The organism is Pandoraea fibrosis, assembly GCF_000807775.2.
GTDB lineage: Bacteria > Pseudomonadota > Gammaproteobacteria > Burkholderiales > Burkholderiaceae > Pandoraea > Pandoraea fibrosis.
On sequence record NZ_CP047385.1, the window covers coordinates 4,145,532 to 4,260,519 of the forward strand.

At 63.0% G+C, this 114,988-nt stretch carries 111 protein-coding genes and 1 tRNA gene (2 of these 112 only partly in view); 35 read left to right on the top strand and 77 right to left on the bottom strand.

Annotation, left to right across the window (positions count from 1 at the left end; all coding sequences use genetic code 11):
• The 10 genes from leuD to PI93_RS18280 form a co-directional block, all read right to left on the bottom strand.
• Positions 1-466 carry the 5' portion of a 3-isopropylmalate dehydratase small subunit gene (leuD, locus tag PI93_RS18235; protein WP_039368497.1) on the bottom strand. The gene continues 185 nt to the left of window position 1, outside the view, so 466 of the gene's 651 nt are visible here — the first part of the coding sequence; it begins with the start codon at positions 464-466; the stop codon falls past the left edge of the window.
• Between the two features lie 120 nt (positions 467-586).
• Positions 587-715, bottom strand: coding sequence for an entericidin A/B family lipoprotein (locus tag PI93_RS18240; protein WP_010807368.1), 129 nt, complete (start codon positions 713-715; stop codon positions 587-589).
• 55 nt (positions 716-770) lie between these two features.
• Positions 771-2,180: a 3-isopropylmalate dehydratase large subunit gene (leuC, locus tag PI93_RS18245; protein ID WP_039368500.1), complete on the bottom strand. Its 1,410-nt coding sequence runs from the start codon at positions 2,178-2,180 to the stop codon at positions 771-773.
• Positions 2,181-2,461: 281 nt separating this feature from the next.
• Positions 2,462-3,763, bottom strand: coding sequence for a citrate synthase (gltA, locus tag PI93_RS18250; RefSeq protein WP_039368503.1), 1,302 nt, complete (start codon positions 3,761-3,763; stop codon positions 2,462-2,464).
• A 29-nt stretch (positions 3,764-3,792) separates the two neighbouring features.
• Positions 3,793-4,065 (bottom strand): FAD assembly factor SdhE, encoded by a 273-nt coding sequence (locus PI93_RS18255; protein WP_039368507.1) that lies wholly within the window; start codon positions 4,063-4,065, stop codon positions 3,793-3,795.
• Positions 4,066-4,075: 10 nt separating this feature from the next.
• On the bottom strand, positions 4,076-4,780 hold the full coding sequence (locus tag PI93_RS18260; RefSeq protein WP_039368514.1) for a succinate dehydrogenase iron-sulfur subunit: 705 nt from the start codon (positions 4,778-4,780) through the stop codon (positions 4,076-4,078).
• A gap of 12 nt (positions 4,781-4,792) precedes the next feature.
• Entirely contained in the window at positions 4,793-6,568 is a 1,776-nt protein-coding gene (gene sdhA / locus PI93_RS18265) for a succinate dehydrogenase flavoprotein subunit (protein WP_039368516.1), read from the bottom strand.
• Between the two features lie 3 nt (positions 6,569-6,571).
• Positions 6,572-6,937: a succinate dehydrogenase, hydrophobic membrane anchor protein gene (gene sdhD, locus PI93_RS18270; protein WP_039368519.1), complete on the bottom strand. Its 366-nt coding sequence runs from the start codon at positions 6,935-6,937 to the stop codon at positions 6,572-6,574.
• A 1-nt stretch (position 6,938) separates the two neighbouring features.
• On the bottom strand, positions 6,939-7,352 hold the full coding sequence (sdhC, locus tag PI93_RS18275) for a succinate dehydrogenase, cytochrome b556 subunit (protein ID WP_039368521.1): 414 nt from the start codon (positions 7,350-7,352) through the stop codon (positions 6,939-6,941).
• A 185-nt stretch (positions 7,353-7,537) separates the two neighbouring features.
• Positions 7,538-8,380 carry a GntR family transcriptional regulator gene (locus PI93_RS18280; protein WP_039368524.1) on the bottom strand — a complete coding sequence of 281 codons (843 nt, stop codon included), beginning with the start codon at positions 8,378-8,380 and terminating at the stop codon, positions 7,538-7,540.
• 339 nt (positions 8,381-8,719) lie between these two features.
• Between PI93_RS18280 and PI93_RS18285 the strand changes: the two genes are divergently transcribed.
• The 6 genes from PI93_RS18285 to PI93_RS18310 all read left to right on the top strand — a co-directional run bounded on the left by PI93_RS18285 (position 8,720) and on the right by PI93_RS18310 (position 17,297).
• Positions 8,720-9,703, top strand: coding sequence for a malate dehydrogenase (locus PI93_RS18285; protein ID WP_039368527.1), 984 nt, complete (start codon positions 8,720-8,722; stop codon positions 9,701-9,703).
• A 612-nt stretch (positions 9,704-10,315) separates the two neighbouring features.
• Positions 10,316-10,804, top strand: a complete 489-nt coding sequence (locus PI93_RS18290; protein WP_039368531.1) for a hypothetical protein — start codon at positions 10,316-10,318, stop codon at positions 10,802-10,804.
• Positions 10,805-11,013: 209 nt separating this feature from the next.
• Positions 11,014-13,722 (top strand): aconitate hydratase AcnA, encoded by a 2,709-nt coding sequence (gene acnA, locus PI93_RS18295; RefSeq protein ID WP_039368533.1) that lies wholly within the window; start codon positions 11,014-11,016, stop codon positions 13,720-13,722.
• Positions 13,723-13,935: 213 nt separating this feature from the next.
• Positions 13,936-15,423, top strand: a complete 1,488-nt coding sequence (locus PI93_RS18300) for a DNA-3-methyladenine glycosylase 2 (RefSeq protein WP_039368536.1) — start codon at positions 13,936-13,938, stop codon at positions 15,421-15,423.
• Complete coding sequence (locus PI93_RS18305; protein WP_039368538.1) at positions 15,420-15,983, top strand: methylated-DNA--[protein]-cysteine S-methyltransferase; 564 nt, start codon at positions 15,420-15,422, stop codon at positions 15,981-15,983. Before PI93_RS18300 ends, PI93_RS18305 begins: the two co-directional genes overlap by 4 nt.
• A gap of 135 nt (positions 15,984-16,118) precedes the next feature.
• Complete coding sequence (locus PI93_RS18310; RefSeq protein WP_039368542.1) at positions 16,119-17,297, top strand: DUF2863 family protein; 1,179 nt, start codon at positions 16,119-16,121, stop codon at positions 17,295-17,297.
• Between the two features lie 115 nt (positions 17,298-17,412).
• Here the strand turns inward: PI93_RS18310 and trmB are convergent, their stop codons facing one another.
• Positions 17,413-18,111, bottom strand: coding sequence for a tRNA (guanine(46)-N(7))-methyltransferase TrmB (gene trmB / locus PI93_RS18315; RefSeq protein WP_039368546.1), 699 nt, complete (start codon positions 18,109-18,111; stop codon positions 17,413-17,415).
• Between the two features lie 498 nt (positions 18,112-18,609).
• Here trmB and PI93_RS18320 point away from each other — a divergent pair, with 498 nt between their 5' ends.
• The gene (locus PI93_RS18320; protein WP_052240547.1) at positions 18,610-19,257 is read left to right on the top strand and encodes a BspC domain-containing protein; all 648 of its coding nucleotides are present in this window, start codon (positions 18,610-18,612) and stop codon (positions 19,255-19,257) included.
• Positions 19,258-19,366: 109 nt separating this feature from the next.
• On the opposite strand, the gene PI93_RS18325 is transcribed toward PI93_RS18320, so the two are convergent.
• The gene (locus PI93_RS18325) at positions 19,367-20,515 is read right to left on the bottom strand and encodes a M14 family metallopeptidase (RefSeq protein ID WP_039368549.1); all 1,149 of its coding nucleotides are present in this window, start codon (positions 20,513-20,515) and stop codon (positions 19,367-19,369) included.
• A gap of 66 nt (positions 20,516-20,581) precedes the next feature.
• Positions 20,582-21,361, bottom strand: coding sequence for a peroxide stress protein YaaA (gene yaaA / locus PI93_RS18330; RefSeq protein ID WP_039368552.1), 780 nt, complete (start codon positions 21,359-21,361; stop codon positions 20,582-20,584).
• Positions 21,362-21,408: 47 nt separating this feature from the next.
• Here yaaA and PI93_RS18335 point away from each other — a divergent pair, with 47 nt between their 5' ends.
• Together PI93_RS18335 and PI93_RS18340 are read left to right on the top strand one after the other, a co-directional pair.
• The gene (locus tag PI93_RS18335; RefSeq protein WP_039368554.1) at positions 21,409-21,921 is read left to right on the top strand and encodes a putative toxin-antitoxin system toxin component, PIN family; all 513 of its coding nucleotides are present in this window, start codon (positions 21,409-21,411) and stop codon (positions 21,919-21,921) included.
• Positions 21,922-22,062: 141 nt separating this feature from the next.
• Positions 22,063-23,295, top strand: coding sequence for a pyridoxal phosphate-dependent aminotransferase (locus tag PI93_RS18340; protein ID WP_236105798.1), 1,233 nt, complete (start codon positions 22,063-22,065; stop codon positions 23,293-23,295).
• Between the two features lie 155 nt (positions 23,296-23,450).
• On the opposite strand, the gene PI93_RS18345 is transcribed toward PI93_RS18340, so the two are convergent.
• Positions 23,451-24,107: a glutathione S-transferase family protein gene (locus PI93_RS18345; protein WP_039368560.1), complete on the bottom strand. Its 657-nt coding sequence runs from the start codon at positions 24,105-24,107 to the stop codon at positions 23,451-23,453.
• Positions 24,108-24,124: 17 nt separating this feature from the next.
• Here PI93_RS18345 and PI93_RS18350 point away from each other — a divergent pair, with 17 nt between their 5' ends.
• The 8 genes from PI93_RS18350 to PI93_RS18385 all read left to right on the top strand — a co-directional run bounded on the left by PI93_RS18350 (position 24,125) and on the right by PI93_RS18385 (position 31,911).
• A complete protein-coding gene (locus PI93_RS18350) occupies positions 24,125-24,331 on the top strand; it encodes a hypothetical protein (RefSeq protein WP_039368563.1) in 207 nt (68 codons plus the stop codon).
• Positions 24,332-24,675: 344 nt separating this feature from the next.
• Positions 24,676-26,232 carry a 3-hydroxyacyl-CoA dehydrogenase gene (locus tag PI93_RS18355; protein WP_052240549.1) on the top strand — a complete coding sequence of 519 codons (1,557 nt, stop codon included), beginning with the start codon at positions 24,676-24,678 and terminating at the stop codon, positions 26,230-26,232.
• Between the two features lie 16 nt (positions 26,233-26,248).
• Positions 26,249-27,028, top strand: a complete 780-nt coding sequence (locus tag PI93_RS18360; RefSeq protein WP_039368567.1) for an oxepin-CoA hydrolase, alternative type — start codon at positions 26,249-26,251, stop codon at positions 27,026-27,028.
• A gap of 144 nt (positions 27,029-27,172) precedes the next feature.
• Positions 27,173-27,889 carry a histidine phosphatase family protein gene (locus PI93_RS18365; RefSeq protein WP_039368685.1) on the top strand — a complete coding sequence of 239 codons (717 nt, stop codon included), beginning with the start codon at positions 27,173-27,175 and terminating at the stop codon, positions 27,887-27,889.
• A 128-nt stretch (positions 27,890-28,017) separates the two neighbouring features.
• Positions 28,018-29,136, top strand: a complete 1,119-nt coding sequence (locus PI93_RS18370) for a phosphotransferase (RefSeq protein ID WP_052240551.1) — start codon at positions 28,018-28,020, stop codon at positions 29,134-29,136.
• An 11-nt stretch (positions 29,137-29,147) separates the two neighbouring features.
• Complete coding sequence (locus tag PI93_RS18375; protein WP_039368570.1) at positions 29,148-30,386, top strand: acyl-CoA dehydrogenase family protein; 1,239 nt, start codon at positions 29,148-29,150, stop codon at positions 30,384-30,386.
• Positions 30,387-30,569: 183 nt separating this feature from the next.
• Positions 30,570-31,262 (top strand): glutathione binding-like protein, encoded by a 693-nt coding sequence (locus PI93_RS18380; RefSeq protein WP_039368574.1) that lies wholly within the window; start codon positions 30,570-30,572, stop codon positions 31,260-31,262.
• A 313-nt stretch (positions 31,263-31,575) separates the two neighbouring features.
• Entirely contained in the window at positions 31,576-31,911 is a 336-nt protein-coding gene (locus PI93_RS18385) for a YegP family protein (protein ID WP_010807396.1), read from the top strand.
• A gap of 62 nt (positions 31,912-31,973) precedes the next feature.
• Here PI93_RS18385 and PI93_RS18390 read toward each other — a convergent pair whose 3' ends face one another.
• The 24 genes from PI93_RS18390 to PI93_RS18505 form a co-directional block, all read right to left on the bottom strand.
• Entirely contained in the window at positions 31,974-32,429 is a 456-nt protein-coding gene (locus PI93_RS18390; RefSeq protein ID WP_039368691.1) for a MaoC family dehydratase, read from the bottom strand.
• A 156-nt stretch (positions 32,430-32,585) separates the two neighbouring features.
• On the bottom strand, positions 32,586-33,059 hold the full coding sequence (locus PI93_RS18395) for a DUF1178 family protein (RefSeq protein ID WP_039368577.1): 474 nt from the start codon (positions 33,057-33,059) through the stop codon (positions 32,586-32,588).
• A gap of 63 nt (positions 33,060-33,122) precedes the next feature.
• Positions 33,123-33,716 (bottom strand): NUDIX domain-containing protein, encoded by a 594-nt coding sequence (locus PI93_RS18400; protein WP_039368581.1) that lies wholly within the window; start codon positions 33,714-33,716, stop codon positions 33,123-33,125.
• A 76-nt stretch (positions 33,717-33,792) separates the two neighbouring features.
• Entirely contained in the window at positions 33,793-34,104 is a 312-nt protein-coding gene (locus PI93_RS18405) for a DUF2818 family protein (RefSeq protein WP_039368693.1), read from the bottom strand.
• Between the two features lie 140 nt (positions 34,105-34,244).
• Positions 34,245-35,714: an NADH-quinone oxidoreductase subunit NuoN gene (gene nuoN / locus PI93_RS18410; RefSeq protein ID WP_039368585.1), complete on the bottom strand. Its 1,470-nt coding sequence runs from the start codon at positions 35,712-35,714 to the stop codon at positions 34,245-34,247.
• A gap of 20 nt (positions 35,715-35,734) precedes the next feature.
• Positions 35,735-37,216, bottom strand: coding sequence for an NADH-quinone oxidoreductase subunit M (locus tag PI93_RS18415; protein WP_039368588.1), 1,482 nt, complete (start codon positions 37,214-37,216; stop codon positions 35,735-35,737).
• Between the two features lie 18 nt (positions 37,217-37,234).
• Positions 37,235-39,283, bottom strand: coding sequence for an NADH-quinone oxidoreductase subunit L (gene nuoL, locus PI93_RS18420; RefSeq protein ID WP_039368590.1), 2,049 nt, complete (start codon positions 39,281-39,283; stop codon positions 37,235-37,237).
• A gap of 17 nt (positions 39,284-39,300) precedes the next feature.
• On the bottom strand, positions 39,301-39,612 hold the full coding sequence (nuoK, locus tag PI93_RS18425; RefSeq protein WP_023596640.1) for an NADH-quinone oxidoreductase subunit NuoK: 312 nt from the start codon (positions 39,610-39,612) through the stop codon (positions 39,301-39,303).
• A 9-nt stretch (positions 39,613-39,621) separates the two neighbouring features.
• Complete coding sequence (locus tag PI93_RS18430) at positions 39,622-40,257, bottom strand: NADH-quinone oxidoreductase subunit J (RefSeq protein WP_039368593.1); 636 nt, start codon at positions 40,255-40,257, stop codon at positions 39,622-39,624.
• Between the two features lie 79 nt (positions 40,258-40,336).
• On the bottom strand, positions 40,337-40,828 hold the full coding sequence (gene nuoI, locus PI93_RS18435; RefSeq protein ID WP_010807406.1) for an NADH-quinone oxidoreductase subunit NuoI: 492 nt from the start codon (positions 40,826-40,828) through the stop codon (positions 40,337-40,339).
• A 23-nt stretch (positions 40,829-40,851) separates the two neighbouring features.
• Positions 40,852-41,916, bottom strand: coding sequence for an NADH-quinone oxidoreductase subunit NuoH (gene nuoH / locus PI93_RS18440; protein WP_039368596.1), 1,065 nt, complete (start codon positions 41,914-41,916; stop codon positions 40,852-40,854).
• Positions 41,917-44,229 (bottom strand): NADH-quinone oxidoreductase subunit NuoG, encoded by a 2,313-nt coding sequence (gene nuoG / locus PI93_RS18445; RefSeq protein ID WP_039368598.1) that lies wholly within the window; start codon positions 44,227-44,229, stop codon positions 41,917-41,919.
• 29 nt (positions 44,230-44,258) lie between these two features.
• Positions 44,259-45,551, bottom strand: coding sequence for an NADH-quinone oxidoreductase subunit NuoF (gene nuoF / locus PI93_RS18450; RefSeq protein WP_039368602.1), 1,293 nt, complete (start codon positions 45,549-45,551; stop codon positions 44,259-44,261).
• Positions 45,548-46,048 carry an NADH-quinone oxidoreductase subunit NuoE gene (gene nuoE / locus PI93_RS18455; protein WP_039368605.1) on the bottom strand — a complete coding sequence of 167 codons (501 nt, stop codon included), beginning with the start codon at positions 46,046-46,048 and terminating at the stop codon, positions 45,548-45,550. The genes nuoF and nuoE overlap by 4 nt, the downstream gene beginning before the upstream one ends.
• 171 nt (positions 46,049-46,219) lie before the next feature.
• On the bottom strand, positions 46,220-47,473 hold the full coding sequence (locus tag PI93_RS18460) for an NADH-quinone oxidoreductase subunit D (RefSeq protein ID WP_039368609.1): 1,254 nt from the start codon (positions 47,471-47,473) through the stop codon (positions 46,220-46,222).
• Between the two features lie 9 nt (positions 47,474-47,482).
• The gene (locus PI93_RS18465; RefSeq protein WP_039368612.1) at positions 47,483-48,082 is read right to left on the bottom strand and encodes an NADH-quinone oxidoreductase subunit C; all 600 of its coding nucleotides are present in this window, start codon (positions 48,080-48,082) and stop codon (positions 47,483-47,485) included.
• A gap of 12 nt (positions 48,083-48,094) precedes the next feature.
• Complete coding sequence (locus PI93_RS18470) at positions 48,095-48,574, bottom strand: NuoB/complex I 20 kDa subunit family protein (RefSeq protein WP_010807413.1); 480 nt, start codon at positions 48,572-48,574, stop codon at positions 48,095-48,097.
• Positions 48,575-48,622: 48 nt separating this feature from the next.
• Entirely contained in the window at positions 48,623-48,982 is a 360-nt protein-coding gene (locus PI93_RS18475; RefSeq protein WP_039368621.1) for an NADH-quinone oxidoreductase subunit A, read from the bottom strand.
• A gap of 130 nt (positions 48,983-49,112) precedes the next feature.
• Positions 49,113-49,197, bottom strand: a tRNA-Leu gene (locus tag PI93_RS18480).
• Between the two features lie 142 nt (positions 49,198-49,339).
• Entirely contained in the window at positions 49,340-49,708 is a 369-nt protein-coding gene (secG, locus tag PI93_RS18485; protein WP_039368622.1) for a preprotein translocase subunit SecG, read from the bottom strand.
• A gap of 94 nt (positions 49,709-49,802) precedes the next feature.
• Complete coding sequence (tpiA, locus tag PI93_RS18490) at positions 49,803-50,570, bottom strand: triose-phosphate isomerase (RefSeq protein WP_039368701.1); 768 nt, start codon at positions 50,568-50,570, stop codon at positions 49,803-49,805.
• Positions 50,571-50,751: 181 nt separating this feature from the next.
• Positions 50,752-51,756, bottom strand: coding sequence for an NAD(P)H-quinone oxidoreductase (locus tag PI93_RS18495; protein ID WP_039373632.1), 1,005 nt, complete (start codon positions 51,754-51,756; stop codon positions 50,752-50,754).
• A gap of 538 nt (positions 51,757-52,294) precedes the next feature.
• Complete coding sequence (locus tag PI93_RS18500) at positions 52,295-52,666, bottom strand: response regulator transcription factor (protein ID WP_158453308.1); 372 nt, start codon at positions 52,664-52,666, stop codon at positions 52,295-52,297.
• A 247-nt stretch (positions 52,667-52,913) separates the two neighbouring features.
• Positions 52,914-54,887 carry a sensor domain-containing diguanylate cyclase gene (locus PI93_RS18505; protein ID WP_039373633.1) on the bottom strand — a complete coding sequence of 658 codons (1,974 nt, stop codon included), beginning with the start codon at positions 54,885-54,887 and terminating at the stop codon, positions 52,914-52,916.
• Positions 54,888-55,196: 309 nt separating this feature from the next.
• Here PI93_RS18505 and mutS point away from each other — a divergent pair, with 309 nt between their 5' ends.
• Together mutS and PI93_RS18515 are read left to right on the top strand one after the other, a co-directional pair.
• Positions 55,197-57,908, top strand: coding sequence for a DNA mismatch repair protein MutS (gene mutS / locus PI93_RS18510; protein ID WP_039373634.1), 2,712 nt, complete (start codon positions 55,197-55,199; stop codon positions 57,906-57,908).
• 13 nt (positions 57,909-57,921) lie between these two features.
• Positions 57,922-59,301, top strand: a complete 1,380-nt coding sequence (locus tag PI93_RS18515) for a hypothetical protein (protein ID WP_052240912.1) — start codon at positions 57,922-57,924, stop codon at positions 59,299-59,301.
• 137 nt (positions 59,302-59,438) lie between these two features.
• Here PI93_RS18515 and PI93_RS18520 read toward each other — a convergent pair whose 3' ends face one another.
• A complete protein-coding gene (locus PI93_RS18520; protein ID WP_039373636.1) occupies positions 59,439-59,966 on the bottom strand; it encodes an FKBP-type peptidyl-prolyl cis-trans isomerase in 528 nt (175 codons plus the stop codon).
• A 217-nt stretch (positions 59,967-60,183) separates the two neighbouring features.
• Here PI93_RS18520 and PI93_RS18525 point away from each other — a divergent pair, with 217 nt between their 5' ends.
• Both PI93_RS18525 and PI93_RS18530 read left to right on the top strand, forming a co-directional pair.
• Positions 60,184-61,404, top strand: coding sequence for a ribosomal protein uL16 3-hydroxylase (locus tag PI93_RS18525; protein WP_039373637.1), 1,221 nt, complete (start codon positions 60,184-60,186; stop codon positions 61,402-61,404).
• A gap of 179 nt (positions 61,405-61,583) precedes the next feature.
• Positions 61,584-61,844: a hypothetical protein gene (locus PI93_RS18530; protein WP_080759361.1), complete on the top strand. Its 261-nt coding sequence runs from the start codon at positions 61,584-61,586 to the stop codon at positions 61,842-61,844.
• A 151-nt stretch (positions 61,845-61,995) separates the two neighbouring features.
• Here the strand turns inward: PI93_RS18530 and PI93_RS18535 are convergent, their stop codons facing one another.
• The 10 genes from PI93_RS18535 to PI93_RS18580 form a co-directional block, all read right to left on the bottom strand.
• Complete coding sequence (locus tag PI93_RS18535; RefSeq protein ID WP_039373640.1) at positions 61,996-62,787, bottom strand: MBL fold metallo-hydrolase; 792 nt, start codon at positions 62,785-62,787, stop codon at positions 61,996-61,998.
• Between the two features lie 8 nt (positions 62,788-62,795).
• A complete protein-coding gene (gene bamC, locus PI93_RS18540; protein ID WP_039373641.1) occupies positions 62,796-63,938 on the bottom strand; it encodes an outer membrane protein assembly factor BamC in 1,143 nt (380 codons plus the stop codon).
• A 50-nt stretch (positions 63,939-63,988) separates the two neighbouring features.
• Complete coding sequence (gene dapA / locus PI93_RS18545) at positions 63,989-64,906, bottom strand: 4-hydroxy-tetrahydrodipicolinate synthase (protein ID WP_039373642.1); 918 nt, start codon at positions 64,904-64,906, stop codon at positions 63,989-63,991.
• Positions 64,907-64,948: 42 nt separating this feature from the next.
• The gene (locus tag PI93_RS18550) at positions 64,949-65,545 is read right to left on the bottom strand and encodes a class I SAM-dependent methyltransferase (RefSeq protein ID WP_039373644.1); all 597 of its coding nucleotides are present in this window, start codon (positions 65,543-65,545) and stop codon (positions 64,949-64,951) included.
• Positions 65,542-66,744, bottom strand: coding sequence for a tryptophan--tRNA ligase (locus PI93_RS18555; RefSeq protein ID WP_039373646.1), 1,203 nt, complete (start codon positions 66,742-66,744; stop codon positions 65,542-65,544). Before PI93_RS18555 ends, PI93_RS18550 begins: the two co-directional genes overlap by 4 nt.
• 25 nt (positions 66,745-66,769) lie before the next feature.
• Positions 66,770-67,435, bottom strand: a complete 666-nt coding sequence (locus tag PI93_RS18560) for a site-2 protease family protein (protein WP_039373648.1) — start codon at positions 67,433-67,435, stop codon at positions 66,770-66,772.
• A 73-nt stretch (positions 67,436-67,508) separates the two neighbouring features.
• Complete coding sequence (locus PI93_RS18565; RefSeq protein ID WP_039373649.1) at positions 67,509-68,135, bottom strand: L-threonylcarbamoyladenylate synthase; 627 nt, start codon at positions 68,133-68,135, stop codon at positions 67,509-67,511.
• A gap of 12 nt (positions 68,136-68,147) precedes the next feature.
• Positions 68,148-68,981: a 3',5'-nucleoside bisphosphate phosphatase gene (locus tag PI93_RS18570; RefSeq protein WP_039373650.1), complete on the bottom strand. Its 834-nt coding sequence runs from the start codon at positions 68,979-68,981 to the stop codon at positions 68,148-68,150.
• Positions 68,982-69,101: 120 nt separating this feature from the next.
• A complete protein-coding gene (locus tag PI93_RS18575; RefSeq protein ID WP_039373652.1) occupies positions 69,102-69,992 on the bottom strand; it encodes an alpha/beta fold hydrolase in 891 nt (296 codons plus the stop codon).
• Between the two features lie 81 nt (positions 69,993-70,073).
• Complete coding sequence (locus tag PI93_RS18580) at positions 70,074-71,069, bottom strand: ferritin-like domain-containing protein (protein ID WP_080759362.1); 996 nt, start codon at positions 71,067-71,069, stop codon at positions 70,074-70,076.
• A 49-nt stretch (positions 71,070-71,118) separates the two neighbouring features.
• On the opposite strand from PI93_RS18580, the gene PI93_RS18585 reads away from it, so the two are divergent.
• The 3 genes from PI93_RS18585 (at position 71,119) to PI93_RS18595 (ending at position 73,333) form a co-directional block, all read left to right on the top strand.
• The gene (locus PI93_RS18585; protein ID WP_039373653.1) at positions 71,119-71,643 is read left to right on the top strand and encodes a gamma carbonic anhydrase family protein; all 525 of its coding nucleotides are present in this window, start codon (positions 71,119-71,121) and stop codon (positions 71,641-71,643) included.
• A gap of 212 nt (positions 71,644-71,855) precedes the next feature.
• Positions 71,856-72,791: an Hsp33 family molecular chaperone HslO gene (hslO, locus tag PI93_RS18590; protein ID WP_039373654.1), complete on the top strand. Its 936-nt coding sequence runs from the start codon at positions 71,856-71,858 to the stop codon at positions 72,789-72,791.
• Positions 72,792-72,907: 116 nt separating this feature from the next.
• The gene (locus tag PI93_RS18595; RefSeq protein ID WP_158453309.1) at positions 72,908-73,333 is read left to right on the top strand and encodes a hypothetical protein; all 426 of its coding nucleotides are present in this window, start codon (positions 72,908-72,910) and stop codon (positions 73,331-73,333) included.
• An 83-nt stretch (positions 73,334-73,416) separates the two neighbouring features.
• Here PI93_RS18595 and ftsB read toward each other — a convergent pair whose 3' ends face one another.
• The 9 genes from ftsB to PI93_RS18640 all read right to left on the bottom strand — a co-directional run bounded on the left by ftsB (position 73,417) and on the right by PI93_RS18640 (position 85,302).
• Positions 73,417-73,848 carry a cell division protein FtsB gene (gene ftsB / locus PI93_RS25015; protein WP_039373658.1) on the bottom strand — a complete coding sequence of 144 codons (432 nt, stop codon included), beginning with the start codon at positions 73,846-73,848 and terminating at the stop codon, positions 73,417-73,419.
• 73 nt (positions 73,849-73,921) lie between these two features.
• Positions 73,922-75,205: a phosphopyruvate hydratase gene (gene eno, locus PI93_RS18605; RefSeq protein WP_039373660.1), complete on the bottom strand. Its 1,284-nt coding sequence runs from the start codon at positions 75,203-75,205 to the stop codon at positions 73,922-73,924.
• A gap of 388 nt (positions 75,206-75,593) precedes the next feature.
• Complete coding sequence (gene kdsA / locus PI93_RS18610) at positions 75,594-76,448, bottom strand: 3-deoxy-8-phosphooctulonate synthase (RefSeq protein WP_039373662.1); 855 nt, start codon at positions 76,446-76,448, stop codon at positions 75,594-75,596.
• A gap of 36 nt (positions 76,449-76,484) precedes the next feature.
• Positions 76,485-78,143: a CTP synthase gene (locus PI93_RS18615; protein WP_039373664.1), complete on the bottom strand. Its 1,659-nt coding sequence runs from the start codon at positions 78,141-78,143 to the stop codon at positions 76,485-76,487.
• Between the two features lie 179 nt (positions 78,144-78,322).
• Complete coding sequence (locus PI93_RS18620) at positions 78,323-79,153, bottom strand: alpha/beta fold hydrolase (protein WP_039373665.1); 831 nt, start codon at positions 79,151-79,153, stop codon at positions 78,323-78,325.
• 238 nt (positions 79,154-79,391) lie between these two features.
• On the bottom strand, positions 79,392-82,226 hold the full coding sequence (locus tag PI93_RS18625) for a DNA internalization-related competence protein ComEC/Rec2 (protein WP_052240914.1): 2,835 nt from the start codon (positions 82,224-82,226) through the stop codon (positions 79,392-79,394).
• 44 nt (positions 82,227-82,270) lie between these two features.
• Positions 82,271-83,119, bottom strand: coding sequence for a TatD family hydrolase (locus PI93_RS18630; protein ID WP_039373666.1), 849 nt, complete (start codon positions 83,117-83,119; stop codon positions 82,271-82,273).
• A gap of 211 nt (positions 83,120-83,330) precedes the next feature.
• Positions 83,331-84,056 (bottom strand): lipoprotein-releasing ABC transporter ATP-binding protein LolD, encoded by a 726-nt coding sequence (gene lolD, locus PI93_RS18635; protein ID WP_052240915.1) that lies wholly within the window; start codon positions 84,054-84,056, stop codon positions 83,331-83,333.
• Positions 84,049-85,302, bottom strand: a complete 1,254-nt coding sequence (locus PI93_RS18640; RefSeq protein ID WP_039373668.1) for a lipoprotein-releasing ABC transporter permease subunit — start codon at positions 85,300-85,302, stop codon at positions 84,049-84,051. Before PI93_RS18640 ends, lolD begins: the two co-directional genes overlap by 8 nt.
• A gap of 171 nt (positions 85,303-85,473) precedes the next feature.
• Here PI93_RS18640 and PI93_RS18645 point away from each other — a divergent pair, with 171 nt between their 5' ends.
• Both PI93_RS18645 and recJ read left to right on the top strand, forming a co-directional pair.
• Complete coding sequence (locus tag PI93_RS18645) at positions 85,474-86,553, top strand: hypothetical protein (RefSeq protein ID WP_052240916.1); 1,080 nt, start codon at positions 85,474-85,476, stop codon at positions 86,551-86,553.
• Positions 86,550-88,247 carry a single-stranded-DNA-specific exonuclease RecJ gene (recJ, locus tag PI93_RS18650; RefSeq protein ID WP_039373669.1) on the top strand — a complete coding sequence of 566 codons (1,698 nt, stop codon included), beginning with the start codon at positions 86,550-86,552 and terminating at the stop codon, positions 88,245-88,247. Before PI93_RS18645 ends, recJ begins: the two co-directional genes overlap by 4 nt.
• A gap of 92 nt (positions 88,248-88,339) precedes the next feature.
• Here the strand turns inward: recJ and PI93_RS18655 are convergent, their stop codons facing one another.
• Positions 88,340-89,236 (bottom strand): LysR family transcriptional regulator, encoded by an 897-nt coding sequence (locus PI93_RS18655; protein ID WP_039373670.1) that lies wholly within the window; start codon positions 89,234-89,236, stop codon positions 88,340-88,342.
• Between the two features lie 250 nt (positions 89,237-89,486).
• On the opposite strand from PI93_RS18655, the gene PI93_RS18660 reads away from it, so the two are divergent.
• The 4 genes from PI93_RS18660 (at position 89,487) to lysS (ending at position 92,938) form a co-directional block, all read left to right on the top strand.
• Positions 89,487-89,708 (top strand): hypothetical protein, encoded by a 222-nt coding sequence (locus PI93_RS18660; RefSeq protein ID WP_039373671.1) that lies wholly within the window; start codon positions 89,487-89,489, stop codon positions 89,706-89,708.
• Between the two features lie 81 nt (positions 89,709-89,789).
• Positions 89,790-90,894 (top strand): peptide chain release factor 2 gene (gene prfB / locus PI93_RS18665; protein WP_201278402.1). Its coding sequence is split into 2 segments (ribosomal slippage): positions 89,790-89,861 and positions 89,863-90,894, totalling 1,104 coding nucleotides; the frame shifts between segments, so codons are not numbered across the junction.
• A gap of 3 nt (positions 90,895-90,897) precedes the next feature.
• The gene (locus PI93_RS18670; protein WP_052240917.1) at positions 90,898-91,377 is read left to right on the top strand and encodes an Ivy family c-type lysozyme inhibitor; all 480 of its coding nucleotides are present in this window, start codon (positions 90,898-90,900) and stop codon (positions 91,375-91,377) included.
• Between the two features lie 16 nt (positions 91,378-91,393).
• Positions 91,394-92,938, top strand: a complete 1,545-nt coding sequence (lysS, locus tag PI93_RS18675; RefSeq protein ID WP_039373673.1) for a lysine--tRNA ligase — start codon at positions 91,394-91,396, stop codon at positions 92,936-92,938.
• A gap of 140 nt (positions 92,939-93,078) precedes the next feature.
• On the opposite strand, the gene PI93_RS18680 is transcribed toward lysS, so the two are convergent.
• The 3 genes from PI93_RS18680 to PI93_RS18690 form a co-directional block, all read right to left on the bottom strand.
• On the bottom strand, positions 93,079-94,218 hold the full coding sequence (locus tag PI93_RS18680; protein ID WP_039373675.1) for a hypothetical protein: 1,140 nt from the start codon (positions 94,216-94,218) through the stop codon (positions 93,079-93,081).
• 111 nt (positions 94,219-94,329) lie between these two features.
• Complete coding sequence (locus PI93_RS18685) at positions 94,330-94,932, bottom strand: hypothetical protein (RefSeq protein WP_039373676.1); 603 nt, start codon at positions 94,930-94,932, stop codon at positions 94,330-94,332.
• Between the two features lie 30 nt (positions 94,933-94,962).
• A complete protein-coding gene (locus PI93_RS18690; RefSeq protein ID WP_052240918.1) occupies positions 94,963-96,240 on the bottom strand; it encodes a glycosyltransferase family 87 protein in 1,278 nt (425 codons plus the stop codon).
• 279 nt (positions 96,241-96,519) lie between these two features.
• On the opposite strand from PI93_RS18690, the gene PI93_RS18695 reads away from it, so the two are divergent.
• Positions 96,520-97,206 (top strand): glycine zipper 2TM domain-containing protein, encoded by a 687-nt coding sequence (locus tag PI93_RS18695; RefSeq protein ID WP_039373677.1) that lies wholly within the window; start codon positions 96,520-96,522, stop codon positions 97,204-97,206.
• A 135-nt stretch (positions 97,207-97,341) separates the two neighbouring features.
• Here PI93_RS18695 and iscX read toward each other — a convergent pair whose 3' ends face one another.
• The 13 genes from iscX to uvrB all read right to left on the bottom strand — a co-directional run bounded on the left by iscX (position 97,342) and on the right by uvrB (position 109,034).
• Complete coding sequence (gene iscX, locus PI93_RS18700; protein ID WP_039373678.1) at positions 97,342-97,533, bottom strand: Fe-S cluster assembly protein IscX; 192 nt, start codon at positions 97,531-97,533, stop codon at positions 97,342-97,344.
• Between the two features lie 53 nt (positions 97,534-97,586).
• The gene (fdx, locus tag PI93_RS18705; RefSeq protein WP_039373680.1) at positions 97,587-97,928 is read right to left on the bottom strand and encodes an ISC system 2Fe-2S type ferredoxin; all 342 of its coding nucleotides are present in this window, start codon (positions 97,926-97,928) and stop codon (positions 97,587-97,589) included.
• Positions 97,929-97,951: 23 nt separating this feature from the next.
• The gene (hscA, locus tag PI93_RS18710) at positions 97,952-99,829 is read right to left on the bottom strand and encodes a Fe-S protein assembly chaperone HscA (RefSeq protein WP_039373682.1); all 1,878 of its coding nucleotides are present in this window, start codon (positions 99,827-99,829) and stop codon (positions 97,952-97,954) included.
• Positions 99,830-99,915: 86 nt separating this feature from the next.
• Complete coding sequence (hscB, locus tag PI93_RS18715; RefSeq protein WP_039373683.1) at positions 99,916-100,446, bottom strand: Fe-S protein assembly co-chaperone HscB; 531 nt, start codon at positions 100,444-100,446, stop codon at positions 99,916-99,918.
• A gap of 205 nt (positions 100,447-100,651) precedes the next feature.
• Positions 100,652-100,897, bottom strand: coding sequence for a DUF3565 domain-containing protein (locus tag PI93_RS18720; RefSeq protein ID WP_080759363.1), 246 nt, complete (start codon positions 100,895-100,897; stop codon positions 100,652-100,654).
• Positions 100,863-101,186: an iron-sulfur cluster assembly protein IscA gene (iscA, locus tag PI93_RS18725; RefSeq protein ID WP_017234965.1), complete on the bottom strand. Its 324-nt coding sequence runs from the start codon at positions 101,184-101,186 to the stop codon at positions 100,863-100,865. Before iscA ends, PI93_RS18720 begins: the two co-directional genes overlap by 35 nt.
• Before the next feature lie 30 nt (positions 101,187-101,216).
• The gene (gene iscU / locus PI93_RS18730; protein ID WP_010807462.1) at positions 101,217-101,624 is read right to left on the bottom strand and encodes a Fe-S cluster assembly scaffold IscU; all 408 of its coding nucleotides are present in this window, start codon (positions 101,622-101,624) and stop codon (positions 101,217-101,219) included.
• A gap of 18 nt (positions 101,625-101,642) precedes the next feature.
• Complete coding sequence (locus PI93_RS18735; RefSeq protein WP_039373685.1) at positions 101,643-102,866, bottom strand: IscS subfamily cysteine desulfurase; 1,224 nt, start codon at positions 102,864-102,866, stop codon at positions 101,643-101,645.
• A 31-nt stretch (positions 102,867-102,897) separates the two neighbouring features.
• Positions 102,898-103,425, bottom strand: a complete 528-nt coding sequence (iscR, locus tag PI93_RS18740) for a Fe-S cluster assembly transcriptional regulator IscR (RefSeq protein WP_023596701.1) — start codon at positions 103,423-103,425, stop codon at positions 102,898-102,900.
• A 116-nt stretch (positions 103,426-103,541) separates the two neighbouring features.
• Positions 103,542-105,647 carry a site-specific recombinase gene (locus PI93_RS18745; protein ID WP_039373686.1) on the bottom strand — a complete coding sequence of 702 codons (2,106 nt, stop codon included), beginning with the start codon at positions 105,645-105,647 and terminating at the stop codon, positions 103,542-103,544.
• Between the two features lie 206 nt (positions 105,648-105,853).
• Positions 105,854-106,330 carry a low molecular weight protein-tyrosine-phosphatase gene (locus PI93_RS18750; protein ID WP_039373688.1) on the bottom strand — a complete coding sequence of 159 codons (477 nt, stop codon included), beginning with the start codon at positions 106,328-106,330 and terminating at the stop codon, positions 105,854-105,856.
• 42 nt (positions 106,331-106,372) lie between these two features.
• The gene (locus tag PI93_RS18755) at positions 106,373-106,930 is read right to left on the bottom strand and encodes a hypothetical protein (protein WP_039373690.1); all 558 of its coding nucleotides are present in this window, start codon (positions 106,928-106,930) and stop codon (positions 106,373-106,375) included.
• A gap of 16 nt (positions 106,931-106,946) precedes the next feature.
• On the bottom strand, positions 106,947-109,034 hold the full coding sequence (uvrB, locus tag PI93_RS18760) for an excinuclease ABC subunit UvrB (protein ID WP_039373692.1): 2,088 nt from the start codon (positions 109,032-109,034) through the stop codon (positions 106,947-106,949).
• A 321-nt stretch (positions 109,035-109,355) separates the two neighbouring features.
• Here uvrB and PI93_RS18765 point away from each other — a divergent pair, with 321 nt between their 5' ends.
• Together PI93_RS18765 and PI93_RS18770 are read left to right on the top strand one after the other, a co-directional pair.
• Entirely contained in the window at positions 109,356-110,555 is a 1,200-nt protein-coding gene (locus PI93_RS18765) for an amino acid aminotransferase (protein WP_039373694.1), read from the top strand.
• Between the two features lie 218 nt (positions 110,556-110,773).
• Positions 110,774-112,015, top strand: coding sequence for a polyhydroxyalkanoate depolymerase (locus PI93_RS18770; protein WP_052240919.1), 1,242 nt, complete (start codon positions 110,774-110,776; stop codon positions 112,013-112,015).
• 112 nt (positions 112,016-112,127) lie between these two features.
• Here the strand turns inward: PI93_RS18770 and PI93_RS18775 are convergent, their stop codons facing one another.
• Positions 112,128-112,766, bottom strand: coding sequence for a TetR/AcrR family transcriptional regulator (locus PI93_RS18775; RefSeq protein WP_039373695.1), 639 nt, complete (start codon positions 112,764-112,766; stop codon positions 112,128-112,130).
• A gap of 104 nt (positions 112,767-112,870) precedes the next feature.
• Here PI93_RS18775 and rsxB point away from each other — a divergent pair, with 104 nt between their 5' ends.
• On the top strand, positions 112,871-113,776 hold the full coding sequence (gene rsxB / locus PI93_RS18780; protein WP_039373696.1) for an electron transport complex subunit RsxB: 906 nt from the start codon (positions 112,871-112,873) through the stop codon (positions 113,774-113,776).
• Positions 113,777-113,828: 52 nt separating this feature from the next.
• On the top strand, positions 113,829-114,473 hold the full coding sequence (gene nth, locus PI93_RS18785; protein WP_039373698.1) for an endonuclease III: 645 nt from the start codon (positions 113,829-113,831) through the stop codon (positions 114,471-114,473).
• A gap of 111 nt (positions 114,474-114,584) precedes the next feature.
• On the opposite strand, the gene PI93_RS18790 is transcribed toward nth, so the two are convergent.
• On the bottom strand, positions 114,585-114,988 hold the 3' portion of the coding sequence (locus PI93_RS18790; RefSeq protein WP_039369112.1) for a malonic semialdehyde reductase. The gene runs 190 nt beyond the window's last position; only the last 404 of its 594 coding nucleotides appear in the window; its start codon lies off the right edge, out of view — the gene reads right to left on this strand; the stop codon is at positions 114,585-114,587.

Below are 114,988 nucleotides of genomic sequence, written 5' to 3' on the forward strand. Positions count from 1 at the left end.
TGTCCAGATCGATCGTCAACTGGTAGCCGTTGAACGCGGCCGTTTCGTTGAACAGATGATCGACCTGCGACTCGGACAACGCGATCGGCAGCAGCCCGTTCTTGTAGCAGTTGTTGAAGAAGATGTCGGCAAAGCTCGGCGCAATCACGGCGCGGAAGCCGTATTGCTGCAAGGCCCAGGGCGCATGCTCACGCGAGCTGCCGCAGCCGAAGTTCTTGCGGGCAAGCAGAATCGTCGCACCTTGATAGCGCGGCTGGTTCAGCACGAAGTTCGGGTTGAGCGGACGCGCGCTGCAATCCTGCCCCGGCTGACCGACGTCGAGATAACGCCACTCGTCGAACAGGTTCGGACCGAAGCCCGTGCGCTTGATCGACTTCAGGAATTGCTTGGGGATGATCGCGTCGGTATCGACGTTTTCGCGATCCAGCGGTGCCACCAACCCCGTATGGACGGTAAATTTTTCCATCACGAACCACCTGATCAAAACAGTTCGGTCACGTCCGCCCCGGAACGCCGGGGCCGTCGAAACCGGAAATTTCGTAGGTGCGTGCGCAGGGCAATGGCCCCGGCGACACGCACCGTCGCATCACTTCTTCGCGGCGTTCTCGAGGGCCGAACCCGCGGCTTGAGTATCCTTGCCCAGGCCCGCCATCGTGTTGCAACCCGCCACACCCAGCACCAGCACCGCACCGATCAGCATCCACAGTTTCTTCATGGTTTTTTCTCTGTCAAAAACGATGTCAAACGACGGTTAAACCGATGCCAAGGCGTCAGACGAGGCGTCGCACGTCGACGAAATGACCCTCGATGGCCGCCGCTGCGGCCATTGCGGGGCTCACGAGATGGGTACGCCCACCCGCGCCCTGACGGCCCTCGAAATTGCGGTTCGAGGTCGACGCGCAACGCTCGCCCGGCTCCAGACGGTCGGCATTCATCGCCAGACACATCGAGCAGCCCGGCTCGCGCCATTCGAAGCCTGCGGCCTTGAAGACCTGATCCAGCCCTTCCTGCTCGGCCTGATGCTTCACGAGACCCGACCCCGGCACCACCATCGCCAGACGCACGTTCGACGCTACGCGACGGCCGAGCTTCTTCACGACATAGGCGGCCGCACGAATGTCTTCGATGCGCGAGTTGGTGCACGAGCCGATGAACACCTTGTCGACGTTGATGCTCGCCATCGGGGTATCCGGCGTGAGCGCCATGTATTCGAGCGCACGCTCCATCGCGCTGCGCTTGACCGGGTCCTTCTCCTTCTCCGGGTCCGGCACGCGATCTTCGATGCTCACGACCATCTCCGGCGACGTCCCCCAGCTCACCTGCGGACGCAGCGTATTCGCGTCGATTTCGACCACATGATCGAACTGCGCCCCCGGATCGGTGTGGAACGTGCGCCAGTAGGCCTCGGCCTGCTGGAATTCCACACCCGTAGGCGCAAACGGACGCCCCTTCACGTAGTTGATCGTCGTGTCGTCCACGCCGACCAGCCCCGCGCGCGCACCGGCTTCGATCGCCATGTTGCACACGGTCATGCGGCCTTCCATCGTGAGCGAGCGGATGGCCGAACCGGCGAATTCGATCGTGTAGCCGGTGCCGCCTGCCGTGCCGATGCGGCCAATCACGGCCAGCACGATGTCCTTGGCGGAACAGCCACGCGGCAGCGTGCCCTCGACCTTCACGAGCATGTTCTTGCTCTTCTTCATGAGCAGCGTCTGGGTGGCGAGCGTGTGCTCGACTTCCGACGTGCCGATGCCGAATGCCAACGCGCCGAACGCGCCATGCGTGGAGGTGTGCGAGTCACCGCAGACAACCGTCATGCCCGGCAACGTGGCGCCCTGCTCCGGGCCGATCACGTGCACGATGCCCTGACGGAGATCGTTCATTTTGAATTGGGTGATGCCGTAGCTGTCGCAGTTGGCGTCGAGGGTGTCGACCTGCAAGCGCGAAATCGGATCGGCAATGCCTTGCGTGCGATCGGTCGTCGGCACGTTGTGGTCCGACACCGCGAGGTTGGCAGAAAGACGCCAGACCGGACGCTGCGCGAGTTTTAGCCCCTCAAACGCCTGCGGACTGGTCACCTCGTGCAACAGGTGACGGTCGATGTAGAGCAGCGTAGTGCCATCGTCCTCGGTATGCACGACATGTGCATCCCACAATTTGTCATACAGCGTCTTGGCCATGATAAAAACGCGGGGCTAAATATCGTTCTGGGAACAAATATCGTTCTGTGAACTTTTGATTATGCCATAGCGCTTTCGCGCCGGCGGAATACGAAATCCCCGGGAAACCGGGCGGTAAACGCACGATCAACCGGGGATTTGTGCGAATCACGGCAGCTTGTGCCGTGAGTTCGAATATAGCGCAACGAGGGCTCGTTGCGGGCCGCACCGCCTTGCCGTTTCGGCAAGGTTACGGTGCCGGCACGGCAAGCGGGGGCCGTGCCGGACGCCTCTCGCCAAGCTTAGCGCTTGGCGACGGGCGCGACGTCGCGCGGCGTGTGGCCGATGAACAACTGACGCGGACGGCCGATCTTCTGATCCGGCTCGCCGATCATTTCGTTCCACTGCGCGATCCAGCCCACGGTACGTGCCAGTGCGAAGATGCAGGTGAACATCGACGTCGGGATGCCCAGTGCACGCTGCACGATACCCGAGTAGAAGTCGACGTTCGGGTACAGCTTGCGCGACACGAAGTATTCGTCTTCCAGCGCGATCTTTTCGAGCTGCATGGCCAGCTTGAACAGCGGGTCGTCGTGCAGGCCGAGTTCGTTGAGCACTTCGTAGCACGTCTCGCGCATCAGCTTGGCGCGCGGGTCGTAGTTCTTGTACACGCGGTGACCGAAGCCCATGAGCTTCACGCCCGAGTTCTTGTCCTTCACCTGCTTGATGAATTCCGGAATGTTGTCCGGCGAACCGATCTGCTCGAGCATGTTCAGCGCGGCTTCGTTCGCACCACCGTGTGCCGGGCCCCACAGACATGCGATACCGGCAGCGATACAGGCGAACGGGTTCGCACCCGACGAACCGGCCAGACGAACGGTCGACGTCGAAGCGTTCTGCTCGTGATCGGCGTGCAGGATCAGGATACGGTCGAGCGCGCGCACCAGCACGTCGTTGACTTCGTACTCCTCGCACGGGTTGGCGAACATCATGCGCATGAAGTTCGCGCTGTACGACAGGTCGTTACGCGGGTACACGAACGGCTGGCCGATGCTGTACTTGTACGCCATGGCGACGAGCGTCGGCAGCTTGGCGATCAGGCGAATGGCCGAGACTTCGCGGTGCGTCGGATTGTTGATATCCAGCGAGTCGTGATAGAACGCCGACAGCGCGCCGACCGAACCGGTCAACACGGCCATCGGGTGAGCATCGCGACGGAAACCACGGAAGAAGAAGTTCATCTGCTCGTGCACCATCGTGTGACGGGTCACGGTCTTGACGAACTCGTCCTTCTGCTGTGCGTTGGGCAGTTCGCCCTTGAGCAACAGATACGAGGTTTCGAGGAAGTCGCAGTTGGTGGCCAACTGCTCGATCGGGTAACCGCGGTACAGCAGTTCGCCCTTGTCGCCATCGATGTAGGTGATGGCGGAATTGCACGACGCCGTCGACATGAAGCCCGGGTCATACGTAAACTTGCCGGTCTGGCCGTACAGCTTGCGGATGTCGATTACATCCGGGCCCATCGTTCCCTGATAGATCGGCAGTTCGACGCTGGGCGAACCGTCAGAGAAAGATAGGGTGGCTTTAACATCAGACGGAGTCATATCGCTTCCTCAAAAAAATACTTAAACCCCTACACGGCACGCAAAAGCGCCAGCAGGCGCTGCACGTCCGGCCCGTCCAGATCCGCCTCGGGCTCTTTACGCGCTAGCAGCAGATCCATCAAATCGTTGTCGCTCAAATCGAGCAGCTTTGTGAGGGCGCCCACATCCTCGTCAGTCATCGACGCTTCGTACTTGGCGAAGAATCGTTCGAGGATGAGATCGTTTTCCAGCAAACCGCGGCGTGCCCGCCAACGAAGGCGGGCACGTTTGACCGGATCGGACTGGTGATTGGTATCCGGCATGATCGCTTGGTCAGACGGCGCGACGCACCATCAGCTCCTTGATCTTGCCAATGGCCTTCGTCGGGTTCAGACCCTTCGGGCACACATCCACGCAGTTCATGATCGTGTGGCAGCGGAACAGGCGGTACGGATCTTCCAGGTTGTCCAGGCGCTCGCTGGTCGCCGTATCACGGCTGTCGGCAATGAAGCGGTAAGCCTGCAGAAGACCGGCCGGGCCGACGAACTTGTCCGGATTCCACCAGAAGCTCGGGCACGACGTCGAGCACGATGCGCACAGAATACACTCGTACAGACCATCCAGCTCATCACGTTGCTCGGGCGACTGAAGACGCTCCTTCTCCGGTGCCGGCTCGGGATTGATCAGATACGGCTTGATCGAGTGGTACTGGTTGAAGAAGTGCGTCATGTCGACGATCAGATCGCGAATGACGGGCAGGCCCGGCAGCGGCTTGAGCACGATCTTGTTCGGCAGATCGTTCATGTTGGTCAGGCAGGCCAGACCATTCTTGCCGTTGATATTCATCGCGTCCGAACCGCACACACCCTCACGGCACGAGCGGCGGAAGGCGATGCCTTCGTCGATCTTCTTGAGCTTGACCAGGGCGTCGAGCAGCATGCGCTCATGACCGTCGAGTTCGACCTCGTAGGTCTGCATGTACGGTGCGGCGTCCTTGTCCGGATCGTAGCGGTAGACTTCAAAAATGCGTTTCATGATCTTGCGAATCCCTTAGAACGTCCGCGCCTTGGGCGGAACCGAGTCGACGGTCAGCGGCTTCAACTGCACCGGCTTGTAATCCAGACGGTTGCCTTCGCTGAAGAACAGCGAATGGCGCATCCAGTTCGCGTCGTCGCGCTCCGGATAGTCGCTGTGCGCGTGCGCCCCACGGCTTTCCTTGCGGGCCTCGGCTGCGATCATGGTGGCCTTGGCCACTTCGATCAGGTTGTCCACTTCCAGCGCTTCCATACGCGCCGTGTTGAACACCTTCGACTTGTCCTTCAGGTGGACGCTCGACACGCGCTCGGCCACTTGCTTGATTTCGTCCACGCCTTCCTTGAGCAGCGCCGAGGTACGGAACACACCAGCGTGCTTCTGCATCGTTGCACGGATGTCGTTGGCGATGTCCTGCGCGTACTCGCCCGAGCTCGAGGCTTCCAGACGTGCCAGACGCGCCAGTGCATTCTCGCCGGCGTCGGCGGGCAGCGGCTTGTGGTCGCCGTGACCCTTCACGAAGTCGACGATGTGATTGCCGGCCGCACGGCCGAACACCACGAGGTCGAGCAGCGAGTTGGTGCCCAGACGGTTTGCCCCGTGCACCGACACGCACGAGCACTCACCCACGGCGTAGAAGCCGTTGACGGGGGTCGATTCGCCGTTCTTTTGCAAGACGACCTGACCATGGTAGTTCGTCGGAATACCGCCCATCTGATAGTGGATGGTCGGCACGACGGGGATCGGTTCCTTGATCGCGTCGACGTTGGCGAACTTCAGCGCGATTTCGCGAATCGACGGCAAGCGCTTCATGATCGTCTCGGCACCGATGTGCGAGAGGTCGAGCAGCACGTAGTCGCCGTTCGGGCCGCAACCACGGCCTTCCTTGATTTCCTGGTCCATCGAGCGCGACACGAAGTCACGCGGCGCCAGATCCTTCAGCGTCGGGGCATAGCGCTCCATGAAGCGCTCGCCGTTCGAATTGCGCAGAATACCGCCTTCGCCGCGCACACCTTCCGTGATCAGCACGCCCGCGCCGGCCACGCCGGTCGGGTGGAATTGCCAGAATTCCATGTCTTCGAGCGGGATGCCCGCACGCGCGGCCATGCCCAAGCCGTCACCGGTGTTGATGAACGCATTGGTCGATGCGTTATACACACGGCCGGCACCGCCGGTCGCGAACAACGTGCACTTGCCTTCGAGCAGGTAGACGTCGCCGGTTTCGAGTTCCAGTGCCGACACGCCGAGGACATCGCCCTCTTCGTTACGGATCAGATCGAGCGCCATCCACTCCACGAAGAAGTGGGTCTTGGCTGCCACGTTCTGCTGGTACAGCGTGTGCAGCAGAGCGTGACCGGTACGGTCAGCGGCCGCGCAAGCGCGCTGGACAGGCTTCTCGCCGTAGTTGGCCGTGTGGCCGCCGAACGGGCGCTGGTAAATCGTGCCGTCCGGGTTACGGTCGAACGGCATGCCGAAGTGTTCCAGCTCGTAGACGGCGTTCGGTGCCTGACGGCACATGAACTCGATCGCGTCCTGGTCGCCGAGCCAGTCGGAACCCTTGATCGTGTCGTAGAAGTGGTAATGCCAGTTGTCTTCGCTCATGTTGCCGAGCGAAGCACCGATGCCGCCCTGAGCGGCCACGGTATGCGAACGGGTGGGGAACACCTTGGACAGCACGGCCACCGACAGACCGGCCTTGGCCAGTTGCAGCGAAGCGCGCATGCCCGAACCACCTGCGCCCACGATGACTACGTCAAAGCGGCGGCGCGGCAGCGAATTTTTAATTGCAGCCATTCTTTACACTCTCCACAGAATCTGCGCGGCATAGCCGGCACAAGCCAGCAGCCAGACGATCGTCAGCGCGTACAGCGCCAGTCGCACACCGACGGGCTTGACGTAGTCCATCCAGATGTCGCGAATGCCGACCCACGCGTGATAGAACAACGCGAGCAGCGTCACGAACGTGGCCAACTTCATCCACTGATGCGCGAAGATGCCGGCCCAGCCTTCGTAGGAGAAATCCTTGGCGGTAAAGAACCACACCAACAGGATCACGGTGTAGACGGCCATGATGACCGCCGTCATACGCTGCGCAATCCAATCGCGCAGGCCGTAGTGCGCGCCGACGACGAGGCGCTTCGAACCGATATTGTTCTGTGCCATCTTAGAACGCTCCGAACAGCTTGAGGGCGACGGCCAGCGTCAGCACCAGCGACACGGCCAGCACGACCACTGCCGAATTCTTACCGCCTTCCTTGCTCACTGCGTCGTGATTGAAGTCCATGCGCAGATGGCGCAAGCCGGCGCAGAAGTGGTGCAGGAAGCCCCACGACAATGCCAGGATGACAAGTTTGACAAACCAGTTGGAGGCGATGCTTCGCAGAACGTCGAAGCTGAGTTCCGACGTGAGGCTCTGTTCGAACAAATAAAGCACGAACGGCAACAGAAGGAACAAGATCACACCGCTAATACGGTGCAGAATGGACACGATACCAGCCGGCGGGAGACGGTACGTGACAATCTGTCCGATACCGATATTCCTGTAGACTGGCCGCTCTTTTTTTACCACTTCAGCCATGCTAGACCCCATGTAGTTACATCAGCCCCGGATTTTAGCGCCGATTCTAGTGCGTTGCACCATACCGGTTCCAATGCTCCGGAAATTCCTGCCAACGGCGCACGACACGCCGCCCCTCATGCCTCGACTTTCAGGCACTCGCCGGCCACGACGCCGACTCGCCCCTGGGAAGTCGCCCTACCCTCTCAACTCAATTCGTTCTGGTAATGATGTTCCGTGGTGACGTACCAGCCCCGGCGCACTTCCACCGGCTTGTCCCCGTAAGTGTAGGAAACGCGCTCCACACTCAACAACGGGAACCCCTTCGGCACCTTGAGTAGCTCCGCCGTCATGTCGTCTGCGGCCACAGCGCGGACTTTTTCCACAGCGCGGATCATACGGGTACCGAATTCGGCTTCGAACAGGCCGTACATCGGCCCCTTGTATTCATTGAGCCGCTCCGCCGTCAGGCCCCGGAACAGCGCGCCCGGCAGCCAGATTTCGTCGAGCACCGTGGGACGGTCCGAGAAATCCATCATGCGGCGAATGAGAATGACGCCATCGCCCGCCCGCAAATCGAGCTGACGCGCGATTTCCGCCGGTGCACGCATACGGCGGCACTCGATCAGACGACTGGGCGGGTGATGGGGTTCGCCCGAATCGGGCGCAAGACGCAGAAACCGGAATTGCACCCGGTCTTCGTGATGGGTCGCCACGAACGTGCCGCGCCCCTGACGGCGCACAAGCAGATTCTCGGCCGCCAATTCGTCGATGGCTTTACGTACCGTTCCCTGACTCACCTTGTAACGGGCGGCCAGATCGACTTCACTGGGAATGATTTCGCCGGGCTTCCATTCGCCGGCTTGCAGGCTCTGGGTAATGAGCCCCTTGATCTGCTGGTACAGCGGGCTGAAGGTCGGCGACGCTCCTGCGGTTGCCGCACCCAGCGGGGCCGGAGTGGCCGGTGCGGCGTCGCGCGTGCTGTCCTGTCGCTGCGGGGCATCGACAGGCGGCGTAGTGTTGGATGTGTCGCGAACATTCGCATTCATGGCGGAGATTTGACCACAAATCAAGGCCTCCGTCCATCGAATAACAGCAATAATCCTATGTCTTATATAAGACATAAGATAGAGTTGACATTCGTTGTGACGGCTCCTACACTGGCGCGGGCTAACAGGGGCCTGCAGCCGCAGCACGGCTATCATATAAGAGAGTCCGGTGCTTCGCACTCATCAATGGCAGCACACCCCGCAGCCCGCAAGCTTCCGTAGGTCAAGGAATTTTAGAAGCTTCATGTGACGCGGCGCTGTCAGCCTGGCAAAAAGCCACCCGGACGGCGAGCTCATGTTGAGCTTCGCAGGAATTTGTACACGTCTGGAGAGATTCTCATGGCAAAACCCGCAATGCGTGTCGCCGTCACCGGCGCCGCTGGCCAAATCGGCTACTCCCTGCTGTTCCGTATCGCCAATGGCGACATGCTCGGCAAGGATCAGCCCGTCATCCTGCAACTGCTCGACCTCCCGCAAGCTCAAGCCGCCGTCAAGGGCGTCGTGATGGAGCTGGAAGACTGCGCCTTCCCGCTGCTCGCCGGTGTCGTCGTGACCGACGACCCGAAGGTCGCCTTCAAGGATGCCGACGTCGCCCTGCTGGTGGGTGCCCGTCCGCGCTCGAAGGGCATGGAGCGCAAGGATCTGCTCGAAGCCAACGGCGCTATCTTCACGGTGCAGGGCAAGGCCCTGGACGAAGTCGCCAAGCGTGACGTGAAGGTGCTCGTGGTCGGTAACCCGGCCAACACGAACGCCTACATCGCCATGAAGTCGGCCCCGAATCTGCCGAAGGAAAACTTCACCGCGATGCTGCGTCTGGATCACAACCGTGCCCTGTCGCAAATCGCCGCCAAGACCGGCAAGCCGGTCGCCAGCATCGAAAAGCTGGCCGTGTGGGGCAACCACTCGCCGACGATGTACGCCGACTACCGCTTCGCCACGATCGACGGCCAGAACGTCAAGTCGCTGATCAACGACGACGTGTGGAACAACGACGTGTTCCTGCCGACCGTCGGCAAGCGCGGCGCCGCCATCATCGAAGCCCGTGGCCTGTCGTCGGCCGCTTCGGCTGCCAACGCCGCCATCGACCACATCCATGACTGGGTGCTGGGCACGAATGGCAAGTGGGTCACGATGGGTATCCCGTCGGACGGCTCGTATGGCATTCCGGAAGACGTGATCTACGGCGTGCCGGTGACCTGCGAGAACGGCAAGTACAAGCGCGTGGAAGGCCTCGAGATCGACGCCTACTCGCGTGAAAAGATGAACATCACGCTGAACGAGCTCGAAGAAGAGCGCGCCGGCGTGGCACATCTGCTGGGCTAATCCCCCGGGGACTCGGCCCCATGCGACGCCAAAAGCGTCGTCAGGGGCCGAACCTGCGCCGGCGGCTTACCCCCAGTGCCGGCGCCCCCCCAATATAGGGAACGTTTCCTGCAGTCATCGTGTCGACCAGAGCAACGATCGAAGTGACGACATCCAGCGCGAACGACCGTGCCGTCCATCGCGATATGCCCCTGGCATCGCCCCAAGCAACACCCAGCATACCGAGCGACTTCTTGGCCAAGCGAATGCAACGCCTCACTGCCGCACAATGTGCCCCGGACCGGACGACCGGCGTGCGTGCAATGTGCCAGGCAAGCGTGCAGCGCCGCATGGCAGCCCCTCTTCCGCGTTCGCTTCGCCAAGTATCCCGCCCATTGCGTATCACAACCGCCCCAGCCGGCGGTAAGATGAGTGCGCGCCAAGTCCGATCCCGGCGTGACGCCGAATTCCGTACCGTAATACCCTGCTCAGCGACGCCGGTTTGTACCGCCGTCGCCCGCTGTGCTTGGCGCAAGGGAATTGAAAAAATTTGTATGGTGACGCCGAACGACGCAGACTTCGTACGATAATCTGCGCTTTTATCCGCTCTCACCCATTGTTTGGAGACTCGCCATGAAGAAGCTTTGCCTGACCGCGCTGGTTGCCCTGTGTTCCGCCGCCGTTGTGCCGGCCGCATTTGCTGCTGAGCCCGCAGCCACGACGGCCAAGAAGCCGGCCCCGAAGAAGAAGGCTCCGGCCAAGAAGAAAGCGGCAGCGGCAGCGGCCGTTCCCGCCCAGCCGGATGAAGGCTCGGAACAATGGAGCTGCAAGGAAAACCAGAAGCTGTTCATCAAGGGCGACATGAAGCGCGACCAGATTCTCACGATGTTCTGGGAAGGCCGCAACTATCGCCTGCCGCGTCAACAGACGACGACCGGCGCAGACCGTTTCTATGACGCTGCCAGCGGCATGGACCTGGTCGTGATCCCGGCCAAGGCGATGCTGTTCACGCACCGCGATGGCGGCAGCCGTCTGGCTGACGAATGCATGACGCAAGCGATGTCGGACCAGAACAAGCTCGCCCCGACCCAGTCGGTCGAACTGATCAAAGTGACCAACTGAGGCCAACCCGGTTGCCCCGGATGCCGATCGCATGATGCGCCAGCCGCTTTCCTGCTGCAGCCTCAGCCCTACCCGTAGTCCCCGGTGCGCCGGACTTCCTCCGGCGCACCGGCGTCGCAACGGGCACCCGCGAGAGTGCCCGCACGACGCCGCCCCCCGCTAATCGCATTACCACCGCTTCGTTTTTCTGTATCACTCAAGGAAAGATCATGGCCCACAACCTCCACAAAACGCTTAAAGAGTTCAAACTCAGCGGCGACAAGAAAGGCAAGTTCTACTCGCTGCCCCAACTGGGTAAAGCCCTGGGTGTGAATGTCGAGCGCCTGCCGGTGTCGATCCGTATCGTGCTCGAGTCCGTGCTGCGCAACTGCGACGGCAAGAAGGTGACGGAAGAGCACGTCAAGCAACTGGCCAACTGGAAGCCGACCGCCGAGCGCACCGACGAAATCCCGTTCGTCGTGGCGCGCGTCGTGCTGCAGGATTTCACCGGCGTGCCGCTGCTGGCCGACCTGGCAGCCATGCGCAATGTCGCCGAGCGCCAGGGCAAGAACCCGAAGCGCATCGAGCCGCTCGTGCCGGTGGATCTGGTGGTTGACCACTCGGTCCAGATCGATCACTTCCGCGAGAAGAAAGCGCTCGACCTGAACATGAAGCTGGAATTCCAGCGCAATAACGAGCGTTATCAGTTCATGAAGTGGGGTATGCAGGCATTCGACACGTTCGGCGTCGTGCAACCGGGCTTCGGCATCGTGCACCAGGTGAACCTGGAGTACCTCGCCCGCGGCGTGCACAAGAAGGACGACGTGTTCTACCCGGATACCCTCGTGGGTACCGACAGCCACACGACCATGATCAACGGTATCGGCGTGGTGGGCTGGGGGGTGGGCGGTATCGAAGCCGAAGCCGGCATGCTGGGGCAACCGGTGTACTTCCTCACGCCGGACGTCGTCGGTGTGGAACTGACGGGCCGTCTGCGCGAAGGTGTGACCGCGACCGACCTGGTGCTCACCATCACGGAAATGCTGCGTCGCGAGAAGGTCGTCGGCAAGTTCGTCGAATTCTTCGGTGAAGGCACGGCAAGCCTGGCGCTGCCGGATCGCGCCACCATCGCGAACATGGCACCGGAATACGGCGCAACGATGGGCTTCTTCCCGGTCGACGAAAAGACCATCGACTACTTCAAGGGCACGGGCCGCACGAAGAGCGAAATCGATGCCTTCGAGTCGTACTTCAAGGCGCAGAAGCTGTTCGGCATTCCGAAGACCAACGAGATCGACTACACGAAGACGCTCACGCTGGATCTGGGCACGGTCGCCCCGTCGCTGGCTGGTCCGAAGCGTCCGCAAGACCGCATCGAAATCGGTAATGTGAAGTCGACGTTCAAGGATCTCTTCACCAAGCCGGTGGCAGAGAACGGCTTCAACAAGACCGAAGAACAACTCGACACGACCTACAAGACCGACAGCGGCATCGATGTGCAAAACGGCGACGTGCTGATCGCCGCCATCACGTCGTGCACGAACACGTCGAACCCGAGCGTGCTGCTCGCAGCAGGTTTGCTGGCCAAGAAGGCGGTGGAAGCCGGCCTGAAGGTCGCGCCGCACATCAAGACCTCGCTCGCCCCGGGAAGCCGCGTGGTGACCGAGTACCTCGAAGCTGCCGGTCTGCTGCCGTACCTCGAGAAGCTGGGCTTCGGCGTGACGGCCTACGGCTGCACGACCTGCATCGGTAATGCCGGCGATCTGACGGCCGAACTGAACGACACGATCGTGAAGAACGATCTGGTCGCTGCCGCCGTCCTGTCGGGCAACCGTAACTTCGAAGCGCGCATTCACCCGAACATTCGCGCCAACTTCCTCGCTTCGCCGCCGCTCGTCGTGGCCTACGCCATCGCCGGCAATGTGCGTCGCGACCTGATGACCGAACCGGTCGGCAAGGGTCGTGGCGGCCGTGACATCTTCCTGGGCGACATTTGGCCGACCAGCGAAGAAATCCACAAGCTGATGAAGTTCGCCATGAACGCGAAGGTCTTCAAGACCAACTACGACTCGGTGAAGGAACCGAGCCCGCTGTGGGCCAAGGTCAAGGGCTCGAAGGGGCAGGTCTACGATTGGCCGACCTCGACGTACATTGCCGAGCCGCCGTTCTTCGACGGTTTCGCGATGGACCCGAAGACCGATATCGAACCGATCCACGGCGCCCGCGCGCTGGGGGTGTTCGGTGACTCGGTCACGACCGATCACATCAGCCCGGCCGGCTCGATCAAGGAAACGTCGCCCGCAGGCAAGTGGCTGCTCGAAAACGGCGTGCTCAAGGCCGACTTCAACAGCTACGGCTCGCGCCGCGGCAACCACGAAGTGATGATGCGCGGCACGTTCGCCAACGTGCGTATCAAGAATCTGATGATCCCCGCGAAGGAAGACGGTTCGCGCGTCGAAGGCGGCCTGACGATTCACCAGCCGAGCGGCGAACAACTGTCGATCTATGACGCTGCCATGAAGTATGTCGGCGACAACATCCCGACGGTGGTGTTCGGCGGCGAAGAGTACGGCACGGGTTCGTCGCGTGACTGGGCAGCCAAGGGCACGCAACTGCTCGGCGTGAAAGCGGTCATCGCGCGCTCGTTCGAGCGTATCCACCGCTCGAATCTGGTCGGCATGGGCGTGCTGCCCCTGCAGTTCAAGGGCTCGGACAGCGCGCAGTCGCTCGGCATCACGGGCGAAGAGACGTTCGACATCGAAGGGCTGAGCGCCGACATCAAGCCGCAGCAGGATGTCACGCTGGTGATCCATCGCAAGAACGGCGAAACGCAAAAGGTGCAAGTCCTGCTGCGTATCGACACGCCGATCGAAGTGGATTACTACAAGCACGGCGGTATTCTGCCGTTCGTGCTGCGTCAACTGCTCGCCGCTGCCTGATTGGCGGTTCGCGAGTGACTCAGGCTATCGGGCGACGCCTTGTCGTCCGATAGCACGCAAAACCCGGCCTCGCGCCGGGTTTTGCCGTTTTGGCCACCTCGACGCTCCCGGCCCGCCCGGCCTTGTCATGTCCGAAAATGACTAGCACCGCCCGGGCCTCGCGCGTAGAGTGACAGCCATGTCCTCCGCCCCCGCCCTGCCGGCTGTCCGCTCATGACGCTCGACCCCGAAGTCTGTTACAAGGCCGTCTCCGCTCGCGACCGGCGCTTCGACGGCTGGTTCTTCGTCGGCGTGTCCTCCACCGGCATCTACTGCCGCCCGGTGTGCAACGTGCGAACGCCGCGCTTCGAGAATTGCACCTTCTACGGCAGCGCCGCCGCTGCCGAGAAGGCCGGTTACCGCCCTTGTCTGAAGTGCCGCCCTGAACTCGCCCCCGGCGGCGCGCGTTTCGACGCCACCCGCGAACTCGCCGACGCCGCCGCCGCGATGATCGACGAAGGCTTCCTCAACCGCGCCGGACTCCCGGCACTCGCGGCCCGCATCGGCATCACGGAACGCCATCTGCGCCGTATCTTCGCCGACGAGTTCGGTGTCTCGCCCATCGAGTACGCGCAGACGCAACGGCTGCTGCTCGCCAAGCGTCTGCTCACCGATACGGCGCTGCCGGTGACGGAAATCGCCCTCGCCTCCGGTTTCGGCAGCGTCCGACGCTTCAACGGCCTGTTCAAAACCCGCTACGGCTTCGCCCCCGGCCGGCTTCGCCTGAATGCCCGCCATGCGCGGCTCCCCGATGGCGATCTCGTATTCCAGCTCGCCTACCGGCCGCCCTTTGCCTGGCACGCCCTCCTCGACTTCCTTGGCGACCGGGCAATCGAAGGCGTTGAACTGCGCGAGGGCGACGTCTACACCCGCACGCTGAACATCGAGCGACAAGACGGGCAAACCGTCGCCGGATGGTGTCGCATCGTGCCGCTGCCGGATCGCCACGCGTTGCAAGTGACGCTGCCGCCCGTGCTGGCCGGCAGCGTGCCCCAGGTGCTGGGCAAACTGCGCCATCTGTTCGACCTGGGTGCGCGTCCGGACGTCATCGACGCCCATCTCGGGCAACTCGCTGCGACAACCCCGGGCCTGCGAGTGCCGGGCGCGGTCGACGGCTTCGAGATTGCCGTGCGCGCCATCGTCGGTCAGCAAATCACTGTCAAAGGCGCCCGACGCTTGCTTGGGCGCCTCGCGCAACGCTTCGGCACGCCGCTGCCTGCCCCGGCGCATGGTCTGACGCACACCTTCCCCAGCGCCGCGCAACTGCTCGCCGCCTCCTCCGACTCACTTGGCCAGGCCGGTATCATTCGAAGTCGAATTGCCGCGATCCACGGGGTCGCGCAGGCGATCGTCGATGGCCACCTGCGGCTTGACCCACTGGCACCGCTGGAAGCCACCATAGAGGCGCTGCTCGCTATCAAGGGCATCGGACCGTGGACGGCGCAGTACATCGCGATGCGCGCCCTCGGTTCGCCCGACGCGATCCCCGTCGACGATCTGGTACTGCGTCAGGCACTGGGCGTGACCGACGGACGCGCCGTCGCCGCACGCACGACCCAATGGGCGCCGTGGCGCGCCTACGCGGCGCTGCATATCTGGCGCGCGGCAGCACAAGGACCGGCAGGCCAACCGGTCGAGACTTTGCAGGAGGTATTGGCATGACCCGCTACGAAACGTATTACGGCAGCCCGCTGGGCGAGATGCTGCTCGTCGCGAATGGCGACGCCATCACCGGCGTTTATTTCTCGCATCAGAAGTACTTTCCGCAAGACACCGATGTGCGCCGCGACGGCGACGACATCGCCGTTCTGAACGACGCGAAGCGCCAACTCGACGAGTATTTTCACGAAGGACGCCGCACGTTCGAACTCGCGCTGGCCCCTGAAGGCACGCCGTTTCAGCAACGCGTCTGGGGCGAACTGCGCCGTATCCCGTTCGGCGAGACACGCAGCTACGGCGATCTGGCCCACGCGTTGGGCGACGCGAACAAGTCGCGCGCCGTCGGCGCCGCCAACGGGCGGAATCCGATAACGATCATCGTTCCTTGCCACCGCGTGATCGGCGCGGACGGCACCCTCACCGGCTATGCCAGCGGCGTGGAGCGCAAGCTCGCCCTGCTCTCGCTCGAAGGCGCAGCGCTGGCCGCCGTCAATGGCACCGGTGCTGGCGCGACGCGGCGCACACGGCTGTCGGCACCCGCCAATCTCGCATTCGATTTCTGACGGAAATCGGTGGCCGGCGTCGAAGCGCGGGACTGGCTCGCCGGACCGCGCGAGCACGATTGACGGGTATGTCCCATCAATCGCGTTCACGCATGCCGTACAATCGTGAGTTCATGTATTTCTGCTTTGCATACTATGCGCCCACGCACCGCCAAACGACTGACTCCCGACGCTGAAAAACTGGTCGGCCACGCGCTTGCGCTCGCCGCCTCCGGTAGCCGTATCGAGGACCGCTTCTGGGAAGCCCAGCTCGACACGTTGCTCACGCGCGTGCTGCGCACGGGAAACCAGCCGGCCATCGACGCGGCGCTCGATCATCTTCAGGCCAACCACAGCGAGGCCTACGGCGCCCTGGCGGACCTGATCGAATCGCAAAGCGAATCGGCGGAACCCGAGGCCGAAGATCAGGTATGGGACGGTCTGCTCGTCGCCATCCCGATTCTGGCCTGGACACGCTACGCCATCCCCTCCGGCCCGGTGAAAGCCGACGCGCTCATGCCCATTCGCGCGCATCTGCATGCGCATGTGCTGGCAGAATCCGCACGCGTGGCCATTTCGCCCTATCTCTACAGCATCGATCAATTGCCGCGCACACATTGCGAGTCGTGGAAGGTCACGCAGCAACTCGTGCGGGCGGCCGTCGATCACGCCGAGGTCAAGCAGCCGGGCAACGATCTGCCGGAGACAGCCCCGATCCTCGCCGACCCGCGCTTCCTGCTGGCGGCCGTCACCGTCCCGAAGGGCACACCGATGTTCCGCTGGCAGGAAGACGGCGCACGTCACGCCGAGCGCGGCCAGTGCCAGGAGGCATGGTCGGCACAGGGTGGACCGAATCTGAATGCGCTGTTGCCGGGCTGCGAAATCGAATGCCTGCTGCCCGACGCGTATTACGCCAGTTGCCGCGAGGCCGACGAGCGCATTCGCCCTCACACGATCCGCACGGCGTTGCGCTATCTCGAAGACGTGCTGACGCTCACGCCTACCGAGCTGCGCGCGGTCGTGGCCGGCTTCGGCGAGCAGAACATCGACGAGTACCGCATCGGCTTTACGCAGCGCGGCAGCAACGATGTCATCTACGGTGTCGTGTGGCCGCTGTATGGTCGCGAGAACGGCGAAGTCGAAGGCGGTGCGCTCGACGAAGTCACCGACCTGCTCAAGTCCTGCGGTGTGACCGAGATCCGCAAACACCCGGGGCGCTTCGATCCGGAGTATTGCGACGATTGCGGCGTGCCGCTCTATCCGGACCCGGTGGGGGAAATCGTCCATGCGGAAATGCCGGAAGACGCCGAACCGAATCGCCCTCATTTCCACTGATCGTTAGCGCGTCGCCCTGATGCGCATCGGCGCCTGCCGACGATACCAAAATGGCCGAGCGCTTTTTTCAGCGCCCGGCCATTTTTTCGTGTCGTGGGCGAAGCACGCCCTCCCCTCAATCCAATGGCGACGTCGACGGCAACGTCACGACGCATCGATGCAACCCGTGCCCCGACGCCAGATATTTGCGCTCGAACGGCGTGACAGGCGGAACCCCCGGCTCAGGCAACCACGCCTCGACCGCCGGACGCACGCCACTGAGCCACTCGACCGCCAGCGCAAATTCGTCGATGTAGATATTCCAGTTACTGCGACACTCCAGCACGCCACCTAGCGCCACGACCGTGGGAAACACGGCATGTGCGTGCCAGCGTCGCGCGAGTTGACCGATCTTCGGCCACGGATTCGGATAGAGGATGTAATGCCGTGCCGGACGAATGCCCGCGTCGAACAATTGCCGCCAGAAGTCGACGAGATCGGCACGCACCCACACGAAGTTCTCGGGCCACACGCCGTCCCACCAATCCTTGCCGCGCACGATGCGGCTCTCCGATTGGTCGATACCAATGACGAAGTGATCGGGGAATTGCGTCGCCAGCCGCAAGGTGCTCTCCCCCACGCCGCATCCCGCGTCGATGATCAGCGGCGCGGCCCCGGCGCGACGCCAGGCGGCGATGGCCGCGTCGAAGGCGTCTGCGCTGTAGCCCGCCAACGGCTTGCGGAATACCGCGTCGCGATGACGTTTCACGAGATCCGCAAGCTTGTCGTGCGGCCCGGTTTGAGCACTGTCGACAGTGCGCGAATTTGCAAACATGCGAGAAGAGAAAACGTGGGGCTTCAGAAGTCGATAACCGAACGCGCATTGTGCGAATCGCTCGAAAACCTTTGAAATGTGCCGCTATTCGAGCGATTGCACAGCCGCTGCAGATGACACAATGCGCCCCCTGTCATCGCCGGATAGTGGCGATGACTGCGAAATGTGCGCACGCATCGCGATATCGGCGCGTCAGTCTGGCACGCATTGTAGCGCGCTGTAACTTTCGCGACGTGTCGTGCGACGTTTGCGGGCTTGCCCAGCGGGGCGTCAGCGCCATTTTTTCGGTTAAGATGGGAATCGCTTTGCCGTCGATTTTCAGAATACGGCAAAGCCTCTTCGCGAGCGGCGCTTGCCAACGACTCACACGATGGGTCATCGCATGCCCGCATTGCTCTGCAATGCTTAGCGTCTGTTCGCGTGAATGCCAGAGACCTCAAAGGTGCGCGCCGGGATTCACGCGAGCAGACTCTTACGCCCCCGAGAATACGTCACAGAATGTCGAATCGATTTCTTCAACGCGCCGCAGGCGTCGTGTTGCGAGCTGTGCGCCAGGTCGCCGGCATCGCCGCGATGGCTGCGCCGCTCTGCCTCACGGCCTTTACGGCCCCTGTGCAGGCTTTCACGCTCGAACAGCATCGCGCACTGGTCGAGCAATTCATCAACACGCGTCATGCCGATCCGCTCGTCGCCGATTGCGCTGCGCACGCCAGCTTTGTCGTCGCCACATTGCCCGGCTATGAGAGCGTCGAGTACGGCGAAAACGCGCTGGATCCGGAACACGCGAAGGTCGCGCCGTGGTCCGGTCCGTTCGACGATCGCAAGCAACGCGTCGACGTCACGCAGATGGTCGAACTCGACGGCGTCGGCAAGCGCACCAGCGGTCAGACGGATAACCTCCATATTCGCTGTGGCTACGCCGATGGCCGCATGATGGGCTTCGATTACACCTCGCCGCTGCCGCAGGTCGAACAACCGGTGAAGCGCGCCGCACGCAACAACACGCGCGGCAAGTCGTCGCACGCCACCGCGAAATCGGGCAAGCGCGGCACCACAGCCAAATCGTCGGGCGCGAAGTCGTCGGCGAAATCGTCGAGCAGCAGCACGGCCAAGAAGACCACGACGACTAAGAAAAAATCGAACTGATCGCCACCGCGCGATCAAGGCCGGGAGATGAAGCACGACGCATGGCGCGTCGTGCTTTATTGCGTCTGTGTGCGGCCCGAATAACGCCTTATGGCTTTTGCATCCGGCCTCATGCGTTGTCAGCCTGCATCTGCGACCAGATGGCGGCAAGCATCGACGCGCCCAACGCCGCACTTCTTGCGCCGTTCCAGCCGACCTGCGTGTCCGGACGGTTCGCGTTGTCCTTGAACGGCATTTCCAGCGTGAGCGAGAGGCAGCCGAAGCGATGGGCAATCCACTTCGACGCGAGCTTGAGCGACTCCTGGCCGTGCTTGCCCGGCGGATAGCCGAACTTGTCCTGAAAGTCGAGACTCGCGGCCTTCAGGCGTTCGCCGAATGCCTTCTCGCGGGCAAGCACCGCGTCGGTCGCCCACTCGACACCGTCGTTCCCTGCGAGAAATACGTAAGGCAGCGCTTCGTCGCCATGAATGTCGAAGAACATGTCGCAGCCCACGGCCTCGATGGCCGCACGCACGTGATACACCTCGGGACTGCGCTGGAGATCCGGCGCAAGCCACTCGCGATTCAGATTCGCTCCCGTGGCATTCGTGCGCAGATTGCCACGCGCCGCACCGTCGGGGTTCATGTTCGGAACGATGTGCAGCACCGCTTCGTCGAGCACGGCGTTGGCGAGCGGATCGCCGGCCCAATCGCCCGCACCGAGCAGACGGCGCAGCATCCCTTCCACGAACCACTCGGCCATCGTCTCACCGGGATGCTGACGTGCGATCACCCAGATATTGCGCTTGCCGGCACGCGGCTCGCCCACGCTCAACAACGTCATGTCGCGCCCGTCGACGGTCTGCCCCAGTGAGCGCGAACTCACTCGCGGCGAGTTCTGCGCCGTACCGAGCAACGCCAGATGACGCTCCTCCGCATACGGCTCGAAATACGCGAGATAGACGCTGTCGTGCGCAGGCGTGAACGACACCGTCATGACCTGCCCGTCATACGATGTCGGTACGCGAAACCATGTCACGCGATCGTATGACGCGACGGCGCGGTAGTTCTCCCAGCCGCGTGGATAGGACGTCTGCCCGGCGTTATCGAACACGATACGGCACGGTGCGTCCCCCACGCCCTGCACGCGGAAGTGAAACCATTGGGCGAACTCGGCGGCGCCGTCCTGCGGCACGCGAACGTGAATGTCGTCGGCACGCTCGGCGCTCACCACCTGGATGGCGCCGCTGTCGAACTGGCTGCTGATGTGGACGGTCATGGCTTGTCTCGCTGGCGAAAGTGAAAAGCCCCGGGACATGGCCACGGGGCTGGAGATCGGCGGGCGTCAGGCCACGCGACGACGGAACACCCAGAGTGAATCGTTCGACACGCTGTCGTCGAACGCATAGCCCTCGCTGTCGAAGGCCTTCAATTGCTGCACATCGGTCACACCGCGCTCGATCGCATAACGCGCCATCAGACCGCGTGCGCGCTTGGCGTAGAAGCTGATGATCTTGTACTTGCCGCTCTTCCAGTCTTCAAACACCGGCGTAATCACGGGCGCGGCAACGAGACGGCGCTTGATGACCTTGAAATACTCTTCGGAAGCGAGATTCACGAGCACGCGACGCGTCTCGGCATGCTCCGCGAGCGACGCGTTGATCGTCTGCGTCACACGCTCCCCCCAGAACGCATACAGATCGCGCCCGCGCTTGTTGACGAAGCGCGTGCCCATCTCCAACCGGTACGGTTGCAGCAGGTCGAGCGGGCGCAGCACGCCATACAGGCCCGACAGGATTCGCAGATGCTTCTGCGCGAAGTCGAGTTGCGTGGCATTCAGGGAGCGGGCGCCGAGCCCTTCGTAGACGTCGCCGTTGAAGGCGAGCACAGCCTGTTTGGCATTGCTCGTGTCGAAGCGAGGCGACCAGTCGGCGTAGCGGGTGGCGTTCAGCGACGCGAGTTGATCGGAAATGCTCATGAGCGAGCCGACCTGAGCAGGGCTCAGTTCACGCAGGCCCTCGATCAATTCGGCCGCGTCGTCGACGAACTGTGGCACGGTGTGCGTGCTCACGTGCGGCGGCGTTTCGTAGTCGAGCGATTTGGCCGGCGAGAGAACAATTATCATATCGGGTGCAGCGTTCCTGCGAAAACGAGAAACCGCCATTCTATCCAATGCTTCAAAACGCCGTTGCCACGCCCACCGAACGGGCCTTCGCCGAGCACCTCGATACGCTCACCACCCCACCGCGCGTGGTCCTGGACACGAATGTCTGGATCGATCTGCTGGTGTTCGACGATCCGGTGGCGCGTCCCGTGCGCGACGCCCTCGTCGAGCGCCGCCTCGTCGCACTCATGGCGCCGCGTTGCCGCGACGAACTCGCCGTAGTACTCACGTACCCGCAATTCTCATCACGCGCGATCGACAACGACGCCGCCCTCGCCTGGGTCGACGCCCACACGCACCGCATCGTGGTCCCGGACGACGCCCCACCACCGGTCCAGTTGCCGCTGTGCCGCGACCGCGACGATCAGAAATTCCTCGAAGCCGCCCGCGACGGGCACGCGCACTGGCTCGTCAGCAAGGACAAGGCCGTGCTGAAGCTGCGCAGCCGTGTGGCGCGGCAGTTCGGCTTTCGCATCGTGACGGCCGCCGCTTTCACGTCATTGCTCATGCCGGGCGCGTAAACACCGCAAGTCCCGTCGGAATGGCCGCAGAGCGGCATAAGGAATCTCCGAAATCGAACGCCAAGCGCACGGGCGTCGGCCGCATGCCGGGCGCAGCGGCGTTAGAATGACGGCCTGATCACTGCATCGTCCATCGCACAAATGAACGCGCCTCACACCGCCTCAACGGCTTCTTCGGCTTCTTCGGCTTCGCGGGCTTCGGTATTGCCCGCTGCTCAGGCGTTGGCTGCCCCGCCGCTCGCCTCGCGTCTGCCGAACGTCGGCACCACCATCTTCACTGTGATGTCGGCGCTCGCTGCCGAGAAGCAGGCAGTGAACCTCGGTCAGGGCTTCCCCGATTTCGCTTGCGATCCGAAGATCGTCGACGCCGTCTCGCGCGCCATGCGCGAAGACCACAATCAGTACCCACCGATGGCAGGTGTACCGGCGCTGCGTCAGGCCATTGCCGACAAGATCGGCAAGCTTTACGGACAGCAATACGACTGGAACACCGAAATCACGGTGACCGCCGGCGCCACCCAGGCGCTGCTCACGGCGATTCTCGCGACCGTGCATCCGGGCGACGAAGTGATCGTGTTCGAGCCGACCTACGACAGCTACGTCCCCTCGATCGAACTGGCCGGTGGCAAGCCGGTATTCATTACGCTCGAGGCCCCCGAGTTCCGCATCCCGTTCGACAAACTCGCGGCCGCGATCACGCCGCGCACCCGTCTCATCCTGTTCAACACCCCGCACAACCCGAGCGGCACCGTGTGGCACGAGCAAGATCTCGCGAAACTGGCCGACATCGTGGCGGGCACCGACATTCTGCTGATCTCGGACGAGGTCTACGAACACATGGTGTATGACGGCAAGCGACACGAAAGTGTGGCGCGCCATCCGGAGTTGGCACGCCGCAGCTTCATCGTGTCGAGCTTCGGCAAGACCTATCACGTGACGGGCTGGAAGGTCGGCTTCGTCGCGGCACCGGCGGCCCTCTCGGCGGAATTCCGCAAGGTGCACCAGTTCAACGTGTTCACCGTCAACACACCGATGCAAGTGGGGCTGGCGGATTACATGCGCGACCCTGCCCCGTATCTCGAACTCTCGGGCTTCTATCAGAAGAAGCGCGACCTGTTCCGCGAAGGCCTGGCGGAGACCCGCTTCAAACTGCTGCCATGCGAAGGCACGTATTTCCAGTGCGTGGATTACAGCGCCATCAGCGACATGAGCGAAGGCGACTTCGCCCTGTGGCTGACCGGTGAGATCGGCGTGGCGGCCATTCCCGTCTCGGCGTTCTATCACGAGCCGCACGAATCCGGCGTCGTTCGCTTCTGCTTCGCCAAGAAAGACGACACATTGCGCGAAGCACTGACGCGACTGGCGAAGATCTGATCGCCTGCCATTACCGAAAAAGAAGGGCCGCAATCTGAAAATATTGCGGCCCTTTCGTTTTGCATCGATGAGGCTTGCGAATGCGTCACGAGGAACGGGATTCCCGTTCTGCCATCTCGCGCCCCCCCCCCCGACGCATCGCACCTTATCGCGCTTTACCCCGTCTTCTTCGCCTGTTGTGCCTGCTGATACGCCTTCTGTTCGGCACGCATACGTTGGAACGATTCGCGCTCGGCGAGTCGCTTGCCATACGCCTTCCAGTCGATGCCGGCGCTCTGCAGGAAGTCTTCGCCATAGACCGCTTGCGTGGCCATGCCGAGGATCGGCAGGTGGATGCCGGCCACGATGTCGGCCATCGAGAACGTGTCGCCCGCCACATACGGCGCAAACTTCGCCAGCCGCTTGAACGCCACAATGTTCCTGCGCAGCAGCTTCTCCGTGCGATTGCGCGTGCCCTCCGACACCGTGCCGCCGAAGAAGGCCTGCGAGTACACCTCGCGCACCACCAACTCCAGATGCAACTCCGTCATGGTGATCAGCTCGCGCACTTTGGCCTGCTGCCACGGGTCGCTGGGGAAAAGTGCCGGCGACGGGTGTGTCGCCTCAAGGTAGTCGCAAATCACCTGTGACTCGGCCAGAAAGCCGTGCGCCGTCTGCAGGTATGGCACTTTGCCAAGTGGCGAGCATTGCAACATCCCCTCTTCCTGGCAAGGAATCGATTCCGACTCCTCGAAGGGCAAGCCCTTCTCGTACAGCACAACCTTAACCTTGTTGTAGTAGTTACTGACTGGAAAGCCGTACAGCTTCAACATGATGTCTCCCGTGCGGCATGGCCAGCACCTCTGAGGTCGTCGAGGCGCCATGGTCCGTGCGCAGTTTCATGATGCGTCCCTGGTACACCGCGCCCTCTGCGGTCGCGGCGTCGCGTTGGCTGCCTGTCTCGGCTCATGCGGAGAACGTCGTCGACACGGATTGCGCCAAGGGCAACGCGCGCGATAACGGCCATGAGGGCGACCGGCGGCTCCCCGAAGTGTAACGGTATCGCACGGCCGTTCGCACGAGGCGTGACGGGAATCGCGTCCCGAATTCTGCCAGTGCGTCGGGCCGCGCGAACCGCGCGAGGCTTGCGTCAGCCTCGCTGCCAACCGCCGCACCGCAGACCGCCCAGCGGAACAAGCGCTGGCAGCCACAACAAGATCGGCGACAATAGCGGCAACGCGATAGGGGCATCGGTTTGCATTGCCGCGCAACTCGTCAGGAAATTCATTTCCCGACCGACCGGTCGGACGATAGAATGTCGAGTCACACCGCGCTGCGCCATGCGCGCCAACAGAACGACACCGATCGACGACAATCGACACCAACTTCGAGACACTCCGTATGACTGCATCCTCCTCCCCGGCATCCGCGAACGCTCCGGCCAAGGTTATCGATGTGCTAGGCATCGTCGGTGCCGGCGCCATGGGCCGAGGCATCGCCCAAATCGCCGCTCAGGCCGGTTTGCGCGTGAAGCTATACGACACCAATGCCAAGGCCGTACAAGCCGCGCTGGACGCCCTGCGCGACACGCTGGACAAGCTCGCGGCGAAGGGCAAGATCGAGGCGTCGAGTGTCGAGGCGACGATGGGCCGTCTGCAGGCGTGCCATGCGCTCGAGGATCTGGCCGATTGCCAACTGGTGGTCGAAGCCATCATCGAGAAACTCGACATCAAACGCGACCTGTTCCGCTCGCTCGAAGGCATCGTCGCAGCCGATGCAATTCTCGCGTCGAATACGTCGTCGCTGTCGATTACGGCCATCGCGGCAGCGTGCGAGCGTCCGGAGCGCGTGGCGGGTTACCACTTTTTCAACCCGGTGCCACTCATGAAGGTGGTCGAGGTCATCGACGGCCTGCGTACCGCTCCTGAAGTCGGCGATGCCCTGCTCGCGCTGGGCCAGCGCATGGGCCACACGGCCGTGCGCTGCAAGGATATGCCCGGCTTCATCGTCAACCACGCCGGACGCGGCATGAACACCGAAGGTCTGCGCGTCGCCAGCGAGGGCGTGGCGAGCTTTGCCGACATCGATCGCATCCTGCGCGAGCAAGCGGGCTTTCGCCTCGGCACGTTCGAACTGCTCGACCTGACGGCGCTCGACGTCTCGCATCCGGTGATGGAGTCGATCTATCACCAGTTCTTTGAGGAGGCACGCTTCCGTCCGTCGCCGATCACCACCGTGCGCTTTGCCGGCGGGCTGCTGGGGCGGAAAGTCGGCGAAGGCTTCTACCGTTATGTCGACGGCAAACAGCAAGTGCCGGCCGAAGCCCCTGCCCCGGACACCCTGCCGGCCAGCGTCTGGGTCAGCCGGGCCGATGCGCGCGGCTTCGCGGCCGTGATCGAACTGCTGGGCGCGACGGGCGTGAGCATCGAAAGCGGCGACAAGCCGTCGGCGTCGGCGCTGATCGTCGTCACGCCGCTCGGTCTGGATGCCACGACCTGCGCCGTCGAGCAAGGTCTCGACGCCACGCGTACCGTCGCCGTGGATACGCTGCTGCCGCTCGCAGGCGCGAAGCGTCATACGCTCATGACCACACCGGTCACGACACCCGACGCGCGCAACGCGGCACATGCGCTGTTCGCACACGGCGGCACACCGGTGACGGTGATCCGCGACTCGGCCGGCTTCGTCGCGCAACGCGTGATCGCCACCATCGTCAATATCGGCGCGGATATTGCGCAGCAACGCATTGCCACGCCGGGCGACATCGATCGCGCCGTGACCCTGGGTCTGGGCTACGCCAAGGGTCCGCTCGCACTGGGCGACGCCGTCGGTGCACGCCAGTTGCTCACCGTGCTGCGTAACCTGCAATCGTTCTACGGCGACCCGCGTTATCGTCCGTCGCCGTGGCTCTCGCGTCGCGCCCAGCTTGGCGTGTCGCTGCTCACCGACGAACAGTGATCCGGAGATTCGCCCCATGAGCGCCGAACTGCTTGCCGAACGTGTCGACCAAACGCTGGTGCTGACGCTGTCCAACCCCGGAGCGCGCAATGCGCTGCATCCGGATATGTACGCCGCCGGTGTCGAAGCGCTGGCCACTGCGGAGCGCGATCCGTCCGTGCGGGCCGTGGTGCTCACCGGCGCCGACAACTTCTTTTGCGCGGGTGGCAATCTGAATCGGCTGCTGGAGAACCGGCAGAAAGATCCGTCGGTGCAGGCCGCGAGTATCGATGCGCTGGCCGAGTGGATCGAAGCGCTGCGGGCGTGCCCGAAGCCGATCATCGCCGCCGTCGAGGGTGCCGCCGCCGGGGCCGGTTTCTCGCTCGCTCTCGCGTGCGATCTGCTTGTTGCCGCCGAGAACGCCAAGTTCGTGATGGCCTACGTCAAGGTCGGGCTCACGCCCGACGGCGGCGGCTCATGGTTCCTCTCGCAAGCCCTGCCGCGCCCGCTCGCCACCGAGATCCTGCTCGAGGGCAAGCCGGTGCCGGCCGCTCGTCTGGCCGCCGCGGGCCTTGTCAATCGCGTGGTCGCCCCCGGTCAGGCCCGCGCCGAAGCGCTGAACTGGGCGACCGATCTCGCGCAGCTCTCGCCGAACGCCGTCGGCCGCATCAAGACACTCATCGAGAGCGGCGCCAGCGAAACGCTGACATCGCAACTGGGCGCGGAGCGCGACAGTTTCGTCGCGTCGCTCCATCATGCCGACGGTCTGGAAGGGATCAGCGCTTTCCTCGAGAAACGTCCGGCAAAATACGCCTGAGCGTGTGACGGAGGCGCGGCGCACGCGAACCTTCGACGTGCGCCGTCTGTCAACACTTCGCCGCAGCCGCCTATCGGTTGCCGGCCCGTTCAGGAGAATTTCCGCATGAGTTCACTCGGCCATCTGAGTCCCGACACCGGTCCCTTGGCGTTCACACCACCGCAGCGCCGCCGCATCTATCTGATGCGTCACGGCGACGTGACGTACTTCGACGACAGCGGCAAACCCATCGACGCCGATACCGTCCCGCTCAACGAACTGGGCCGCTCGCAGGCCAGCGCCGCCGGGCGCGCCTTCGCGGCCGAGAACATCCGCTTCGACCGCGTGATCGTCAGTGGCCTGCCGCGAACCCGCGAGACGGCCGAGCGTGTGCTGGCCGAGACGGGCCAACACATCGATATCGAGACATGGCCGTGCTGGGAAGAGATTCGCGCGGGCAGCTTGTCCGGCCTGCCACCGGCCGAACTCGCGCAAGCGTTCCTCAGTGCATTCGATGGTCTGGTGCCCGAAGACACGCGATTCATGAATGGCGAATCGGTCCGCGAACTGCTTGACCGCGTGGTGCCGCCGCTCGCGGAACTGCGTGCCGACACCTCGTGGGACACAGTGCTGCTGGTATTGCACGGCGGCGTGAATCGCGCGATTCTCTCGCATGCCCTGCACCCGCTCGGACGGCTCTTTCTGGGCCAACTCGCCCAGACGCCTGCGTGCATCAACGCACTCGACGTCGGGGACAAGCCCGAGGACTGGGTGGTACGCCTGATGAACTTCGCACCACCGCAGCCGCTGCATCGCGACAACCGGCTGACGGTGATGGAGAAGATTTTCGCGTCGTTCCTGCGCACCCGAAAGCGGGGATAAGGTCGATAGAGTTGCAAACGCAGGATCAGAATATTCCGCGGCCGCACGACACCCTGCGGCCGATCGGCAAGTGCACTACGCTGTAGCATCGTCTCGATCAACGTAGCACCGGAAATGCAGGAGACAGCATGGCCGAGGAGCTTGCGCAGGACTTTTCCGCCTTTGCAGGCGAACGCGCGCTAAGTGAGCGCGCGCCCTTCGATACCGCCGCGCTCGCGCGATGGCTGACCGAGCATGTCGATGGCTTCGCCGGGCCGTTGACACTCACACAGTTCAACGGCGGCCAGTCCAATCCCACCTATCGCCTGACGACACCCGGTGCCGCCTACGTGCTGCGAACCAAGCCGGCGCCCACGGCCAGACTTCTCCCCTCCGCCCACGCCATCGAGCGCGAGTACCGCGTGATGAAGGCTCTCGCAGGCACCGACGTTCCCGTCGCTCGCATGCGCGGTTTGTGCGAGGACGAAAGCGTGATCGGACTGGCGTTCTACGTCATGGACTTCGTGGCAGGACGCGTGTTGTGGGACCCGTCGCTCCCCGGCATGACAGCCGCCGAGCGCAGCGCCATCTACGACGAAATGAATCGCGTCATCGCGGCGCTGCACCGGGTCGACTATCGCGCCATCGGCCTCGAGTCCTATGGCAAACCGGGCGACTATATCGCGCGACAAATCGCCCGGTGGAGCAAGCAATACCGCGCGTCGGAGACAGAAACCATCGACGCGATGGATCGGCTCATCGAGTGGCTACCCACCCATCTGCCGACCGACTCGCCCGAGCGCACGACCATCGTGCACGGCGACTTTCGTCTCGACAACCTGATCTTCCATCCCACCGAACCGCGCGTGCTCGCCGTGCTCGATTGGGAGTTGTCCACACTCGGGGATCCGCTCGCCGACTTCAGCTATCACTGCATGGCGTGGCATGTCAGCCCCGGGGTGTTTCGCGGCATCGCCGGACTCGACTGGCAAGCGCTCGGCATTCCCGACGAAGGGGCTTACGTCGCGCGATACGGCGAACGCACGGGCATCCAGCCGCCTGCGCAGTGGCACTTCTACCTCGCTTACAACATGTTTCGCATCGCCGCGATTCTGCAAGGAATCATGAAACGCGTGGCCGACGGCACCGCCGCCAGTCAACAGGCGCTCGATGCCGGCAAACGCGCGCGTCCGATGGCCGAACTCGCGTGGGAATATGCGCAGCGCGCACAGCGCAACACAGCCGCTGGTGCAACCGGCAGTCACTGAACGGAGACCTCATGGATTTCAGCTACAGCCCCAAAGTCGAAGCCTTGCGCGCGCGTTTGTCCGCCTTCTTCGACGAGCATATCTTCCCGAACGAGCACCGCTACCTCGAAGAGATCGAGATCGCACGCCGTCAGGGCGACGCGTGGCAGCCCTCGCAGGTCATCGAACGTCTTAAGCCGCTCGCCCAGCAGGCAGGGTTGTGGAACCTCTTCCTTCCCGACTCCGGGCGGGGGGCGGGCCTGAGCAACGTGGAATACGCGCCGTTGTGCGAGATCATGGGACAGGTGCCGTGGGCGCCGGAAGTCTTCAACTGCAACGCGCCCGACACCGGCAACATGGAAACGCTCGAGCGCTACGCGACCGACGCGCAGAAGGCGCAATGGCTCGAACCGCTGCTGCGCGGCGAGATCCGTTCCGCGTTTCTCATGACGGAGCCGGACGTCGCCTCGTCCGACGCCACCAACGTGCAATGCCGGATTCGTCGCGATGGCGACGATTACGTCATCAACGGCCGCAAATGGTGGTCGACCGGCGCAGGCGACCCGCGTTGCGCGCTCTATATCGTGATGGGCAAGACCGACCCCGATGCCCCCAAACACGCACAGCAGTCGATGATTCTCGTGCCGTCCGACGCCCGTGGCATCTCGCGCGTGCGCCCGCTCACCGTATTCGGTTACGACGATGCGCCGCACGGCCACATGGAGATCGAACTCGACGAGGTCCGTGTGCCCGCAAGCAGCATTCTGCTCGGCGAAGGGCGAGGCTTCGAGATCGCGCAAGGACGTCTCGGCCCGGGACGCATCCACCATTGCATGCGCCTCATCGGTCTGGCCGAACGTGCGCTGTCGCTGATGTGCCAGCGCACCCTCTCGCGCGTGGCGTTCGGCAAACCGATTGCGGCGCAGGGCGTGACACGCGAACGCATCGCCGAAGCGCGCTGCCAGATCGAGCAGGCACGCCTGCTCACGCTCAAAGCCGCTTACATGATGGATACCGTCGGCAACAAGGCGGCACGCGCCGAGATCGCGATGATCAAGGTCGTGGCACCGACCATGGCGTGTCAGGTGCTCGACTGGGCCATGCAGGCGCACGGGGCGGCAGGTCTTTCAGGAGACTTCCCGCTGGCCTATGCGTATGCCAACGCCCGCACCTTGCGTTTCGCCGACGGTCCGGACGAAGTCCATCGCAATGCCATCGCCAAGCTGGAACTCGCGCGTTACCTCGACGCAGAGAGTGGCCCCGCTCACTGACCCCACGCCCGGCAGGGAAAAACGTTCTGTGGTGTAATTTCCGGGCAGTTTTTCCCGGGGGGGCCACGCTTGCGCCCCCGGCCTGTTTCGTTATCTGTGACATCACCGTGCCGGGCGCCTGACGCGATCGTCGCCCGCCTGACGGGGAACGGCGTCGAGCGACGCCCCAACGAGGAGCCGCAATTGATTCAGGTCTATTCCTGGGCTACGCCTAACGGCCACAAAGTCCACATCATGCTCGAAGAGTGCGGGCTGCCGTACCACGCCCATGCCGTCGATATCGGCGCGGGCGATCAGTTCAAGGACGCCTTTCTCGCCATCTCGCCAAACAACAAGATCCCGGCCATCGTCGACGAAGACGGTCCGGACGGCAAGCCGATATCGCTGTTCGAGTCGGGCGCGATCCTGCTGTATCTGGCGGGCAAGACCGGGCGCTTCCTGCCGCAAGACGTGCGCGGCAAGTACGAAACGCTCGAGTGGCTGATGTTCCAGATGGGCGGCGTGGGACCGATGCTCGGGCAGGCGCACCATTTCCGCATCTACGCGCCCGAGAAGATCGACTACGCGATCAAGCGCTACACGAACGAGGCCCGGCGTCTCTATGGTGTGCTGGACAAACGGCTGGGCGACCATCCGTATGTCGCAGGCGATATGTACACCATTGCAGACATCGCGATCTGGCCCTGGCTGCGTTCGTGGAAAAACCAGGGGGTCGAGCTTTCGGACTTCCCCAACGTGCAGAAATGGTTCGACGCCATCGAGGCCCGCCCCGCAGTGCAGCGCGGCATCAAGGTGCTGGCCGATGCACGCAAGCCGTTGCAGGACGACAAGGCGCGCGAAATGCTGTTTGGCGCCACGCAGTACGCCCGACGCTAAGCTGCCGGGCCCGCCATACCGGATGCTGGCCCGAGGCACGGGCCGGCACCGTCACCTCTCGTGCGAGCCTTACCGCGCCTGAAGCCCAGGTTCGGCAAGGCGTGCCGGGAAGTGGTTTACACTTCGAAACAAACTGCGGTATCGCCGGGACGCAGGCGGTGCTAATCTAAGCGCAATCCGCTCCATGCGCAGGTGTCATCGGGCGCGTCATCCGAGAGGTTTTCAAGGTTTCTCCGACGCGGCTGGCAGCCGTCGTCTCTTGCAGTTCGCAGTCCCTCGCCGCTGGCTTTTGGAAGATCCGGGAGATCCACATATGTCAGGCAAGTTCGAACTCAAGCGTAGCCCCAACGGTGAATTCCACTTTCACCTGCTGGCCGACAGCGGGCACATCATCCTCTCCTCCGAGACTTACAAGGCACGCGCTTCCGCGCAGAACGGCATCGAGTCCGTTCGCAAAAACTCGGTCGAGGATCATCGTTTCGAGCGCAAGACGTCGACGTCCGGCCGCCCCTATTTCGTGCTCAAGGCGCGCAATGGCGAGATCATCGGTCAAAGCCAGATGTTCTCGACGGCGGAGCAGATGGAGGACGGCATCACTCAGGTCAAACGCGATGCGCCGGCGGCATCGGTGAGTGATTTGTCGCACTGAGATTCGTTAAGCGTTGCGCGGCGGGCTGATACGCCCGCCGGTCAGGCCGTGCGCCGTGTCCTTCAGGCGACGCGCTTCAGATAGAGCCCCGTTCCCCGGAACCGGCACACTTCCTCGCCATGCTGATTCGTGGCCGTCCAGAGCTGGCGCACGATGCCGCGATCTGGCCGGGTCTTCGATGCCCGCACTTCCAGCGTGCTGCTGGTCACGGTAATCGTATCCCCCGGGCGCACCGGCTTGAGCCACTCGATCTGTTCGACACCCGGAGAGCCCATGCTTGCCGAACGCGAGAGCAGCTTGTCGACGTTCATCCGCATCATGATGCTGCACGTATGCCAGCCACTGGCCACCAGTCCGCCGAAATGTGATTCGCGTCCGGCCAGTTCATCGATGTGAAACGGCTGGGGATCGAATTGACGGGCAAAGTGCACGATCTCGTCTGCCGTGAACGTGTATTCCCCCAGATCGAAGGTGTCACCCACTGCGAAATCTTCGAAGTAATACTCGAACGTTGCCATCGCGAACTCCTCCGTGCGGCGCGCCGGCATCGTCTGGCAGGCGCGCAAGATGGGACATGCGTGGAAATACGTGGAAATGGCGTAGCGATTGCCGGCCTGCGCCGGAACGACACCGACTGCCGACGGCGCCCCGCGCCGGATAGCCCGGCGACGGGCTTACTGTAACGTATCCTTGAAGCCGTCGGGAATGGGCAGCGGCATCACGTCGATCCCCTCCTCGGCCAACGCCTCGGTCTCTTCCCGAGACACCGTCCCGCGGATGTTGCGCTCCGGGGCTTCCTGATAGTGGATCTTGCGGGCTTCCTCGGCGAAATTGCTGCCGACGTCCTCCGTATTCGCCATGACGTGGCGCACGGCCTTCATCCAGAGCGTCTGCAATTCGCGTTTGGCTTCGATGGCGCCGCTGACGGCCTCGTGTGCGCCCTGAGCGGCTGCCGGCGCAGCATCGGCCCGTGCGGTCGCCCCCGACAGATTCAGGCGCGGCGCGGACGGCATGCGAACGATCGCCGTGTCGCCGCATACCGGGCATGTCACCAGCCCCCGTGCCTGCTGCGATAGGTAATCGTCCTCCGAGCCGAACCAGCCCTCGAAGGTGTGCTCGTGCGCACAACGCAAATCAAAAACCTTCATGACGCGATAGATGTGTCCCGGCCCGGCCGGTCACCCGGCCCGGGCTCAAAAAAAGTCGATGGATCAGCGCAGCGGCGAACGTTCATTCGGCTGCCAGACCCCCGATATTATCTTTTCCAGCCAAAACGCGCCGATGATGGATTTCACGTCCGTGATACGCCCATCGCGCACCCATTGCAGCAGCTCGGTCGCCGGCATCTTGAACACGTCGAGAAACTCGCCGTCGTCGAGTCGCTGCTCGCCCAGCGTGAGATCGCGCGCGAGCCAGATGTCGATGAATTCCGTCGAATACGAAATCACCGGATGAATCCGGGTGAGGTAATCCCAGCGTTTGGCGTGGTAGCCGGTCTCTTCGAGCAATTCGCGTTGGCCGCAGGCCAGACCGCCTTCGGCTTCGTCGAGCTTGCCCGCCGGCAATTCCGTCATCACGCGCTGAAGCGGGTAACGATACTGACGCTCCATGAGCACCTGACCGTCTTCGAAGAGCGGAATCACCATGACCGCCCCCGGATGGGTGGTGTACTCGCGCGTCGCCGTCTTGCCGTCGGGCAGACGAACGCGATCGCGCTTGATCGTCAGGAACGCGCCCTCGTAGACCGTCTCGCTCGTAACACGCGTCTCGATCAGATGTTGATCGTCGGTTTGACCCTGGGTCATAAGCCCTCCACGGCTGAAAATTGGCGAACCCAAAACAAAACGCCGCCCAAAGGCGGCGTCTTGCAAAGCAGACATCTCAAGCGGCAGCCGCCGGTCGATGACGCCACAAATACCGGTAGACGAAGCCCGGAAACGCGAACACGACATATAGACTCGCCGTGACGGCGTAGAACTCCCAGCCCTGCGAAAACACGTTGCCGATGCTCGACTCGATCACGTAACCGAGGGCGCCCACCACAAAGTAGGTCACCACCAGTTCGATCAGTCGCAGCCACAGCGGCTTGCCCGCCCGTCTGAGCGCAATCACGCCAAACAGGCGCTGGTTCACGAACGGCAGGTTCGCACCCAGCACGGCCAGCAGAATCACAAGCGTACCCCCTGCCGACATGCCCATCGTATTGCCTCCGCCGTCCTTCGGTTCGTCTTTTGTGGACCGGGCCAGCAGGCGCATCTCGTCGGCCTGCCCTGCCCGGTTTCCGGCCGACGTCGTTGCCTTCGTCGACCTCGTCGTTCCTGATGCCCGGCCGCTTAGCTGGCCAGCGTCAGTTTGATGGTGCGCAGGCACCAGTCCATCAGCGGGCCGGGCATCAGGCCCAGATACACCAGCACCAGACCGTTGAGCGACAGCACGAGGCGCATCGTACCGCTGCCTTCCAGCGCGTTAGCATCTTCCGGCTTGTCGAAGTACATCAGCTTGACGACACGCAGGTAGTAGAACGCACCGATCAGCGAGGCGATCACCGCCACGACAGCCAGCCACACCATACCGGCGTTGACCACGGCTTGCAGCACGGCCAGCTTGGCGTAGAAGCCTGCCAGCGGCGGAATGCCGGCCAGCGAGAACATCAGCATCAGCATGACGAAGGCGAACCACGGGCTACGCTGGTTCAGGCCCTTCAGATCCGAGAGGTTCTCGGCTTCGAAGCCCTTGCGCGAGAGCAGCAGCACGATACCGAACGTGCCCAGCGTCGTCAGCAGGTAGATCACGCTATAGAACAGCGACGAACCGTAAGCGTCGGCGATACCGTCGATCTTGCCGCCCACCACGCCCGAGAGCATGCCCAGCAGCACGAAGCCCATGTGCGAAATCGTCGAGTACGCCAGCAGACGCTTGACATTGGTCTGCACGATGGCCGTCAGATTACCGATCACCAGCGAGAGCACTGCCAGGATGATCAGCATCTGTTGCCAATCGATCGCCAGCGGCAACATGCCTTCGACGAGCAAACGCAGCAGCAATGCGAAGGCACCCAGCTTCGGCGCGCCACCGATGAGCAGCGTGACGGGAGTCGGCGCGCCCTGATAGACGTCCGGCACCCACATATGGAACGGGGCGGCACCCAGCTTGAACGCCAGACCGGCAACCACGAACACCACGCCGAACACCAGCACGATCTTGTTCACGGCACCCGAGGCGATGACCTCGAAGACCTTGGCCAGCTCGAGCGAACCGGTCGCACCGTACATCATCGACATGCCGTACAGCAGGAAGCCCGAAGCGAGCGCACCCAGCACGTAGTACTTCATGGCCGACTCGGTCGCGTTCGTCGAATCGCGCCACACGGCTGCCAGGGCATACAGCGACAGGGACATCAGTTCCAGACCCAGATACAGCGTCAGGAAGTTGTTGCCCGAGATCATCACCGACAGACCCAGCAGCGAGAACAGGCTGAGCACATAGAAGTCGCCACGGGCAAGGCCGCGCGCTTCGAGATACTTCTGGCCGTAGATGAACGTGACGAACGTTGCCAGACCACCGAAGGCCTTGAGCAGGTTCGACATCGGATCGGCGATGAACACATTGCCGAACAGGTAGTGCGATGCCGGGTCCCCGGCATTGCATGCCCACAGCACCGACACGACCGCAGACGTGATGAGTGCCAGAACGTAGTTGAGCTTGCGCGTCTGGCCGAGGAACGCGTCGCACATCATGATCACGAGGATCATGAGCAGCAGGATGGCCTCCGGCAACGCAGGCAGCAGATTAATGTTTTGCATGATCTAGATGTCCTCCCCGATTACGGCAGCTTGGTCTGCGCCACGTGGGCGAGGAGGTTAACCACGGAGGTGTGCATCAGGTCCGTGAAAGGCTTCGGATAGATACCCATGAACAGCGTGAGTGCAGCCAACACGGCCAGCATGAAGAACTCGCGCTTGTTGATATCGATCAGCTCGCGCACATGATCGTTGGCGATGGCGCCGAAAATCACGCGCTTGTACATCCACAGCGAGTAAGCCGCACCGGTGATCAGCGAGGTAGCCGCCAGCAGGCCCACCCAGAAGTTCAGCTTCACTGCGCCCAGAATCACCAGGAATTCACCCACGAAACCCGAGGTCGCCGGCAGGCCGCTGTTGGCCATCGCGAACAACATGAAGAACGCGGCAAACTTCGGCATCGTGTTCACCACACCGCCGTAATCGGCGATGTTGCGCGAGTGCATGCGGTCATACAGCACACCGATACACAGGAACATGGCGCCCGACACGAAACCGTGCGAGATCATCTGCACCATCGCGCCCTGCATGCCGATTTCGCTGAACATGAAGAAGCCGAGGATCGCGAAGCCCATGTGAGCAATCGACGAGTAAGCGACCAGTTTCTTCATGTCGGTCTGCACCAGCGCCACAAGGCCGATGTAGACGACGGCGATCAGCGCGAGCGTGATCATGAAACCCGACAGATAGTGGCTGGCGTCCGGCGCGATCGGCAGCGAGAAGCGCAGGAAACCGTATGCACCGAGCTTGAGCATGATCGCGGCCAGCACGACCGAGCCGCCCGTCGGCGCTTCCACGTGGGCGTCCGGCAGCCAGGTATGCACCGGCCACATCGGCACCTTCACCGCGAAGGCCATGAAGAACGCCACGAACAGCAGGATCTGCACGTTCATCGGGATCTTGGCCGCATACCAGTCGGTCAGCGTGAACGAGCCCGTTGCGTTGTACAGGTAAATCAGTGCGACCAGCATCAGCAGCGAGCCGAGCAGCGTGTACAGGAAGAACTTGAACGCTGCGTACACACGGTTCGGACCACCCCACACACCGATGATCAGATACATCGGGATCAGCGTGGCTTCGAAGAACACGTAGAACAGCAGGCCGTCTTGCGCCGAGAACACACCGATCATCAGACCCGAGAGGATCAGGAAGGCGGCCATGTACTGCGAGACGCGCTCCGTGATCACTTCCCAGCCCGCGATCACCACGATCACCGTGATGAGCGCGGTCAGCACGACCAGCCACAGCGAGATGCCGTCGATGCCCAGGAAATAGTTGATGTGGAAACGCTCGATCCAGCTCGTCTTTTCGACGTACTGGAACGCCGACGTGTTGGCGTCGAAATTCGAGATCAGCGGCAGCGTGACCAGGAAGCTCACCAGCGAACCGATGAGCGCCAGCACGCGTGCACCCGTCGGGTTACGGTCATTTCCCACGGCGAGGACAACGATCCCCGACAGAATGGGCAGCCAAATGGCCAGACTCAGAAGCGGTAGCGATTGCATTATTGTTGGCTCCCCCTATTACTTGCCGTTCAACGTCACAAACAGCGTCAGGAGCCCGAGCATGCCGAGGATCATGGCGAACGCGTAGTGGTAGATGTAACCGGATTGCACGAAGCGGATGACACCGGCGAACCAGCCCACCAGACGCGCGCTGCCATTCACGACGGCACCGTCGATGAGACCCTGATCGCCCGCCTTCCACAGGCCGCGGCCAATCTTGAGCGCGCCCTTGGCGAAGACCACTTCGTTGATCTTGTCCATGTAGTACTTGTTGTCGAGCAGCGTGTAGATGCCCGAGAAGCGGTTCTTCAGCGCTTCCGGAATGTCCGGACGCTTCAGGTAGAAGAACGCCGCGAGCACGATACCCAGTGCCGACAATGCGATCGGCAACGTGCCGAACGAGTGCAGCGCCATCGCCACCCAGCCGTGGAACTCATGGCCCAGCTCTTCCATCGCCGGGTGATTCTCGCCGATGAAGATCACGTCCTTGAACGCCACGCCTTGTTTGAAGAACTGACCGAACAGCATCGGGGCAATCGCAATGGCACCGATGATGACCGACGGGATCGCCAGCAGAATCAGCGGAATCGTCACGACAGCGGGCGACTCGTGCGGCTTCTGCCCCGGTGCCAGACCGTGGTGCTCGCCGTGTGCGTCTTCCTCTTCCTCGTGGTGGGCGTCGTGATGGTCATGGTGTGCCTGACCGAAACGCTCCTTGCCGTGGAAGACCAGGAAGTACATGCGGAACGAGTAGAACGCCGTAACGAACACGCTGGCGACCACTGCGAAGTAGGCGAAACCCGAGCCCGGCAGATGCGAGGCGGCCACCGCTTCGATGATCGAGTCCTTCGAGTAGAAACCCGAGAAGAACGGCGTGCCGATCAACGCCAGCGAACCGAGCAGCGACGTGATCCATGTGATCGGCATGTACTTCCACAGGCCGCCCATGTTGCGCATGTCCTGATCGTGATGCATGCCGATGATGACCGAGCCCGCACCGAGGAACAGCAGCGCCTTGAAGAACGCGTGCGTCATCAGGTGGAAGATGGCGACCGGGTAGGCCGACACACCGAGTGCGACCGTCATGTAACCGAGCTGCGAGAGCGTCGAGTAGGCCACGACACGCTTGATGTCGTTCTGGATCATGCCCAGGAAGCCCATGAACAGTGCCGTGATCGCGCCGATGATCGTGATGAACGACAGCGCGGTGTCCGACAGCTCGAACAGCGGCGACATGCGGCTCACCATGAAGATACCTGCCGTCACCATCGTGGCCGCGTGGATCAGTGCCGAGATCGGGGTCGGGCCTTCCATCGAGTCGGGCAGCCAGACGTGCAGCGGGAACTGCGCCGACTTACCCATCGCGCCGATGAACAGGCAGATGCAGGCCACGGTGATCAGGCGCCAGTCGGTGCCCGGGAACGACAGGGCCGCGACATCGTTGGCCTTGGCGAACACTTCACCGTAGTTCAGCGTGCCGGTGAAGGCCAGCAACAGGCCGATACCGAGCAGGAAGCCGAAGTCACCGACACGGTTGACCAGGAACGCCTTCATGTTGGCGTAGATCGCGGTCGGACGCGTGTACCAGAAACCGATCAGCAGGTACGAGACCAGCCCCACCGCTTCCCAGCCGAAGAACAGTTGCAGGAAGTTGTTGCTCATCACGAGCATCAACATCGAGAACGTGAACAGCGAGATGTACGAGAAGAAGCGCTGGTAGCCAGGATCTTCCGCCATGTAGCCGATGGTGTAGATGTGCACCATCAGCGAGACGGACGTGACCACGCACATCATCGTGACGGTGAGCGTGTCGACGAGGAAGCCGATCTCGAGTTTGAGTTCGCCGATGCGAGCCCATTCGTAAACCGTGGCGTTGAAGCTCGCCCCGTTCATGACGTCGATGAAGGTCATGACCGACAGGACAAACGCGACCAGCACGCCGAGGATCGTGACCGTGTGGGCGCCCGCGCGACCGACTTGCTTGCCGAACAGACCGGCAATCAGGGAGCCGACGAGCGGCGCCAGCGGGATCGCGAGCAGCAGGTTGGGATTCAATGTGGATGCCATAACAGCGTTCGCTTTTGTTAACCCTTAAGGCGGTCGAGATCTTCGACGTTGACCGTTTCGAGCTTACGGAACAGCGTGACCAGAATGGCCAGACCGATCGCGGCTTCCGCGGCGGCTACCGTAAGAATGAAGAACACGAATACCTGACCGGCAATGTCGCCCAGGTAATGCGAGAACGCGACGAAGTTCAGATTGACCGCGAGCAACATCAGCTCGATGGCCATCAGCAGCACAATCACATTTCTGCGGTTGAGGAAGATACCGGTAATGCTGATCGCGAAAAGAATCGCGCCCAACACCAGGTAATGCGCTAGCGACAACGACATCATGCTGTCTCCTTATTCCGCCGCCGGCGTGTCAGTGCCGGTGGATTGCTGCCGGGCTTCGGCGGGCATCGACACGAGGCGCACGCGGTCACGCGCCTTCACGCGCACCTGCTTGCTCGGGTCGGTCTGTTTGTGATCCTTGCGGCTACGCATCGTGAGCGCAACGGCTGCCACGACGGCCACCAGCAGGATCAGACCTGCCACTTCGAAGGCAAAGATATAGTCGGTGTACAGCGCGATACCCAACGCCTTGGTATTCGGCACGTCGGGCGCCGACACGGCCTTGACCGGGGCGCGCGTGGCACCGTAGCCGCGCATCAGCACCAGCGACGCTTCGACGATCATGATCGCGCCGACGGTGCTCGCCAGCGGAATGAACTTGCCGAAGCCGCGTCGCAGTTCGTCGAGATTGATGTCGATCATCATCACCACGAACAGGAACAGCACCATCACCGCGCCGACGTAGACGAGCACCAGCATGATGGCCAGGAACTCGGCCTCGAGCAGCATCCAGATCGCCGCGGCGTTGAAGAAGGCCAGCACCAGGAACAGTGCCGACTGTACGGGGTTGCGCGAGGTCACGACCTTCAGGCCGGAGACCACGAGGATCAGCGCAAACACGTAGAAAAGAAAGGTTGTGAATTCCATAATCACCGGGTGTCGCGAGAATTAGCCAACGTCAATTGCCGTACCGGGCGCGCCATCGATCTGCCGCGCCCTGCCCTGCTTAACGGTACGGCGCATCGGCCGCCTTGGCCGCCGCGATTTCGTTTTCGTAACGATCGCCCACCGCGAGCAACATTTCCTTGGTGAAGTACAGATCGCCACGCTTCTCGCCGTGATACTCGAGAATGTGCGTCTCGACGATCGAGTCCACCGGGCAGCTTTCTTCGCAGAAGCCACAGAAAATGCATTTGGTCAGATCGATGTCATAACGCGTGGTACGGCGAGTGCCGTCGTCACGCACATCCGACTCGATCGTGATGGCCATTGCCGGGCACACGGCTTCGCACAACTTGCAAGCGATGCAGCGCTCTTCGCCGTTCGGATAACGACGCAGCGCATGCAGACCGCGAAAACGCGGCGACAGCGGCGTCTTCTCTTCCGGAAACTGCACCGTCACCTTGCGAGCGAACGTGTAACGCCCCGTGAGCGCCATGCCCTTGAGCAGTTCCAACAACAGGAAACTGCCGAAAAAGTCCTTGATTGCCCTTACCATGGGATTCCTCTACTCCGTTCGCCTCAGCCCCAGATGTTCCAGGGCGACATGATCCAGCCACCCACCACGATCACCCAAACGATCGTCAACGGCAGGAAAACCTTCCAGCCCAGACGCATGATCTGGTCGTAGCGGTAGCGCGGGAACGTCGCACGCACCCAGATGAACACCGACAGCAGCAGGAACACCTTGAACGCCAGCCAGAACACACCCGGGATGAACGACAGGAAGCCGAACGGCGCACTCCAGCCACCCAGGAACAACACCGCAGCCAGCGCCGAGATGATGATCATGTTGATGTACTCGGCCAGGAAGAAGAGCGCGAAGCCCATGCCCGAGTACTCGATCATGTGACCGGCCACGATTTCCGATTCGCCTTCCACCACGTCGAACGGGTGGCGGTTCGTTTCCGCAATGCCCGAGATGAAGTAGACGACGAACATCGGCAGCAGCGGCAGCCAGTTCCACGACAACAGATTCAGGCCCATGCCGGCGAACATGCCGTGCTCTTGCGAGCGCACGATGTCCGACAGGTTGAGCGAGCCGGCCGTCATCAGCACCGTCACCAGCGCGAAGCCCATGGCGATTTCATACGAAATCATCTGAGCCGATGCGCGCATGGCACCGAGGAAGGCGTATTTCGAGTTCGAGGCCCAGCCGGCGAGAATCACGCCGTACACCCCGATCGACGAGATCGCAATGGCGTACAGCAGACCGGCGTTCACATCGGCCAGCACGGCGCCCGGCTGGAACGGGATGACCGCCCAGATCGCGAAGGCCGGCAGCACGGCCATCACCGGGGCGATGGCGTAAATGCCCTTGCTGACTTGCGACGGCGTGATCACTTCCTTGAGCAGGAGCTTCAACACGTCGGCGATCGGTTGCAGCAGACCGGCGGGACCCACGCGGTTCGGACCGAGACGCACGTGCATCCAGCCGATGAGCTTACGCTCCCACAGAATCAGGTACGCCACGCACAGCAGCAGGATCACGGCCACGACGAGAATGCGGACCAGCGCCCACACCGTCGGCCAGGCCACGCCCAGCAGTTGCGTGCCGTATTGATTGATGACTTCGTTCAGGCTCATTTACGCCTTCTCCACCGAAATTTCACCGAACATCGCGCCAAGCGCGGCGGACGCCGGCGTGGCTGCCGGAACGCGCACCACGTTGGCAGGCAGCGTTTCCGAACGAGCGGCCGGCAGCGTCACCACAGCATCGCCCTGGCGCACGCGCACGGCGTCACCGGCGGCGAGGCCCAGGCTGTCGAACAGTGCTGCCGGCAGCGTGGCACGCAGCGCAGCCTTGGCGTCATTCGTCAATTGCAGCGACGGGGCGCGGCGCACCAGGGCATCGGCCGCATAGATCGGCACATCGGCCAGACGCTCCAGACCCTGACCCGCGGCCTTCGGAGCCACCAGTGCCGCCTTCGCGCGGTTGTCCAGCGCTGCCACCGAAAAACCGGCCAGCGCTTCGTCGCGAACCTGTTCGGCGGTGTCCTGCTCGAAGCCTTGCAGTTTGAGGAGGTTGCCCAGCACGCGCAGCACCTTCCAGCCCGGACGCGTTTCGCCCAGCGCACGCACCACACCGTTGAAGTGTTGCGGCAGGCCTTCGGCGTTGACGAACGTACCGGCGGTTTCCGTAAACGGGGCGATCGGCAGCAGCACGTCGGCGTACTCGAGGCCGTGCTTGAACGGCGAGAGCGAGACGACCATCTTCGCGGCGTTCAATGCCGTCAGCGCTTGCTTCGCATCGGCCGAATCGTATTCCGGCTCGGCGTTGAGCAGCAGATAGGCCTGACGCGGTTGCGCGAACAGTGCAGCAGCGCCCTTCGCGTTCGTGGCCTTCACTGCGTAGCCGCCCACCGTGTTGGCACCTTCGGTCAGGAAGCCCAGCGAGGCGCCGGTGATGTCGGCGATCACTTGCGCGATAGCGTGCAGTTGCGAGAACTGCGGATGTTGCACAGCGGCGTTACCCAGCAGGATCGCGCGGCGCTCGCCATTCACCAGCGACGCGGCGATGGCCTTGGCGGCATCGCTGGCGCTCACGCCGGCGAGCTCTGCCGGGACGGCAACGCCCTTGGCAGCCGCGGCGGCCACGGCGATACCGGCCAGTTCGCTCGCCCAGGCACCCGGTGCGGCGATGATCTTGTTGGCGACCTTCACCAGCAGGTCGTCGTCCGAGCCGTGCAGCACATTGAGTTGGCCACCGGCCTTCACCGCGGAGCGCAGACGCGAGGCAAACAGCGGATGGTCCTTGCGCAGGAACGAACCGACGACCAGCGCGCTTTGCAGCTTGTCGAGCTCAGCGATCGGCAGGCCGAGCCACGGAGCACCCTGGGTGCCGCCCGACACGTCCGTCTGACGCAGACGGAAGTCGACGTTGTCGCTGCCCAGTGCGCGCACGAACTTCTGCAGCAGGTGCAGTTCTTCGACCGTGGCGTGCGGCGATGCCAGTGCGGCGACAGCATCGGCGCCGAAGTCGCGGATGATGTCCGTCAGACCGTGACCGACGTACTCGAGCGCGGTCTGCCAGTCGACTTCGTGCCACTCACCGCCTTGCTTGAGCATCGGCTTGGTGAGGCGCTCGTCGCTGTTCAGACCTTCGTAAGAGAAACGGTCCTTGTCCGAGATCCAGCATTCGTTGATCGCTTCGTTTTCGAGCGGCACAACGCGCAGGACCTTGTTGTTCTTCACTTGCACCACGAGGTTGGCACCCACGCCGTCGTGCGGGCTCACCGACTTGCGGCGCGACAGTTCCCACGTGCGGGCGCTGTAGCGGAACGGCTTCGACGTCAGCGCACCGACCGGGCACAGGTCGATCATGTTGCCCGACAGTTCCGAGTCGACCGTCTTGCCGACGAACGAGGTGATTTCCGAGTGTTCGCCGCGACCCAGCATGCCGAATTCCATGACGCCGGCCACTTCCTGGCCGAAACGCACGCAGCGGGTGCAGTGAATGCAGCGCGACATCTCTTCCATCGAGATAAGCGGGCCCACGTTCTTGTGGAACACCACGCGCTTCTCTTCCTGATAGCGCGACGCCGACTTGCCGTAACCAACCGCCAAGTCCTGCAATTGGCACTCACCGCCCTGATCGCAGATCGGGCAGTCGAGCGGGTGATTGATCAGCAGGAACTCCATCACCGATTGCTGTGCCTTCACAGCCTTCTCGGAGTTGGTGCGCACGATCATGCCGTTGGCCACCGGCGTTGCACAGGCCGGCACCGCCTTCGGGGCCTTTTCGACCTCGACCAGGCACATGCGGCAGTTCGCAGCGATGGACAGCTTCTTGTGGTAGCAGAAGTGGGGAATATAGGTGCCGTTTTTCTTGGCAGCCTGGATCACCATGCTGCCTTCGGGCACCTCGACCTTTTGGCCGTCAATTTCGATTTCAACCATAGCGGTTCAATGCCAACCGTCAAAAGGGATTAGTGAGCGCCGACCAAGCAATGCTTGTGCTCGACGTGGTAGGCGAACTCGTCCCAGAAGTGTTTGAGCATGCCTCGCACCGGCATCGCTGCGGCATCGCCCAGCGCGCAAATGGTACGGCCCATGATGTTCTCGGCCACCGAGTTGAGCAGGTCCAGATCTTCCTTGCGGCCTTCGCCGTGCTCGATACGATTGACCACGCGCCACAGCCAGCCAGTCCCTTCACGGCACGGCGTGCACTGACCGCACGATTCTTCGTAGTAGAAGTACGACAGACGCAGCAGCGAGCGCACCATGCAGCGCGTCTCGTCCATCACGATCACGGCCCCCGAACCCAGCATCGATCCAGCCTTGGCGATGCTGTCGTAGTCCATCGTGGTTTCCATCATCAGGCCGGCCGGTACGACCGGTGCCGATGAACCGCCCGGAATCACGGCCTTGAGCTTCTTGCCACCACGCATGCCACCGGCCAGTTCCAGCAGTTCGCCGAACGGCGTACCCAGCGGCACTTCGTAGTTACCCGGCAGCTCGACGTCGCCCGACACCGAGAAAATCTTGGTGCCGCCGTTGTTCGGCTTGCCCATTTCCAGATATTGCTGCGGGCCGGTCGCCAGCAGGAACGGAACGGCCGCGAACGTCTCGGTGTTGTTGATGGTCGTGGGCTTGCCGTACAGACCGAAGCTCGCCGGGAATGGCGGCTTGAAACGCGGTTGACCCTTCTTGCCTTCGAGCGACTCGAGCAGTGCCGTTTCTTCGCCGCAGATGTACGCGCCATAACCATGGTGAGCGTGCAACTGGAACGAGAAGTCCGTGCCGAGAATGTTGTCGCCCAGATAACCGGCAGCGCGCGCTTCCTCGAGCGCCTCTTCGAAGCGCTCGTACACTTCGTAGATTTCGCCGTGGATGTAGTTGTAACCGACGGTGATGCCCATGGCGAAACCGCCGATGGCCATGCCTTCGATCAACGCATGCGGGTTGTAGCGCAGGATGTCACGATCCTTGAACGTACCGGGCTCGCCTTCGTCCGAGTTGCAGACGAGGTACTTTTGCCCCGGGAACGCGCGCGGCATGAAGCTCCACTTCAGACCGGTCGGGAAGCCTGCGCCTCCACGGCCACGCAGACCCGATGCCTTGACGTCGGCAATGACCTGCTCCGGCGTGAGGCCTTCCTTCAGAATACGTGCGAGCTGCTGGTATCCACCGCGCTTGACGTAATCTTCCAGATGCCAGTTCTCGCCGTTGAGGTCGGCGAGAATCAGCGGTTTGATGTGACGGTTGTGCAGCGACGTCATGCTTTCTCTCCCGCGGCGCCCTTGGCCTTGAGCTCATCGAGGAGCGCGTCGACCTTGGCTTCGTTCATGAAGCCGCACATGCGATGGTTGTTCACCAGCATGACGGGGGCATCGCCGCAAGCGCCCATGCACTCACCTTCCTTGACCGTAAAGAGACCATCAGGCGTGATGTCGTTGTACTCGACACCCAACTTCTCCTTCAGGTACTTGGCCATCTCTTCGCCGCGCGTGAGCTGGCAAGGCAGGTTCGTGCACACGGTCAACTTGAACTTGCCCACAGGGCTCGTGTTGAACATGGTGTAGAAGGTTGCGACCTCTTGCACCGCGACTGCGGGCATTTCGAGGTAGTCCGCCACGAACTGCATCACTTCGGGCGACAACCAGCCTTTCTCGACCTGCGCTACGGCAAGTGCGTGCATCACCGCCGACTGCTTCTGCTCGGCAGGGTATTTGGCAACGGCACGGTCGATTTTCTTCAGGGCTTCGGGAGAAAGCATTTCCGATCCGACTGTTCTCTAAAACGTTATCCCCGCTCGTGCCAGCGCGGGCGAGCCGATGTTGTCGGCTGCCCGCGCACTACCGGCACGGCAACTGGAACGGCAACGGTTTCGACCTGCAAAACCCCACCGAAATAAAACCTGCGGGCGCCTTGGGCGCCCGCTGCGCATTTAGCGATCGATCTCGCCGAACACAATGTCCTGGGTCCCGATGATCGCCACCGCATCGGCAATCATGTGACCCTTCGCCATCTCGTCGAGCGCGGAAAGGTGGGCGAAGCCCGGCGCGCGAATCTTCAGGCGATACGGCTTGTTGGCACCGTCCGACACCAGATAGATGCCGAACTCGCCCTTCGGGTGCTCGACAGCGGCATACGTCTCGCCGGCGGGCACGTGGAAGCCTTCGGTGAAGAGCTTGAAATGGTGAATCAGCTCTTCCATGTTCGACTTCATTTCGACGCGCGACGGCGGAGCCACCTTGTGATTGTCCGTAATGACCGGACCTTCATTGGCACGCAACCACTTCACGCACTGGCGGATCAGGCTGGCCGACTGGCGCATTTCTTCCACACGCACCAGGTAACGGTCGTAACAGTCGCCTTCCTTGCCCACCGGAATATCGAATTCGAGGCGGTCGTACACTTCGTACGGCTGCTTCTTGCGCAGGTCCCAGGCAATGCCCGAACCGCGCAGCATCGCGCCGGAGAAGCCCAACTGCATGGCGCGCTCGGGCGACACCACACCGATACCGACCAGACGCTGCTTCCAGATACGGTTATCGGTGAGCAGCGTTTCGTACTCGTCGACGCACTTCGGGAAGCGAATGGCGAAGTCTTCGATGAAGTCCAGCAGCGAGCCTTCGCGCGCTTCGTTCATCTTCTTGATCGCGCGCTCGTTGTGGAACTTCGATGCACGATACTTCGGCATGGCATCCGGCAGATCGCGATACACGCCACCCGGACGGTAGTAAGCCGCGTGCATACGGGCACCCGAAACGGCTTCGTACACGTCGAACAGGTCTTCGCGTTCGCGGAAGGCGTAAAGGAACACTGCCATCGCGCCCACGTCGAGGGCGTGCGAGCCAATCCACATCAGGTGATTCAGCACGCGCGTGATTTCGTCGAACATCACGCGGATGTATTGTGCGCGAATCGGCACGTCAACGCCGAGCAGCTTTTCGATCGCCATGACGTAGGCGTGCTCATTGCACATCATCGACACATAATCGAGACGATCCATGTACGGCACGGATTGCAGGAACGTCTTCGATTCGGCGAGTTTTTCGGTCGCACGGTGCAACAGGCCGATGTGCGGATCGGCGCGCTGGATCACTTCGCCGTCCAGCTCGAGCACCAGGCGCAGCACGCCGTGCGCTGCCGGGTGCTGCGGACCGAAGTTCAGGGTGTAGTTCTTGATGTCTGCCACAAGGCCACCTTAATGTTTCAGACCGGCGTAATGCTCTTCGCGGATGATGCGCGGCGTAATTTCGCGCGGCTCGATCGTCACCGGTTGGTAGATCACTCGCTTCTGTTCCGGGTCGTAGCGCATCTCGACGTAACCGGACGTCGGGAAGTCCTTGCGGAACGGGTGACCGATGAAACCGTAGTCCGTGAGAATGCGGCGCAGATCCGGGTGTCCTTCGAACACGATACCGACCAGGTCGAAAGCTTCACGCTCGAACCAGTTGGCCGAACTCCACACCTCGATCAGCGACGCCACGACAGGCAGATCGTCCTCCGGTGCGAACACGCGCACACGAAGACGCCAGTTGTGGGTCAGCGAGAGCAAATGCGAGACGGCGGCGTAGCGCGGACCGTCGTAGAGGCCATCGCCGTAGGCGGAGTAGTCCAGACCGGCAACGTCCATCAACTGCTCGAACTTCAGCTCGGGATGATCACGCAGCGTGCGCGCCACGTCGAGATAATCGCTCGCCTTGACGGTCAGCGTCAGCTCGTCGAGGGCTTCCACCAACTGCTCGGCACGGGTGCCAAGCACGTTTTGCAGGGTGGTCTTGAGTTTTTCTAGTGTAGACATGGGCGGTAGCGGTTATTTACGCGCGATCGTCGCAGTCCGCTTGATCTTTGACTGCAACTGGATGATGCCGTAGACGAGCGCCTCGGCCGTCGGCGGACAGCCCGGCACGTAGACGTCGACTGGCACGATGCGATCGCAACCGCGCACCACCGAGTAGGAATAGTGATAGTAGCCGCCACCATTGGCACACGACCCCATCGAGATCACCCAACGCGGCTCGGCCATCTGGTCGTACACCTTGCGCAGCGCGGGCGCCATCTTGTTGCACAGCGTGCCGGCCACGATCATCACGTCCGACTGACGCGGGCTTGGGCGGAACACCACGCCAAACCGGTCCAGATCGTAACGCGCCGCGCCGGCGTGCATCATTTCAACGGCACAGCACGCGAGACCGAACGTCATCGGCCAAAGCGAACCCGTGCGCGTCCAGTTGATGAGTTTGTCAGCCGTGGTGGTGACGAACCCTTCGCGCAAAACCCCTTCGATGCTCATATGCTTACCCTGAATCCTTCTGCAATGCTGCCAATTACGTTGCCGGCCTTATTCCCAGTCAAGCGCACCGCGCTTCCACAGGAACACGAAACCGACGAGCAGTTCAAGCAGGAAACCCATCATGGAGATAAAGCCCACCCAGCCGATATCGCGCAGGGCGACGCCCCACGGAAACAGAAATGCCGTTTCGAGATCGAACAGGATGAAAAGGATGGCGACGAGATAGTAGCGCACATCGAACTTCATGCGCGCGTCTTCGAATGCCTCGAAGCCGCACTCGTACGGAGAGAGTTTTTCGCTGTCGGGATTGTTGGGGCCGAGGAATTTACCGACGCCAATCAGTACCGCCCCAAGACCGCCACCTACCAGAAGAAACAGCAGGACGGGATAATAGGTTCCGAGGTTCAACTCTACCCTCTTTCGGTTAGTTCAAAGAACCGCTCTCGTCGATGGTGTGGGGACCGGAAAGCGGATGAACGGTGAGCACAAAATAAAATGCCAGCCAAAGCATAAACGCAAGGCTGGCATCGTAGAACTGTGGTGCCGACGGCGAGACTCGAACTCGCACAGCTTTCGCCACTACCCCCTCAAGATAGCGTGTCTACCAATTTCACCACGTCGGCATTCATAGTCTGCAATCCGCTGTCACTTACGAATCGCTTCAAGACCGCTATAGTAGCGCTCTTCAGCATTTTGTTCAATGCACAAATCGAATTTTTTTCGATTTTCTTTACAGCTTATTACTTGTCACAAACGCATTGCCAATTACTTGGGCACGTCCTGCGGATTGGCCACGGAAGCCGGCGCAGGAACGCCTGCCGCAGCGGGTGCCGATGCCGTTGACGGCGAAGTCGCTGCCGGCAAATTACCAAGGACACCGATGTTTGCTGCCGGCTTATACGAGCCGAGATACGTGAGGCCCAGCGTTGTCACGAAGAATACGGCCGCGAGGGCTGCCGTCGTACGCGACAGGAAGTTCGCCGAACCCGACGCACCGAAGAGGCTGCCCGACGAACCGCTACCGAATGCAGCGCCCATGTCGGCGCCCTTGCCATGCTGAAGCAACACCAGACCGATGATGCCCAGCGCGGAAAGCACCTGCACCACGATCAACAACGTTTTCAACAACCCCATCTCATCACCCGTATAGAAGAATCTGATTTACGGTGCATTTTTGATGCACCGCATCATGACTATTTCATGCCATTACAGCGCATGGCATTGGCGATCAGCGCGACAGTCCCGCCTCGCAAATCGCCAGAAAATCTGCCGCCTTCAATGCCGCACCGCCGATCAGACCACCATCGACGTCCGCCATCGAAAACAGCTCTGCCGCGTTGTCCGGCTTCACACTGCCGCCGTACAACACCGCCACATCCGTTACCGCCTCGCCCTTCGCGCGCAGCAGCGAGCGCAAATGGGCATGCACCTCCTGCGCCTCGGCCGACGTCGCCGTCTTGCCCGTGCCGATCGCCCAGACCGGCTCGTAAGCCACGACGATCTTCGCGGCCTGCTCAAGCGTCAACGCAGCAAGCACCGCCTCGAGCTGACGCGTCACCACGGCCTTCGTCTCACCCGCCTCGCGCTCGGCGAGCGTTTCGCCCACGCACACGATCGGCGTCATGCCTGCATCGAGGACACGCACCGTCTTGGCAGCGACATTCGCATCGGTCTCGGCGTGATATGTCCGACGCTCCGAGTGTCCAACGATCACGAACTGCGCGCCGAACTCGGCAATCATCGGTGCCGCAACTTCGCCCGTGAACGCGCCACTGACCTGCGCCGAGACATCCTGCGCACCAAAACCCAACACCTGCCCCGAGAGGCGGGTCTGGCATTGTGCGAGATAGGGGAACGGCACACATACGGCCGCAAGCACGCCCGGCGCGCTCAGCACCGGCGATGCCAGCAGGTCGCCCAGAAGCGCCTCGTTGCCGGCCAGACTGCCATGCAGTTTCCAATTGCCCACGACGAGCTTGCCAGCCTTGCGGCTGATGGTGCGAGCCGAAGCTGCGGTACCAGTTGTCACGCCTTATCCCCCAATGCGTATGGACGAAAAACCTCTCATTCTAGTGCGTCCGGGGCATGGGGGTCAATTTCGGCGGTTTTCCGACGTGCAAATCCGCGTGAAATGGGCATTTCACGCGGATTTACACCGTCAATCGCCTCAAGCGTGCTTACCAGGTCAATACGATCTTGCCGACGTGCGTACTGGTTTCCATCAAAGCATGGGCTTTGTCCGCCTGTTCGGCCGGGAACGTCTGATAAATCACCGGACGAATCTTGCCCGCGGCAAACAGCGGCCAGACCTTCTCGTACAGGTTCTTTGCAATGGCCGCCTTGAAGGCCACCGAGCGCGGACGCAGCGTCGAGCCGGTCACCGTCAGACGACGGCGCAGCAGTGCGCCCATATCCAGCGTGGCCTTGCTGCCGCCGAGCAGCGCAATGATGGCGATGCGGCCGTCGAAGGCCAGCGCCTGCACTTCACGCGGCAGATAATCGCCGCCCACCATGTCGAGCACGACGTCGACGCCGCGATCCTTGGTGAGCTCCTTGGCGATAGCGACGAAGTCTTCCGTCTTGTAATTGATGCCCCGCTCGGCACCCAGCGCTTCGCACGCCCGCGCTTTCTCGTCGGAGCCGGCAGTCGCGAACACCCGATGGCCCAGCGCCACCCCCAACTGGATTGCCGTCACGCCGATACCACTCGTGCCGCCCTGCACCAGCAGCGTTTCCTTCTCTCCCGTCTCGGTCTCGCCAAGGTGAGCGCGATCGAACACGTTGCTCCACACCGTGAAGAATGTCTCGGGCAGCGACGCCGCTTCGACATCCGACAACCCTTCCGGCACCGGCAGCACCTGCGCGAGCGGCGCGGCGCAGTACTCGGCATACCCGCCGCCCTGCACCAGCGCACATACGCGCGAACCGACCTTCAGGCCCCAGCGGTTGTCCGCCCCATCAAGCGCGCCTTCAACGATCTCGCCGGCCACTTCGAGCCCCGGCAGATCCGAGGCGCCCGGCGGCACCGGATACTGGCCGATGCGCTGGAGCACATCCGGGCGATTCACGCCCGATGCCTTGACTTTGATAAGCACTTCGCCCGGCTTCAGTTCGGGACGCGGCCGCTCGGTGGGTTTGAGCACTTCGGGTGCGCCGTACTGGGTGATCTCGATCGCCTTCATCGTGTCTGTCCTCGGTTCTTGGGGCGGCGCCTGCATGTCGGCAGGCCGCCTGTCTCATTGGGATCGCGAGGGTGATGCCGCCGCCGTGCGTATCGATACAAAAAATCGAAACGGACACACGCACAACAACGCACACCCTGCGTGAAAATTGGGTCGAGCCGGTACCTTATCACCGACTGCGCAATCGTGTTGGCTGATGAAGTCGGCCTCTCGCGCGTTCGGAAACAATCGGGACGATTCGGGATAAACCGGGACGTTGAAGAAGCGCCGATGGAACGCCCGCGGAACGCTCAGGCGACACTCCGGCCACACTCCGGCCACACTCCGGCGACGCATCGACGACATTCGAGACGCATTGAACACGCACTGGCACAGTCTTCGCGAATCGCGATGGCAAGGGAATCCGCCACCGCCCGCCGTCCAGTTGACGGGCGCGTCGCGCGGGATCGTGACGACCTTGCGCGACGCGCCGGATTAGCCCCGAAAGGAGGGAGCCGACTGATCGGGGCAAGCCAGCGACACCGCCCCGGAAGGACCGTCAGGCGACGCCTTCCACCCCTTCGTCGATCAGCCCGTGCCGAATGGCATAGCCGATCAGATCCGCACTATCGTCGAGCGCGAGTTTGTGCAGAATATGTGCGACATGCGCGGCGATCGTCCGCTCGCTCGAATGCATGGCATGCGCTATCTCATTGACGGCCAGGCCGTCGACCAGCATGTGAAACACTTCGTTTTCGCGCACCGACAACCCCAGATGCCTCGGTTTGTCTTCGCGCACATCGGGACTCTGCCGCGAACGCGGCCCCCGATGCGATGCCCGCGGTGGCTCACGGCGCGCACCCGCTTCGCGCCATCCTGCGTCGGAAACCGCCCGCGTTGTCGCCCGGCTTCGTCCGCCTTCAAGTTTCATGCCTGCCTCCTGTGTGAAGACTTCCCCACGCCGCAACCGTCGACCACAGAGCACCATCAACGGACGGCGTCGCTCATTGTGCGTCAGACAATTCACGCTCGTAACTTCACAGAAGCTCATCGCAACGGCATGTCCGATTGCCGTTTTCTAATGCGCGACGTTGACCGAAGTGCGCGCTCACGGCAAACGCCAACACGCTCCCTGCCCGACAGCCACAGAACATCGCACTGCCCCGGTGAGCGCCCGCTTACGCGACATGTCCGGAAACGTCGCCGCTCAGGACAAAGCGCCCGCGCCCACCGTGCTTCGCGTTATACAACGCGCGGTCTGCGGCTTCGAACAACATGCCCGGCGTCTGATCCTCACCGCACGCCACGATCGCCACGCCGACACACGCCCCCACCCTAACCTCGCCCACGGACAACACCATCGGCCGCGACGCCAGATCGAGAATCGACATCGCCGTGCGCTCGACATCAACGACATCCTGCACATCCCCCATGATGACGGCGAACTCGTCGCCGCCGAAACGGGCAATGGCATCGCTCTCGCGCACGCTCGCCACGAGCCGCTTGGCCAGACGCCGCAGCAACTCGTCGCCCAGGGCATGCCCCCACGTGTCGTTGACCACCTTGAAGCGATCCAGATCGACGAACAGCAGCGCCTGCGCACCGGCGCCTTCGCGCGCGCGTCGCACCGCGTTGGCCAGCGCCTGATCGAAGCCCTTGCGATTGAGCAGTCCGGTGAGGTGATCGGTATGCGACTCGCGCCGCCAACGCCGCTCGTTCGAGCGCTCGACGGTGATGTCGCGCACAAAGACGTGCACGCCGGCGAGCACGTTATGCGTCGCCCACTCCGGCTGATAACTCACTTCGAAGCAGCGATACGCCGTGTCTTCGCCAAAATCCCAGACGAAGGTGGCAGCCTCGCCCGCGAAGGCGCGCGACAGATGAGGGGCGAATTCGCGATAGAGCGACGGGCCGAGCAACTCGCGCGCCGTGGTGCCGAGAATGCGCTCACGCGAGCGGCGCAGCCGCAGCTCGCAGGCGCGGTTCACGAACGCGAAGCGCTCGTCGCCATCGAGAAACGCCACCAGATAGGGCACCCGGTCTGCAATCTCCTGCATGCGACGCACGTTTGCACGCGCCGCTTCGCGCGACATTTCCAGCGCTTCCGTGCGATCGCCCAACCGCTCCATCATGTCGCGAAAGGTGTTCGCGAGCGCCCCGATCTCGTCGGCACGCTGCACCGGCAGCGATTGCACGGCGCGCATATCGCCGGCGCTACGCTGCACGAGGTCTCGCAGCGTGTCGAGCGGACGCAGCATGCGCCGCGCCATCCACCACATGGCGAACGCGGCAATGCCGATCACGACAATCGCGAGAATGACCACACGACGGCGCACCCGCGCGAGCGGATCGAAGGCCTCGGCCCCGGGCAGCACCGCCACGACCGACCAGCCGGTTGTCGTCATGGGCGCGCGCGCGACGAGCGGATGCATGTGAACGAGGTCGTTCGAGCCGGCGTCGCGAACGCCGCACAGCGTCTGCACCGGTCCCACGGACGTGAGAATCTTGGTCACGTCCGCCTGAATGACGTAACGCGACGGGTTTTCGTTGGTCACCAGGCAATAGCGCCCGGTCTCACCGATGGCATTGCTTGCCAGATCGACAATGAAATTCTGCCGCAGCAGGTTGACCGCCCCGCCGATCACGGCCGTCACTTTGCCCTGCGCATTCGTGATGGGCACGGCGAGCACCATGCCCGGCGCGCTTGTGATCTTGCCCGCGATCACACTCGACGCCGCCTGCGGCGCCCCCGCGAGCAGTTGCTGGAAGTAATCGCGATCGGAGATGTTGATGGAGGTGGCGGAGAACGTCGAGTCGTAGAGCATGTGGCCGTCGGGTGCGGCCACGAAGATCGTGTTGAATGTTTCCGGCATCGACACCGACATGCTGGCGAATTTGTCGAACTGCCCGGGTGTCATGGCGTAGGGATCGCCGATATGGCGAGACATGCGGTGCAAGGCGAGAAACTTGGCACGCAGTTTGTCGTCGAGCTGATCGGCAACGAGCTTGACCTGCGAGTCGAGCTGCGCCTGCATCGAGCTTCGCAATTCCCCATAGACGAAAAACTCGATACCAACAGCCACACCGACGATCAATATCATCGAGACGAGCGCTGTCGCCAACGCGACCCGTCCCTTCAACGACTTCACCATACTGGCCCGTACGAGAGTAGCTTGTGCTGCTTTTGGTAATTTTTGCGAGAGCTTACCACCCGAAACGGCACATTTCCGGGAAACTTGAGGATAATTCGCCGCCTTCGTGTGACAGTCTCATCGATACGCGAAGGCAACATCGCAGCACGCCACATGACGGCGCGTGTCAAACCCGTCGTAAAATTGCGCATCCAACGCGCCACGATGGTGCGTACCGGCAGATGGTGTGCCGACGCACCGTGGAATTTTCCCGGCAGGGGCGACCCGCCGGAAACATCGTGACCCGACCCGCCCGACCCGAATTCATTCATGACGAGCACCCAAGCCACTCCCACCCCCGCCGCTACCGCACCGATGACGCCGATGATGCAGCAGTACACGCGCATCAAGGCCGAGCATCCGAACATGCTCGTCTTCTACCGCATGGGCGACTTCTACGAGTTGTTCCACGACGACGCGGCCAAGGCTGCGCGCCTGCTTGACCTCACGCTGACCGCGCGCGGTCAGTCCGGCGGTCAGCCGATCCGCATGGCCGGGGTTCCGCATCACGCTGTGGAGCAATATCTCGGCAAACTGGTCAAGCTCGGCGAATCGGTCGCCATCTGCGAACAGATCGGCGATCCTGCCACGTCGAAAGGCCCGGTGGAGCGCAAGGTCGTGCGCATCGTCACGCCCGGCACACTGACCGACGCCGCCCTGCTCAGCGACAAGGTCGATCAGTATCTGCTGGCGGTGCAGATGCCTCATGCGCGGCGGGCCAGCGAGCGCATGGCCGGTCTGGCGTGGCTGTCGCTCGCGAGCGGCGAGCTGCGCCTCATGGAAGTGGCCGCAGACAAACTGTCGCGCGAACTCGAACGCATCCGTCCGGCCGAGACACTCGTGCCGGATAGCGCGCTCGACGACTTCAAGGACTTCTCTCTCGGCACCACGACCCGCGTGCCCGACTGGCATTTCGACACCGCCGCCGGCACACAGCGTCTGCGCGATCAGTTGGGCGTCGCCAGCCTGACCGCATTCGGCTGCGACGGACTGAACCCGGCGCTGGGGGCCGCAGGTGCGCTGTTGCAGTACGCCGCCGCCACGCAGGGTCAGTCGCTGCGCCATGTGCAAAGTCTGAACGTGGAGCGGGAAGCCGCCTATATTGGTCTTGACGCCGCGACCCGGCGCAATCTGGAACTCACCGAGACACTGCGCGGCACCGAGTCGCCCACGCTGCTCTCGCTGCTCGACACCTGCGGTACCACGATGGGCAGCCGTCTGATGCGCCACTGGCTTCATCACCCGATGCGCGATCAACAGGTGCCGCAGTCGCGCCAGTTGGCGATCGCGACGCTGCTCGAAGGCCCCGGTACATGGCGCGCGCTGAACAGCGAATTGCGGCATGTGGCGGACGTGGAGCGGATTACGGCACGTCTGGCGCTGCTCACGGCGCGCCCGCGCGATCTGTCGAGCCTGCGCGACGCCCTGCGTCGTCTTCCCGAACTGCACACCACGCTGCGCGCCGTCGAGGCGAACTCGCCGCTGCTGGCCATGCTTCACGAAGATCTCGCCATTCCCGAGGCCGCGCTCGCGCTGCTCACGAGCGCCGTGGCGGAGGAACCCGCAGCAATGGTGCGCGACGGTGGCGTCATCGCCCGCGGTTACGACGCCGACCTCGACGAGTTGCGCGATATCTCGGAGAACTGCGGTCAATTTCTCGTCGATCTGGAAACGCGCGAGCGGGCGCGCACCGGCATCAATAATTTGCGCGTCGAGTTCAACAAGGTGCACGGCTTCTATATCGAAGTCACGCGTGGCCAGACCGACAAAGTGCCCGACGACTATCGTCGTCGCCAGACGCTCAAGAATGCCGAGCGCTACATCACGCCGGAACTGAAGACGTTCGAAGACAAGGCACTGTCTGCGCAGGAGCGCTCGCTCGCACGGGAGAAGGTGTTGTACGACGCGCTGCTGCAAACGCTGTTGCCGCACATCACCGAATTCAAGCGCATTGCGCAGGCGCTCGCTCAACTGGATGTGCTCGCCGCCCTGGCCGAACGTGCCGAGACGCTGGGTTGGGTGAAGCCGGAGTTGGTGCAGGAGCGCGTGGTCGATATTCGCCAGGGCCGCCACCCGGTCGTCGAACAGCAGGTGGAACGCTTCATCGCCAACGATTGCTCACTGGGCGACGCGCGCCGCCTGCTGCTCATCACCGGCCCGAACATGGGCGGTAAGTCGACGTTCATGCGTCAGACCGCGCTGATCGCCCTGCTCGCCTATGTGGGCTGCTACGTGCCGGCCGAAGCCGTGCGTCTTGGCCCGCTCGATGCGATCTTCACCCGTATCGGCGCGTCGGACGACCTCGCCGGCGGCCGCTCGACGTTCATGGTCGAGATGACCGAATCGGCAGCTATTCTGCATACGGCAACCGACCAGAGCCTCGTGCTGATGGACGAAATCGGACGTGGCACCTCAACGTTCGACGGCCTCGCCCTCGCCTGGGCGATCGCACGTCACCTGCTTGGCCACAATCGCTGCTACACGCTGTTCGCCACGCACTATTTCGAACTGACGCAACTCCCGGATGAATTTCCGCAATGCGCCAATGTGCATCTGTCGGCCGTGGAGCATGGCGAAGGCATTGTGTTCCTGCACGCGGTGCAGGACGGTCCCGCAAGTCAAAGCTATGGCTTGCAGGTCGCACAACTCGCCGGCGTGCCGATGCCGGTCATTCGCGCGGCGCGAAAGCATCTGGCGTTGCTGGAACAACAAGCGCTCGATCCCGCCGCGCCGCAGCTCGACCTGTTCGCCACGCGAGCACCTGCCGACGACAGCCTCGACGACTTCGATGAAGACGCCGACAGCGCGACGTCGCAACAAGGTACGAACGGTACCGCGCATCACGCCGCCGCGCTCGATCCGGCGGCAGAGGCCGCGCTGGCACGTCTCGCCCAAATCGATCCGGACGACCTGCGCCCCCGCGAGGCACTCGACCTGTTGTATGAACTGCGGGGCCTGATGGACGGCCGCGCCAACGCCTGAGCGCCCATCGCCCATGTCGAGCCTGCGTCGCCCGCGCGCCTCTCGCCACCCCGGCACCGGCCTGCTGGCCGCGTGCCTCGTGGCGCTCGCGCTAGCCACAGGTTCGGCACTCACGGCAGCGGCACAGGGCAACGCAAAGCCCACCGCGAAGGCTGCGGCAAAGACCGCGGCAAAAGGCCCGGCCAAGCCGCCCCCATTCGATTTTGCGGTGCTCGGCAACACGCCGTTCGGCAATAGCGAAGTCCCGTTGGCGCGCAGTGTGCTGGCCAATATCGGCGACACGCAAGCCGCCTTCGTCGTTCACGCGGGCAATCTGAAAGACGTCTCGGAGTCGTGCCGCGACGAACTCGTCACGCAACGTCTGAACCTGCTCGCGAGTTCGCCCAAGCCTTTGATCTATGTGCCCGGCGCCAACGACTGGGCCGATTGCCAGCGCGCCAGCGAGGGAAACTACAACCCCGTGGAGCGCCTCGACTTTCTCCGCGATCACGCCTTCGACGACGACGCGCTGCTTGGCCCGGGGCCCGTCGGTTTCGCGCAGTTCGATCTCACGCGTCAAAGCGAGATGGCGCGCTTTCGTCAATACCGCGAGAACGTGCGATGGTTCTATCAAGGCGTGGTATTCGTCGGCCTGAATCTTCCCGGCAACAACAACAATTACCGCTCGGCCGGCGGGCGCAATGGCGAATACGAAGATCGTGTGATTGCAACGCGCGTGTGGTTACAACATGCGCTCGTCTACGCGCAGCAAAAGGACGCGATCGGCATGGTCATCATCGCGCAGGCCGACCCCGAGTTCGAACCGGCGCGCAGCGGCGGCCTCGGCGGCATCTTCTCGGAACGCGCCGGACGACGTGGCGTGGACGGCTACAAGGATTTCCGGACGCAGTTGCAACGACTCGCCAACCGCTTCAAGGGGGCGATCCTGCTGATCGACAGCGGCAAGACAATGCGCCACACGCAACCGCTGCGCGATGCGCATGGCGCGACCATCAAGACGTTTACGCAACTGAGCAGTTACGGCTCGCCGACGGCAAACCGTTGGGTACGCGTGCGCGTCGATCCGCGAACGCCGCAACTGTTCCGTTTCGAGAGCGTGGTGTTACCCGCGAATAGCGCGGCGGCACCCAATGCTCAACGCAGCAATGGCGCAGCGCCTTCCATGGCCGTCACGCCGAATCCCGAGCCAGGCAGATCGCCTGTCGGTAGCGCATCCGCGGCAGGTGCGGCGCCCTACGCCGCGCCGTACTCCGCGCTGTACCCCGCTTCCAGCCTGGGCACAGGCGCCGGCGCGGCCAATTCAGTCAGTTCGGACCCCAATCAGGGCGTCATGCCCATCGGGCCCGCACTCCCGGCCAACGCCACGGCACACCCGTTTGCGCACAGTCGCTGAGTCGGCGGCCCAAATGCAAACGCCGAGCCCGACGCATCGCGTTATGCAATGCGCCGGACCCGGCGAATGTCCTGCTACGACCTCCGTGCTTCGTGCGTCACCCGCCGCCCGCAAGGCGGCAGCGCGACGTCGAAAACTCAGTGCAGCGTGGGAGTGTCGTCTTCGTCTTCGTCGACAACCTCGAGACCCGACGCGCCGTGGGCGTGCTGGTGCTCGATCTCTTCTTCCGTTGCCTGACGCACGTCGGTCACCTTCAGCTCAAAACGCAGGGCCATGCCGGCGAGCGGATGATTGCCGTCGAGCACGACCTTGTCGTCGGCAACGTCCGTCACCGTATAGATCAGCGTGTCGGATTCGTCGTCGCCATCTTCCGGCGTGCCTTCGAACTGCATGCCGACTTCGAGCGGTTCCGGGAAACGGCCACGCTCTTCGATCTTGATCAGTTCGGAATCGTAGTCGCCGAAGGCGTCACCCGGTTCCAGTTGCAGTTGCGTTTCGTAGCCGACGTCCTGACCATCGAGCGCTTCCTCGATCTTGGGGAACGTGCCATCATAGCCGCCGTGCAGATAAACCATCGGCTCGGCACCGCTTTCTTCGATCAGGTTGCCCTGAGCGTCCGACAACTTGTAAGTCACCGAGACGACGGTATTCTTTTCGATCTTCATCAAACTCTCCGGAAAACAGCCCGCATTATACGCGCAGCCGTATGACAGCGACCCGGCAACGACCTGAAGCGACATCCGGGACCCCAAACGTGCACCTCGCACGTGTTGAATCCCGCGCGAATTGCCGCACCTCGCACTCGCTTGCCGCAGACCGCCATGGGATGACCGGAGACGCTGCCGTCACCCCTGCCGTCACTTTTAACGCATCGAACTCCGCATGACGACATCCCGCCCCACATTGCCCTTGCTCGGCGGCCTTGCCCCCGAGGCTTTCATGAAGCGCTACTGGCACAAGCGCCCATTGCTCATCCGGCAAGCGATTCCCGGCTTCACCGCACCGCTCTCGCGCGACGCCCTGTTCGCCCTGGCCGCGCAAGACGACGTTGAATCGCGACTCATCAGCCACGCACGCAAACGCTGGCAACTCGATCATGGCCCCTTCGATGCCGACGATCTGCCGCCGCTGACACGCAAGCAGTGGACGCTTCTCGTGCAGGGCGTGAACCTGCACGCACCGGCCGTGGATGCGCTCATGCAGCAGTTTCGCTTCATTCCCGACGCGCGTCTCGATGATGTCATGATCAGCTACGCGACCGACGGCGGCGGTGTCGGTCCGCACCTCGACTCTTACGACGTCTTTCTGCTGCAAGCCCATGGCAAGCGACGCTGGCGCATTGGACCGCAACGAGACACCACCTGGCTTGAGGATGTGCCGCTGCGCATCCTCAAGCACTTCGATGCGGAGGAGGAATGGGTGCTCGAGCCGGGCGACATGCTGTACTTGCCGCCGGGTTATGCACACGACGGCGTTGCCGAGGGTGAGTGCATGACGTACTCGATCGGTTTTCGCGCGCCGCTCGAGCAGGAGATGCTGCAAAACTTCCTGTACTACCTTGCCGAGAACGCACCGGAACTGTCGTTCGCGCGCCATTTCGCTGGCCGATACGCCGATCCGAAGCAACCTGCCGTCAAACATCCGGCCGCGCTGCCCGACGCCATGGTCGACACGCTCGTCGCACAACTCGAGAAGGTGCGTTGGGGACAAAAAGAGGTGGGGGATTTCCTTGGCCGCTGGTTGAGCGAACCGAAGTCGCATGTGTTCTTCGACCCGCCGGAAACGCCGCTTTCGGAGGTACGTTTCGTGCGCGAAGCCTCGTTACGCGGTCTGTCGCTCTCGCCCAAGACGCAATTGTTGTATCGACGCAACCAATACTACGTGAACGGTGAGCCGCTCGAAGTGCCCGTCAGTGCGCGATCGACGTTGCGGCGCCTTGCCGACAGCCGTCGGTTGAATGCAGAGGAATGTGCGAATTTCGAGCAAAATAGCCAAGAAATCGTCGAAATTCTGTACGATTGGTATGCTTCGGGATGGCTGCAACTCGAACCAGACTCGAAGACCGTGCGAAAGTTGCGCGCCGTAAGGAAAAAAGCGGGGTAAATGCGCGAGATTGACGTGACGCGTTGGGGAAAACCCAATATAATTTCTCGCCAAGCAGCTTGCATGACCAAGGGTAATCCTCAATTGCCAATGTCTCGCAATCGGCTTTGCGCTGGCAAGAGCGTATTACCGTAACTAATTATTCATTCGCTTGTCTTCTACCATAAAAGGACGTGATCATGAAGAAGTCTCTCCTCGTCGCTTCGTTGTTGGCTGCTATGGCTCTGACCGCCTGCGGCAAGAAGGAAGAAGCCGCTGCTCCGGCCGCTGACGCTGCCGCTTCGGCTGCTACGGCTGCTTCGGACGCTGCTTCGGCTGCTGGCGCTGCTGCTGACTCGGCTGCTTCGGCTGCTGGTGCTGCTGCTGACACGGCCGCTTCGGCTGCTGGTGCTGCTGCTGACGCCGTGGCTTCGGCTGTTGACGCTGCTGCCAGCAAGTAAGCTCTCACTGCCGCAAGGCAGTTGAGCAAAAAAAGCCGGTCTTTCGACCGGCTTTTTTGTTGTCTCGACTTTTGTTGTCCCTACGCTGCGCAAGCTGCGCGTTCGCGTGGAACGCCCGCGCATTCGCCCCGCCTCGCGCCGACCACTGACATCAGCACGTCAGCCAGTCAAAGCCCCCTGCCTGCGTCGCCACGAGGATCTCGGTTGCCTCGGCACCGATGACGGCGGACATGGCCGCCATCGCCAGTTCGGGCGTGTTGTTCTGCTCGCTCAAATGCGCGCATATCACGCGCTGCAACTTCGCCCGGTCGATCGCGCCCAATATCTCTGCCGCCGCCTCGTTTGCCAAATGACCATACGTGCCGCCGATGCGCGCCTTGAGCGACGGCGGGTACTTGCTGTTGGCCAACATCGCGCGGTCGTGATTGCACTCGAGCACCAGGGCATCGCAGCCGCCCAGTGTCGCGATCAGATGAGCCGTCGGGCACCCGGCATCCGTAAGCACCCCCAAGCGGCGTGCGCCGTCGGAAAACACGAACTGGAGCGGTTCACGTGCGTCGTGAGGCACGGTGTACGGATGAAGCTCGATATCCCCTACAGCCAGCCGCTCGTCGGAACGGCACCAGCGCACGAGCGCATCGTCTTCGCCACGCTTGAGCGTCGCATGGACTTTGACGGCCTGCCCCGTTCCCCAGCTCATGATGAGAGGAATCCGGTACTTGCGCGTGAGGGAAAGGGCACTGCCGATGTGGTCGGCATGCTCGTGCGTGATGACGATGGCGTCGAGTGACGCCACGTCGATCGAGCGCGCCGTCAAGCGCCGCTCGACCTCTCGCATCGAGAAACCGCAATCGAGGAGAATACGTGTCGTGGAGGCGCCTTCCGACGCCTCCACCAGCAGGGCATTACCTTCGCTGCCACTGCCTAAACTAGCGAACCGCACACCCCGCCTTAACGGAGCTGGTTGCCGATCACACTAATGATCGTCTGCGCGATCTGCGAGTTGTCGACGTTACCCTTGTCGTCGAGCACTTGCACGCGCGTCTGGCTGTCGCCACGACCTTGAACGTTCACGCTGTACTTCTTGGCCTTCTTGCTGTCCTGCACTTCCTTCGCATGGAACAGGCTGTAGAAGAAGCCATTGTCCTTGGCAAGCGTTGCCGGATCGACATAGCTCACGAAGTACAGACCCTTCGCGCGGTCACGATCGTCCACGGTGAAGTTACCGCGATCGAGCGCTACGCCCACGCGACGCCATGCACGATCGAACGGCTCGTTGATGTCGAGATAGGCTGCGTCGGCCGTCTTCACGACCTGGCTCGTCGGCACACCCGACTTGGCCCCTTCGACCTGCGCCTGTGCCTGCTCGGTTTGCACGCCGAAACGCTGCATCAGCTTGGTCAGGAAGATGGCCTCGAGACCCGGATCGTTCGGCGCCGGCTCCCATTTGGTCGTGTCCTTCTGGGAGTTCGTGAACACTTCCACCATGCGACGGTGCGTAATGTAAATGTCCGTGCCGCCGTTCGGATCACGTTCCACGCGGGTACGGAAACGGTCGCGTTCGCCAGTCGAATACAGACCGTCCATCACTTTGCCGAGCAGATCGCGGATGATGTCCTGATTCAGCTTTGCGCGGTTCTCTGCCCAATCGGTTTCCATCACGCCCGTGTCCGGCGAATCGATCGTGAGCACGAAACCGTTCTCTTGCCAGAATTCGCGCAGCGTCGGCCACAGATCGCCCGGGGCCTTCTGAATCACGAGCCAGCGTTCGTTGCCATCGCGCACGACCTTCATGCCCGGCACGGCCGGCAGCACGGTGTCCGTCGGATTCGTTGCCACGACCTTCTGCTGGGTCTCGTAGGTCGACAGCGTGGCGGTACCGGCCGGCGTCACGTACTTGCGGTCAGCGGCCTGAACATTCGTCAGATCCGGCGGAACGTCGAGCGAGGGGCCGGTCTTCGAGCTTTTATAGTCCACCTTATCTGAGGACAAAGCGCTCGAGAGGGAGCTGCATCCGGCGACGAGGGCCAACGAGGCAATAGCGGCCCATGCCAGCACGGGACGAGCTACGGAATTACTGACGATTCGTTTCATGAGTCGCAAAAAAAGGGTGGGCAATCGAACCCGGGTGCTTGAACGACAGCTTAGACAACGGCGATGTTGGCCGACTTGAGGGCACCCAGCACCGTGTCCTGATACGCCTGCGCAAGCGGCGTGAGCGGCAGGCGAATGCCCGACGCGATCATGCCCATCTGTTGCAGCGCCCACTTCACGGGGATCGGATTGGCTTCGACGAACATGGCACGGTGCAGTTCGAACAACTGGAATTGCAGTTCCCGTGCCTTGGCCACATTGCCGGCCAGCGCAGCGACGCACAACTCGTGCATCGCACGCGGTGCCACGTTGGCAGTGACCGAGATATTACCCTGACCGCCCATGAGCATGAGCGCAACAGCCGTCAGGTCGTCGCCGCTATACACGGCGAAGCTCTTCGGGGCACGCCGGATCAGGTCGATGCCACGATCCAGATTGCCCGTGGCGTCTTTCACGCCAACGATGCCGGGCACTTGCGCCAGACGCAGCAGCGTATCGTTGCTGGCGTCTGCCACGGTACGGCCGGGCACATTATAGAGGATGACCGGCAGCTCAACGGCTTCGGCAATGGCGCGGAAGTGTTGGTACTGGCCTTCCTGCGTAGGCTTGTTGTAGTACGGCACGACCTGCAGCGACGCGTCGGCGCCGACCTGCTTCGCATGCTTCGTCAGTTCGATGGCTTCTGCCGTCGAATTGCCACCCGTGCCCGCGATCACCGGCACCTTGCGGCCGCGCGACTTGCCGGCTTCCGCCGTTTGCTGCACGGCGATCTCGATGAGTTCGCAATGCTCTTCGACGTTCACGGTCGGCGATTCGCCCGACGTACCGACGATGACGATGCCGTCGGTCCCCTCGTCGACATGCCAGTTGATCAGGTTACGCAGTGCTTCACGGTCAAGGCTGCCGTCTTCTGCCATCGGCGTGACAATCGCGACGATACTGCCTTGAATCGGAGTTTGGGTAGTCATGGTTGATCGAACAATTCAGCGATAAGGGTGGATTGTAGCGGATTACGCGCCCGCCTCGTACAGCGCGGCAGTGCCGGGGTTTTCCCCGGGGGCGGCACGCGTTGCGCACAAGCGCTGCACGCATGCCGCACGCGGTGCCGGCAACGTGACGTCCTCATACGCCGTCACGCGCAGATTTGCCGCATGCGCCGCGTCAAGCAATTCACCGGGTGCCAGCAGAAACAACGGGTTGGACGGCTTCCCGTATCTTTCGTTTCCCTGCGCAAAGGTTTCGTAAATCAGCACGCCGCCCGGCGCCACGCTGGTGGCGATGCGCGAGAGCAGCGGCCGGTGCAGATAATTCGTCACGACGACAGCATCGAACGTTGCCTCGGCAGCCAACGGCCACGGCGCCCCCTCGAGATCGGCGGTCAGTGTCGTGACGTTTGCCAGCATTGACATCGTGGCAAGCGCTGCCTCGTCGCGATCGATGGCCGTGACATGCGCCCCGCGCGCCGCAAGCCAACGCGCATGACGCCCATGACCGCACGCCAGATCCAGCACGCGCGCGCCCGGCGCAATGAGATGCGCCCAACGCACCAGCCACGGCGACGGTGCGCCAACGCCATGCATCGCGCCGGAGACGGCAGCATCCGTCATGAATATTGCAGCCCCATGGCTTCGCGCACGTCGCGCATGATCTCCTGCGCGGATTTTCGAGCTTTCTCACAACCGTCCGCCACGATGGCACGCAGCAACGAGGGATCGTCCATGTATTTTTGTGCACGTTCGAGCATCGGCTGCTGCTCGCGCAGAATGCCCTCGATCACCGGCTGTTTGCACTCGAGGCAACCGATGCCCGCGCTGCGGCAGCCCTTCTGCACCCAGTCGCGCGTATCGTCGTCGCTATACACCTGATGCAATTGCCATACCGGGCACTTCTCGGGGTCGCCCGGATCGGTGCGACGCACGCGCGCCGGATCGGTCGGCATCGTGCGTACTTTCTTGGTGATCGACTCGGCGTCCTCGCGAAGACCGATGGTGTTGTTATAGGACTTCGACATTTTCTGACCGTCGAGCCCCGGCATGCGTGACGCCGGCGTGAGCAATGCCTGCGGCTCGACCAGAATCAGCTTGCGCGCCCCCTCCAGATAGCCGAAGAGGCGTTCGCGATCGCCCAGCGACAGCGATTGCGACTCGGAAAGCATCGCACGAGCCTGCTCGAGCGCCTCGTCGTCGCCCTGCTCCTGATAAGCCGTGCGCAGCTCCAGATACAGCTTCGAGCGCTTGCCGCCAAGCTTGCGCGCCGCCGCCAGCGCCTTCTCTTCGAAGCCGGCTTCCCGGCCGTACAGATAGTTGAAGCGCCGTGCGATCTCGCGCGTCATTTCCACGTGCGGCACCTGATCCTCGCCCACCGGCACATGCAGCGCACGGTACAGCAGAATGTCGGCCGCCATCAGGACCGGATACCCCAGGAAACCATACGTCGACAGGTCCTTTTCCTTGAGCTTCTCGATCTGCTCCTTGTACGTCGGCACGCGTTCGAGCCAGCCCAGCGGCGTGCTCATGCCGATCAGCAACGCCAGTTCGGCGTGCTCGGGCACTTTGCTCTGAATGAACAGCGTGGCCTGATTCGGATCGATCCCGGCGGCCAGCCAGTCGATCAGCACGTCCCATACGTTCTGCTCGATGACTTCCGGCGTTTCATAGTGCGTCGTGAGCGCATGCCAGTCGACCACGCAGAAGTAGCACGGGTACTCCGACTGAAGCTGAATCCAGTTCTTGAGCACGCCGTGGTAGTGGCCGAGGTGCAGGCGACCGGTCGGTCGCATGCCGGAGAAAACGCGTTCGGGGTACATGGTCTAGTTATGTTCTGCAAAAACTTCAGGAAACCAGCGACAGCAGCGGCGTGAGCATCCAGACGATAAGGTCTCGCCCCCACTGGATGAGCGGCCACAGCCACACACGTCCAAGCACGCCGCTCACCACCAGCGCCATCACGATGAAAAAGCCGTAGGGTTCGACCCGCGAGAGCGTGTAGGCCGCACGCGCCGGCAGCAACGACACGAGGACACGCCCGCCGTCGAGCGGCGGCACGGGGAACAGGTTGAACATGCACATGACGAGGTTCACCAACAGCCCCGCCTGCGCCATCATCATGAAGAACGGCTCGTGAACGCCGGCCACTTGCAGGCCCAGGCCGAACACGGCCCAGAGAATTGCCTGAATGAAGTTGCACAGCGGACCGGCGAGCGCCACCCAGATCGTATCGACGCGCGGGTTGCGCAGGCTGCCGAATGCCACCGGCACCGGCTTCGCGTAGCCGAACAGGAACGCCCCGCTCGTCATGAAGTAAAGCGCCAGCGGCACGAGCACCGTACCGATCGGATCGATGTGCTTGAGGGGATTGAGCGTCACGCGCCCCATCAAAAAGGCGGTCGGATCGCCGAAATGTTTCGCGACGTAGCCGTGCGCGGCCTCGTGCAAGGTGATTGCAAAGAGGACGGGGAGCGCGTAGACCGCAATGGTCTGGATCAGGTCTGCATTCATAGCCGGCTATTGTAACAAGCAGACCCGCGCGCAAGTATTACCGCGCATTGCGAAGCGGATGGGACGTGTCCCGTCACGAGAGTCCGAATGGCGTCAGCGAGCCGCGCCCGCGACGCAACACCTCGGGCGGCGTGACCGTCAGATCGACCACCGTCGACGGCTCTTTCGGACACGCGCCGCCGTCGATCACCAGATCCAGTTGCTTTTCCAGCCGCTCGCGAATCTCTTCCGGGTCGTTCAGCGGCTCGGTTTCGTCCGGCAGAATCAGCGTGGTGGCCAGCAACGGCTGCCCCAGCTCCTCAAGCAACGCGAGCGTAATGGCATGCTCCGGCACACGCAAACCGATGGTCTTTCGCGAGGGATGCGAGAGACGACGCGGCACTTCCTTCGTCGCCTCGAGGATGAAGACGTAAGGGCCCGGTGTGGTCGCCTTGATCAGGCGGTACTGCCGGTTGTCGACGATGGCGAACTCCGCCAGCTCCGACAGATCGCGCACCAGCAGCGACAGCAATTGCTTCTCGTCGAGGCCGCGAATGCGGCGCAAACGATCGACGGCCAGCTTGTCGTCGATATGACAGGCAATCGCGTAGCTCGAATCGGTCGGCAACGCCACAATGCCACCCTTATCGATGATCTGGGCGGCCTGCTTGATGAGTCGTGTCTGGGGATTTTCCGGATGAATCTGGAAGAATTGCGACATAGCGTCCGAAGGTTACTGCCAGCGGCTCCAGACCGGGGTGAGATCGTCGGGCAGCGCAGGCAGCTTACCGAGCAGCGCACGGCTCTCGGTCGGTCCATGGAAATCCGAGCCGCGCGACGCCAGAAAATCGTACTGACGCGCGACATCGGCATACTCGCGATACTGCTCCGGCGTGTGGCTGCCGGTAATCACTTCGATCGCTTCACCGCCCAGTTCGCGGAACTGATCGAACAGTACCCCGAACTCCAGCGGCGAGAATTTATAGCGGCCCGGGTGCGCCACGACGGCAATGCCACCCGCACCACGAATCCATTTCACGGCGTCTTCCAGCGTCGCCCAACGGTGCGGCACATAGCCGGGACGACCTTCCGCAAGATACTTCGCGAACACGTCCGACACCGACGCGCATTTGCCGATCTCCACCAGATAGCGCGCAAAGTGGGTGCGCGAAATCAGATCGGGATTGCCGACGTAGCGCAGCGCCCCTTCGTAGGCGTTCGGAATGCCTGCCGCCGCCAACTGCTCGCTCATTTGCTCGGCTCGTGCCGCGCGTCCGCCGCGCGTCGCCGCAAGGCCGTCGATCAGCGTGGCATTGTCCGGGTCGATGTTCAGCCCGACGATATGCACGGTGCGGTTGGCCCAGGTGATGGAAATCTCCACGCCACTCACATACTGCATGCCAAGCGACTCGGCCGCCGCACGCGCTTCGCGCTGACCGCCGATCTCATCGTGATCCGTCAACGCCCACAGGTCGACGCCGGCCTCGAATGCGACCTGCGCCACTTCAGACGGGGTAAGCGTACCGTCCGAAACCTTGGAATGACAATGAAGATCCGCGTTGAGCATGATGAGCCGCCAGGCTGTGACACGTCCGACACCCCTGACACCGGCGCAAGACGTTGTAATGACGGCCTTATTCTACCGCTCAAGTGCACGCGACGCGAGTTGCCCCGCGCCAGTGCCAGCTTACGCCCGGCAGAAGTCGTCGATCAGCCGGGCCACCGCTTCCGGTTGATCGTGATGCAGCATATGGCCCGCGTCGCTTACGAAGGCCTCCGTCAAATTCGGAAAGACCTCGAAACGCTCGCGGAAGGCCTCCGTGCCGTGCGCCCCGACGAAGTGTCGCAACACTTCCGAATCCGTTGCCTCGACATGCAGCACGGGCGCGCTGACGTTGCTCCATACAGCCTTCGCTTCGTCGAGCCGGTAGGGGTACGGATTGGCGATCTTGTGCGCGGCATCGGCAAGCAAATGCCATTGGCCGTCACGCGCCTGGCGCGCCCACCGCTGCGCCAGCCACACTGCCCGGTCGGGCGTGAGGCGCGGATTCGTCTTGCGCAGTCGGGCCGCCACTTCTTCCAGCGAGCCATACGGACGCAGTGTCGGCACACTCTGCAAATCGTCGAGCCATCGGCCGAGCTGGCGGATCGCCGCGATCGGCTGGGACGGCGGCAGACCGAAGCCCTCCAGATTCACGAGACGTCGCACCCGTGCCGGGCGCACACCGGCATACAGGCAGGCGACGTTCCCGCCCATGCTGTGACCGATCAGGTTGATGGCTTCGCCGGGTTCGGTATAGACGTCGAGCAACGCTTCGAGGTCGGCGAGATAGTCGGGGAACCAGTAGCTGCCGCAACGGCCGTCGGCAACGGGCCAGTCAGTGAGACCGAAGCCGCGCCAGTCGGGCGCGAGCAGGTGCCATTGCTGCGCCAGCGTTTGCGCCACGAACTGGAACGACGCCGACACGTCCATCCACCCATGCAGCAGGAACAGCTTCGGCGCACCGGGCGTGCCCCACTGCCGGACATGATGGCGCAGGCCGCGCACAGTCAGAAATTCGGATCGCGAATCGGTCATGGCGCTGGCAGATAATGAATATCGAAACGATGGAGGAACACCGAGTATATCGGCATCAAAATTGGCCCATGGGTCGCGCAGTCACTCGCCTGCCTGAACTTGAAGGGCCGCGAGTTCATCGTCGTCGAAGCCCGCCGCCCGGCGCGCCTCCAAATTGAACGGCCCTCGCAAACGCGGTGCGCTGTATTGGACGGCCAGCCGCGCGTAGGTCTCGATGGGATCGCATCCGGCTCGCTCGCAACCCCAGCGGTACCAGCGATTGCCGATGGCGACATGCCCGATTTCATCGCGCAGGATGATGTCGAGAATGGCAGCACCGGCGGCGTCGCCCGCGCTGGCCAGCTTGGCCCTGATCGGCGGGCTGGCATCCAATCCGCGCGCTTCCAGCGTGCGCGGCACCAGGGCGAGGCGCGCCAGCCAGTCGCCGGACGTCCTGCGGGCCATCTCCCACAGCCCGTCGTGCGCCGGGAAGCAGCCATAGTCATACGCATCGCCCAGGGTTTTCAGATGCGCCGCAAGCAGCGAGAAGTGATACGCCTCCTCCGCGGCGACCTTCAGCCAGTCGTCGTAATACTCGGCGGGCAGGCCGTCGAAGCGCCACAGGGCGTCGAGCGCAAGATTGATCGCGTTGAATTCGATATGGGCAAGGGCGTGCAGCAACGCGGCACGCCCTTCCACCGACGTGACGGCACGGTGCTTCAGCTCGCGCGGGGAAACCAACCGAGGGCGTGCCGGGCGGCCCGGAATGGCGGCGTCGCACCCTTGCGCCCCGCTCACGCCTTCCTGCGAACCGGCTGAATCCGCAGTTTCAGGCGCCTCGGCCGCCCCGCCCGCTTCAACGACATCGAAGCGGCGCTCCGGATACCAGCGCGCCGTACCGTCGCGCACCGCATCGCGCAGTGCCGTGACGCCCGCGGCCTTCTCGTAGGGATCGCACAGCCGCAGCAAGGCGAGCGCGTGCTCACGGGCGCAGCCGGACACGGCGCCAGCATGGTCGCTCCGGGAGCGATCGGGGAAATTGCCGGAGACGGCGTTGCAGGCGGCATCGCCGCCGGGCGCGGGAGTGAAATCGGCCATGACGTTACAATAGCTATTTCGTCGATTTTAACCGCGAACCGAAGCCGCTATGCCGATCTATAAACTTGGAGACAAGACCCCGCAGATCCACGAGAGTGCTTTCGTGGCCGACACTGCCACCATCATCGGCGAGGTGATTCTCGCTGAAAACAGCAGCGTGTGGCCGGGGGTGGCGATTCGCGGCGACAACGAGCCGATCAAGGTCGGCGTGGGCACCAACGTGCAGGAGGGTGCCGTCCTGCATGCCGATCCGGGCTATCCGCTCACGCTGGCCAATGGCGTGAGCGTCGGCCATCAGGCGATGCTGCACGGCTGCACGGTGGGTGAAAACTCGCTGATCGGCATTCAGGCGGTGCTGCTCAATGGCGCGGTCATCGGCCGCGACAGTCTGGTCGGCGCAGGGGCGCTGGTCACCGAACGCAAGACGTTCCCCGACCGCTCTCTGATTCTGGGCGTGCCCGCCAAGGTCGTGCGCGAGCTGACCGACGAGGAAGTCGCCAACCTCAAACGTAACGCGGACGTCTACGCGACGCGGCGTCAGGTCTTCAAGGAACAACTGGTGCGCATCGGCTGAGCGAACCACCGGCCGCAGCCCGCGCTGACAACCCGGCGCGCAGGCCTGCGCTTGCCGGCGAGTTGAAAATGCGGTGCGCGCCCCCAGATAACGCAACATTGACGCGCCAATCACCGGCTGTTGTGCGAAATCGGGTCCGTTCGTGCGGGTTTCATTCCCGCCCATCGCCCGCCCCACAGACGGCCGTTGCCGCATTTTTCAGGAATTCAACCGTGTCCGATCAACTTCAGAAATTCATGTTCGACGCCGCCCCGGTGCGCGGCGAGTACGTCAGCCTCGACGCCACCTGGCGTGCGGTGCTGGAACGTCACGACTACCCGCTGCCGGTGCGTCACCTGCTCGGCGAAATGATGGCCGCTGCGGCCCTCCTCACCGCCAACGTGAAGTTCGACGGCGCGCTGATTCTGCAATTGCACGGCGACGGCCCCGTCACCATGATCGTGGTCGAATGCAACGCCGACCTGACGATGCGTGCAACGGCGAAGTACAGCGGCGAGATTCCCGAGGATGCGACGCTCAAGTCGCTCGTCAACGTCAACGGCCGCGCGCACTTCGCCATCACGCTCGACCCGCGCGTCAAGCAACCGGGCCAGCAACCCTATCAGGGCATCGTGCCGCTGTCGGACGAGCATGGCCCCCTGCCGGACATGGCGTCGGTGCTCGAGCACTACATGCACCATTCGGAGCAGCTCGACACGCGCCTCTGGCTGGCGTCGGACGAGAATCATGCCGTCGGCATCCTGCTGCAGAAGCTGCCCGGTCACGGGGGCACGGCAGGCGCCGGTGCAGAGCGTGCGCCCGAACTGGACGAAGACACGTGGAATCGCGTCTGCCAACTCGGCAACACGCTCAAGCGCGACGAAATGCTGAGCACCGACCGGGAAACACTGCTGCATCGTCTGTTCTGGGAAGAGACCGTGCGCGTGTTCGAGCCGCAGGTCACGGCGTTCCGTTGCACCTGTTCGCGCGAGCGGGTCGCCAACATGCTGCGCACGCTCGGCGAAGCGGAAGTCATGAGCGTGTTCGACGAGCGTCCGAACGTTGAAGTGGCTTGCGAGTTCTGCCGTCAGACCTATCATTTCGACAAGGTGGACGCGGCGCAGCTCTTCGCCGAGCAGTCGCACGCGGCACCGTCCGGCCAGCACTGATGGACGCCAGGATTTACCGGCGCGCGGAACGCCCCGCGTCGCGGTGAATCTCACGTCGGATAGGGCGTAAGGCCTCAGGCCTTACGCCCACGCTGCCAACCCACGGGGATTCGTTCATGTCGCGACTCACTCCCAATACCCACGCCGCCGGCTCGCTACACGCCCGGAGAATTCGTTCTGTTCGTGCAGTCGTCGGGGCAAGCAGCGCCCTGCTGCTGGCGCTGGTCGCCGGCTGCGCACAACTCCAGATTCCCCCGCCCGACGCGCCCGCCGCCCGACTTCCGCAGGCGCCAGACGCCCCGGCCATGACCGACGCGCAGAAGCAAGACTTGACGCGACTAAACCAGCGCATCTACGACGAGCAGGAAACGACCATCGAGCGCGAGCGTGCGCAGCGCGCACTCGACGACGCCCTGCGCAGCTACAACAGCAATGCTTATTTCTACGGTGGCTGGGGAAGTCCAGGGTGGTACGGCCCGGGTTGGTATGGGCCAGGTGGGTACGGACCCCGCTCGTCGGTTGGCATTGGCTTCGGCTTCTGACCGGTCGGGCGAGATGGAATAAAAAAGGCGTTCCCGAGGGAACGCCTTTTCGTTTTACCGTCTGCGTGCCATGCCAACGGCGATCAGTGATGCTGAGTCTTGTGCGCCGATTGGGCTTTGCCCTTCGCCTGGGACGAGGGTGTAGCGGCCGGCGGCGCGGCCGCGACCGACTTGTGCGCGGGCTCGGTCGACGACACGCGCGGCGCGTCTGCGCCGGATGCCGCCTGCGGCCCCCCGGTGCCGTCCGGTGCGACGAACTGCACGAACACTTCGCCGTCCTTGACCATGCCCAGCTCGAAACGAGCGCGTTCCTCGATCGCCGCCGTGCCTTCCTGCAGATCCTGCACTTCGCCGGCAAGGCGATCGTTACGTTCCTTCAACTGCTCGTTCTTCTGCTGTTCGGCGCTCAACTCGTCGCGCAGTTCGTGCACGTACAACCAACCACCGTGGCCGAACCAGAGCGGATACTGGATCGCTAACAGAAGCAGCACCAGTACCAAGGTCACCATTCGCATGCTTTCGCCTGGCAAGAATTCCGGGAAGTGTGTCTCGACCGGCGTCGCGACTCAGTTTCCCGGGGAAACGGAATTAGCGCAGATTGTAAAACGTTTCCTTGCCCGGATACGAAGCGATATCGCCCAGATCTTCCTCGATGCGAAGCAGCTGGTTGTACTTGGCGATACGGTCGCTACGCGAGAGCGACCCGGTCTTGATCTGACCGGCGTTCGTGCCCACGGCGATGTCGGCGATCGTCGAATCTTCGGTTTCGCCCGAGCGATGCGACACCACGGCCGTGTAACCGGCGCGCTTGGCCATTTCGATGGCGGCGAAGGTCTCGGTGAGCGTACCGATCTGGTTGATCTTGATGAGAATCGAGTTGGCAACGCCTTGCTCGATGCCCTGCTTCAGGATCTTCGTGTTGGTCACGAACAGATCGTCGCCGACCAGTTGCACCTTCTTGCCCAGCTTCTCGGTCAGGATCTTCCAGCCGGCCCAGTCGTCTTCCGACATGCCGTCTTCGATCGAGACGATCGGGAACTTGTCGCACAGGTTGGCGAGGTAGTCGGCGAACTCTTCCGAGGTCAGCGACAGGCCTTCACCGGCCAGTTCGTACTTGCCGTTCTTGAAGAACTCGGTCGACGCGCAATCCAGCGCCAGCAGCACGTCGTCGCCCAGGCGGTAACCTGCATTTTCGACCGCTTGCTGAATGGTCGTCAGGCACTCTTCGTTCGAGGCGAAGTTCGGTGCGAAACCGCCTTCGTCGCCCACCGCCGTGCTCATTCCCTTGTCGGAAATGATCTTCTTGAGCGCATGGAAAATTTCGGCGCCGCAACGCAGGGCTTCACGGAAGCTCGTCTGGCTGACGGGCATCACCATGAATTCCTGAATGTCGAGGCTGTTGTTGGCGTGCGCGCCACCGTTGACGATGTTCATCATCGGCACCGGCATTTGCATGGCGCCCGAACCGCCGAAATAGCGATACAGCGGCAGGCCGGCCTCTTCAGCGGCGGCCTTGGCAACCGCCATCGACACGGCCAGCGTGGCATTCGCGCCGAGGCGCGACTTGTTGTCGGTGCCGTCGAGTTCGATCAGGGTCTTGTCCAGGAAGGCTTGCTCTGCTGCATCCAGGCCCATGATCGCTTCCGAAATCTCGGTATTGATGTGCTCGACTGCCTTTTGCACACCCTTGCCAAGATAGCGATCCTTATCGCCATCGCGCAGTTCGATCGCTTCGCGCGAGCCGGTCGATGCGCCCGACGGCACTGCCGCACGGCCCATCACGCCCGACTCCAGCAGCACGTCGCACTCGACCGTCGGATTGCCGCGCGAGTCCAGCACTTCGCGCCCGATGATATCTACGATTGCACTCATGTATTCCTCGGTAACTGAATGTCAAAAACGCTAAAGGGAACCTGCATCGCGCCGCAGTGGCCCGTCATATGCCGCACGCACGTCGGGCGCATGCGCCGATCCTGACGTGAGCACCGGTGCCGCGCTCGCGCGCACACCGGCCGGACAATACATAGACGGGGGAACAACGGCGCCTCGAAATGAGGCACGGCGGCCTGCGAGACATTCGATGGACGGTGCGCTCGGCGTACGGCACACGGGCATCTCCTCCAGGGCTCGCCCTCGCTGCGGCCACGGATGACCGCTGCGCGACAAGCTTAACGATTCGACGCCGTACTGCCAAGGCGTCGAAGCGCTATACCCGTCCTGTGGGCGTACTGATATTGGCCCCAGGACGGCGTGTCTCATTTCAGTTGAAATTATTTTCCAGAAAATCACCCTGCTTCACCGCCGCGTCAATGGTCTTGAGCGTGGTGAGCAGTTCGCGCATGCGCCCGAGCGGCACGGCGTTCGGGCCGTCCGACAATGCGCAGGCCGGGTCCGGGTGAGTCTCCATGAACAAGCCCGACACACCCACGGCCACGGCGGCACGCGAGAGCACCGGCACGAACTCGCGCTGACCGCCCGAGCTAGTTCCCTGACCGCCCGGCAGTTGCACCGAGTGAGTCGCGTCGAACACGACCGGCGCACCGGTCTCGCGCATGATCGCCAGCGAGCGCATGTCCGAGACCAGATTGTTATAGCCGAACGAGACGCCCCGCTCGCACGCCATGAAAACGTCGTCGGGCAGACCGGCTTCGCGCGCGGCGTCGCGGGCCTTGTCGATGACGTTGATCATGTCGTGCGGTGCGAGAAACTGCCCCTTCTTGATATTCACCGGCTTGCCCGACTGGGCGCAGGCACGGATGAAATCGGTCTGACGACACAGGAACGCGGGCGTTTGCAGCACGTCGACGATGGGCGCGGCCACTGCCACGTCCTCTTCGGTATGCACGTCGGTCAACACCGGCACGCCGAGTTGGCGGCGCACTTCCTCGAGAATCTTCAGGCCAGCCTCACGACCCGGGCCGCGAAACGACTTGCCCGAGCTGCGATTCGCCTTGTCGAACGACGACTTGTAAATGAACGGGATGCCGAGTGCGCTCGTGATTTCCTTGAGCTGCCCTGCGACGTCGATGGTCATTTGCTCCGACTCGACAACGCAGGTGCCTGCGATCAGGAAAAACGGCTTATCCAGGCCAACCTCGAAACCGCACAGTTTCATGGGAACTCCTTGTCTCTCGCTCGCGGCGGCTCAGTCTCAGGCAGCCTTCTTGCGCGCTTGCTGACCTGCCAGCGCCGCTTCAACGTAAGCCTTGAAGAGCGGATGGCCGTCGCGCGGCGTCGAGGTGAATTCCGGGTGGAACTGAACGCCCACAAACCACGGGTGCACCTGCTGCGGCAGTTCCATCATCTCCGGCAGGTTCTCGGTCGGTGTCCGTGCCGAGATCACCATGCCAGCGGCTTCGAGCTGCGGGACGTAGTGGTTGTTGACTTCGTAACGATGGCGGTGACGCTCGTTGACCGTGTCGCCATAGATCCGCGAGGCCAGTGTTTCGGTCTTGATCGGCACGCGCTGCGAGCCCAGGCGCATCGTGCCGCCCAGATCCGAATCTTCGGTACGCTGTTCGATCTTGCCATCGCGATCCTGCCACTCGGTAATGAGGGCGACGACCGGATGCGGCGTCGACGGGTCGAATTCCGTGCTGTTGGCTTCGGCCAGCTTGGCCACGTCACGCGCGAATTCGATCACGGCGAGTTGCATGCCGAGGCAGATGCCCAGATACGGCACGCGGTTCTCGCGAGCGTAGCGGATCGCCTTGATCTTGCCTTCGGTGCCACGGCGACCGAAACCGCCCGGCACGAGAATGGCGTCCAGATGCTTGAGCGCATCCGTGCCATCCTTCTCGATCTGTTCGGAATCGATGTACTCGATGTTCACGCGCGTTTCCGTGTGGATGGCCGCGTGACGCAGCGCTTCGATGAGCGACTTGTACGACTCGGTCAGATCGACGTACTTGCCGACCATACCGATGGTGACATCGTGCTTCGGATTCTCGACGGCGTGCACCAGACGCGTCCACATGGACAGGTCGGCCGGCTTGGCTTCGATCTTCAGTTCGTCGCAGATGATTTTGTCCATGCCCTGGTCATGGAGCATCTGCGGGATCTTGTAGATCGTGTCGACGTCCCAAACCGAGATCACGGCGTCCTGCGGAATATTCGCGAACAACGAAATCTTGGCGCACTCGTCTTCCGGAATCTGACGGTCGGCGCGGCACAGCAGCACGTTCGGCGAAATACCGATTTCGCGCAGCTTCTGCACGCTGTGTTGCGTCGGTTTGGTCTTGAGCTCGCCAGCCGTCGCGATGTACGGCACGAGCGTCAGGTGCACGAAGGCCACGCTGTTGCGGCCCAGGCGCAGGTTCATCTGACGTGCGGCTTCGAGGAACGGCAGCGATTCGATATCGCCGACCGTACCGCCGATTTCGACGATGGCCACGTCCGGATGGCCGTCCCAGGTCGAACGCGCACCGCGCTCGACGAAGGCCTGAATTTCATTGGTGATGTGCGGAATGACCTGAACGGTCTTGCCGAGATACTCGCCACGGCGCTCCTTGCGGATCACCGATTCATAAATCTGGCCCGTCGTGAAGTTGTTCGCACGACGCATCTTGGCGCTGATGAAGCGCTCATAATGGCCCAGATCGAGGTCGGTTTCCGCACCATCCTCAGTGACAAACACCTCGCCGTGCTGAAACGGGCTCATCGTGCCCGGGTCGACGTTGATGTAGGGGTCAAGCTTGAGGAGAGTGACTTTGAGGCCACGTGATTCTAGAATCGCGGCCAGAGATGCGGCAGCAATTCCCTTACCAAGAGAGGAAACCACGCCGCCCGTGACAAAAACGAATTTGGTCATCGCAGTAATTGCTCGCGGGAAAGCCGGATTATACCCGAAAGCCGCCCTGCCCTCGACGTGCGGCGCGGCAAATTTTGGCCTTGACAGGCATCGCGCGCGCCGTCCCGTCACGATCGACGCGCCACGGCGCGAATCTGCCTGCCCCGGCTACCCCGGCACGCGGGCGGGCCGCGCAAACATCATGCAGCAAGCGGGCGGCGATGCTCGCCGCGCAGCTCCGCGAGCATGTCCCGCACAGCGGCGGCCGTCTCCAACGGACGCTCCATCGGGAAGAGATGGGTGCCGGGAACATAACGCAAGTGGGTGCCCACGATGCGGCGCGTCGCGCCGATGCCCGCCTGGCGCAACTCGCGCGATTCGGTACCCGCCAGAAAGCCCACCGGCACCGGCACGCCGCGCAATGCCCGAACGGCGAGCAGCGGCGGCAGCGTCAGGTAGATCCGGTATTCGATTTCACGAGCAAAGGCCAGGCGCCGGGCCTCGCCGTCGCCCGTCGGCAACGTGCCGCAGTCGATATAGTCGCGCAGCACGTCGGGGTCCCAACTGGCGAACGCGGGTTTGCTGGCGAAATGCTGCCACGCCGCCTCCCAGTCAGGCCAGCGATCGCGACGTCGCTTGGTCACACCGGCAGGCGAGAGCCGTTCGTAGAGCCCGGTGAGCAGCCCCAGACGCAGCATCTGCGTGCGCCAGCCCGGCGTGACGATCGGAGAATCGATCATCACCACACCGCGCACGCACTGAGGCGCCTTGAGCGCCGCCATGAGGCTCAGAAAACCGCCGAGCGAATGCCCGACGAGCCAGACCGGTTCCCCGTGATACTGGCGCACGAGCGTGTCGACCAGTTCGTTGCGCAAGTAGCGCCAGCCGGGAGTGACGGGGTAGCGCGGATCGTGACCGATACGGTCGATGGCGCGTACATCGTACTCGTCGGCCAACGCACCGAGCATCTTGCGATAGACACCCGCAGGAAAACCATTGCCGTGCGAAAAATGGATGATGTCTCTTGTCATGGAATGCTTTATGTTGCCGGGTCGTCCCGGCGGGCGTTTTGCCGATGCGCCCCGGAGCGCCATGCTCGCCGCTCCCTCACCCGGCCCGCGCCGTCCGGTCTCCCGGAGCAACGGCTGGAAGACGCGGTGGGAAGATCCGGCCGCGCGGCACTTGCCGGACCATTCTAGCGAACCGTCCGTCGAGTGCCGGTAGAGGTTTCCGTCGAATCTCGAAGGCCACGGCACTACGACGGCAGGTTCAGACATCGGCACCGCCGAGAGGCTCGCTGCCGATTTCCCCTACAGACACTGCATTTGGGGCATCCGGAGCATCGGCGGCACTTACCCTGCTCACGATGCCCGGCTCATCAGACTCGCCCGTTAAGGCAGCGTGCCAGTAGCGCCGGTAATCCGCACGATAGGACTGCACCTCGACCCCGTCTCTCGTGATCGAAAACCGGACGCCCCCATGCGCCACGGTTTGCCAGATGCGGGCACCGGCTGCCCGATAACGCGCGACGACGGCAGGCCTCGGGTGTCCAAACCGATTGCGGTAACCCGTTTGAAACACCGCGTGGTCCGGCGACACGGCGGCCACGAATGCCGCCGTCGAGGAGGTCAGGCTCCCGTGATGCGGCACGAGCAGAATGTCCGAGCGCAAACGCGCGCCGTATCGTGCCAGCATGGCGTGCTCCTGTGGCGCCTCGGCATCCGCCGCAAGTAGCGCGCTGTGCTTGCCGTTCGATACGCGCAGCACACAACTCACGCCGTTCGGCCCGATGCGCCCGTCCCAACCCTCGCGCAACGTCGCCGGGTCCGGGTGCAAGAAGCGGAACGTCACGCCGTCCCACGTCCACTGTTGCCCCGCTAGGCATGTCCGATGCGCCCCTGCGGCCCGGCGTACCCGATGCGTTGCCGGCAGCGAGGAAAATACCTGTGCGTGCGAATACGCCTTCAGTACGCTCAACGCCCCCCCAAAGTGATCGTCGTGGGCATGACTGACGACGAGCCGGTCGAGCCGTCCGACCCCATGCGCTCGCAAATAGGGCACGATCACGCGACGTCCTGCATCGCTGCGCCGGCCCAACGGCGGCCCGGCGTCAAAGAGCAGCGTGCGTGTTGCCGTTTCGACGAGCACGGCGTTGCCTTGTCCGATATCGAGCATGGTGACGCGAAACCCCTCTGCCCCCGGGCGCGGCGACGACGCCAGCCAGGCCGGTGCCATCAACGCAAAGCCCGCAACGCGTATGCCGGCCCGCAAAACCGCGACCTTGCGCCATGCCACGGGCAGCGGCACAAGACACAGGATCACGCCGCCGACTGCCGCCAGTTGCACCCACCCCGGCGCCACAGCAGCACGCCACACCGACCAAGGCAATGCGGCGAGCATGCCAAGCCATTCCGCCAGCCAGACGACAACGCCATGCGCGAACGCCAGGGCCCAGTACGCCAACGTCGCGGGCAGAAGCAGACTCGCCAGCGCCAGTGGCGTCACGATCAATGTCATCACCGGGATGGCCACGGCATTCGCCAGCGGCCCCAGCAACGGCACGGCGCCGAACCATGCAAGCGTCAACGGCACCAGCCCGATCGTGACCGCATACTGGGCGCGCGCCGCTTGCCAGAGGACGGCATATGGCATGGCTCTCTGCGCCGCCTTGCGCCATCGATCGCGACGTCTCGCCGCCAGAACCAGTGCAGCCACGGCACCGAACGAGAGCCACAAGCCCGGCGTGACGACTGCCCACGGATCGAGCGTGACGATGACAGCCAACGCCCACATCAGCACGTAGGATGGCGCAGCAAATCGGCCGCTGAGCAGAGCCAGCACCACAATCGCCACCATACCGACGGCTCGACGTACCGGCACGCCCCACCCCGCCACCGCGCCGTATGCCACGGCAGCAAGCAGACCGGCCACTGCTGCGGCCTTCGGCGCCGGCCACCACAGTGGCAAGCAGAATCGCCGGCCGCACGCCCGTCGCCAGAATGTTCCGACAACCGCCGCGAACACCCCCGCAACGAGCGAAACGTGCAGCCCCGAGATCGCCAGCAGATGGCTCACGCCGGTGTCGGCAAACACCTGCCAGTCGTCATCGGCAATGTCGCCGCGCTCTCCCAGCGCGAGCGCCATCAACACGCCACCGTACCGTGCCGATGGCCCAAGCGCGGTGCGAAAATCGTCACGCAATCGCTCGCGCCAAGCGGCAAATCGATATCCCGGCATGGGCCCGGATTGCACACGCCATGCGCCCCTTGCCGCCAGCGGCCGACGTGCGCCATCGGACGCGTGGACATATCCCGTCGCGCGGATGCCCCGGGCGAGTGCCATCAATTCGGCGTCGAATCCGTGCCAGTTCGCGAAACCTCTCGGCGGCTTCAGGCGCACGGGCAGCCGCCATCGTTCGCCGGCTCGCGGACGTCCGGCGCCCGATGGCACCTCGCTGCGGGGTAACAGACGTTGCGACTGCCCCGCGTCACGATTGCTTTTGCCCGGCTGACGACCGAAAGCGCGCCCCGGCCAAACCAATTCGATGTGCTTCGGCACATGCACCGCGCGGCACCCCGCCAAACCGCCTTCAGCGTGTCGTCGGCTGTCCCGCGCCGCTGGCCCAGCCTCCTGCACGTCCGGCGCGGGCACCACGCACTCGTCAGTCACGAGATATGCATGCTCCACATCGAATGCAAATCGCAGTCCGTCGCCCGTCGGCACGGGCAACGCCGCCACGGTGCCGACCACCATCAGATCCTTCGCCTCAAGCCCGGCAGACAACCGATCGCTCAATCGCGCTTCCGCCCGAAACGCCGCCCACGAATACCCCAGCACACCCGCACAAAGCGCAAGCACCGTCACCGCGCACCGTTGACGCCATCCGGCGCCGGCAGATGCATCCCCTTGGTCAAGGTGAGCGCCGGCCCCCGCCGACGGGACCCCAGCGGCACGTCGGCTTCGCATCACTGCCCAGCAGATGCACGCCGCCAACACGCCCACGACAAGGCCTGTCGCCGCAGCCAACCATTTTTCCGCGGGAAGCGCCGACGCCTGTTGCAACCACCAGACACCTGCGACCCACGCAAGCAGCACCAGTCTCATGACGTCTCCGCGTCATGTCTCAACCACCGCGCGACGCCACAGCGTCAGCGCGCAGGTTCGTTGGCGATCAGGGAAGTGACAACGGCAGGTCCGTCACCGGGCGTCATGGCCATGGCTCCCGGCAGTCGCGGCAACACCCGCCACGCGTTGGCACACGTCGCCTGCGACAACGTGTCTGTCGACACGCCACGCAGCGCCGCCAGCACGCGCGCAATACGGGGAAGCTCCACCGGGCTGTTGCGCTCTTTGTAGCGCCATTCCGGCGCAATATCGGGCGCGTCGGTTTCAAGCACCAGTGCATCGAGCGGCATGTCCACCGCGAGGCGGCGAATCTGCAACGCACGGTCGAACGTCATTTGCCCACCGAACCCGAGACAGAAGCCCCGCTCGACAAACATGTCCGCCTGCTGCCGACTGCCGTTGAAGGCGTGCGCGATGCCGCCGCGCGGCGTGAAGATGCGCAGTTGCTTGAGCAAAGCATCCTGCGAACGGCGCACATGGAGAATGACGGGCAGATCGAAATCGCGTGCGATCTTCAACTGCTCGACATAAAAGAACTGCTGACGCTCGGGGTCCAGCGTCCTGACGAAAAAATCCAGTCCGATTTCGCCAATGCCGACGAAACGCGGATCGCCCATCGCCCGTTCGACCGCACGACGCAACGTGACAATATCCTCGTCGCGCGCCCGTGGCGTGTACAACGGATGAATGCCCAGCGCATAGGCGCCGCCGGCGATGGCCCCTGCGGCAGCGCGCGCCGCATCGAATGTCTCGCATTCGACGGCGGGCACCACGAGCCCCGCCACGCCCGCAGCCGTGGCCTCGGCAATGACAGTTGCACGGTCGGCGTCGAACTCGGCCGCATCGAGATGGCAATGGGTATCGATCCACATGGTCAGGTGTCCTTGAGCGTCAATTCTACGATGACAAGACTCGCACGCCATGCGGTCGATGACCATCGGACAACACCGCGTTACGGTCTAGGACGTTGCCGAAACTGACGCCACCCCGCCAACCGCCGAAAAGCAAAACGCCGGGGATGCCCCCGGCGCTTCGCCAACATCGTCCAACATCGGCGGGCTGGTGCGCCCGCCCCCAGGGCAATCAAGCCGGTTCCAGCACCCCGTCGCGCAGCCGCAATGCGCGGTCGCACCGACGAGCCAGATCGATATCGTGCGTCACAATCACAAAGCTGGTCTTCAGCGTTTCGGACAACTCGAGCATCAGCTCGAACACCGTCTCGGCAGTATGCCCGTCGAGATTGCCGGTCGGCTCGTCGGCCAGCACGCAGGCGGGCTGCGTGACCAATGCCCGCGCCATCGCCACCCGCTGACGCTCGCCCCCCGACAACTCCGACGGACGATGTTTCATGCGCGGCCCCAGCCCGACACGCTCGAGCATCGCCTGCGCCGTTGCGCGCGCCTGCTCCGTCGGCAGACGGCGAATACGCAGCGGCATCGCCACGTTATCGAGCGCCGAGAATTCGGCCAACAGATGGTGAAACTGATAGACGAAGCCCAGCGACTGATTACGTTGCGCCGTCTTGTCGCGCTCTTTGAGCGACGAGAACGGCTTGCCCAGCAGCGACACCTCACCGCGCGACGGATCGTCGAGCCCGCCAAGCACGTGCAGCAGTGTGCTCTTGCCCGACCCCGACGCGCCCACGATCGCCACCTTCTCACCAGGCATAACCTCGAGACTCGCGCCGCTCAGCACCGTTACATTCAATTGGCCTTGCCGGAACGTCTTGTGCAGATCGCGCGCGCGCAGCACCGGGCCGTCGTAGGCGAGGTTCGGCACGGGGGCCAGGGATTGGTTAGCGTCACTCATAGCGCAGGGCCTCCGCCGGCTTGACGCGCGAGGCACGCCAACTCGGGTAAATCGTCGCCAGCGCCGAGAGAATGAAGGAAATCACCCCGATGCGGATCACGTCCGACGATTGCAGATCCGAAGGCAATTCGGAAATGAAATAAATGTCTTGCGGCAGGAAGTGAATGCCAAGCAAGCGCTCGATGAACGGCACGATGGTGCCGATATTAACTGACACCAGACAACCCAACGCCACCCCGAGCAACGCCCCGGCGAAGCCGATGGTCACGCCCTGCACGATGAAGATCTTCATGATCGAGCCGGGCTGTGCACCGAGCGTGCGCAGAATGGCAATGTCCGCATACTTGTCGGTCACCGTCATCACGAGCGACGACACCAGATTGAAGGCCGCCACGGCAATGATGAGCGTCAGGATGATGAACATCATGCGCTTTTCGGTCTGCACGGCGATGAACCAGTTCTTGTTTTGCTGCGTCCAGTCGCGCACCCACATGTTGCCGGTCAGCGTTTTCGCCAACTCGCGTGCCACCAGCGGCGCCTGCTCCATGTCCTGAATTTTCAGACGCACGCCCGTCGGACCATCGAGACGGAACAATGTCTCGGCATCGTGCAGGTCGATGAGTGCCAGCGAACTGTCGTATTCATAGTGCCCCGCCGTGAAGATCGCCACCACGGTGAATTGCTTCACGCGCGGCAGCACCCCGGCAGGCGTGATCGTTCCCTGCGGCGCCACGAGCGTAATCTTGTCGCCGATCGTCACCCCCAGCGCGCGCGCCAGCTCGCGCCCGAGCACGATACCGAAGCTGCCCGGCGTCAGATTGGCCAGCGAGCCCTGCGTGATCTGCTTGCCGAGATCGGACACCTTGGCCTCTTCGCTGGGAACAATGCCGCGCAGCACCACGCCACGCACGTTGTCCTCGCGCGTCAGCATGGCCTGCTCGCCCACGTAGGGGGCGGCGGCAATCACGTTCTTGTTCTGAAGTGCTTCGGCGGCGGTGCGCTGCCAGTCGGGCAGGTTGCCATCGACCGCGAAGACTTCAATGTGCGCCAGCACGGAGAGCATGCGGTCCCGAACTTCCTTCTGAAAGCCGTTCATCACCGAGAGCACCACAATGAGCGCCGCCACGCCCAGCGCAATGCCGGCCATGGAGATGAAGGAAATGAAGGAAATGAAACCGTTGCCGGATGATCGCTTGCCGGTGCGCGTATAGCGCCAGCCGATCTGCCATTCGTATGGGAATTTCAAACGGATTCCTGATTCTTGATAAGGATCGATCGGAGCGTACCGGCGCCGGTCTGCACCGGCGCCCGAGCCCCGCGCCCGGCCCCTGCCTGGCGCGTAGGACGGTACGTTCCGTACCTGACGTCAGGGTCACCCAACTGCCAGCGCGAAGTTTGCCATACAATTCGCCTCGACATGGATACACCTGCCCTGCACTTTCTCTTGCCGTTCGCGCTGCCCGCGTCGGCCCATTTGCCCGCATTGCTGGCCGGATTGGAGTTGCCCGCGCTCGAAAAGTTGCTCGCGCGCGGCGTCCAGTCGGCGCAGGACGTGCCGGAAGACCCGTTTGTCCCCACGCTGCCGCATGAGCGCTGGCTGGCCGACGCCTTTGGCCTGCCGGGCGTGCCCGCGCGCGCGCCGCTGGCGCCGTTCATGCTGCTCGAGGACAGCGGCTCGCTGGACACCCGCTTCTGGTACTGCGCACAGCCCGCGCACATCCACATCGCCACCGATCATCTGGTACTGACGGACCCGGCCGAGCTTGACCTGAGCACCGAGGAATCGGCTGCGCTCTTCGCCACCGCGCACGCACTGTTCGCCGAAGAAGGCGCCGAGTTGATCGCCCCGCGTGCCGATCGCTGGTATCTGAGTGCGCCAGCGCTGGGCGACCTGCTGACGGCGTCGCCCACGCGCGCCGCTGGCCGGAATGTCGATATCTGGCTACCGCAGGGCAAGGCCGAACTGACGTGGCGCAAGTGGCAAAACGAAGTCCAGATGGCCTGGTACGACCACCCCGCCAATCAGGCCCGCGAAGCGCGCCGCCTGCCGCCGGTCAACGCCATCTGGCTGTATGCCGGCGGCCAGCGCATCGCTGCCCCACGTCTGAACCGGCCGTGCGTGACGATTCTGGCCGACGATCCCGCCACGCGCGGGTTGGCGACTCACCTGCAAATCGCCCTGCACGGCACACAAGCCGGTCTGGCCGCAGCAGACGGCCGCACGGTCGTCCAGATCGACACCCTCAAGTCGCATTTCCTCATGGAAGACTGGGCGCGTTGGCGCGACGCCCTCGTCGAGATCGACCGCCATTGGCTGGCCCCTGCGCTGGAGCGCGTGACCAAAGGCCAGGCGCGCGAAGTTGCACTCACCTTGTGCGGGGACAGCCACAGCGTGACGATCCGCTCACGCAGTGGCGACCTGCGCAAATTCTGGCGCCGCCAGTCGCTTGCCACCCGCATGGTGCCGCTCGCACGGCTTGGCGAGGAAGTCGCATGACCGACATCGTGACCCGACATGTCAACGACGCGACGGCCGACGCGCTCTCGCGCGACGGCGTGCACCCGGTGCTCGCCCGTCTGTTCGCCTCGCGGGGCGTGGCCGAGCGCGCAGAAACCGAAACCGCCCTCGCCCGTCTGATTCCGCCCACCCAACTCAAAGGGGCGCACGACGCCGCCGTCTTTCTCGCCGACGCCATCGCCGCCGGCAAACGCATGCTCGTGGTGGCCGACTACGATTGCGACGGCGCCACCGCGTGTGCCGTGGCCGTGCGCGGTTTGCGCATGTTCGGCGCCAAGGTCGAGTATCTGGTGCCGAACCGTTTCGAATATGGCTATGGCCTGACGCCGGAAATCGTGGCACTGGCCGCCCAAGGCAAGCAGGGGCCGCCCGACGTGTTGATTACGGTCGACAACGGTATCGCCAGTCTGGACGGCGTGGCTGCCGCACAAGCGCTCGGCATCGAAGTCGTAGTGACGGATCACCACTTGCCGGGTAACGAATTGCCCAACGCGCGTTGCATCGTCAATCCGAACCAGCCCGGCTGCGAATTCCCAAGCAAGAACCTGGCAGGTGTCGGCGTGATGTTCTACGTTCTGCTCGCCCTTCGCGCCGAATTGCGGACACGCGGCGCGTTCGACACGCGCGAACAGCCACGTCTCGACGCACTGCTCGATCTGGTCGCGCTGGGCACGGTGGCAGACGTCGTCAAGCTCGACGCCAACAACCGCATTCTGGTCGCGCAAGGACTGTCGCGGATGCGCGCGGGTCGCATGCATCCGGGTATCAACGCGCTCTTTCGCGCCGCTGCCCGTAACGCCCGGCAAGCCGGCAGCTTCGATCTGGGCTTTGGTCTGGGGCCGCGTCTGAACGCCGCCGGACGTCTCGCCGACATGTCGCTCGGCATCGAATGCCTGCTCACGGATGACGACGGGCGCGCGTGGACCCTCGCGCAAGAACTCGATGCGATGAATCGCGAGCGCCGCGAAATCGAGGCCGGGATGCAACAGGAAGCGCTGGCCGATCTGGCACGCTTCGACCCTCGCGCCGCCACGACGCTCTGCGCATTCAATGAGACGTGGCATCAGGGCGTGATCGGAATCGTGGCCGCGCGCCTCAAGGAGAAGTTTTATCGTCCGACCATCGTGTTCGCCCCCGGCGACGATGGTCAGATCAAAGGCTCCGGCCGCTCGATCCCGGGTTTCCACCTGCGCGACGCCCTCGACCTCGTCACCAAACGCGAACCGGGTCTGATCGCCAAGTTCGGCGGTCACGCGATGGCGGCGGGCCTCACGATTGCCGCCGACGCCCTGCCGCGCTTTCAGGCGGCATTCGAAGCGGTCGGACAAGCGTGGCTCGACGAGAAGGCCCTGTCGCGCGTGATCGAAACCGATGGCGATATCGGCGACGAATGTTTTGTGCCGCCGTTCGTCGCCCTGCTCGATGCGCAGGTATGGGGACAGGGATTCCCGCCGCCGGTGTTCTCGGGCGAGTTCGACGTGCTCTCGCAAGCCATCCTCAAGGACAAGCATCTGAAGCTGCAACTCGGTCGTGGACGTATGCGCTTCAATGCCATCTGGTTCAATCACGCCGACACGCTGCCAAGCCGCGCGCGGTTCGCGTATCGATTGGCGGCGGACACCTTCAATGGCGTGTCACGCGTGCAGATGATCGTGGAACACGCGCAGGCCTGATACGCCACGCACAGCGACGGTGTCCACGCCGTATCGGCCAGGCACCGTCGCATTGTCCGCGACATCGGACATGCCGACGTTGGGCGAGACAATTACGTGGGCTGCGCTTCGGCGACGTACTCGTGCATCACCCGCAGGAAGGCTTCGCGCGCAGGATGCACATCGACGCCGCGATGGCGAACGAAGAAGTTCGGTACGGCCGCCAGGTCCTCCATCGCGTGACCCACGATATTCGCCTCTTGCCGGTACCGTTGATAGATGCCGCGCGGCACAAGCGAATAACCGACGCCTGCGCCGACGCACGCCACGATGGTCGCGTAGCTGCCATAGCTCAGAATGCGCCCCGGCGTGACGGCGTTCGCCGCCAGCCATTGCTCCATCGTGGCGCGATACGGGCAGCCCGGTGGCCACATCAGCAGCGTGGCCCCTGACAGATCCGAGGCTTCGCGCACCTGCCCCGCCCTCGCCGGGGCCACCAGCACGATCGGCTCGCGATAGACCTCGTCCGACACGACAACTGTCTGCGCCTGCGCTTCAAGACACGCCGTCCCCGCAATCAGCGCCGCGTCTACGCGACCGTGCTGGATCTCGTCGAGCAGGTTGAGCGACGTGTCCGTCACCAGATTCAGACGCACTTTCGGGTACGCCGCGTGAAACCGCGCCAGCACCGCCGGCAAGCGCGACGTGGCCGACGACTCGATCGCCCCCAGCGAAAAGTCGCCAGACGGCTCGCTTGCCGGATTGAGCGCCGCGCTGGCTTCTCGCGAGAGCGCCAGAATCCGGTCGGCGTAGCCGAGCAGCGTGCGTCCGCTGGGCGTGAGTTGCAGGCGCCGCCCCTGCCGGTGAAAGAGCTTCACCCCCACCGTGTGCTCGAGCGCCCGGATGCGGGCCGTCACGTTCGACTGGACGCAGTGCAGCGCTTCGGCCGCGCCAAGCACGCTGCCCTCGTCGACGATGGCCTTGAAGGTCTGAAGTTGCAGAAAGTCCATGAGCGTCTCCCGGGGCGGGTCGCGGATCCCAGATATCGGATCGCAGGAAGGAAAATTCGAATCGGGCAATGACTCGGGGAATGTTAAGCGACGAGCGGCAACACTTCAATAATAGTGAACAGAATGGCCTCAACATTTCACTTTTTTAGTGCAACGGAAAGACATAAGCTTCGGGTTATCCCTAGTGCGACGTCTGCCATGGCATCCCGCCTCCGGCCAGTTCGCCGCCACTCCCGAAGGAAGTCACATCATGTTCCGCCCTCTGTCCGCCGCAGCCCACCTCCCTACCCGCGCCCCGGTGGTTGCCGCGCCGGTCACGCCGCTTGGCCTGTTCTTCCGCGCCATGGATCAATGGCGCCGGCATTACGAGCAGACGCTCCAGACGGAAGCCCTGGCGTCGTTCGACGACACCTCGCTCGCCGATGCCGGTTACACCCGTGACGCCTTCGGCCTGCGTCACGTTGCACGCTGATCGATCCCTGAAATGTAGGGGGAATGGGGGCTTCGCTGCGCTATAATTGCGGTTTTCCCGAATTCGCAACCGTCATAGCTCATGGAAGCCGAACGCCTCAACGCACTTGAATCTCTCCTCGCCGATCTGCGCACCCGCGTCGGCGAGCTCAGGGGGTATCTTTGACTTCGATGTCAAACAAGCTCGCCTGATCGAAGTCAACAAAGAACTCGAAGACCCCAACATCTGGAACGATTCCAAGCGTGCTCAGGCATTGGGCAAGGAAAAGAAGGCGCTCGATAGCATCGTCACCAATCTGACCGAACTCGACGCCGGCATTTCCGATACGCAGGAACTGTTCGAAATGTCCCGCGACGAGGGCGACGAAGACTCGCTGGTGGCGCTCGAAAGCGACACGCAAGGTCTCGCCGCGCGCGTGGGCGAGATGGAGTTCCGCCGGATGTTCAACAACCCGGCCGACCCGAACAACTGCTTCATCGACATTCAGGCCGGCGCCGGCGGCACCGAGGCCAACGACTGGGCCGGCATGCTGCTGCGCCAATACCTGCGCTATTGCGAACGCAAGGGCTTCAAGGCTGAAGTGCTCGAAGTGTCGGACGGCGACGTTGCCGGCATCAAGAGCGCGTCGCTGAAAGTCACCGGCGACTACGCCTATGGCTATCTGCGCACGGAAACCGGCGTGCATCGTCTGGTGCGCAAGTCGCCGTTCGACTCGTCGGGTGGTCGTCACACGTCGTTCGCCAGCCTGTTCGTCTACCCGGAAGTGGATGATTCGATCGAGATCGATATCAATCCGGCGGACGTGCGTACCGACACGTATCGCGCCTCCGGGGCAGGCGGTCAGCACATCAACAAGACCGACTCCGCCGTGCGTCTCACGCACATCCCGACCGGCATCGTCGTGGCCTGCCAGAACGACCGTTCGCAGCACCGCAACCGAGCCGAAGCCTGGGACATGCTGCGCTCACGACTGTTCGAGCATGAGATGCGCAAGCGTCGTGCCGAGCAGGACAAGCTCGAGTCGAGCAAGACCGATGTGGGCTGGGGCCATCAGATTCGCTCGTATGTGCTCGATCAGTCACGCGTCAAGGACCTGCGCACCGGCGTGGAAACCGGCAATACCGGTAAGGTGCTCGACGGTGATCTGGACGACTTCATCTCAGCGAGCCTCAAGCAGGGAGTGTAAGGAATGGCGTTTGTCCGCACGCTAGCCGTGTGGGTGGTGAGCGCGCTGTGCATTCAGCGCGCCGCCGTTGCCGCCCCGGCCAGCACGCCGGGCGCACCCGGTGCAAATCCCGAGACGGGACCGTACCTGCATGAACTGCTCAAGCGCCCGGACTTCTCGGGCGCTTATGCGCGCATCGTCGCGCCGCGCGGGGTTCCCGCGTGGGTGCGTCAGGGCGGTACGTCGACGCCGTCGCAACGCGTGAGCGTCGCCGGCAAGCCGTGGTTGCTGGTGCAAAGCTGCAAGCCCCACGACTGCCCTAGCGAGTACGTCCACATTTTGTATGAGCCGCGCTCACAGGCGATCGCGGCACTGTTCGTGCGAGACCCGAGTGCGGCGGCCAACGCCGGACCGCATCAGGATCGCACTGAACTGATCTGGCTGGGCGCGCCCGACGGCTCGCTCAAGAATGCCCTGCTGCACACGCTGCGTTTTACCGAATAACCTCATCGCTCGCATCATGACCGATCAAAAGACTCCGGCCCAAGCGGCCACTCCGGCTGGCGACCTGCCGCAGGACGAAAACAAGCTCATCGCGGAACGTCGCGAAAAGCTGCAGGCGCTGCGCGCCAACGGCGTGGCGTTCCCCAACGACTTCCGTCCCGAGAATCACGCCGGCGATCTGCACGCGCGCTTCGAGACCGTGGACAGCGAAACGCTCGAAGCCAACCCCATCCCCGTGTCGGTGGCCGGGCGCATGATGCTCAAGCGTGTGATGGGCAAGGCTGCGTTCGCCACGGTGCAGGACGGCAGCGGTCAGATCCAGTTCTTCATCAGCAGCACCGACGTCGGCGGCGAAGCGATGACCGCCTTCAAGGGCTGGGACATTGGCGACATCATTGCCGCGACCGGCACGCTGTTCCGCACGCGCACCGGCGAACTGTCGGTCAAGGTGAAGGAGCTGCGCTTGCTCGCCAAGTCGCTGCGTCCGCTGCCGGACAAGTTCCACGGCCTGTCGGATCAGGAAACGAAGTACCGTCAGCGCTACGTCGACCTGATCACCTCGCCCGAGACACGCAGCACGTTCCGCGCGCGCGCCAAGGCCATCGCCTCGATCCGCAAGCACATGACGGACGCCGACTTCATGGAAGTCGAAACCCCGATGCTGCACCCGATTCCGGGCGGCGCCGCGGCCAAGCCGTTCATCACGCACCACAACGCGCTCGACATGCAGATGTATCTGCGTATCGCGCCGGAACTGTATCTGAAGCGCCTGATCGTCGGCGGCTTCGAGCGAGTGTTCGAGATCAACCGCAATTTCCGCAATGAAGGCGTGTCGCCGCGCCACAATCCGGAATTCACTATGATGGAGTTTTACGCAGCCTATACGGACTACCGTTGGCTGATGGACTTCACCGAGGCGCTGATCCGTAATGCCGCCATCGACGCACGCGGCACGGCAACCATCAAATATCAGGACCGCGACCTGGACCTGTCCAAGCCGTTCCACCGTCTGACGATTGTCGAAGCGATCCGCAAGTACGCGCCGGAATTCACCGACGCGCAACTCGCCGACATCGACTTCGTGCGCAGTGCGTTGGGCAAGTACGGCGTGAAGGTCGATGCTCCGCAGTTCACGAACGCCGGTCTCGGTGCGCTGCAACTGGCACTCTTCGAAGAGACGGCCGAGAGCCAACTGTGGGAGCCGACCTTCATCGTCGACTACCCGGTGGAAGTCTCGCCGCTGGCACGCGCGTCCGACACGTTGCCGGGCATCACCGAACGCTTCGAGTTGTTCATCACGGGCCGCGAAATCGCCAACGGCTTCTCCGAGTTGAACGACCCGGAAGATCAGGCCAACCGCTTCCAGGCACAGGTCCTGCAAAAGGATGCGGGCGACGAAGAAGCCATGTACTACGACGCCGATTACATTCGTGCGCTCGAGTACGGCATGCCCCCGACGGGCGGCTGCGGCATCGGCATCGATCGTCTGATCATGCTGCTCACCGACAGCCCGAACATTCGCGACGTGCTGCTTTTCCCGCACCTGCGCCGCGAAGACTGATCGTCGGGCGAGCGGCAAGCCCCCTCGCCGCTCGCCCTTGCGCTACCCGCGCAGCAAAATGCCGCAGCCCTCGTCAGGGTGCTGCGGCATTTTTTCGTCCCCCGGCCGGCGCTCAACCGAGGAAGAGACCTTTGAGACGATCAAAGGGGCCGGGCCTTGACGGAGTCCTCCGAGGTATCGTCATCGCCGGCCGCGCGGGGTGTCGAGGCCGCCGCATTTGGCGATGCGACCTCGCTACCTGGCGCCACCGATGTACTCAACACCTCGCGGCCCAGCGCGTCACACGCCTCGCGACGACGTGAGAGTCCATCCGCCCCCTGCGCTGCGACGAGCGCCTCTCGCCACTTCGGACCGGCGCAGTCGCGTACAAAATCGGTCACTTCGATCGCCGCTACCGTCCTGGATCGCCCTTCGGAATCCGTTCGTTCCGCAACGCGTGTGAAGTCCGCCAGACAATCGGTGAGCCCGCCTGCGTGCAGATGAAACGACACAATACGTAACGTGGCATCGTCCATCAGTGCACCGTCCGCGTCGGTCGTCAAATGCGGCAGTACGGCCCGCCCGACGGCACAAAACAATTCGGGATTCGGATTGGTTCGCCACGACGCTTCGTCGACCTCCGGCATCAACGCGCGCCACGACGGTGCCAATGCGCGCCAGCCAAGATCGTATTCCAGCGCCGCCATGGTCCCCGGCGCGTAGGTTTCCTGAGGCAGGTAAGTGGACGGAAGCATGAGACTCTCCGCCGTATGAAACTCGCTAGTGTTGTCCTCGCCTGACCTGTGATGCGCTTGCCCGCTATCTGTCGTCGCTTCGGGACTCGGCGACGTCTGCGGATCGTTTGCCTCGCTCGCACGACGCGCCGGTTTGGCTAGCCCAAGACAGGCCATTCGCTCTGCCATTTCAGACTGCAGCGCTGCGGCGTCCGTTGTCTTCGGGCAGTCGTTCACCGGCCGCACGGCATCCAGCAATTCGACCCAGTAAGCGCCCGGGCGATTCTTATTCAGAAATGCCACGCGATCCGCCTCAGTGTGTAAATGCATGAGCGTGCCGCCGAGCATCTGCACTTCGACGGGCGACTGCGATGGCAGGAATGGATGGCAAGGCGCCGCCGATGCCGCAGACGCCTGACGCGGTTCGCAACGCGCGTACTGAATCCGCGCACCGGCAAAATCGTCGGCGAGCGGCGTGTGACATAGCGCCGGCAACGACGCCTCAACGGCGCCAGGTGCGGGTACGAAAGGCGAAAGGCCCATCGAATAGGGGGTCAACGCAGGCATGCGCTCTCTCCTGTAAAGGCAGCGAATTGTGCCGTCATGCAGTCTAGAAACGCGGGCGCCCAACGTTTGTCGCATCCAGCGTGCGACTTATGAGAAATGGGAAAATGCTTCTTAAAATGCCGGTTCACCGCGATACGCGGACGGCCAGTCGCCATCGAGCCGCAGCCAGCTACGCGAGATGGGCAGAATCGCGCCGGTGGCGCCCTCCTCCACCAACTGACGTAGTGCAAGCGAAGACAGCGTCTTCGTATCGGTCGGGAACGCGAGCAGAAAGGTGCGGTTGACGGCGATGGCGGCGAACTCCGGCATGTCGAAATGCTCGACCATCGACTGATAGAGATTGCCCAGCACCAGCCCACCGGCGGGGGCCATCCAGTTGCCTCGGCAGCCACCGATGAACGTACCGTCGTCCAGCCTCGCGATGCCGAACTCGAAATGACGCGCCGACCATGCGCGCGAGAGATTCGACGCCGCTTGTGCGAACGCCGCTTCGAACGTCAGTCCGGCGTCCTGCAAATCCCGTGGCTGAAGTCGGCGCAGTCCTGCCGGGCCATCAAGCACGAGTGTGACGAAGACGTCATTGGAGAATGGCTCGCTGATGTCGCCCTCCGGGTCATGCGTGTCGACCCAGGTACGTTGCACCACGTAGGGATAGACATGCGGGTGGGCGGCAGCATCGAGCGGGGTGTCCAGCGGGGGCAGTGTATCTATCATGACGTTGGGACAGGTCGATGGGAACGACGTTCACAGACAATGCGTGCCATTATGCGCGCGCCACCACTGCCGCGCATGCGCGGCGATCCGCAGCATCGTCAACGGCAGCAGCCAAACACCCCACTGTCCCATTGGCGTCCAAAGCACGGCGAGATACGCTTGCAGCGGCAGTAACCACACCGCGGCGAGTTGCACGCCGACGAGTCGCGCTCGGGTGGCATGTCCTTGCGCGTCGGCCGGGTCTCGCAAGATCGAGAGACACATCAACGGCACGATCAGCCACGCCAATTCGTAGTACAGCAGGTAGGGCTGTGCAAGCAGCGTTGCCATCACCGCCGCCGCAACGCGCAATGGCAGGGGCGCTCGCTTCGCCCACAGCCATGCCGCGAGCCATGCCGACAAACCGGCCACGAGTGCGTAGAGCGCGTAGGCGACCGGCAACGTCGCGCCGTGCAGACGCGCCGCCGCGAACACCGTGGGCATGGCATGCCAGATGCCGCCTGCGCCGCGCTGGACCACCTCCACGTTGAACCGCGACACGGCCGCGAAGAAGGCTTGCCATAACGGCCAGCCAGACCATGCCAGCGACAGCGCGCAACCGAGCCCCGCCGTCAGGGCCATCGCCCCCAGCGCACGCCATTGCCGCGCGCAAAGCCACCACAGCGGAAGCATCATCGCCAATTGCGGCTTGATCACCAGTAACCCGCCGCAAAGCCCTGCCAACAACGGTCGCGAGCCTGAATAGGTCAGCGCGACGGTCATCAACAGCAGCGTAATGAGCGAGTTCTGACCGGCGAGCAACGCGACCCACAATCCCGGAAATGCGATCGCGATAACCCAGGGCCATCGCGACCACCACCGCCACTGCCGCACCGCCATCGCGAAGGCAGCAACGCTGACGATCACGTACACCGCGTATGTCCATGGATAGGACATCCACGACAGCGGCTGAATCAGCCATTGAAACGTGGGCGGGTAAAGCCAGTACCCGGCCTCTGGATAAGCGGGAAAGAACCGAAGGATGGTGGGGACGAACGTCGCGGGATCGAATGCGGCAAGCGCGTCGACGTGGCGAGTGATCCACGACACGGTCCAGAAAACGCGGAGGTCATGTCCCAGCGGTGGCATGCCCTGCGTTGCGCGGCCATCGCTTGTCAGCCAACTGACGGCCCATGCCCCGAGCGCCAGCCACTGCGCAAGCATCACGACACCTGCGGCCAAGACCACGCCGCGCGGCATCATGGCACGATGCGCGCCGATCCTGTCGGACACTAACGGCAAATCGGATGACGCCGCCTGACGATTCACGTCTGCCCTCCCGCACGACTTGTTTCATTTGTTAAGACACCCTCGCATGCACGGCGCGAGGAATGACGTCAAACAAAGCAAATATCTATATTTTTCATCGACTTATCGTGCCAATGCGGCGCATGCCCGAAGTGTTGCGGCGATGCACATCTTACATCGCGTTACAAAATGAAACTTACGCCGCGCTCGCCGTGAACCAAACTTTTCTCATGCGAAACCGCCCGTGCACGCCAGCACGAAGAAAGGGGTTCGCAACAACCGCACGATGGAGAAAACAATATGGATAACGATCTGCAACCGCGTCGCATGCATCCGCTGGTCGCCGCTGCCGCCGGCAGTATCGTCGTGGTCAGTCTGCTCGGCGTCGCCGCGATCACCGGCGTGCTGCCGGTGGCCAAGAGCACCGATGGTCCCGCGCCGGCTGGCAACAATTCGCAGTACGCATTGACATCGGCGCAACAGCCGTCGGCGTCGTCGCTACAGTCGCCGCAAGGGCAGTCGCAAGCCTCGCAGCAGGCGCCTCAGCAGGCACAATACGCAGCGCAGCAGGCCCCCACACAGCGCGCCCCTGCCCCGCAGCCGTCGTATGCGCAAACCTCGTCAGCGCCGGCACAGCAACAGGCCGCGACCTGCTCGACGTGTGGCACCGTGCAGTCGGTCGAACCGATCCGCACGCAGGGTAGCGCCTCGGGCATTGGCGCCGTCGGCGGTGCCGTGGCCGGTGGTCTGCTCGGCAATCAGTTCGGCGCCGGTAACGGCCGCACCGCAATGACCGTGGTCGGCGCGCTCGGTGGCGGCCTGGCCGGTAACGAAGTCGAGAAGCGCGTGCGCTCCGAGACCGTCTATCGCGTCTATGTGCGCATGGACACCGGCAAGACGCGCTACTGGACCTACCAGTCGGCACCGGGCGTGCAACCGGGTGACCGTGTGCGTCTCGAGAACAACGGCCTGGTGCGCGCGGGATAACCGCCCCACACCGTACAGGTATCGCAGAAATGACAAAAGCCGCTCTTTCGAGCGGCTTTTGTTGTGCCTGAACCGTTGGCGAGACAGGCGGGCGACCTCCTTCTCCCGGCCATCGTCCAGCGCGATGCGCAATCGTCAGACTTCGTCGATCCACGCCATCTGAATGGCTTCCAGCACCTTTTCACCGGCACGATCCGGCGCATCGTCGAAGCCGTCGAGCGCCATGACCCACTGATGCAGGTCGGTAAAGCGAACGTACTGCGGATCGACATCGGGATGGGCTTCGGTGAGCGCAATCGCGATATCTTGAATGTCAGTCCATTTCATGGGGCAGGCTCCTTTTCTCCTGACTTTTCACCCGGCAACGCCAACGGCGCTGCTCAGTGATTTTCCTTGGCGTGGTTGATCGTGTACTTCGGAATCTCGACGACCAGATCCGAGTCGGCAGGCACCAGGGTCTGGCACGACAGACGCGACGTCGGCTCCAGGCCCCACGCCTTGTCGAGCAGATCCTCTTCCTCGTCCTGCGCCGGTTCCAGCGACTCGAAGCCCTCGCGCACGATCACATGGCACGTCGTGCAAGCGCACGACAATTCGCACGCATGCTCGATTTCGATGCCATTGTCCAACAACGCTCTGCACACGGAAGTGCCCGTCGGAACTTCCAGCACGGCGCCCTCGGGGCACAGCTCGACGTGAGGCAATACAACGATTTGAGGCATGGCTTTGAATTTCCGTGTGTGTCTTACAGTTTGTCGATGTCCGCCACGCGCCGGCCAGCCAGCGCTGCGCGGATGCTCTTGTCCATGCGACGCGCAGCAAACTCGTCCGTCGCGTGCGAGAGCGTTTCGGTCGCCGCTTTGATCGCGGCCTGATCGTCGCCGGAAGACTTCTGGCGCAAGTCGGCCAGCAGGCCGTCGATCCTGGCGCGCTCCTCGGCGTCGAGCAATTCCGGGTCGGCTTGCAGGGCGCTGTCGATCGCCACCAGCAGACGCTCGGCTTCCACCTGCTGCTCACGCAGCGCGCGGGCACGCATGTCCTGCTCGGCCGAACCGAAGCTGTCCTGAAGCATGCGCGAAATGTCGTCGTCTGCCAGCCCGTAGGACGGCTTGACTTCGATGGACGCCGCCACCCCCGAATGCATCTCTTGCGCAGAGACCGAGAGCAGGCCGTCAGCGTCGACCTGATACGTCACGCGAATGCGCGCCGCCCCGGCCGTCATCGGCGGAATGCCACGCAATTCGAAGCGCGCCAGCGAGCGGCAATCGGACACCAGCTCACGCTCGCCTTGCAGCACGTGAATGGCCATCGCCGTCTGGCCGTCCTTGAACGTGGTGAATTCCTGCGCACGGGCCACCGGAATGGTCGCGTTACGCGGAATGATCTTCTCGACGAGGCCACCCATCGTCTCGATACCCAGCGAGAGCGGGATGACGTCGAGCAGCAGCCAGTCTTCGCCTTCCGCCTGATTGCCGGCCAACAGGTTGGCTTGCACGGCAGCACCAAGCGCCACGACCTGATCCGGGTCGAGATCGACCAGTGGCTCGCGACCGAAGAAGTTGGCAACGGCTGCGCGCACTTGCGGCATGCGCGTCGCGCCGCCAACGAGGACCACGCCCTTGACGTCTTCCTGCCCCATGCCGGCATCGCGCAAGGCCTTGCGCATCGGGCCGATCGTGCGTTGCACGAGAGGAGCGCCAAGCGTCGTGAATTGCTCGCGCGTGAGTTGCAGCGCGACATGACGCCCGCCGGACAGCGCGAGCGAGATGGGCGCTTGCTCCGCGTCGGTCAGGGCTTCCTTGGCGGTGCGCGCGTGATCGAGCAGACCGCGCACGTCTTCGGGCGTGAGCGACGCTGCATCGAGACCGGCAGCCTCCAGCACCCAACGGTAAATCACCTGATCGAAGTCGTCGCCCCCGAGCGCGGAGTCGCCGCCCGCGGCAAGGACTTCGAACACCCCCTTCGTCAGACGAAGGATCGAGATATCGAATGTGCCGCCGCCCAGATCGTAGACGGCATAGAGGCCTTCCGCGCCGTTGTCGAGACCGTAGGCGATAGCCGCTGCCGTCGGTTCGTTGAGCAGACGCAGCACGTTCAGACCGGCCAGACGCGCGGCGTCCTTGGTGGCCTGACGTTGTGCATCGTCGAAGTACGCAGGCACGGTGATCACCGCGCCCACCAGATCGTCGCCGAGGGTGTCTTCGGCACGCTGACGCAGCGTCGCCAGAATTTCGGCCGACACTTCCACCGGACTCTTTACGCCACCGGCGGTCGTCATCTGCACCATGCCGGGGGCGTCGACGAAATCGTACGGCGCGTTGTCGGCATGCGCGACATCGGCCAGACCGCGGCCCATGAAACGCTTGACGGAAACGATCGTGTTACGCGGATCGGTCGCCGCAGCCGCTTTGGCATCGTAGCCGATCTGGGTACGGTGTCCGCCCAGATAACGCACGACGGACGGCAGCAGCACGCGGCCCTGTTCGTCGGGAAGGACTTCGGCCACACCGCTGCGCACGGAGGCCACGAGCGAATGCGTCGTGCCCAGGTCGATGCCCACGGCGAGTCGCCGCTGGTGCGGCGCGGGGGACATGCCGGGTTCGGAAATTTGCAGAAGGGCCATGACTTTGCAATGCGGGCGACACGCTGGCGCGTGCGCCCTGTTCTCAAGCAGTTCTCAATGACATGTGACGGCGCCGCACCGGGCCGTCACGCGTTTTCCAGCATTTCGATGCGCTGCGCGATGTCTTCTTCGGCGCGCGCAATGAACATCAGTTGCCGCACGGCTTCCGCCGACGGCTGCCAGGCGCTGCTGTCGAGCCAGTCGCCCAGCTTGGTGAGACGCACGCGACGGTCGTCGCGCAGGGAGCGGGCCAGCGCTTCAAGGGCATTGATATTGCGTGCCGCGACAGCATCGTCGATGGCTTCGCGCCACTCCATTTGCTGCATCAGGAAGTCGGGGGCCATCGCGGTATTGTTCTCCGCGCCCACATCGATGCCTTGCAGCGTGAGGAGATACGTCGCACGTTGCAACGGATCGCGCAACGTGCGGTAGGCGGCGTTCGCCTGCGCAGCCCATTGCATGGCCACGCGCCGTTCGGCGTCGCTGGCGCTCGCGAATCGATCCGGGTGCACGCGCGATTGCACGGCCCGGTAGGCCGTCTCGAGCGCTTCGGTATCGAGCGCAAAGCGCGGCGGCAGATCGAACAGCGTGAAATAGTTGTCAGTCAACGCACTCATTGCGCACTCTTCATTCGTCACGGGCGTCGATGCGATAGGTCATCGCATCGCTTCTCCCACACTCGTCCCGCCTTCGGCCCGTAAAAAAAGCGGCTCGCGCCGCCTTGCTGCCTACGCTGCTGCACACTCGCCTCATCTGCCCTCGCCTGCGGCATCCGTTGCGATCCCGCCGCGCCGCAGAATCCGTCCCAAAGGTCGATGCACTTCACGCATCCGAAGGCTCGCCGCGTTGACATTTGCGACAAGGCAATCGACTGCCGAGCATGGCATCGCGGCCAGCGGCACTTTGCGTCCATGTCCGGATCTGCCACGGGGGAAGATGCCGGACATGTTGCCCATGCCCACACGCCAATCGCGCGACCCACTGGTCTTCGTCATCTCGCAGAAAACCGACGATCTCGCGCAATGGCGCCGCGTCAGATGCGGAAGGACTCGCCGCAGCCGCACTCATCCTTGACGTTCGGATTGTTGAAGCGGAACCCTTCGTTCAGGCCTTCGCGAGCGAAGTCCAGCTCGGTGCCATCGATGTACGGCAGACTCTTCGGATCGACGATCACCTTCACACCATGGCTTTCGAAGACCGTGTCTTCACCCGCCACGTCGTCGGCGTATTCCAGCTTGTAGGCCAGGCCCGAGCAACCGGTCGTCTTCACGCCCAGCCGCAGGCCCACGCCCTTGCCGCGCCGCGTCAGATAACGCGAAACGTGCTGCGCGGCCTTCTCGGTCAATGTAATGGCCATCTTGCCTGATTCCTTTATCCGTCGCGCCGCTCAGGCGGCCTTTGCCGGCTCGGCCGACTGGCCGTGCTTCTGCTTGTAGTCGGCCACGGCCGCCTTGATGGCGTCTTCGGCCAGAATCGAGCAGTGAATCTTCACCGGCGGCAGTGCCAGTTCCTGCGCGATCTGCGTGTTCTTGATGTCGAGCGCCTGATCCAGCGTCTTGCCCTTGACCCACTCGGTCACGAGCGACGACGAAGCAATCGCCGAACCGCAGCCGTAGGTCTTGAACTTGGCGTCTTCGATCACGCCGGCTTCGTTCACACGAATCTGCAGCTTCATCACGTCACCGCAAGCCGGGGCGCCGACCATGCCGGTACCGACAGCGTCGTCGCCCTTTTCGAACGAGCCAACGTTACGCGGGTTTTCGTAGTGATCCAGAACTTCTTTGCTGTACGACATGGCTAACTCCTTGAATGCTCAGTGTGCGGCCCACTGGATCGAATTCAGATCGACCCCGTCCTTGTACATTTCCCACAGCGGCGACAGATCGCGCAGCTTGCCGATCTTGCCCTTGAGCAGTTCGACGACGTAGTCGACTTCCTGCTCGGTCGTGAAACGACCCACCGTGAAGCGAATCGAGCTGTGCGCCAGTTCGTCGTTACGACCCAGGGCACGCAATACATACGAAGGCTCCAGCGAGGCCGACGTGCACGCCGAGCCCGACGACACAGCGACATCCTTGATCGCCATGATCAGCGATTCGCCTTCGACAAAATTGAAGCTGATGTTCAGGTTGTGCGGCACACGTTGTTCCATGTCGCCGTTCACATACACTTCTTCCATCTCCGTCAGACCGCGCAGCAGACGATCGCGCAGCATGCGCACACGGTCGTTCTCCGCTGCCATTTCCTCACGTGCAAGACGGAACGCCTCGCCCATGCCGACGATCTGATGCGTGGCCAGCGTGCCCGAACGCATGCCGCGCTCGTGACCGCCGCCGTGAATCTGCGCTTCGATACGCACGCGCGGCTTACGACGCACATACAGCGCGCCGATCCCCTTCGGGCCATACGTCTTGTGGGCCGAGAACGACATCAGGTCGACCTTGAGCGTATTCAGATCGATCGGCATCTTCCCGGTCGCCTGTGCGGCGTCGACGTGGAAAATGATGCCCTTCTCGCGGCAGATCTCGCCAATCGTCGCGATGTCCTGAATCACGCCGATTTCGTTGTTCACCGCCATGACCGAGACCAGGATCGTGTCCGGGCGCAATGCTGCCTTGAACACTTCCAGATCGAGCAGACCGTCGTCCTTCACATCCAGATACGTGACTTCGAAGCCTTCACGCTCAAGCTCGCGCATCGTGTCGAGCACGGCCTTGTGCTCGGTCTTCACCGTGATGAGGTGCTTGCCCTTACCCTGGTAAAAGTGCGCGGCGCCCTTGAGCGCGAGGTTGTTCGACTCGGTGGCGCCCGACGTCCACACGATCTCGCGCGGATCGGCGCCCACCAGCTTGGCCACTTCCTCGCGAGCCTCTTCTACCGCTTGCTCGGCAGCCCAGCCGAACGAGTGGCTGCGCGATGCCGGGTTACCGAACTGCTCGCGCAGGTAGGGCAACATCTTGTCCACGACGCGCGGGTCAATCGGCGTCGTGGCGCTGTAGTCCATGTAGATGGGGAGGTTGAGGGTATCGTTTTTCATGGGGTGCTCCAGGATCGTGCCGTGGCGCCTGTTATGAACGGGCCATATCGAAGACCGAATTGGGAATGCGCGCAGCGATGGTCTGGTTGTTGGTGCCGGACTCGCGGGTGTCGCGCAGGACGGCCTGCTGGGCCTGCTTGCTACGCTGCTGCTCGACGAGGTCGCGCAGCGAAACCGAATCGAGATACTCGACCATCTTCTGGTTGAGCGTCGCCCACAGCTCGTGCGTCATGCAGTGGCCGCGATGGCCGTCCTGGCCCTTCTCGCAGTTGCCTTTGCTGCCGCACTGGGTGGCATCGAGCGGTTCGTCGACCGCAATGATGATGTCAGCGACTGTCACCTCTTCCGCGCGACGCGCAAGGCTGTAACCGCCGCCCGGCCCGCGTACGCTTTCCACGATTTCGTGGCGGCGCAGCTTGCCGAACAGTTGTTCCAGATAAGACAGGGAAATCCGCTGACGCTGACTAATGCCCGCAAGCGTCACGGGACCCGCGTCCTGGCGCATGGCCAGGTCGATCATCGCCGTAACGGCGAAACGGCCTTTCGTGGTAAGTCTCATGATGATGCAGGGGATTAATCTCGACTATTTTCGTCAAGTATAAATTCCCTACGAATTTAGTCAAGTACTTCTGGCCCATTTTTTGCGGAAGTTCCCTCGCCCGTTTGAGAAATTTCTTATTTTTCGGGACGAGCTTCCGGCTGCGCGGCCCGGAGAGGAAACAGCAGCACCAGAGGATTGTGCAGCACGGCGCGCCACAGGGCGCGATGGATTTGCCGACGGTCGCCCAATCGCAGTGGACGCGATCGGAGCGCCATGTGAAATGCTAACGCAAAACTGACGCCGACGTTGAGCAGGGCCATCGATCCGACACCGGCCACGGCAAGCCAAAGGGCGGGATCGTGCAGCGCCGGCATGCCGAGTACGCCAATCGATGTGGCGATCGCCCCCGTCGACAGCGTGACGTGGCGCACCTCGAACGGCAACGCAAACGCGGTAAGCACGGCCGGCACCAGCCCCAGCATGAAGCCGAGCGTCAGATTGCCGAGCACCGGGGCGATATGTCGACGGCACCCGTCGGCCAGACGCGCCGCCCCATTGCGCCCGAAAACGAAGCGCAGGCGGCGATTGTAGGCCAGCACATCCCCAATGCCATGCAGCGCAAACCAGTTGTCCGCCCAGCCCGAAATCAGGCTCGAGAACCACAGCAGCACCCCGGTCAGAATCGCAAAGAGCGGCGTGACGCCCAGAATCGAGAACGAATGGAGTGTCGCGTGGGCCTTCTCGGGCGGAATCGTATTCATGCCTAGCGCCGCCGACACCGTCCACTGCACCAGCAAGCAGAACGGAAACACCATCGCCAGATTGCCGAAGATGGCGGCCGCCTGGGTGCGCACGAGGGCAATCACCTCGCCGACGAAGGCGTCCATGCCGGCCGGCGTGTCGACGTCGTCGAGCTTGCTGGCGATGGCCGGCGCCGTCATCGCGGGCTGCTTGGTGGCCAGCGTGAAATGACAGAAATGCATGAACAGGAAACAGATCGCGTAATTGGCACCGGCAAGGAACCCCTCCACCACGGTCGGCAGATGCGCGCTGGTAATCAGAAATTTGACGTAGACGGTCACCACCGTCACGAGGCCGCCGCCGCAGGCCATCTTCAACATGGCGAAGTACTCGCTACGATTGCGGGCGATGTAATGCTCGCCTGTCTCCGCGCTGCGCTCCACCACCTTGCGTGCCAGCAGCCCAAACGACGTCCGCGCCAGTTCCCCCACGCTCTGACTCGCCTGATTCGCACGCACCAGGTCGGCGAAGAGTCGCACCCGCGCCGTGGCACGATCGTCCTCGCCTTGTGTCAGCCATGCTTCGAGCAGGCGCTCAAGCCGGCGAATGCGCGCCTTCGCGCGCTCCACCTGAAAGACGATGTCCACGCTCACGCCGTTCTCGTCGAGATGCGCGTACACCTGACGCGCGGCGCGCCCGCAATCGTCGAGCAGTGCACGAAACACGTTGATGCGCTGCACGAAGTGCTGCGATGGCGGCGCACCGTGCGCGAAGTCTTGCCCCGCCTCCTCGAGTTCCTGCATGGCGCGGCCAAGCCGGTAGAACGGCGACTCGGTCACGCGCGGATACGTCAGACGAGAGCGCACGGCCTGCGACAGACCGGTCGACGCAATCTGGTCGACGAGGTGATGCATCGCGGCCAGCAAGTCTTCGGCGAACGGGTTCCAGTCGGCATCGTCCTCGGCATCTTCGCCGTAGTGCAGCAGCGCGATGAGATCGGCCAGCAATTCGGGCGGCATGGCGGCGATCCAGTCGGCCGCATCGCCGTCGGGGAACATGAGCGAGCACAACGCCGAAAGATCGCGGCGCGTCGGCGGCGGCGGAATCAGCGCTTTCTCGATACGCTCGATCAGCGCGCCCCAGAACCCCGGACGAACCGGCATCCCCGTATCGCACAGCAGGGAAATCGCGTCGCTCTCGTTGATGACGCTGCGTAACGTGCGTGCGACGGGCAAACGCCAGTCCGGATTACGCTCGAGCATCTGCAACAGATAGCGCAAGCGGGTGTGCGGACGATAGCGTGCCGCCTCGCCCGCCTCGCGCACCTCGTTGACGAGTGCGCCACGCTTCTGAACCCAATGCGCCAACTCGATCAGCCATTGATTACGCACGGCCAGCGGGGCCGACGGATCGGCGTGCGCGAGCAGTTCGTCGAGCTGATGGCCGGCGTGACGCGAGGCGCGCCATTTACGCCAGTACGAAGTGAGCGAATTGAGCATCGATTGGAGAGCGGGTGAAGAGAGACGGGAGAGAGGTGAAGCCAGATCGGGAGACGGGATGCCGCCGGGTACCGTGACAGCACCGATGCGGCACGACCGCACCGTCGTTGGGCCGAATGATAGCCCCAACGACGTGGATCGCGAAAGATGCTCGGCCGCGTGTCACTCGACGCTCATCCGCCCCTCACGCGCGCGGCAAGCCAGCGTCAGTCGCCCTTTTTCAGTCGTGCGAGCAGGCCGTCGAGGCCGTCTTCAATATAGTCGAGCACGGTCTCGAAGCCTTGCGCGCCGCCGTAATACGGATCGGGCACTTCGGTCGCGTCGTGACGCGTCGCAAAGTCCATCAACCGCACGATCTTGTGACGATACTCAGCCGGACAACGCGCCGTAAGTTCTGCAACATTAGCGTCGTCCATCGCCACAATCCATGCGAAGCGCTCGAAGTCACTGGCCTCGACGCGACGCGCCCGCAGTTCGCTCAAATCGTAGCCGCGCCGCTGCGCTGCCGCTTGCGTCCGGGCGTCGGGCGCGTGGCCGATGTGGTAGCTGTGCGTGCCGGCCGAATCCACGGCGATCACGTCGGTCAGGCCAGCCTCGGCCAGTCGATGACGAAAAATACCGTCGGCACTGGGCGAGCGGCAAATGTTGCCCATGCAAACGAAGAGGACGGAGGTGTTTTTCATTGCGTTTTCCAAACGTTCCTGCCCCTTCCGAACCCGTCCTTATCAGGAGAGCAGGAAGGGAAAGACCACAAAGACAAGCAGCAGAAACACGGCCATGCAGATCGGCACGACAAACGGCGCGGAGGATGTCTCCAGCCCTTTGAAAAGCGCCCATATCGCGCAAACCGCGAGCGTTGCGAATATGACGCAGAGAATGCCGACGTGCAACGTACCGCCCGCCTGCGTGAAATGGCCGCCGACATGCGAGAGCAGGCCCAGACACAGGAATAAGACGGCCGCCTTGAAGCAGGCAACGGCATACCCGGCCAGTCGAGGGTTTTCCTTCTTCAGCTTCTCTTCGTACACCCCATGGCCACCGATCAGTGCCGCATAAAAAGGAAACACGTACTCGAGATAATTGAACAGTGCCGTGTAGTCGTGACCACGAATGTCAAACCCCGTCATGAAGATCGGTATCCCCGCGGCCAGCACGATCGCCGCAAACGGTAATCCGACCGACACCGAGGTCAAGGCACGTCCGGCGTCTTCTTTATCGTCCGAGGCTTGCGCCCCGTCCCCTCCACCGCCCAGGTGCAAAGCTTCATTTTCCGACGGATGCATGTCGATCGTCCCTCGCTCAGAGCTTCGGCCCCAGTTCCGCCTCGCTCGCGCCGTCGGTCCCGAACACGAGCGCCTTGACGTGCAGCAACTGGTCGCGCACTTTCGCCGCCTTTTCGAATTCGAGATTCCGGGCGTGCTCCTGCATCTGCTTTTCGAGCTTCTTGATTTCGCGTGCCAGTTGCTTTTCCGACATGTCCTGGTAGTGCGCCTGCTCCTTGGCTTCGGCCAGTTCCGCCTTGGCGTCCTGCGGATCGTAGACACCGTCGATGATGTCCTTGATGCGCTTCTTGACCCCCTGCGGAACAATGCCGTGCGCCTCGTTGTGCGCCATCTGCTTCGCCCGGCGACGCTCCGTTTCGCCGATGGCACGCGTCATCGAATCGGTCATCTTGTCGGCGTAGAGAATTGCCGTCCCGTTGACGTTACGCGCCGCCCGCCCGATGGTCTGAATCAATGACCGCTCGGAGCGCAGGAAACCCTCCTTGTCCGCGTCGAGAATTGCCACGAGCGACACCTCCGGAATATCCAATCCCTCGCGCAACAAGTTGATCCCGACCAGTACGTCGAAGGCGCCCAAGCGCAAATCGCGGATGATCTCTACGCGTTCGACGGTATCGATGTCGCTGTGCAGATAACGGACCTTCACACCGTTGTCGGACAAATAATCGGTGAGCTGCTCCGCCATGCGCTTCGTGAGCGTGGTGACGAGCACGCGCTCTCCCACCGCGACACGTTTGTTGATTTCCGAGAGTACGTCGTCCACCTGCGTGCGCGCCGGGCGCACGTCGATGATCGGGTCGATCAACCCCGTCGGGCGCACCACCTGTTCCACCACCTGCCCCGTGCGCTTCGCTTCGTACTCTGCGGGGGTCGCGGACACGAAGATCGCCTGACGCATCTTGCGTTCGTACTCGGCAAACTTGAGCGGCCGGTTGTCCAGCGCGGAGGGCAGACGGAACCCGTAGTTGACGAGATTCTCCTTACGCGCCCGGTCGCCGTTGTACATGCCGTTGAACTGGCCGATGAGCACATGCGACTCGTCGAGGAACATCAGCGCATCCGGTGGCAGATAGTCGACGAGCGTCGGCGGCGGCTCGCCCGGCGCCGCGCCGGACAAATGCCGCGAATAATTCTCGATGCCCTTGCAGAAACCCAGCTCCTGCAACATCTCCAGATCAAACCGGGTGCGCTGCTCCAGACGCTGCGCCTCGACCAGTTTGCCTTCCTTATAGAAGAAGTCGAGCCGCTCGCGCAGTTCGTCCTTGATCGTCTCGATGGCGCGCAACACCGTCTCTCGCGGGGTCACGTAGTGTGAGGACGGATACACCGTAAATCGCGGCACCTTCTGGCGCACGCGCCCCGTGAGCGGGTCGAAGAGTTGCAGCGTGTCGACTTCGTCGTCGAACAACTCCACACGCAGCGCCAGTTCGGCATGCTCTGCCGGGAAGATATCGATCGTGTCGCCGCGAACGCGGAAGGTCCCTCGTCCGAAATCCGTTTCGTTGCGGGAGTACTGCATCGCGATCAGGCGCGCGATGATGTCGCGCTGACCGATCTTGTCGCCCTGACGCACCGTCAGAATCATCTGGTGATATTCGGTCGGATTACCGATACCGTAGATGGCGGACACGGTGGCCACGATCACCACATCGCGGCGTTCGAGCAGGCTCTTCGTTGCCGAAAGACGCATCTGTTCGATGTGCTCGTTGACGGACGAATCCTTCTCGATGAAGAGATCGCGCTGCGGCACGTAGGCTTCCGGCTGGTAATAGTCGTAGTACGACACGAAGTACTCCACCGCATTTCGCGGGAAGAACTCGCGGAACTCCGAATAAAGCTGGGCGGCAAGCGTCTTGTTAGGCGCGAAGACAATGGCCGGGCGGCCAAGCCGCGCGATCACATTTGCCATCGTGAACGTCTTGCCCGACCCGGTCACACCGAGCAAGGTCTGGAACGCGAGCCCGTCGTCCACGCCTTCCGTCAACTGCGCGATGGCCGCGGGCTGGTCGCCTGCTGCCGGGAATGGACAGTAGAGTTGGTAAGGTGAATCCGGGAACGTCAGGAACTTGCTTTCGTCTAGGACGTGTTCAGCCGCAGGGGTCATGGCAGGGGGTGCGAGCCTGAGAGACGTAATCTGGCATTCTAGCGCGTCGGACGAATCCCTGAGTCCGATGGGTAACCGCCTGAGTCTCGGCAGCACGGCAGACGAACGGCGATGGTTTCCTGCGGCACACCGCGCCGAGATTTCGTCAAATTCTGGCAATACGTGGCAGTTTTCGTGCCGAAATGACATGAATTCGCGCTTTACGAGGTGGCGTTTACCACAAGCGCGGGGAATCTTCGCTAAAATAGCCCGTTGGGCCGATCCTACGTAAGTTGCGGCCGACCCGCTGCATTTTCCTACTACCTGCCTCGAGCCGTCGAAATGACCCTCTTTTCCGCTGTCGAACTCGCCCCGCGCGACCCCATCCTTGGCCTGAACGAAGCCTACAACGCCGATCACCGTACCGAAAAAGTGAATCTGGGCGTGGGCGTGTATTTCAATGCGGAAGGCAAACTGCCCCTGCTCAAGGCCGTGAAGGCAGCGGAAGAACAACGCGTGGCTGCCGGTCTGCCGCGCGGCTATCTGCCGATCGAAGGCATTGCTGCGTATGACAAGGCCGTGCAGGAAATGCTGTTCGGCAAGGAATCGCCCGTGCTGACCGAAGGCCGTGTGATTACCGCTCAGGCGCTGGGCGGCACCGGTGCCCTCAAGATCGGCGCCGACTTCCTGAAGCAACTGAACCCGAACGCCACCGTCGCGATCAGCGACCCGAGCTGGGAAAACCACCGCGCCCTGTTCACGCAAGCCGGCTTCAATGTCGTCTCGTATCCGTACTACGACGCCGAATCGCACGGCGTGAACCTGTCGGGCATGCTCGACATGCTCGGCAAGGAACCGGAAGGCACCATCGTCGTGCTGCACGCGTGCTGCCACAACCCGACCGGCGTTGACCTGACGATGGACCAATGGGCCCAGGTCGTGGAAGTCGTGAAGGCGCGCAAGCTGGTGCCGTTCCTCGACATCGCCTATCAGGGCTTCGGTGACGGCATCGACGCCGACGCCGCCGTGGTGCGCCTGTTCGCGGCCGCCGGCCTGAACTTCTTCGTGTCCAGCTCGTTCTCCAAGTCGTTCTCGCTGTACGGCGAGCGCGTCGGCGCCCTGTCCATCGTGACGGGCAGCAAGGACGAATCGACCCGCGTGCTCTCGCAACTCAAGCGCGTGATCCGCACCAACTACTCGAACCCGCCGACGCATGGCGGCTCGGTCGTCGCCGCCGTGCTGGGCAACGCCGAACTGCGCGCCCTGTGGGAAGAGGAACTGGCCGAAATGCGCGAGCGCATCCGCGCCATGCGTCTGGCACTCGTCGAGAAGCTTCGCGCCCACGGCGTGGAACGCGATTTCTCGTTCGTGATCAAGCAACGCGGCATGTTCTCGTACTCGGGCCTCACGGCCGATCAAGTCGAGCGTCTGCGTGAAGAGTTCGGCATCTACGCCGTGAGCACGGGCCGCATCTGTGTCGCCGCACTCAACGACAAGAACATCGACGTCGTCGCTTCGGCCATCGCCAAAGTGCTGCGCTGATCGCCTCGGCGTCATCGCAAAAAAGCCCGCCCCGCCCGGCGGGCTTTTTTTACCCTCCGAATTGTTGCATCGCAGCAACGATAGTTAATAACAATCGCGTGAATAAGCTAAAACTATCGATCTGATGCGGAAACGCCATATATCAGGGTTATGCTGCGTTGCACAGCCGCGATAAACGGTTGCATAATTCCCCCATCATCCGCCCCAGGGCACACAACATGCTGTATCAGATTCATGAGTACAACCGCGCGTGGCTGAACCCCCTCACCACGTGGGCAAAGGCAGCGGCGACGACATTCGTCAACCCGGGCAGCCTGCTTGCCATGATGCCGGGCGCACCCCGCATTGCCGCCGGATACGAACTGCTCTACCGGCTCGGCAAGGACTACGAAAAACCCGAATTCAATATCAAGGCCGTCGAGGTTGAGGGTCACAACATCCCCGTCGTGGAAATGACGGCGATGGAGAAACCGTTCTGTCGTCTGCTGCGATTCAAGCGCTACGCCGACGACGCCAGCGCGGTGGGCCAACTCAAGGACGACCCGGTCGTGCTGGTGGTGGCTCCGCTGTCGGGGCATCACGCCACGCTGCTGCGCGACACCGTCACCACGTTGCTCAAGGACCACAAGGTCTACATTACCGACTGGGTCGATGCACGCATGGTGCCGATGGAAGCCGGCGAGTTCCATCTCGACGACTACGTCGCCTACATTCAGGATTTCATTCGCCACATCGGCGCGGAAAACCTGCACGTCATTTCGGTATGCCAGCCAACCGTGCCGGTGCTCGGCGCGATCTCGCTCATGGCGTCGAACGGTGAGAAAACGCCCAAGACCATGACGATGATGGGCGGCCCGATCGACGCACGCAAGAGCCCGACATCGGTCAACTCGCTCGCGACGAACAAGTCATACGAGTGGTTCGAGAATCACGTGATCCATGCGGTACCGGCCAACTATCCGGGCTCGGGCCGACTGGTCTATCCGGGCTTCCTGCAGCATGCGGGGTTCGTGGCGATGAATCCGGATCGCCATCTGAAGTCGCACTGGGACTTCTATCTCGATCTGATGCGTGGCGACAACGACGACGCCGATTCGCACCGCCGTTTCTACGACGAATACAACGCCGTGCTCGATATGGCGGCCGAGTATTACCTCGACACGATCAAGACCGTTTTCCAGGACTTCAGTCTTGCCCGTGGCACGTGGGACGTCGCCGGCCAGCGGGTGCGCCCGCAGGACATCAAGACGACGGCCCTCTTCACCATCGAAGGCGAACTGGACGACATCTCGGGCAGCGGCCAGACGCAGGCCGCCCACGATCTGTGCACCGGCATTCCGGCCAAGCGCCGGGCGCATTTCACCGCGCCGTCGTGCGGCCATTACGGGATCTTCTCCGGTAGCCGCTGGCGCAACGTGATCTATCCGCAGATTCGCGACTTCATCGCCAGGAACGCCTGAACGGCATTCGGTTTTTCCGTGCGCCATACCAAAACCGCCGCGAGGGCTCAGGCCCACGCGGCGGTTTTGTTTTTGACTGGCCCTGCGCTCTGCGCCGATGGCGGCTATGCGGTCATCGCGTACGCAACGAATCGATCAGCATTTGCGTGTTGAAGGACGTGTACGTCTTACGTGAATCGGCGGCCATCAGATCGCGTCCCATCACGATGGACAGCGTGTGGCGGTTCGACATCACGTAATAGCCCATGGCCGAGATCGTCACGTACAGATCCACCGGATCGACGCCCAGACGGATCTCGCCGCTGGCTTCGCCGCGTTTGAGCGTCTGGGCAAGCAACTCGACAATCGGCGAGACCTGCTGGCGAATTTCCGTCGACTGACGCATCGACTTCGCTTCAAACAGATTTTCGTTATTGATGAGCTGAATCAATTCCGGATGTTCGGCGTAGTAGTCCCACACGAAATGGGCCAGTTCCGCCACGGCATCGAGCGGGGGAAGGACGTCAAGCTTCAGCGCGTGTTCCGCACGGTTGAATTCGCCATAGACCTCTTCGAGCACAGCCAGATAGAGCTGGTCCTTGTTGCCGAAGTAGTAATACAGCATGCGTTCATTGATCTCTGCTCGGCGTGCGATGCTGTCCACGCGCGCACCGCTCGAACCACGTTCGGCAAACTCCTCGATCGCAGCGGCAAGAATGCGCTGTCGGGTGCGTTCGGGGTCCCGTTTGATCTTGGTTTCTGGGGTTGTCATGATCGGCCGGTCGTTCTCAACGGGCGGAATTATGGCACAACGGTTTCAGTGTTTCTGCAAAATGCAGGATAATTCGACTTTCCGCTGAATCCCCCACAAAAGACGTGTCCGAAGTCACCGCGCTCGCGCAGCGCATCGATGCCCTATTGCCCCAGACGCAGTGCACCAAGTGCGGTTACGCCGGTTGCCGGCCGTATGCCGACGCCATCGCCAGTGGGCAGGCCAGCTATAACCAGTGCCCGCCGGGCGGTGCCGAGGGCGTCGAGCGTCTCGCCAAACTGCTTGGCCGGCCCGTGATTCCTCTTAATCCGGAGAATGGCGTTGCACGCCCTCGTCCGCGCGCCGTCATCGACGAATCGCTGTGTATCGGCTGCACGCTCTGCCTGCAAGCCTGTCCCGTCGATGCCATCGTGGGGGCGGCGAAGTTGATGCATACGGTCATCGAAGACCGCTGCACCGGTTGCGACCTGTGTGTGCCGCCATGCCCCGTCGACTGCATCGACATGGTGCCGGTCACGGGCGAACGCACTGGCTGGGACGCCTGGTCACAGACACAGGCCGACGACGCCCGCCGCCATTTCGAGGCGCATCAGGCGCGTCTCGAAAAAGAAAAGGCGCAGCGCGAAGCACGGTTGGCCGCGCGTGCGGCACGCGTCGCCCCCCATGCGCCGTCGGCGCCAAGTACGCCCGGTGCAACGCAAGACACGCAAACCCAGGCAATGCCATCGCCGGTTTCATCCAGCAGCACACAGACGCCGACCGCGTCGCCGGTGGCCGACGAGGCCGCCGCGGCTGCTGCGCGGAAGCAAGCCATCATTCAAGCCGCACTGGAACGCGCACGTCAGAAGAAGGCTGCGCTGGCCGCCGAGGGGCTCGGGCCGAAGAATACGGAGAATGTCTCCGCCGCGGTACAAGCGCAGATCGACGAAGCCGAAGCACGTCGCAAGCGATTGGGGCTCGACGCGAATCCTGACACCACGCCCCCGGCCGCCCCTTCCGGCAAGGCCTAGACGAATCGCCACACGATCCGCTCCCGATAACAAGACAGACGCGCCACCCGCCATGAACGACGCCAAACGCCGTGCCCTGTTCGAGACGCTGCAACAGCTCAATCCGCATCCGACAACGGAGCTTGAGTACACGTCGCCCTTCGAGTTGCTGATTGCCGTGCTGCTTTCGGCGCAGGCAACCGACGTCTCGGTGAACAAGGCCACCCGCAAGCTTTACGCCGTGGCGAACACACCGGCGAAGATGCTGGCGCTCGGCGAGGCCGGGGTCTCCGACTACATCAAGACCATCGGGCTGTACCGCACGAAAGCCAAGAACGTCATCGCAACGTGTCAGTTGCTGCTCGACGTCCACGGCGGTGAGGTGCCGCGCTCGCGGGAAGCCCTCGAAGCGTTGCCGGGCGTTGGCCGGAAAACGGCGAACGTGGTGCTCAACACCGCGTTTGGCGAAGACACGATTGCCGTCGACACGCATATCTTCCGGGTGGCGAACCGCACGGGCCTCGCCCCCGGCAAGGACCCGCTGGCGGTCGAACTCGCGCTCGAGCGCGTCACCCCGCGCGAGTTCAAGCACGATGCCCATCACTGGCTCATCCTGCACGGCCGCTACGTATGCAAGGCGCGCAAGCCCGAGTGCTGGCATTGCGCCATCGAACCCCTGTGCGACTTCCGGCCCAAGACGCCCGCACCGAAGGCCTGACGCACGGCGCTCGCACCAACCCTGGAAACGACAACGGGCGGTCCCGACATCGGGACCGCCCGTTTTGCTGGTCACACCTCGCTCAACACGTCGAGGCGCCGAACCTCCGGCTCAGATGATGCGAGCCGCCTCGTCGAACGACAGGCGCGGGTTGCGCGGGAACAGCTTGTCGTGATCGCCGTACCCCAGATTACAGATGAAATTGACGCGCCACTCGGTGCCGCTGAAGAACGTGTCGTTGACCTTCTGCGCATCGAAACCGGCCATCGGACCGCAGTCGAGGCCCAGCGCACGGGCGGCGAGAATGAAATAACCGCCTTGCAGCGAGCTGTTCATGTGCGCAGCGCCGGCAGCCTTGGCAGCGTCGCCCGAGAACATCGGCACCATCTTCTCGGCACCATTCGGGAACAGCTTGGGCAGTTGCTCGTAGAACTTCAGATCGAACGCGATGATGGCCGTCACAGGCGCCGTGCGGGTCTTCTCGACGTTGCCTGGTGCCATGCATTCGAGCAGCT

Coding starts and splice junctions, on each gene's coding strand:
- PI93_RS18240 (WP_010807368.1), bottom strand. CDS start 715: ATGAAGAAACTGTGGATGCTGATCGGTGCGGTGCTGGTGCTGGGTGTG.
- leuC (WP_039368500.1), bottom strand. CDS start 2,180: ATGGCCAAGACGCTGTATGACAAATTGTGGGATGCACATGTCGTGCAT.
- gltA (WP_039368503.1), bottom strand. CDS start 3,763: ATGACTCCGTCTGATGTTAAAGCCACCCTATCTTTCTCTGACGGTTCG.
- PI93_RS18255 (WP_039368507.1), bottom strand. CDS start 4,065: ATGCCGGATACCAATCACCAGTCCGATCCGGTCAAACGTGCCCGCCTT.
- sdhA (WP_039368516.1), bottom strand. CDS start 6,568: ATGGCTGCAATTAAAAATTCGCTGCCGCGCCGCCGCTTTGACGTAGTC.
- sdhD (WP_039368519.1), bottom strand. CDS start 6,937: ATGGCACAGAACAATATCGGTTCGAAGCGCCTCGTCGTCGGCGCGCAC.
- sdhC (WP_039368521.1), bottom strand. CDS start 7,352: ATGGCTGAAGTGGTAAAAAAAGAGCGGCCAGTCTACAGGAATATCGGT.
- PI93_RS18280 (WP_039368524.1), bottom strand. CDS start 8,380: ATGAATGCGAATGTTCGCGACACATCCAACACTACGCCGCCTGTCGAT.
- PI93_RS18285 (WP_039368527.1), top strand. CDS start 8,720: ATGGCAAAACCCGCAATGCGTGTCGCCGTCACCGGCGCCGCTGGCCAA.
- PI93_RS18290 (WP_039368531.1), top strand. CDS start 10,316: ATGAAGAAGCTTTGCCTGACCGCGCTGGTTGCCCTGTGTTCCGCCGCC.
- acnA (WP_039368533.1), top strand. CDS start 11,014: ATGGCCCACAACCTCCACAAAACGCTTAAAGAGTTCAAACTCAGCGGC.
- PI93_RS18300 (WP_039368536.1), top strand. CDS start 13,936: ATGACGCTCGACCCCGAAGTCTGTTACAAGGCCGTCTCCGCTCGCGAC.
- PI93_RS18305 (WP_039368538.1), top strand. CDS start 15,420: ATGACCCGCTACGAAACGTATTACGGCAGCCCGCTGGGCGAGATGCTG.
- PI93_RS18310 (WP_039368542.1), top strand. CDS start 16,119: ATGCGCCCACGCACCGCCAAACGACTGACTCCCGACGCTGAAAAACTG.
- trmB (WP_039368546.1), bottom strand. CDS start 18,111: ATGTTTGCAAATTCGCGCACTGTCGACAGTGCTCAAACCGGGCCGCAC.
- PI93_RS18320 (WP_052240547.1), top strand. CDS start 18,610: ATGTCGAATCGATTTCTTCAACGCGCCGCAGGCGTCGTGTTGCGAGCT.
- PI93_RS18325 (WP_039368549.1), bottom strand. CDS start 20,515: ATGACCGTCCACATCAGCAGCCAGTTCGACAGCGGCGCCATCCAGGTG.
- yaaA (WP_039368552.1), bottom strand. CDS start 21,361: ATGATAATTGTTCTCTCGCCGGCCAAATCGCTCGACTACGAAACGCCG.
- PI93_RS18335 (WP_039368554.1), top strand. CDS start 21,409: ATGCTTCAAAACGCCGTTGCCACGCCCACCGAACGGGCCTTCGCCGAG.
- PI93_RS18340 (WP_236105798.1), top strand. CDS start 22,063: ATGAACGCGCCTCACACCGCCTCAACGGCTTCTTCGGCTTCTTCGGCT.
- PI93_RS18345 (WP_039368560.1), bottom strand. CDS start 24,107: ATGTTGAAGCTGTACGGCTTTCCAGTCAGTAACTACTACAACAAGGTT.
- PI93_RS18350 (WP_039368563.1), top strand. CDS start 24,125: ATGGCCAGCACCTCTGAGGTCGTCGAGGCGCCATGGTCCGTGCGCAGT.
- PI93_RS18355 (WP_052240549.1), top strand. CDS start 24,676: ATGACTGCATCCTCCTCCCCGGCATCCGCGAACGCTCCGGCCAAGGTT.
- PI93_RS18360 (WP_039368567.1), top strand. CDS start 26,249: ATGAGCGCCGAACTGCTTGCCGAACGTGTCGACCAAACGCTGGTGCTG.
- PI93_RS18370 (WP_052240551.1), top strand. CDS start 28,018: ATGGCCGAGGAGCTTGCGCAGGACTTTTCCGCCTTTGCAGGCGAACGC.
- PI93_RS18375 (WP_039368570.1), top strand. CDS start 29,148: ATGGATTTCAGCTACAGCCCCAAAGTCGAAGCCTTGCGCGCGCGTTTG.
- PI93_RS18385 (WP_010807396.1), top strand. CDS start 31,576: ATGTCAGGCAAGTTCGAACTCAAGCGTAGCCCCAACGGTGAATTCCAC.
- PI93_RS18390 (WP_039368691.1), bottom strand. CDS start 32,429: ATGGCAACGTTCGAGTATTACTTCGAAGATTTCGCAGTGGGTGACACC.
- PI93_RS18395 (WP_039368577.1), bottom strand. CDS start 33,059: ATGAAGGTTTTTGATTTGCGTTGTGCGCACGAGCACACCTTCGAGGGC.
- PI93_RS18400 (WP_039368581.1), bottom strand. CDS start 33,716: ATGACCCAGGGTCAAACCGACGATCAACATCTGATCGAGACGCGTGTT.
- PI93_RS18405 (WP_039368693.1), bottom strand. CDS start 34,104: ATGTCGGCAGGGGGTACGCTTGTGATTCTGCTGGCCGTGCTGGGTGCG.
- nuoN (WP_039368585.1), bottom strand. CDS start 35,714: ATGCAAAACATTAATCTGCTGCCTGCGTTGCCGGAGGCCATCCTGCTG.
- PI93_RS18415 (WP_039368588.1), bottom strand. CDS start 37,216: ATGCAATCGCTACCGCTTCTGAGTCTGGCCATTTGGCTGCCCATTCTG.
- nuoL (WP_039368590.1), bottom strand. CDS start 39,283: ATGGCATCCACATTGAATCCCAACCTGCTGCTCGCGATCCCGCTGGCG.
- nuoK (WP_023596640.1), bottom strand. CDS start 39,612: ATGATGTCGTTGTCGCTAGCGCATTACCTGGTGTTGGGCGCGATTCTT.
- PI93_RS18430 (WP_039368593.1), bottom strand. CDS start 40,257: ATGGAATTCACAACCTTTCTTTTCTACGTGTTTGCGCTGATCCTCGTG.
- nuoI (WP_010807406.1), bottom strand. CDS start 40,828: ATGGTAAGGGCAATCAAGGACTTTTTCGGCAGTTTCCTGTTGTTGGAA.
- nuoH (WP_039368596.1), bottom strand. CDS start 41,916: ATGAGCCTGAACGAAGTCATCAATCAATACGGCACGCAACTGCTGGGC.
- nuoG (WP_039368598.1), bottom strand. CDS start 44,229: ATGGTTGAAATCGAAATTGACGGCCAAAAGGTCGAGGTGCCCGAAGGC.
- nuoF (WP_039368602.1), bottom strand. CDS start 45,551: ATGACGTCGCTGCACAACCGTCACATCAAACCGCTGATTCTCGCCGAC.
- nuoE (WP_039368605.1), bottom strand. CDS start 46,048: ATGCTTTCTCCCGAAGCCCTGAAGAAAATCGACCGTGCCGTTGCCAAA.
- PI93_RS18465 (WP_039368612.1), bottom strand. CDS start 48,082: ATGTCTACACTAGAAAAACTCAAGACCACCCTGCAAAACGTGCTTGGC.
- PI93_RS18470 (WP_010807413.1), bottom strand. CDS start 48,574: ATGAGCATCGAAGGGGTTTTGCGCGAAGGGTTCGTCACCACCACGGCT.
- secG (WP_039368622.1), bottom strand. CDS start 49,708: ATGGGGTTGTTGAAAACGTTGTTGATCGTGGTGCAGGTGCTTTCCGCG.
- PI93_RS18495 (WP_039373632.1), bottom strand. CDS start 51,756: ATGAAGGCGATCGAGATCACCCAGTACGGCGCACCCGAAGTGCTCAAA.
- PI93_RS18500 (WP_158453308.1), bottom strand. CDS start 52,666: ATGAAACTTGAAGGCGGACGAAGCCGGGCGACAACGCGGGCGGTTTCC.
- PI93_RS18505 (WP_039373633.1), bottom strand. CDS start 54,887: ATGGTGAAGTCGTTGAAGGGACGGGTCGCGTTGGCGACAGCGCTCGTC.
- mutS (WP_039373634.1), top strand. CDS start 55,197: ATGACGAGCACCCAAGCCACTCCCACCCCCGCCGCTACCGCACCGATG.
- PI93_RS18515 (WP_052240912.1), top strand. CDS start 57,922: ATGTCGAGCCTGCGTCGCCCGCGCGCCTCTCGCCACCCCGGCACCGGC.
- PI93_RS18520 (WP_039373636.1), bottom strand. CDS start 59,966: ATGAAGATCGAAAAGAATACCGTCGTCTCGGTGACTTACAAGTTGTCG.
- PI93_RS18525 (WP_039373637.1), top strand. CDS start 60,184: ATGACGACATCCCGCCCCACATTGCCCTTGCTCGGCGGCCTTGCCCCC.
- PI93_RS18530 (WP_080759361.1), top strand. CDS start 61,584: ATGAAGAAGTCTCTCCTCGTCGCTTCGTTGTTGGCTGCTATGGCTCTG.
- bamC (WP_039373641.1), bottom strand. CDS start 63,938: ATGAAACGAATCGTCAGTAATTCCGTAGCTCGTCCCGTGCTGGCATGG.
- dapA (WP_039373642.1), bottom strand. CDS start 64,906: ATGACTACCCAAACTCCGATTCAAGGCAGTATCGTCGCGATTGTCACG.
- PI93_RS18550 (WP_039373644.1), bottom strand. CDS start 65,545: ATGACGGATGCTGCCGTCTCCGGCGCGATGCATGGCGTTGGCGCACCG.
- PI93_RS18555 (WP_039373646.1), bottom strand. CDS start 66,744: ATGTACCCCGAACGCGTTTTCTCCGGCATGCGACCGACCGGTCGCCTG.
- PI93_RS18560 (WP_039373648.1), bottom strand. CDS start 67,435: ATGAATGCAGACCTGATCCAGACCATTGCGGTCTACGCGCTCCCCGTC.
- PI93_RS18565 (WP_039373649.1), bottom strand. CDS start 68,135: ATGTCGCAATTCTTCCAGATTCATCCGGAAAATCCCCAGACACGACTC.
- PI93_RS18570 (WP_039373650.1), bottom strand. CDS start 68,981: ATGCTCAACGCGGATCTTCATTGTCATTCCAAGGTTTCGGACGGTACG.
- PI93_RS18575 (WP_039373652.1), bottom strand. CDS start 69,992: ATGACCGATTCGCGATCCGAATTTCTGACTGTGCGCGGCCTGCGCCAT.
- PI93_RS18580 (WP_080759362.1), bottom strand. CDS start 71,069: ATGGCCGATTTCACTCCCGCGCCCGGCGGCGATGCCGCCTGCAACGCC.
- PI93_RS18585 (WP_039373653.1), top strand. CDS start 71,119: ATGCCGATCTATAAACTTGGAGACAAGACCCCGCAGATCCACGAGAGT.
- PI93_RS18595 (WP_158453309.1), top strand. CDS start 72,908: ATGTCGCGACTCACTCCCAATACCCACGCCGCCGGCTCGCTACACGCC.
- ftsB (WP_039373658.1), bottom strand. CDS start 73,848: ATGCGAATGGTGACCTTGGTACTGGTGCTGCTTCTGTTAGCGATCCAG.
- eno (WP_039373660.1), bottom strand. CDS start 75,205: ATGAGTGCAATCGTAGATATCATCGGGCGCGAAGTGCTGGACTCGCGC.
- kdsA (WP_039373662.1), bottom strand. CDS start 76,448: ATGAAACTGTGCGGTTTCGAGGTTGGCCTGGATAAGCCGTTTTTCCTG.
- PI93_RS18615 (WP_039373664.1), bottom strand. CDS start 78,143: ATGACCAAATTCGTTTTTGTCACGGGCGGCGTGGTTTCCTCTCTTGGT.
- PI93_RS18620 (WP_039373665.1), bottom strand. CDS start 79,153: ATGACAAGAGACATCATCCATTTTTCGCACGGCAATGGTTTTCCTGCG.
- PI93_RS18625 (WP_052240914.1), bottom strand. CDS start 82,226: ATGAGACTGGTGCTGCTTGCGTGGGTCGCAGGTGTCTGGTGGTTGCAA.
- PI93_RS18630 (WP_039373666.1), bottom strand. CDS start 83,119: ATGTGGATCGATACCCATTGCCATCTCGATGCGGCCGAGTTCGACGCC.
- lolD (WP_052240915.1), bottom strand. CDS start 84,056: ATGAGTGACGCTAACCAATCCCTGGCCCCCGTGCCGAACCTCGCCTAC.
- PI93_RS18645 (WP_052240916.1), top strand. CDS start 85,474: ATGGATACACCTGCCCTGCACTTTCTCTTGCCGTTCGCGCTGCCCGCG.
- recJ (WP_039373669.1), top strand. CDS start 86,550: ATGACCGACATCGTGACCCGACATGTCAACGACGCGACGGCCGACGCG.
- PI93_RS18655 (WP_039373670.1), bottom strand. CDS start 89,236: ATGGACTTTCTGCAACTTCAGACCTTCAAGGCCATCGTCGACGAGGGC.
- PI93_RS18660 (WP_039373671.1), top strand. CDS start 89,487: ATGTTCCGCCCTCTGTCCGCCGCAGCCCACCTCCCTACCCGCGCCCCG.
- PI93_RS18670 (WP_052240917.1), top strand. CDS start 90,898: ATGGCGTTTGTCCGCACGCTAGCCGTGTGGGTGGTGAGCGCGCTGTGC.
- lysS (WP_039373673.1), top strand. CDS start 91,394: ATGACCGATCAAAAGACTCCGGCCCAAGCGGCCACTCCGGCTGGCGAC.
- PI93_RS18680 (WP_039373675.1), bottom strand. CDS start 94,218: ATGCCTGCGTTGACCCCCTATTCGATGGGCCTTTCGCCTTTCGTACCC.
- PI93_RS18685 (WP_039373676.1), bottom strand. CDS start 94,932: ATGATAGATACACTGCCCCCGCTGGACACCCCGCTCGATGCTGCCGCC.
- PI93_RS18695 (WP_039373677.1), top strand. CDS start 96,520: ATGGATAACGATCTGCAACCGCGTCGCATGCATCCGCTGGTCGCCGCT.
- iscX (WP_039373678.1), bottom strand. CDS start 97,533: ATGAAATGGACTGACATTCAAGATATCGCGATTGCGCTCACCGAAGCC.
- fdx (WP_039373680.1), bottom strand. CDS start 97,928: ATGCCTCAAATCGTTGTATTGCCTCACGTCGAGCTGTGCCCCGAGGGC.
- hscA (WP_039373682.1), bottom strand. CDS start 99,829: ATGGCCCTTCTGCAAATTTCCGAACCCGGCATGTCCCCCGCGCCGCAC.
- hscB (WP_039373683.1), bottom strand. CDS start 100,446: ATGAGTGCGTTGACTGACAACTATTTCACGCTGTTCGATCTGCCGCCG.
- PI93_RS18720 (WP_080759363.1), bottom strand. CDS start 100,897: ATGAGTGCGGCTGCGGCGAGTCCTTCCGCATCTGACGCGGCGCCATTG.
- iscA (WP_017234965.1), bottom strand. CDS start 101,186: ATGGCCATTACATTGACCGAGAAGGCCGCGCAGCACGTTTCGCGTTAT.
- iscU (WP_010807462.1), bottom strand. CDS start 101,624: ATGTCGTACAGCAAAGAAGTTCTGGATCACTACGAAAACCCGCGTAAC.
- PI93_RS18735 (WP_039373685.1), bottom strand. CDS start 102,866: ATGAAAAACGATACCCTCAACCTCCCCATCTACATGGACTACAGCGCC.
- iscR (WP_023596701.1), bottom strand. CDS start 103,425: ATGAGACTTACCACGAAAGGCCGTTTCGCCGTTACGGCGATGATCGAC.
- PI93_RS18745 (WP_039373686.1), bottom strand. CDS start 105,647: ATGCTCAATTCGCTCACTTCGTACTGGCGTAAATGGCGCGCCTCGCGT.
- PI93_RS18750 (WP_039373688.1), bottom strand. CDS start 106,330: ATGAAAAACACCTCCGTCCTCTTCGTTTGCATGGGCAACATTTGCCGC.
- PI93_RS18755 (WP_039373690.1), bottom strand. CDS start 106,930: ATGCATCCGTCGGAAAATGAAGCTTTGCACCTGGGCGGTGGAGGGGAC.
- uvrB (WP_039373692.1), bottom strand. CDS start 109,034: ATGACCCCTGCGGCTGAACACGTCCTAGACGAAAGCAAGTTCCTGACG.
- PI93_RS18765 (WP_039373694.1), top strand. CDS start 109,356: ATGACCCTCTTTTCCGCTGTCGAACTCGCCCCGCGCGACCCCATCCTT.
- PI93_RS18770 (WP_052240919.1), top strand. CDS start 110,774: ATGCTGTATCAGATTCATGAGTACAACCGCGCGTGGCTGAACCCCCTC.
- PI93_RS18775 (WP_039373695.1), bottom strand. CDS start 112,766: ATGACAACCCCAGAAACCAAGATCAAACGGGACCCCGAACGCACCCGA.
- nth (WP_039373698.1), top strand. CDS start 113,829: ATGAACGACGCCAAACGCCGTGCCCTGTTCGAGACGCTGCAACAGCTC.